Here is a 115,343-nt window from a genome sequence, read left to right on the forward strand (position 1 = left end):
CGGCCCCTTGCGGAAGGTGCTGCCGATCGGGTGGATCGGCGGGAGGTACACGACGTCGAAGCCCATCGCCGCGATCGCGGGCAACCGCTCCGCGGCCGTACGGAAGGTGCCGTGCACGGCCGGGACCGACGGGTCGCGCTCCGACCGGCCGCTCTCCGACCGCGGGAAGAACTCGTACCAGGACCCGTACAGGGCGCGCTCACGCTCCACCAGCAGCGGCAACGGCTCGGAGGGCGACACGAGTTCGCGCAGCGGGCGGCGGGCGAGGACCGCGTCCACCTCCGGGGTGAGGGCGGCGGCGAGGCGGGCCGCGGCGGGGCGGTCCACGTCGCGCAACGCGTCGACGGCGCGCAGCAGCGTGTCCCGGCGGCCCTTGCTCTTCGGCACCTGGGCGGCGGCCCGCTCGTACAGGCGCGCGCCCTCCTCCAGGACCAGTTCCGTGTCCATCCCGGCCGGGATCTTGATGCCCGCGTGGTGGCGCCAGGTGGTGACGGGGTCGCTCCACGCCTCGACCGTGTAGGTCCAGCGGCCCTCCTGCCCGGCGGTCACGGTGGCGCCCCAGCGGTCGGTGCCGGGGGCCAGTTCGCGCATCGGGGCCCAGGGGCCGGCGCGTCCGTCCGGATCGCGCAGGACGACGTTGGCGGCGACCGCGTCGTGGCCCTCGCGGAAGACCGTGGCCGAGATCTCGAACGCCTCGCCGACGACCGCCTTCGCGGGCCGTCGTCCCTGGTGGACGAGCGGTCGGACGTCGAGGACGGGGATGCGCCCGACGGTCGGTCCGGAGGCATCGGCCGTCCCGTCGTCGGCGACGGCGGGCCCTGCCGCGAGGACGGCGCTGCGGGCGGGGGGTTTCTCCGTGGTGCGGGAAGTGCCCTCGGCGGGGGCGGAGGGTTTCTCCGCGACGGGCGAACCGTCCTCGGCCGCGGTGGCGGGTTTCTCCGTGGTGCGGGAACCGGCGCCGGGCCTGCCTGGTCCGGATGTGCCGGGAGTGCTCGTCGGGGGTGGCGACGTCTGGTGCGTTGCGGGCATGACCGCTCCTGTCCGCGTCAACGTGGGTGGGCGGATGAGGGTGTGGGGAGGTGGGGCCTGCGGGGTGTACCGGAGGAGCCTTCCCACCCTATGCGGGTGCGCATTCCGGCACTTTGTTAACTACTCACGCGTATGTCTACGCACAAGACCGGCCTCGTCCAGTGCGGGCGAGGCCGGTCCCGTACGGCCGTGTCACCGGGGTCCTGTCATGGTCCTACCAGGCTCGATCGACGCGCAGGAGCTTGTTCGGTGAACCGAGACCGGCGCCCGAAATCCTTCCCGGAACGGCCTGTTTCACCAGTGCTTTGGATACTTGCGCCGGGGTGGCCTTCTTGTGGCCGGCCAGGTACAGGGCCGCCGCGCCCGCGACGTGTGGGCTCGCCATGGACGTTCCGGAGAAGGTCGCCGTGCCCGTGTCGCTCGCGTACGAGGCCGAGGTGATCGCCACGCCCGGGGCGAACAGGTCCAGCGCGGAACCCGTGTTCGAGAAACCGGCCCGTGCGTCGTTGCGGTCGCTCGCGCCGACCGTGAGAGCCTGGCCGACCCGGGCCGGGGAGTACAGACCGGCCGGCAGCCCGTCGTTGCCCGCCGCGACCGCGTAGGTGACACCGGAGGCGATGGAGTTGCGTACGGCGGCGTCCAGTTGGGCGTTCGCGTACCCGCCCAGACTGAGGTTGGCGACGGCCGGCTTCTTCGCGTGCCGGGTCACCCAGTCGATCCCGGCGATCACCTGCGCGGTGGTGCCCGCCCCGGTGTTGTCGAGGACGCGGACCGCGACGACCTTCGCCTTCTTGGCGACGCCGTACTTGGTGCCCACGATGGTTCCGGCGACGTGCGTGCCGTGGCCGTTGCCGTCCTTCGCCGTGCGGTCGTTGTCCACGAAGTCCCAGCCGTAGCTTGCCCGGCCGCCGAAGTCCTTGTGCGTGATCCGGATGCCCGTGTCGATGACGTACGCCGTCACGCCGGCGCCCGCCGACTCGGGCCAGGTGTAGCTCTTGTCGAGCGGCAGGTCCCGCTGGTCGATCCGGTCCAGGCCCCACGAGGGCGGGTTCTTCTGGACGTGGTCGAGCGCCACCCGGGTGTCCTGCGCGACCGAGGCGACGCGGGAGTCCGCCGCGAGCCGCCGGGCCTGCTCCTCGCCGACCCGCACGGCGAAACCGTTGAGGGCCGTGCCGTAGGTCTGGCTGATTCTCGCTCCGTACTTCGCGGCGATGTCCTTTCCCGCCGACGACGGAGCCTTCGTTCCCCCCTTGAGCGTCACGATGTAGCTGCCGCTGACGGAGCCGGGTGCGCCGGCCCCGAGTATCCGTCCCTGCGGGGCGGCGTGCGCGGGTGGGGCGATGGCCGAAAGCACCGCGGCCGTCGTGACCGCGGTGAGACCCGCCGTCCAGCGCAGACGCCTCTTTCTCGTCCGTGCCATGGCTTGAGTTCCCCTCCTCAACTCGGCGTACGGAGGCCGGACCGGCCGGTGTGGGCCAGGCCCGGCCGTACGCCACGTGGCGAGCCTCTCGTGCGGTGTGAAGCGCCACAAGGCCGCCCAGGCGGGCGGAATCGGCCATATCGGCCGTGAAGTGCACGTGAAGGTTGCGGCGAGTTTCCGCCGATGTCACGCAGTACGCCCGTTCGGGGGCGGCCTTCGAGGCGCCGTAGAGGTGGCGGCGCCGTGGCCGGTACCGTCGGGAGTGGTCTTCCGAGGGACCACTCGGCACCACCCGTAATTGAGGTACCCCGACCGCGATCGACCGGCCCGCGCCAGCGGCGCCGGTCCAGGCGCAAAGAGGTGCAGCCTGTGAAGGCGATCCGCAGATTCACCGTACGTCCCGTACTTCCCGAAGCCCTTCACCCGCTCAGTGACCTGGCGCGCAATCTCCGCTGGTCCTGGCATGCCGAGACCCGTGACCTGTTCCAGTCCGTCGACCCGGAGCGCTGGGCGGCCTCCGACGGCGACCCCGTACGCCTGCTCGGCAGCGTGCCGCCGGCCCGGCTGGCGCAGCTCACCCAGGACGAGGGCTTCCTGAACCGGCTCGCGACGGTCGCCGACGACCTGCGCGAGTATGTGACCGGCGACCGCTGGTACCAGCAGCAGGTCGCCGAACTCCCCTCCGCCATCGCCTATTTCTCGCCCGAGTTCGGCATCACCGCCGCGCTGCCGCAGTATTCCGGCGGCCTCGGCATCCTCGCCGGCGACCACCTCAAGGCGGCCAGCGACCTGGGCGTCCCGCTGATCGGCGTGGGACTGCTCTACCGGCACGGCTACTTCCGCCAGTCCCTGTCCCGCGACGGCTGGCAGCAGGAGCACTATCCGGTCCTCGACCCGAACGAACTGCCCCTGGTGCCGCTGCGCGAATCCGACGGCACCCTCGCCCAGGTCTCCCTGGCCCTGCCCGGCGGCCGGGCGCTGCGGGCCCGCATCTGGGTGGCACAGGTGGGCCGCGTGCCCCTCCTGATGCTCGACTCCGACGTCGAGGAGAACGACTTCGGCGAGCGCGGCGTGACCGACCGGCTGTACGGCGGCGGCAGCGAACACCGTCTGCTCCAGGAGATGCTCCTCGGCATAGGAGGTGTGCGCGCGGTACGGACGTACTGTCGGCTCACCGGCCACGCCCCGCCCGAGGTGTTCCACACGAACGAGGGCCACGCGGGCTTCCTCGGCCTGGAGCGGATCGCCGAACTCGCCGACGGCGGACTCGACTTCGAGGCCGCCCTCGAAGCGGTCAGGGCGGGCACCGTCTTCACCACGCACACCCCCGTCCCGGCGGGGATCGACCGCTTCGACCGCGAGCTGGTGGCCCACCACTTCGGCCCCGACGCCGAGCTCCCGCGCATCGACGTCGAACGCGTCCTCGGCCTCGGCATGGAGACCTACCCGGGAGGCGAGCCGAACCTCTTCAACATGGCCGTGATGGGGCTGCGGCTCGGCCAGCGCGCGAACGGCGTCTCCCTGCTGCACGGCCAGGTGAGCCGGGAGATGTTCGCGGGCCTGTGGCCGGGCTTCGACCCCGAGGAGGTCCCGATCACCTCCGTCACCAACGGCGTGCACGCACCGACATGGGTGGCGCCCGAGGTGTTCCGGCTGGGCACCCGCCAGATCGGCGGCAGGCGCACCGAGGACGCGCTGACCGTCGGCGGCTCGGACCGCTGGGACGCGGTGGCCGAGATCGGGGACCAGGAGATCTGGGACCTGCGGCGGGTCCTGCGCGAGCAGCTGGTCGTGGAGGTGCGCGAGCGCCTCTACGCGTCCTGGCGCCAGCGCGGCGCGGGCACGGCCGAACTCGGCTGGATCGACGGCGTACTGGACCCGGACGTCCTGACGATCGGCTTCGCGCGCCGCGTCCCGTCGTACAAGCGGCTGACCCTGATGCTGCGCGACCGCGACCGTCTCATGGACCTCCTCCTGCACGCCGAACGTCCGGTGCAGATCGTCGTCGCGGGCAAGGCCCACCCCGCGGACGACGGCGGCAAACGCCTGGTCCAGCAGCTGGTCCGGTTCGCCGACGACCCGCGGGTGCGCCACCGGATCGTCTTCCTCCCGGACTACGGCATGGCGATGGCGCAGAAGCTGTACCCCGGCTGCGACATCTGGCTGAACAACCCGCTGCGTCCACTGGAGGCCTGCGGCACGAGCGGCATGAAGGCGGCCCTCAACGGCTGCCTCAACCTGTCCGTCCTGGACGGCTGGTGGGACGAGTGGTTCCAGCCCGACTTCGGCTGGGCGATCCCCACCGCGGACGGCACGGCGACCGACGACGACCGCCGCGACGACCTGGAGGCGGCGGCCCTCTACGACCTCCTCGAACAGCGCGTGACACCCCGCTTCTACGAGCGCGGCCGGGACGGGCTGCCCGACCGCTGGATCGAGATGGTCCGCAGGACGCTGACCCACCTCGGGCCGAAGGTGCTCGCCGGCCGGATGGTGCGCGAGTACGTGGAGCGGCTGTACACGCCGGCGGCGCGCGCGCACCGCGCGCTCACCCCGGACACCGCCCGCGAGCTGGCGGACTGGAAGTCCCGCGTCCGCTCCGCCTGGCCGCAGGTCACCGTCGACCACGTGGAGGCCTCGGCCGCCACCACGACCGCCGAACTGGGCACCACGCTCTCGCTGCGCGTCCGCGTCGGACTCGGCGACCTCGCCCCCGACGACGTCGAGGTCCAGGCCGTGGCCGGCCGCGTCGACACGGACGACCGCATCGCGGACGCGGTGTGCGTGCCGTTGAAACCCGCGGGCGGGCCGGACCTGGACGGGCGCTGGGTCTACGAGGGGCCGCTGTCCCTGGACCGCACGGGTCCCTTCGGCTACACGGTCCGCATCCTGCCCGCGCACCGGCTGCTCGCGTCCAGTGCGGAACTGGGCCTGGTGACGGTGCCCTCCGAGGAGACCGGGGAGGGAGCGGGTCTGCTCATGCGGTGAGTGCCGGGGGCTTCACTCGTCCAGGCCCGCGCACAGGCGGCGCAGTACCTTGCCGCACCTCTGGGCGTAGGCGTGCTGGAGCCCCCGCGTCGCCGGTCCGCCCGCGCGGGCGTACCACTTGGCCGGACGGCTGAAGGCGGTGATCGTCAGCCAGACGGTCCCGTCGCCGGTGCGGTCGACGACGAACGCCTCCTCACCGCACTCGGGATGTCCGGACAGCGTGCCGTAGGCCCAGGCGGTGCGCCGGTGCTCCTCGGCCGTCCAGACCACACGGCAGGGGGCCTTGATGGGGCCGAGACCGACGGTCACGTCGACGCCGGGAGCCGCCTTGTCCGCGTCGGAGGTGATACCGACGCCGAGGGCGCGGTGCATCTCCCAGGTCATCAGGGCGTCGGAGGCGCGGCGGAAGACGGCCTCGCCCTCACCTATCCGGGCGCGCACGTGCAGTCGGCGGAAGCCCGGCGGGCAGCGGTCCTCGCGGGTCGCGCCCACGTCCTCGTACGTGTAGGGCATGGGGGACAGAGTAAGGCGGCACCCGGAGCAGCCCTCGCTCCGGGTGCCGCCTCGTCCAGCGGGCCGCGCGGCTCGCGCCGCACGCCGTGGACTAGTTCACGTTGACCGCGGACCAGGCCGCGGCGACCGTCTTGTACTCCGTGCTGGTGGAGCCGTACAGGGCCGACGCCGCGGAGAGCGTGGCGGTGCGGGCACCCGAGTACTTGGTCGTCGACGTCATGTAGGTCGTCAGCGCCTTGTACCAGATCTGCAGCGCCTTGGCCCGGCCGATGCCGGTGACCGTGGTGCCGTTGGACGTCGGGGAGTTGTAGCTGACCCCGTTGATCGTCTTGGCGCCGCTGCCCTCCGAGAGGAGGTAGAAGAAGTGGTTGGCGACACCCGACGAGTAGTGCACGTCCAGGTTGCCGACACCCGAGGACCACGAGTCGGCGGAGCCGCCGTCCTTGCTGGGCTTGTCCATGTAGCGCAGCGGGGTGCCGTCGCCGTTGATGTTGATCTTCTCACCGATGAGGTAGTCGCCCACGTCGGAGGAGTTCGCCGCGTAGAACTCGACGCCGGTGCCGAAGATGTCGGAGGTCGCCTCGTTCAGGCCGCCGGACTCGCCGCTGTAGTTGAGGCCCGCGGTGTTGGAGGTGACGCCGTGGCTCATCTCGTGGCCGGCCACGTCCAGCGAGGTCAGCGGGTGGGTGTTCCCGGAGCCGTCGCCGTACGTCATGCAGAAGCAGCTGTCGTCCCAGAACGCGTTGACGTACTGGTTCCCGTAGTGGACGCGGGAGTACGCGGCCACGCCGTTGTTCTTGATGCCGCTGCGGCCGAAGGTGTTCTTGTAGAAGTCCCACGTCACCTGCGCGCCGTACGCGGCGTCGACTGCCGCGGTCTGGTCGGCGGTGGAGCTGGAGGCCGAGCCGGTGCCCCAGGTGTCGTCCGCGTCGGTGAACAGGGTGCCGGCCGAGGAGCTGGTGCCGTGCGCCTTGTTGTAGGTCTTGTGGCCGCCGCGGGTGCCGTCGGTCAGCTGGTACGTCGAGCCCGAGAGGGTCGTGTTGAGCGTGACGGTGCCCGAGTAGAGGCTCTTGCCGGTACCGGTCTCGATGCCCTGGTACTCGTAGAGCTTCTTGCCGGTGGCGGCGTCGGTGATGACGTGCAGCTCGTTGGGGGTGCCGTCGTCCTGGAGGCCGCCGACGACGGTCTCGTACGCCAGGACGGGCTTGCCGGTGGCGGCCCAGATCACCTTGCGGGGCGCCTGGTCGGCCGCGGTCTTCTCCGAACCCGCGGCCTTGGCGGCGGTGAGCGCCTGCTTCTCGGCCTTCGCGGTGGTGACCGCCGGCTTGAGCGAGGCGACCTTGATGGCCGCCTTGGTGGCCCTGGTCACGCCCTCGGCCTTGCCGGACTTCGACTGGTGGACGACCAGGTCGCCGCCGAGGACCGGAAGCCCGTTGTAGGTGCGCTCGTAGCGGGTGTGGACGGTGCCGTCGGCGTCCTTGACGACGTCTCTGACGACCAGCTTCTCCTTGGCGCCGAGGCCTATCTCCTGGGCCGTCTCCGCCGTGGCGGCGTCGGCCTTCTGGATCAGGGCGGTCCGCGCGGGGGCCGAGAGCTGGACGGGGGCGCCGGCGAGGGTGGTCGCGCCGGCAGGGGTCGCCGCGTTCTGGGCGGCGGCACCGGTGGTCATACCGGTGGCGAGCAGAGCTCCGGCCGCGACGGCGGTGGCGATGGCCAGAGTGGTGCGCTTGTGACGCGCGTAGAGGGGGGTCACGCAAGCTCCTTCTGTGGGGGCGCCCGGACGGCTTTGGGGTGGCCGGACGAGCGATGTGAAGTTGCGGTGCGGGTGAGCCGTGCGGTGGAAGCGTGCCATCTGGGGCGCGTACATGTCAGGAGGCCCTAAAGACCTTGGCCGAAAGTCGACCATTGGGTGAACGCTTCGGTGCTCCGGAGTGGAGTCGATCTTCTTCAAAGGGGAGTCAAACCAAACTCCCGGACGGGTAAAGAGGGCGCCGCCCCGGGGAGTTGAACCTCCGGGACGGCGCCCTGTCCTGTGCGTCACCGCGACGCGCTCCGGGGGAGCGCGGTGCGGTCTACGGGAACGTCAGCTTCCAGCTGTTGATGTAGCCGGTGTCCTGTGCCGCCTGGTCCTGGACCTTCAACTTCCAGGTTCCGTTGGCGACTTCGGAGGACGCGTTGACCGTGTAGGTCGCGTTCACGTTGTCTGCCGAGTCGGACGAGCTGAAGTTCTTCAGGCGGTACGTCGACCCGTCCGGGGCCACCAGGTCGATGACGAGGTCACCGCGCCAGGTGTGCACGATGTCGACGCTCACCGCGAGGTTCGACGGCGCGTTGCCGGTACGGCCGGTGACCGTGATCGACGACGTGACCGCCGCGCCGTTGTCCGGAATTGATACGTCGGCGGTGTTCTCGAACGACGTACCGCCGCCGCCACCGCCCGGACGCGAGCCCACGTTCACGGCCGCCCAGGCGTTCTGCACGGCCGTGTACTCGGCGCTCGTCGTGCCGTACAGCTCGCCCGCCGCCGCGAGCGTGCCGGTGCGGGCCGCCGCGTAGTTGGTGGTCGAGGTGAACTTCGTGGTGAGCGCCCGGTACCAGATCTGCAGCGCCTTGTCGCGGCCGATGCCGGTGACCGGAAGACCGTCCGACGTCGGCGAGTTGTAGCTGACGCCGTTGATGACCTTGGCGCCGCTGCCCTCGCTCAGCAGGTAGAAGAAGTGGTTCGCGACACCCGACGAGTAGTGCACGTCGACGTTGCCGACACCGGAGTACCAGGAGTCCTTGGAGGCGCCGTCCTTGCTGGGCTTGTCCATGTAGCGCAGCGGGGTGCCGTCGCCGTTGATGTCGATCTTCTCGCCGATGAGGTAGTCGCCCACGTCGGTCGAGTTGTTGGCGTAGAACTCGACGCCGGTGCCGAAGATGTCGGAGGTCGCCTCGTTCAGGCCGCCGGACTCGCCGCTGTAGTTGAGGCCCGCGGTGTTGGAGGTGACGCCGTGGCTCATCTCGTGGCCGGCCACGTCCAGCGAGGTCAGCGGGTCCGCGTTCCCGGAGCCGTCGCCGTACGTCATGCAGAAGCAGCCGTCGTCCCAGAACGCGTTGACGTACGCGTTGCCGTAGTGGACGCGTGAGTACGCTCCCACGCCGTTGTTCTTGATGCCGGAGCGCCCGAAGGTGTTCTTGTAGAAGTCCCAGGTCTCCGCGGCACCGTAGTGCGCGTCTGCGCCGGCCGTCGCGGCGTTCGACGTGGTGCCGTTGCCCCAGGTGTCGTTCGTCTGCGAGAACAGCGTGCCGGTGCCGGAGGTGCCGCGGTTCAGGTTGTACGTCTTGTGGTTGCCGCGCGCGCCGTCGTTCAGCGTGTAGGTGGAACCCGACTGGGTGGTCGTCAGGGTCACCTGGCCGCTGTACTGGGTGTTGCCGATGCCGTTCTTGATGCCCTGGTACTCGTAGAGCTTCTTGCCGGTGGCGGCGTCGGTGATGACGTGCAGTTCGTTGGGGGTGCCGTCGTCCTGGAGGCCGCCGACGACGGTCTCGTAGGCGAGGACGGGCTTGCCGGTGGCGGCCCAGATCACCTTGCGGGGCGCCCGGTCGGCGTCGGTCTTCTTCGACCCGGCGGCCTTGGCGGCGGACAGTGCCTGCTTCTCCGCCGCGGACGCGGCGACGGCCGGCTCGACCGTGGCGACCTTGATGGCGGCCTTGGTCGCCTTGTAGACGTGCCCGGTCTTCCCGGACTTGGCGGTGTCGACCACCAGGTCGCCGCCGAGGACCGGAAGTCCGTCGTACGTCCGCTCGTAGCGGGTGTGGACGGTGCCGTCGTGGTCCTTGATGACGTCACGGGCGACGAGGCTTTCCTTGGCGCCGAGGCCGAGGTCCTTGGCCGTGTCCGCCTTGGCCGAGTCGGCGTCGCGTATCAGCTCGGCGCGCTGCGAGGGCGTGAGCTTCATCGCGACGGCGCCCGGGTCGATCTTGCCCGTGGGTGCCTTGGCCGGTGCGGCGCTCGCGGCGCCGGACTGGACGGCCGCGGCCAGCAGGGCGGAGACGCCCACGAGGGCGACGCCGGCGACACGGCGCTTGGTGATGTGGGAGGTGCGTCTGTGGGAGGAACTGCTACTCAACACTGACTCCTTCTGCGTGGCCGCGGGTCGCGCGGCCAGGGGAGACCGGACGATGGGTGACCCGTCCGGGCAGAACAGGGCTGTACGCGGAACCAGGTGCATGGGGCCGTGCGAGCGCTTCACGACGGTGCGAGCTGTGGGGTTGCTGTGAAGCGGTCGTGGGAAGAGTGGCAGGAGATCGCACCTTCTGTCAGGAGCGCGTCAGGAACTTGGCCAGAAATGGTTCGTTGTCCGGGATGTCATGTTCGGTATACGGACTCGTCGCCGGGTGGACGCACAAGGCCGGACCGGCGCCGCTCCCCGTGCCACGAGTGCCACAGCGCCGCATACGTCCCCTCGGCCGCCACCAGCTCGTCGTGCGTGCCGAGTTCGGTGAGCCGGCCGGCCTCCATCACCGCGACCCGGTCGGCGTCGTGCGCGGTGTGCAGCCGGTGCGCGATGGCGATGACCGTGCGCCCTTCGAGCACGGCGGCCAGCGCGCGCTCCGTGTGACGGGCGGTCGCCGGGTCCAGCAGGGCCGTGGCCTCGTCGAGGATCAGCGTGTGCGGGTCGGCCAGCACGACACGGGCCAGGGCGAGCTGCTGGGCACGAGAGCCGTCCACCCGATGGGCCTCGGGACCCAGCTCGGTGTCCAGCCCGGCCGCCAGCTCCGCGGCCCAGTCGTCCGCGCCCACCGCGGCCAGGGCGGCCCACAACTCGGCGTCCGTGGCCCCGGGTTCGGCGATCAGCAGGTTGTCGCGCACCGTACCGAGGAACACGTGGTGCTCCTGGGTGACGAGCACGACCTGCCGGCGCAGCTGCTCGGGGTCGAGCCCCACGACCGGCACGCCCCCGACGGTCACCGTGCCGCTGCCCGGCGCGTCGACACCCGCCAGCAGCCTGCTCAGCGTGGTCTTGCCGGCGCCCGACGGCCCGACCACGGCCAGCCGCTCCCCGGGGCGCACGGTCAGGTCGACCCCGCTCAGCACCTCGCCCCCGCGGTCGTACGCGTAGTGCACCCCCCTCACGTCGATCCGGTCGTCCACCGGCGACGGCGATCCGGCCGGCACCGCCCGCGGGGCCGCGCCGAGCCCCTCCACCCGGGCGAACGAGGCACTGCTGGCCTGGAGTTGCTCGACCCGCATCAGGATCTGGTCGAGCGGCTCGGCCAGCTGGCGCAGATACAGCGTGGCGGCGACGACCGCGCCGAGGCTCGTCACGCCCCGCGCGAGCAGCGCACCGCCCACCAGCAGCACCGCGACCACGGGAACGACGTACGACACCTCGACGGCGGGGAAGAACACACTGCGCAGGAACAGCGTCCGCATCCGCCTGCGGCGGGACGTCTCCAGCGCCTGCCGGCTCGCGTCGATCCGGCGCCGCTCCAGACCGAAGGCCTCCACCGTGCGGGCGCCGGACGCGGTGGCCGCGAGGATCTCGGCGACGTCGGACGTGGCCGCGCCCTCGGCGAGATAGGCGGTCCGCGCCCGGCGCAGATACCAGCGCAGAGCGAACCAGATGCCGGCCAGACCGAGCACCCCGCAGCCGCCGAGCAGCGGGTCGATGACGAACACCGCGCCGAGGATGAACGCGGCCTGCGCCGAGCAGATCAGCAGTTCGGGGCCCGCGTCGCGCAGGGTGTTGCCCACCACGGTGACGTCGGCGGTGCCGCGCGCGGTCAGGTCGCCGGTGCCCGCGCGCTCCACGACCGAGGCCGGCAGCGACAGCGCCCGCTCCACGAACTCCTCCCGCACCCTGGCCAGCGTCCGCTCCCCGAAGCGGTGCCCCACGAACCGGGCCCACCTGGCCAGCAGCAGCTGGGCCAGCGAGCACAGCAGGATGACGCACGCGAGCCGGTCCACGACTCCCACGCCGTGCCCGGCCCGCACCTCGTCGATGATCCGCCCGAGCAGCCAGGGACCGACCAGACCGGCCGCCGCCGCCAGCGCGTTGAGGCCGAGGACGGCGGCGAAAGCCCGGCCGTCCGCCCGGATCAGCCGCACCGACGCCCGGCGGACGTCGCCGGGCTCGGCGATGGGCAGCTGCGCACTCATCGCACGGCCCCCTCGGCGTCCACCACGGTCCCCTCGTCGTCCACCACGGCCCCCGTGGCCGAATCCGTACCCGTGTGGTTGCTGCGGCCGCCGCTGTCGGTGTCGCTGCCCGAGTCGGCGCCGGTGCTCACGCCGGTCGTGGCGCCGGTGTCCGTCCCGGTGCCGGTGCCCTTGCCGGTGCTTGTGTCCGCGCCCGGTGGCACCAGGTCCGTGTCCCGTGCCACCAGTGCCCGGTAGCCCGGCTCGCCGTCCAGGAGGTCGCGATGGCTGCCGCTCGCAGCGACCTTCCCGTCGACCAGGTACAGCACGGTGTCCGCCTGGTCGAGCAGCAGGGGGGACGTGGAGGTGACGACGGTCGTGCGGTCGGCGCGGGCCGCGCGCAGCCGGGCGGCGACCGCGGCCTCGGTGTGTGCGTCCAGCGCCGACGTGGGTTCGACCGCGAGCAGCACCTCCGGATCGGCCAGCAGCGCCCTCGCCAGGCGGACCCGCTGCCGCTGGCCCCCCGAGAGACTGCGGCCCTGCGCCTCGACGACCGAGTCGAGCCCGTCCGGCAGACCGAGGACGATGTCGTCCGCCACGGCCGCGTGCACGGCACGGGCGACGGCCTCGTCATCGTGGTCGTGGCGCCCGCGGACCAGTTCGCGCAGGGTACCCGCGAACAGATCGGCCTCGTTGTCGGCGACCAGGACGCGCTCACGCACCCGCGGCAGGGTGATCTCGTCGAGCCGTAGGCCGCCCCAGGTCACCGCCGACTCCGCGTACCGGCCGAGCCGGTCGACGACGGCCTCGGACTCCGCGGGGCGGGCCCCCGCCAGCGCGGTCAGCCGCCCCGGCACCACCCGGACCCCGGACCCCGGGTCGTACAGCGCCGCGGGCGACACGGGCGCCTCCCGCGCGTCGGAGCGGACATCGGCGGGCTCCAGGGCCAGGAACCGCACGACGCGCCGGGCGGCGACCACCCCCCTGCCGAGCTGGTAGCCGCACTCGATGAAGAAGGCCACCGGTAGCACCAGGACCGCGACGTAGCCGTACACGGACACCAGTTCGCCGACCGTGATCTCCCCCTGGGCGGCCAGCCGGGCCGCGAGCCAGGTCACCACGGCCAGGAACAGCGTCGGCAGCCCCATGCCCAGCGCCTGGATCCAGCTGGTCACCGCCCCGACCCGGTACCCCTGTTCCCGCAGCTCCCGCGAGTCACGGCGGAAGGTGTCGGCGAACAGCCCCTTGCCGCCAAGGCCGTTGAGCACGCGCAGACCGCCCGCGAGGTCCCCGATCCGGGCGGTCAGCACGCCCTGCCGCTCGCGGTACGCCGTCTCCGTGTCCTGGAGCCGTCCCATCAGCGGTCCGACGAGTACGGCGATCAGCGGCACACCGAGCAGGATCACCACCGAGAGCTGGAGCGAGACCGACAGCAGCACCGCGGCCACCACACCGTAGGTGAGCAGCGCCGCGACGCCGGGCCCGACGACCGTCAGGGACTGGCTGATCGTCTGGACGTCACCGACGCCGATCGACACGACCTCCCCGGTCCCGACCTGCCGTGGCAGGGCGGCACCCAGCCGGACCGACTGGCCGACCACGACCTTGACCGTGCGGAAGTTGGCGTCCATCCGGACCTTCGTCATGATGCGGTGCCGCACGACGCCCAGCCAGGCGTTGAACACCCCGGCACCCAGCACCGCGGCGGTCCAGCCGAACAGCGCGGCCTCGTCGCCCGGCTCCAGGCCGTCGTCGACGGCCCGGGACAGCAGATACGGCGTCAGCGCCAGGAGCCCCATCCAGACCCCGGCCACCAGCGCGCCGGCCGCCGAACGGCCCGCCTGCCGGGTGACCAGCCACCACAGGTAGTGCCAACCGCCACGACGATCCGGTGTCCCGGGGTCCTCGTACGCGTCGATCATCCGTCCCCCTCCGCCGTCCGTCTGCCGCGCCGCCCGCCCCGGCAGCCGCTCCTCCCGGCACTCGCCCGCCCCACGGCCCGCCCGCCGTCAGACGAGACTGTCGCGCCACGCACGGTGCAGGTCCGCGAACCTGCCCGTACCCGCCACGAGTTCGGCGGGCGTCCCGTCCTCGACGATCCGCCCGTGCTCCATCACCAGGACGCGGTCCGCGATCTCCACCGTCGACAGACGGTGCGCGATGACCACCGCGGTACGGCCCCGCAGCACCGTCGCCATGGCACGCTGCACCGCCCGTTCGCCGGGGATGTCCAGGGAACTGGTCGCCTCGTCGAGGATCAGGACGGCCGGATCGGCGAGCAACGCCCGCGCGAACGCCACCAGTTGCCGCTGGCCCGCCGAGATCCGGCCACCCCTCTTACGGACGTCCGTGTCGTAGCCGTCGGGCAGCGCGGTGATGAAGTCGTGGGCACCGATCGCCTTCGCGGCCCGTTCGATGTCCTCCCGCCCCGCGTCGGGGCGGCCGATCGCGATGTTCTCGGCGACCGTGCCCGAGAACAGGAACGCCTCCTGGGTCACCATCACCACACCGCGCCGGAGCTCGGGCAGGGCCAGCTCGCGCAGATCCACGCCGTCCAGCAGGACACGGCCGTCCGAGGGGTCGTAGAAGCGGGCCAGCAGCTTGGCGAGCGTCGACTTGCCCGCCCCGGTCGACCCGACGACGGCGACCGTCTGCCCGGCCGGCAGCGTCAGCGAGAACGTGGGCAGGACCTCGCCGCCGGTGCGATACGCGAATCGGACCCCGTCGAAGACGACCTCCCTGCCCGGGAGTTCACGCAGGGGAGCGGGCAGCGGGCGGGGCTCGGACGGCTCCGGCACGGACGGCGTCTGGGCCAGCAGACCGGAGATCTTCTCCAGCGAGGCCGCCGCGGACTGGTACGAGTTGAGGAACATGCCCAGCCGGTCGATCGGGTCGTACAGGCGGCGCAGATAGAGCACCGCCGCGGCCAGCACCCCGAGCTCCAGCGAACCCGACGCCACCCGGTCGGCGCCCCACAGCACGATCCCCGCGACCGCCGTGTTCGCGACCAGACGGGAGCCGACCACATAGCGCGCCATCTCCAGCAGCGCGTCGCCGTTCGTCCGCTCGTGGCGCTGGTTGAGAACCTTGAAGTCGGCGTCGTTCGCGGCCTCCCGGCGGAAGGCGCGCACCGGGCGGATGCCGTTCATCGTCTCCGCGAACTTCACGATCACGGCGGCGATCGCCGTCGAACGCAGCGCGAAGATACGGCCCGCACGGCGCTGGTAGAGACGGATCAGGAGGTACAGCGGCACGAACGAGACCACCGCGACCGCGCCCAGGCCGAGATCCAGCCAGAGCAGCATCGCCGAGATGTAGACGAAGGACAGGATGACGGTGACGAGTTCCTGGAGACCTTCGCTGAGCAGTTCGCGCAGCGACTCGACGTCCGTCGTGGAACGCGAGATCAGCCGGCCCGAGGTGTAGCGCTCGTGGAAGTCGACGCTGAGCGCCTGCGCGTGGCGGAAGATCCGGCCGCGCAGGTCCAGCAGCACGTCCTGGTTGACCCGTGCGGAGGCGATGATGAACCCGTACTGGAGCCCTCCGGAGGCCACCGAGCACAGCAGGTACGCGACACCGACGGCGATCAGCGGGCCGTGGTCGTCGTGCCGGAACGCGGGCACCGCCCGGTCGATGGCGTACGCCACCAGCAGTGGGCCCGCCTGCACCGCGGCCTGCTGGAGCAGCAGGAGGACGGTGGTGACGACCACGCGGGCGCGGAGCGGGGCGAGCAGGGAACGCAGCAGCGCGGCGGTCGCGCCCGGGGGAGCGGGCAGCGTGTCGCGGTCGAAGGGGTCCTCGTGCCGCGTCTGGTCCGGAGCCGGCCGGTCCTGGTCCGGCGCGGTGGCGGTGGGCGCCGTCATCGCTGGTCCTCCTTCGTGCGATCGGTGACGTCCGCCGCCTCGGCGCCGGCGCCGAGGTCCCCGTCGGCCGCCGGTCCTGCGCCGATGCCGGTGTCCCCGTCGGCCCCGGGTTCCCCGCCGGTGCCCGACATCAGCCAGGCGTACTCGGTGTTCGTCCGCAGCAGTTCGTGATGGGTGCCGACCGCGGCGATGCGGCCTCCGGAGAGCAGGGCCACCCGGTCGGCGAGCAGCACCGTCGACGGGCGGTGCGCCACGATCAGTGCCGTCGTCTCGGCCAGCACCCGGCGCAGTGCCGCCTCGACCGCGGCCTCCGTGTGGACGTCCAGCGCCGACAAGGGGTCGTCGAGCACCAGGAAGCGCGGACGGCCCACCACCGCCCTGGCCAGGGCGAGGCGTTGCCGCTGCCCGCCCGAGAGACTCAGCCCCTGCTCGCCCACCTGGGTCGACGTGCCGTTCGGCAGCCCGTGCGCGAAGCCGGCCTGCGCGACGGCCAGCGCGCGGTCCAGCTCCGTCTCCCCGGCACCGTCGGCCGCGCCCATGAGCACGTTCTCCCCGACACTCGCCGAGAAGAGGGTGGGCTCCTCGAAGGCGACCGCCACGAGTTCGCGGAGCTCCTCGCGAGGCATGGCCGTGATGTCCCGGCCGTCCAGGGTGATCCGGCCGGAGGTCACCTCGTGCAGGCGGGGGACGAGCGCCGTGAGCGTCGTCTTGCCGGAGCCGGTCGCGCCCACCAGGGCCATCGACTCACCCGGGCGGACGTGCAGATCGATGTCGTCCAGCACGGGGGCGGAGTCCACGGCGGCGTCCGGGTAGCGGAACCGCACCGAGCGGAACCGGAGACCGCCGCCGTCCCCGGCCGCCACGGCGGCGACGTCCGCGGACTCCGGCCCGGCGTCCATGACCTCGAAATAGCGCTGTGTCGCGGTGGCCGCCTCCTGGCTCATCGCGAGGAGGAAGCCGATGGAGTCGATCGGCCAGCGCAGCGCGAGGGCCGTCGACAGGAAGGCGACCAGCGTCCCGGCGGAGAGGTCGCCGTCGGCGACCTGCACGGTGCCGAGGACGAGCGCGGCACCGATCGCGAGCTCCGGAAGGGTGACGATGACGGCCCAGATGGAGGCGAGCAGACGGGCCTTGGCGAGTTCCGTGCCGCGCAGCGTGCGGGACAGCTCGTGGAAGGCACGGGCCTGGCTGCGATGGCGGCCGAACCCCTTGATGATGCGGATGCCGAGGACGCTCTCCTCGACGACCGTCGTCAGGTCGCCGACCTGGTCCTGGGCCCGCCGCGCCACCTCCGCGTAGCGCCGCTCGAAGGCCCAGCAGACGATCATCACCGGGACCGCGGGAGCGAGGAGCACCAGCCCGAGCGTCCAGTCCTGGGCGAGCATGATGCCCACACCCGCGAGGATCGTCACCGCGTTGACCAGCAGGAAGGTCAGCGGGAACGCCAGGAACATGCGCAGCAGCATCAGGTCCGTGGTGCCCCGGGACAGCAACTGCCCCGAGGCCCAACGGTCGTGGAAGGCGACGGGCAGGCGCTGGAGATGCCGGTACAGGTCGGCCCGCATGTCCGCCTCGACGCCCGCGAGAGGCCGGGCCACCAGCCACCGCCGCAGTCCGAACAGGCCCGCCTCGGCGAAGCCGAGCAGCAGCAGCCAGAGCGCGCCGAGCCAGACGCCCGCCGGATCGCGGTCGGCGACGGGACCGTCCACCATCCACTTCAGGACGAGCGGGAACACCAGCCCCGTACAGGAGGCGACCACCGCGATGCCCGCGGCGCCGAACAGCCGCGCGCGCACCGGTCGCACGTACGGCCACAGGCGCAGCAGACTGCGCACGGTCGAAGCGCCGGCACCGCGCGCGTCCGCGGCGCGGTCCCGGGTCCCGGCGCCGTCCCCGGCCGGGGCAGGATCCTTGGTCACTGCATCTGTTGTGGGCATCAACGGCGAGCCTACGGTTCGGCACCGACAGCGCCCAGCGAGTTTTGGCCGGACACGTCCGCACTGCGGAAGCCGGCGCACCCCGCCCGTCAGACGACCCTGAGCAGCAGGACGGACCGCGCCGGCACCGTGATCGAGGCCCCCGCCGGGTGCTCGACGCCGGGCGCCTCCCCCTGTTCCTCCCGCGAGGTGTCCACGACCACCTCGTACCGCGCGGCCCAGGGCGTCCCCGGCAGCACGAAACCCACCGGCCGGTCGCCGGCGTGGAGCACGGCGAGAAAGCTGTCGTCCACGACGGGCACTCCCCGGGCGTCCCGCCCCGGGATGTCCCGCCCGGACAGATACATGCCCAGCGTCGCGGCGGGTGCGTACCAGTCCCGCTCCGTCATCTCCGTTCCCCTGGCGGTGAACCACGCCAGGTCCCGCAGCCCGTCCGCCGAGTGCGCCCGGCCGGAGAAGAACGCGCGCCTCCGCAGCACCGGATGCTCGTGCCGCAGGGCGATCAGCCGGGAGGTGAGGTCGAACAGAGCCCGCCATCCCGGGTCGTCGAGGTGCGACCAGTCGACCCAGCTGATCTCGTTGTCCTGGCAGTACGCGTTGTTGTTGCCGCGCTGGGTCCGCCCGAACTCGTCGCCCGCGACCAGCATCGGCACCCCGGTGGACAGCAGCAGAGTGGTGAGCAGGTTCCTGAGCTGCCGCCGCCGCAACGCCCCGACCCGGTCGTCGCCGGTCTCCCCCTCGACACCGCAGTTCCAGGCGCGGTTGTCGTCGGAGCCGTCGCGGTTGGCCTCGCCGTTCGCCTCGTTGTGCTTGCGCTCGTAGGAGACGAGGTCCCGCAGCGTGAACCCGTCGTGCGCGGTCACGAAGTTCACCGACGCGTACGGCCGCCGCCCGCCCCACGCGTACAGGTCGCTGGACCCCGAGAGCCGGTAGCCCAGGTCGCGCACGTCGGGCAGCGCGCCCCGCCAGAAGTCCCGCACGGCATTGCGGTACCGGTCGTTCCACTCCGTCCACAGGGGCGGGAAGGCCCCCACCTGATACCCCCCGGATCCCACGTCCCAGGGCTCCGCGATCAGCTTCACGCGCCGGAGCACCGGGTCCTGGGCGATCACGGCCAGGAACGGCGACAGCATGTCGACGTCGTGCATCGAGCGCGCCAGGGCCGCCGCCAGGTCGAACCGGAAGCCGTCCACGCCCATCTCCGTCACCCAGTAGCGCAGGGAGTCGGTGATGAGCCGCAGCACATGGGGCTGCACCACGTGCAGTGTGTTCCCGCACCCCGTGTAGTCGGCGTACCGGCGGGCGTCCGACTGGAGCCGGTAGTACCCCCGGTTGTCGATGCCGCGCAGCGACAGCATCGGGCCCAGCTCGCCCGCCTCCGCGGTGTGGTTGTAGACCACGTCGAGGATGACCTCGATGCCGGCCGCGTGCAGCGCGCGCACCATCCGCTTGAACTCGCCGACCTGCTGGCCGGTCGTCCCGGAGGCGGCGTACCCCGCGTGCGGCGCGAAGTAGCCGATCGAGTTGTAACCCCAGTAGTTCTTCAGGCCCTTGCGCAGCAGATGGTCCTCGTGCGCGAACTGGTGCACCGGCAGCAGCTCCACCGCCGTCACCCCGAGCTTCACCAGGTGCTCGACCGCGGCGGGGTGCGCGAGACCCGCGTAGGTGCCCCGCAGTTCCTCCGGCACCCCCGGGTGCAGACGGGTGAATCCGCGCACGTGCACCTCGTAGATCACCGAGTCCGCCCACGGGGTCTTCGGGCGGTGGTCGTCCGACCAGTCGTCGTCGTCATGGACCACGACGCCCTTGGGCACGTACGGAGCCGAGTCGCGGTCGTCGCGCACGGTGTCGGCGACCTGCTGCTGCGGCCAGTCCCGCACATGCCCGTACACCTCGGGCGGCAGGCTGAAGTCGCCGTCCACCGCACGCGCGTACGGGTCGAGGAGCAGTTTCGCCGGGTTCCAGCGGGCGCCCGTCCACGGATCCCAGCGGCCGTGCACGCGGTAGCCGTAGCGGCGGCCGGGGAGCACGTCGGGCACGAAACCGTGCCAGATCTCATGCGTGAGTTCGGTCAGCGGGACGCGGGTCTCCACGCCTCGCTCGTCGAAAAGGCACAGCTCCACGGCCTCCGCACCGCCCGCCCACAGGGCGAAGTTGGTGCCGGCGACGCCGTCCGGCCCGACGCGGAAGCGCGCGCCCAGCGGGGTCGGGGCGCCCGGCCACACGGCCGTGGCGGGTGCCGCCGCGGGCGGGGCCTCGGCGGCGTCCCCGGGGGGCGGCACGACCTGCCGCGTCCGGGCGCCGTTCGACACGGGGGCCGACTGCATGGGCAGTCCGCCGCCCGCGGCACGTCCCTCCTGGACGGCCTCCTGCTCGGGTGCGCTCGACACCGGTCAGCCTCCCGCGGCTCGATGGAACGACGGGAAAAGGGGCGTACGGAGTCCCGGCCGCAGCTCCCCGTCGCGTCGTCCTCCCCACTGTTCTGCCCAGAGCATGGCTCGCACTCACGTTTCCCCGGAGGGGCGCGGTCGTTGGGACCCGTGTACCGCAGTTCCCGGGGACGACCCCGGACCCCCGGCCGGAAAGACAGAGGTTCGAGTGGGACACATGACATGGGGCCCGCGGCGCGCCGGCACCGCGCTGGCCGCCGTACTGACCTGGGCCGGCCTGCTGGCCGGAGCCGCCGGCTGCACCTCGGGGGGAATCGACGAGGTGCTGGGCAAGGCACCGTCGTCCGGGGACGTCATCCGCGTCTCCCCGGCCGACGACAGCAAGGACGTACGACCGGACAAGACGCTGGAGGTGCGGGTGCCCGACGGGCGCCTGGAGTCCGTTCGGGTGGTCAAGTACCAGGACGCTCAGGAGTCCACGGTGCCCGGGCACCTGACGAACGACGGCCTGACCTGGAAGCCCGACGACGCACGGCTCGCGCTGGCCGCCAAGTACACGGTCGACGCGGTCGCCCTGGACGGGCACGGCCGGCGCTCGGCGCGCCACACGACGTTCACGACCGCCGTCCCCGACGAACGGTTCATCGCGTACGTCACCCCGGAGAACCGGTCCACCGTGGGCACCGGGATGATCATCTCGCTGAAGTTCAACCGGGAGATCACCGACCGGGCCGCCGTCGAACGCGCCGTCCACATCGACACCCGGCCCGCCGTCGAGGTGCGTCCGCACTGGTTCGGCAAGGAACGCCTCGACTTCCGGCCGCGGGAGTACTGGAAGCCCGGCACCAGGGTCACGGTGGGCCTGCGGCTGCGGGACGTCGAGGGCGCCCGCAGCGTGTACGGACTCCAGTACAAGACCTTCTCGTTCACCGTCGGACGCAGCCAGGTCTCGCTCGTCGACGCCGCCGCGCACACCATGGAGGTACGGCGCGACGGCGACCTCTTCGCCACCGTGCCGATCACCGCCGGCGCCCCCAAGAACCCCACCTACAACGGGAAGATGGTCGTCACCGAGATGCTGGAGGTGACACGGATGAACAGCCAGACGGTCGGGTTCGGCGGCGAGTACAACATTCCCGACGTCCCCCACGCGATGCGGCTCACCGACTCCGGCACCTTCCTGCACGGCAACTACTGGGCCACGGACGTCTTCGGCAACAGCAACGCCAGTCACGGCTGCGTGGGCCTGCGGGACGTGAAGGGCGGCAGCTCGGACACCCCCGCCGGCTGGTTCTTCGACCGCAGTCTCATCGGCGACGTCGTCGAGGTCGTCAACAGCGAAGACAAAACGGTTGCTCCCGACAACGGGCTCAGCGGATGGAACATGGGCTGGAAGCAGTGGAAAGCGGGTGGGGCGGTGAGGTAGCCCGACAAAGGGGTACGCGCACGACGCACTCCAGCGGCGCCCCGTACGGCCGAAGTTGGGACTGAACAGTGACATTCCCGGGGAGCCATCCCTCCTGGCCGTGTGATTAATTAGCGCGATACGCGCGTGGGACGCGCTGGAGTGCGGGCCTGATCAGGCCGTGCGAGGGGAGAACGACTTTGAACGGGCGACCGATATCGGGGGCGTCGGTTGGCGCACGCACACACCGGAAGCGGGGGGTGTCGGCGTTGCTCCTCGCCTCCCTCCTGCTCGCGGTGAGCGCCTGCGGCGGCGGAGGGGACTCGGACTCCGGGTCCGAGAAGAGTGACGGCAAGGGCAAGGCCTCCAGTTCGGCGGACACCAAGGCCTCGCAGGCCGTCGTGACCATCGCCCCCAAGGACGGCGCCGACGACGTGAAGACCAGCGGCGCCCTCAAGGTGACCGCGGCCAAGGGCAAGCTGACCGAGGTCAAGGTCGAGGACACCAAGGGCAAGGCGGTCGAGGGGACCATCACGGACGGGGGCGCCAGCTGGACGCCCTCCACCCACCTCGCCTCCGCCACCAAGTACAAGGTCCACGCGGTGGCCAAGGACTCGGCGGGCCGTGAGGCGGCAGAGGAGTCGGCCTTCACCACCCTCACCCCGAAGAACACCTTCGTCGGCATCTACACGCCGGAGGACGGCTCGAAGGTCGGCGTCGGGATGCCGTTCTCCGTCCACTTCACGCGGGGCATCACGCATCCGGACGCCGTCGAGAAGGCCATCCGGATCAAGACCGAGCCCGCGGTCGACGTCGAGGGCCACTGGTTCGGCAACGACCGCCTCGACTTCCGTCCCGAGGAGTACTGGAAGGCCGGCACCGAGGTCACCGTGAGCCTCGACCTCGACGGTGTCGAGGGCCGTCCGGGCGTCTACGGCAAGCAGACCAAGACCGTGAAGTTCACGATCGGCCGCAGCCAGGTGACCACGGTCGACGCCAAGACCCACAAGATGGTCGTCAAGCGTGACGGCAAGGTCCTCAAGACCATCCCCATCACCACGGGCAAGCCGGGCTACGACACCTGGAACGGCCAGATGGTCATCAGCGAGCGCCTCAAGGTGACCCGCATGAACGGCGAGACGGTCGGCTACGGCGGCGAGTACGACATCAAGGACGTGCCGCACGCCCAGCGCCTGACCAACTCCGGCACGTTCATCCACGGCAACTACTGGGGCGGCGGCGCCTTCGGCAACTACAACGCCAGCCACGGCTGCATCGGCGTACGCGACGTGCGCGGAGGCTACGACGGCAAGGTGCCGGCGGCCTGGTTCTACGACAACTCGATGATCGGCGACGTGGTGATCGTGAAGAACTCCCACGACAAGACGGTCGCCCCGGACAACGGCCTCAACGGCTGGAACATGTCCTGGTCCGACTGGACCAAGTAGAGGCTCCAGCGGTTCGGGCCGGGTGTGCTGTGACTCAGCACACCCGGCCCGTCGCCGTTAACGCCCTCTAACCTGCTCCCATGACTGTGCATCTCGAAGTAGCCGAGGGCGTGGGTACCATCCGCCTGGACCGCCCGCCGATGAACGCGCTGGACATCGCCACGCAGGACCGGCTCAAGGAACTCGCCGAGGAGGCCACGCGCCGGGAGGACGTCCGCGCGGTCGTCCTGTACGGCGGGGAGAAGGTGTTCGCGGCGGGCGCGGACATCAAGGAGATGCAGGCCATGGACCACGCGGCGATGGTCGTGCGGTCCCGGGCCCTGCAGGACTCCTTCACCGCCATCGCCCGCATCCCCAAGCCGGTCGTCGCCGCCGTCACCGGATACGCGCTCGGTGGCGGCTGCGAACTGGCCCTCTGCGCCGACTACCGCATCGCCGCGGACAACGCCAAGCTGGGTCAGCCCGAGATCCTGCTCGGCCTCATCCCCGGTGCCGGCGGCACCCAGCGGCTGTCCCGTCTGATCGGCCCCTCCAAGGCCAAGGACCTCATCTTCACCGGCCGCATGGTCAAGGCCGACGAGGCGCTCTCCCTCGGCCTGGTGGACCGGGTCGTCCCCGCCGACGAGGTGTACACCGCCGCGCACGCCTGGGCGTCGAAGCTCGCGCAGGGCCCCGCGATCGCGCTGCGTGCGGCCAAGGAGTCGATCGACGCGGGTCTGGAGACGGACCTCGAGACCGGGCTCGCCATCGAGCGGAACTGGTTCGCGGGCCTGTTCGCCACGGAGGACCGGGAGCGGGGCATGCGCAGCTTCGTCGAGGAGGGCCCCGGAAAGGCCAAGTTCCTCTGAGCGTGCACCGCGCAATGCAGCGAAAGTCACTTAACAAATTCCGCTGATCCACTTGCAGTTGACGCGGTGTCTTATCCGGTGTCCCCCGAAGGGACGGTTTATGGGAGCCTTAACGCAGCCTTAAGCCGACCTTGTCGGGGGTCGTCGGCGATTGCCCCACCGAGGTGTGTCCGCCCAGGTCAGTCGGGCTCTCGAAAGACCTGAACTGCCTCTGTCATATGCCGATCGGATGTTGCGGAATGAGGTGTTCCGGGGGGCGTATTCCTCCGGAACGCCCCCGAAGGATGCTCTGGGCGGCCATGATGGGGGCATGGCGGGGCTGGAGGGTATCGAACAGCCGCGGCGGCACGGGAGTGCGACCGCGGCGCGCTGGACGCCTGCGGTCGAGGACGAACGGGCGCTCAAGGCCCTGGAACTGTTCGGCAATCCGACCGAGGCGGAGGTGCCGCTGCCGTCCCGCCCCGAGTCCGCGGCCACCGCGCGACGGCTCACCCAGGTCGTGGTCCTGCGCCACTGGGGGCTGTCGCCCAAGATGACCGAGGACACGGTCTTACTCGTCTCGGAGCTCGTGGGAAACGCCGTGCGTCACACCGGCGCCCGCGTCTTCGGGCTCCGGATGCGCCGCCGCCGCGGCTGGATCCGCATCGAGGTCCGCGATCCCTCGCGCGGGCTGCCCTGTCTGATGCCCGTTCAGGAACTCGACCTGAGCGGCCGTGGCCTCTTCCTCGTCGACAAGCTCTCCGACCGCTGGGGCGTCGATCTCCTGCCCCGCGGCAAGACCACCTGGTTCGAGATGCGCGTGGCCGACCGCTGACATGCGGGACCCCGGCCGCCGTGCGGCCGGGGTCCGAGGGCGCCGCGGAACGAATTGGGGTGTGATCCGCGGCGCCGGCGACAACCGTGGCCCGGGTCAATGGGTGGAGGTCGCACCGCTGACTATCGCAGACGGGCCCGACTGATCCAAAAGCACCGCCGAACCTGTACGCCCGCTGTGCACCCCACGTTCACCTCCCACCCAACTCCCGCTCCGCCGCCCTCACATGCCCCCAGGCACCCCCGCTCCCGGGGTCCCCGGTGCTGACCGAGATCGGCCTGAACGGCCTCGTCCTCAATCGCCGGACGGGCTGAGAGGTACTCCCGACTCTCAAGCGGGCGGGCCGGTGGTGCGCTCCGCTCTCGAGCGGGCGGGCCGGTGGTCGGTGTTCCTGAGGGACGCGCGCCCCCTCGTACGTGTGGTCGGCCGCGGGCCGGAGGGGCCGTGCCGGTGAATCACATGCCCGTCGCGGACGGCGACACGGACACGCCGAGGATCCACCAGCTCCGTTTGCACGACGGCTGCGACGGGCGGATCACCGGCACGGACCCGCCCCACCCACCGGACCGCACCCGCGCACCACGGACCCGCACGACGGCCACGCCGGGCCGGAACACCGGACCGGACCCGCAGCGCTACAACAGAGGGCGCCCACCGCACCGGCGCCGGGGCGGACCGGATTGGACCCGGCGCGGTACAGCGGACCGCACACGCGACCCGTACATCCCCCACTAGGGCCAATCAACAGTTTCACGGGCGTTTCGCCCTTAAATGGTGCGGGTGACCACGCCGCCCGCACACCCCCCGCAGTCACCGACCGCACCCCCCGCCCCGGACCGGCGGACGGCGCTGCGATCCGGGGCCGCGCTGGCCGCCGGAACGCTGACCGCAGGCTGCTCCACCGCCGGAGCCGCCGCACCCCCGCCGACGTCCACACCCACATCCACGCACCCCCGGCCCGCCGACAGCTCCCCGGCCACCGCCACCGCCACCCCCGGCAACGGCACCGCGCCCCCCACCGCCCCCACCCCCCGCACCTTCCCGTCCCAGCCCGCCGAGATCACCCACGGCCCCCGCACCCGCCCCCAGGTCGCCCTCACCTTCCACGGCCAGGGCGACCCGGCCATCGCCGCATCGGTGCTCGGCGAGGCGGAGAAGGCCGGCGCCCGTGTCACGGTGCTCGCCGTCGGCACCTGGCTCGACGAGCACCCCGACATCGCCCGCCGCATCCTCGACGGCGGCCACGACCTCGGCAACCACACCCTCCACCACCTGGACATCAACTCCATGCCGGAGGCGGACGCCGACGCGGAGATCCGCGGCTGCGCGGACCGCCTGAGACGGCTCACCGGCTCGATCGGCACCTGGTTCAGACCCTCCCGCACCGCCCGCGCCTCCCCGGAAGTCGCCCGGCTGGCCCGCCGCGCGGGCTACCCCCACGTCCTCTCCTACGACGTCGACTCGCTCGACTACACCTCGCCGGGCGCCCCCGCCGTCACCCGCAAGGTCATCGGCGAGGTCCGCAACGGTTCCGTGGTGAGCCTGCACTTCGGCTACGCGGACACGGTGACGGCCCTCCCCTCCCTCCTGCACGAACTCGACCGCCGCGGCCTGCGCGCGGTCACCACCACGGAGCTGCTGAGCTGATGCAGATGCACCCCACCGCCGCCGGGCGCGCACGGACCACCGGCGTCGCCGTCACCGCGTTCACCGCGCTCGCCGCCCTCGCCGGACTCACGGGCTGCGGCAGCGACTCGACGGACCACGCGACCGAGGCCCTGGGCAGCAAGCCGGCCGTCCAGTCGCCGCCCCCGCCGAGGAAGCCGCAGGTGCGGGTCCTGCCCGGTATGCCCCCGGTGCTGAACCCCAAGGACGTGTACGCCGCGGACCGCCCGAACAAGCTCTCCCCGGTGGTCAAGGACTTCCCGTCCCGCGTCTACGTGCCCAACACCAACTCCAACACCGTCTCGGTCATCGACCCGAAGACGTACCGGGTCGTCAAGACGATCCCGGTCGGCACACAGCCCCAGCACGTCGTCCCGTCGTGGGACATGAAGACGCTGTGGGTCAACAACGACAAGGGCAACTCCCTCACCCCCATCGACCCGAAGACCGGCAAGGCGGGCAAGGCGGTCCCGGTGCACGACCCGTACAACCTCTACTTCACCCCGAACGGCAAGTACGCGATCGTCATGGCCTCGCTCGACCGCGAGCTCGTCTTCCGCGACGCGCACACCATGAAGCGGGTGAAGACGGAGCCGGTGAGCTGCTACGGCGTGAACCACGCGGACTTCTCCCTGGACGGCCGCTACTTCATCGCCTCCTGCGAGTTCAGCGGCGAGGTGCTGAAGGTCGACACCGAGAAGATGAAGGTGGTCGCGCAGGAGAAGATCCCGTTCACGGGCTCGATGCCGCAGGACGTGAAGATCTCACCCGACGGCAAGAGGTTCTACATCGCCGACATGATGGCGGGCGGCGTATGGGTCCTGGACGGCGACAAGTTCTCCAAGCCGACCCTGCTGCGCACCGGCAAGGGCACGCACGGCCTGTACGTCAGCCGCGACTCGCGCCGGATGTACATCTCCAACCGCGGCGAAGGCACCATCTCCATCTTCGACTTCACGAAGAACCGGCTCACGGAGAAGTGGCCGCTGCCGGGCGGCGGCAGCCCGGACATGGGCGGGGTCTCGGCCGACGGCAAGGTCCTGTGGCTGTCGGGCCGTTACGACTCCGAGGTGTACGCCATCGACACCCGTACGGGCACGCAGCTCGCCCGCATCCCGGTCGGGAGCGGTCCGCACGGCCTCGCGGTGTATCCGCAGCCGGGCCGCTACTCGCTGGGCCACACGGGCATCTTCCGCTAGGACCTGACACGCCGCCGTACGGGTGACGGTCCCCGGCCCGTCACCGCGTACCCGAGATCGTGCTGCCATGATCACAACTCGCCTGCGATGCAGGGCCGCTGCCGTCGTCCTCTCCTTCGCGGCCGTCTTCGCGACGTCCGCCGCGGCCCCCGCCGGGGCCTCCGCGGCCCCGGCGACATCCGCCGCGGCCCCCGCGTGCCCCCAGTTCGCGGATCCGGTCAAGGCCGCCGCCGACCGCCGTGTGGACGTCGACCGGATCACCCCCGCCCCGGTCTGGCGCAAGACCTGCGGCACGCTGTACCGCAGTGACAGCCGCGGCCCGGCGACCGTCTTCGAGCAGGGCTTCTACCCGAAGGACGCCGTCGGCGGGCAGTACGACATCGAGCAGTACGTCCTGGTCAACCAGCCCTCGCCGTACGTGTCGACGACGTACGACCACGACCTGTACAAGACCTGGTACAAGTCCGGCTTCAACTACTACATCGACGCGCCCGGCGGCGTGGACGTCAACAAGACGATCGGTGACACGCACAAGTGGGCCGACCAGGTCGAGGTCGCCTTCCCCGGCGGCATCGCGCGCCAGTACATCATCGGCGTCTGTCCGGTCGACAAGAAGACCAGGACCGAGATCATGAGCGACTGCGAGAGCAACCCGTACTACGAGCCCTGGCACTGACCTGAACCCGGCTCCCGCCCGCGCGGGTCGGACGGAGCCGGACCCTGGCCGAGGGCCACGGTTCACCGGGCGACGAGCAGCGCCTCGGACCCCACCGGCAGATACCCGCCCGCCTGGAACGCCCGCAGACTGCGGGCGTTCCCCGGCGAGATCTGGGCCCACACCGGCTCACCCCCGCTCAGATGCCGAGCCGCCGTCACCAACTGCCGCCCCAGCCCGCGTTGGCGGGCGTGTTCGTCCACCTCGACCGCGACCTCCAGGCGTCCCGCGACCCCGCGCCCGAGGACCAGGACGCCGCCGTCCGCGGCCCACACCCGTACGGCGTCGCGCCGTTTCCGGGAGCCGGCCACGCGTGGATGGCCGGGGTCCTCGATCTCCGTGAGCCGCAGCGGCGGCGCGCCCGGCAGCGGGGAGCCGACGGCGAGCACGTCGATCGTGTCGGTCCTGCGGCCCGTGCGGTCCAGGAACGCCGTCAGGAACCGTGCGTTCATGCTGGCCGCGAGGGCGTCGCAGCGCGCGGCGCGCATCGCCTCGCGCACCCACTCGGGGTCCTCGTCGGTGAAGACGACGGAATGCGCGGTGAGGGCGAGGACCCCGGCGTCCCGGTGGCTCGGCTGGGGCACGACGGTCGTACCGCCGTCCGCGGGCGGGAAGTCACCCCGCGCGACCGCGTCCAGAATGTCCCGCAGGTTCTCCGTCGCCATGGCGCTCCCTTGAGTCTCCACCCACTGGAAGGCCCAGACTCGCAGACATGCAGTCTTCCCCGGGGGGCCACCCCCATGACCCCCCGCACGACGGCACCGGCCTCTTCACCATCGGAGAGCTGTCCCGGAGCACCGGCCTGTCCGTCCGTACGATCCGGTACTGGTCGGACGAGGGGGCGCTGCCCCCGGTGACCCGTTCCGCGGGCGGCTACCGGCTGTTCGACGCCGCGTCCGTGGCCCGGCTGGAGCTGATCCGCACGCTGCGCGAGCTCGGCCTGGGGCTGGACGACGTACGCAAGGTGCTGGCCGGCGAGACGACGGTCGCGGAGGTGGCCGCCGCGCACGTGGCGGCGCTGGACGCGCAGATCCGCTCGCTGCAGGTGACCCGGGCGGTGCTGTCGACCGTGGCGCGACGCGGTTCGACCGCTGAGGAGATGACACTGATGAACAAGCTGGCGCGGCTCTCGGCCGCGGAACGCAAGCGCATCGTCGACGACTTCATGGAGGAGACGTTCGGGGGCCTGGACACGGCGGACCCCGACATCCGCACCCGGATGCGGTTCACCCTGGCGGACCTGCCGGAGGAGCCGACGCCCGAGCAGGTGGACGCCTGGGTGGAGCTGGCCGAGATGATCCAGGACCGGGGTTTCCGGGTGCGGATGCGGAAGATGATCGAGTTCAACGCGGCGGACCGGGGGCCCGATGTGCCGGCCGGCACCTCCGTGTGGTTCATGAGCCGGCTCGTGCAGCTCGCCGGTGAGGCGTTGGAGCGGGGTGTGGAGCCCGGGTCGCCGGAGGCGGAGGAGGTGCTGCGCGGGCTGCTCGGCGACGCCGACCGGGCTGCCGTCCTGGAACGCATGGAGTCCGCCGCGCATGTCGAGATGGCCCGTTTCCGGGAGCTGAACGCGCTGGTGCGCGGGACGGAGCCGCTGTCCGCCCACCGGGAGGAGTTCGCCTGGGTACTCGCCGCACTGCGTGCCGGGGCGGCCCGTTAATCTGACGTCCGTAAACACGGCAGTACTACATGCAGTCATGCACGACGAAGGGGCGGATCGGTGGCGGACATCGAGGAAGCACGCAAGCAGTTCCAGCGGATCGATACGGATGGTGACGGTTTCATCACCGCAGCCGAGTTCAAGACCGCCCTGGCCCAGGAGGGCGACTGGAACGTCACCGAGTCGGTCGCCGAGGTGATCATCAAGACCCGGGACCTCAACGGGGACAAGGTCCTCTCGTTCGACGAGTTCTGGGCCCACCTGAACAAGTGACGCCCGCCCCCGTGCGACGCGCGCGGAGGGCGCCCATCGGATCTCCGGTGGGCGCCCTTTGTCGTACCGCCGTCGGTCCGGTCCGGTGTTCCGTCCCGGCGTGGCCGTCGTGCGGGTCCGTGGTGCGCGGGTGCGGTCCGGTGGGTGGGGCGGGTCCGTGCCGGTGATCCGCCCGTCGCAGCCGTCGTGCAAACGGAGCTGGTGGATCCTCGGCGTGTCCGTGTCGCCGTCCGCGACGGGCATGTGATTCACCGGCACGGCCCCTCCGGCCCGCGGCCGACCACACGTACGAGGGGGCGCGCGTCCCTCAGGAACACCGACCACCGGCCCGCCCGCTCGAGAGCGGAGCGCACCGGCAGCCCGCCCGCTTGAGAGTCGGGGGTACCTCTCAGCGCGTCCGGCGATTGAGGACGAGGCCGTTCAGGCCGATCTCGACAGCACCGGGGACGGCCGGACCGTAGGGCCACGGAAAGCCACCGGAGGAGCGTGGAGCCCCATCGCCCGGTGGCCGTCCGCGGCGACGTCACGACCCCCACCCGAATGCCGTACACGACGGAATAGCGTGCTCAAAACCGGGGTTGGTGATCCCCATCAGGAGCATCAACCCTGGAAGGGCGTTGCACTCATGAAGATCGGCATCATCGGCGCGGGCAACATCGGCGGCAACCTCACCCGGCGGCTCACCGCCCTCGGCCACGACGTCTCCGTCGCCAACTCCCGCGGACCCCACACGCTCACCGCGCTCGCCGAGGAGACCGGCGCGACACCCGTCGAGGTCGGGGACGCGGCACGCGACGCCGACCTCGTCGTGGTCACGGTCCCGCTGAAGGCGGTGCCGGACCTGCCGTCCGGGCTCTTCGACGGGGCCGCGGACGGTGTGGCCGTCATCGACACCGGCAACTACTACCCGCAGCAGCGCGACGGCAAGATCGCCGGCATCGAGGACGAGGGACTCACGGAGAGCGGCTGGACGGCCCGGCAGATCGGCCACACCGTCGTCAAGGCCTTCAACGGCACCTACGCCCAGGACATCCTCGACCGCCCCCGTCCGGCGGGCGCCCCCGACCGCATGGCCCTCCCGGTGGCGGGGGACGACGAGGCGGCCAAGCGCGTCGTCCGCGCCCTCATCGACGAGCTCGGCTTCGACACCGTCGACGCCGGGAGCCTGGCCGACTCCTGGCGCCAGCAGCCCGGTACCCCGGTCTACGGCCTCCAGGAAGGCGCCGACGCGGTGACGAAGGCGCTGGCGGAGGCGTCGCCGGAGCGCTCGGCCGACTTCCGGGCCTGAGACCCCACCCCGCGGAACGCGGGCACTGGTGCGGCCCGCCCTGCACCCGGGCCGCACCCTTCCGGCATGATCATGACGTGAACAGCTGGAACGTGAGGCAAGCCCCGGACACGGCCCCCGGACCGTACGTCCTGTTCGACGTCGACGGCACCCTGATCGACGCGGTGGACAACCAGCGCCGGGTCTGGCACACCTGGGCCGAGCGGTACGGGCTGGATCCCGACGAGGTTCACCGGGTCGCGTTGCGCACCCGTCCCCTGGAGACGTTCGAGTCCGTCGCCCCGGACCGCGACCCGGGGGAGTGCCTGGCCGCCCTGCACGCGCTGGAGGACGAGGACGTGCGCACCGGCACCTACTCCGCCTTCGCGGGCGCCGCCGACCTGCTCGCCGCCCTGCCGCCCGGCAGGTGGGGCCTGGTGACGTCGAACTACGCGCACCGGGTGCGCGGCCGGTTCGCCCGGACCGGCCTGCCCGTGCCCGGGGTCGTCGTGGACGCCGCCTCCGTCGCCGAGGGCAAGCCGTCGCCCGTGCCCTATCTGCTCGGGGCGGAGCTGCTCGGCGCCCGTCCGGCGGACTGCCTGGTGGTGGAGGACGCGCCGTCCGGGGTGACGGCGGGGCTGCGGGCCGGGATGACGGTCTGGGGCGTCAACGGGCCCGAAGTGGACGGCGTGCACCGCCACTTCGGGAGCCTCGCCGAGGCGGCACCCGAGATCCTGGCCTTCGTGGGAGGAGCGGACCGGGACCGCACTTCCGGCGCCTGATCACTGCTTCAGGGCCCACGCGCGCAGCGCGGCCTTGTCGGCGAAGTCCGCGACGTCCTTGTCCAGCGGGTCGTCGGTGTACTGGTGGAAACGCCACGAGGCCTCGATGCGGGGCTTGCCCGCGGTCACGTAGTCGGCGATCCACAGTCCGTCCCCCGCGTACGAGGTGGTGTCGACGTTGAGCCAGTAGTTGCGGTTCGTGTAGAGCACCACCCGGTGGTGGGGCCGCAGCTCCTTCACCTTGCGGATGAACCGGTCCTTCTCCGCGTTGCTCGCGTGCGTGCCGTCGCCCGTCGTCTCCCAGTCCACGGCGAGCAGGTCGCCGGCCTTCTCCGGGGCCTTGCCCACGAAGTACTCGGCCTGCGCGGTGATGTTCCCCGGCCACAGGAAGTGGTAGAACCCGACCACGCATCCGGCGTCGCGCGCCGTCTTCACCTGCGCGGTCAGCTTCGGATTGACGTAGGAACGGCCTTCCGTCGCCTTGACGAAGACGAAGGAGAGACCGTCGGTGCCGTAAGCGGACGACTGATAGGCGCTGACATCGACACCTCGCAGCATGGGGGCTCCCTGGGGTCGTGGGGGACAGGGGGTGCGCGGGTGCGCTAGCCACCGCTTTCCCTCCGCCGGGCCCTCCCACCCCCGTGCGGGGTGCCGGGGAGTCCGTCGGCCCGGGTCAGCACTCGATGATGTTGACCGCCAGGCCGCCGCGCGCCGTCTCCTTGTACTTGACGCTCATGTCCGCGCCGGTGTCCTTCATGGTCTTGATGACCTTGTCGAGGGAGACCTTGTGGGAGCCGTCGCCGCGCATGGCCATCTTGGCGGCGGTCACGGCCTTCACGGACGCCATGCCGTTGCGCTCGATGCACGGGATCTGGACGAGGCCGCCGACCGGGTCGCAGGTCAGGCCCAGGTTGTGCTCCATGCCGATCTCGGCGGCGTTCTCGACCTGCTCGGGGCTGCCGCCGAGGACCTCGGCGAGGGCGCCCGCCGCCATCGAGCAGGCGGAGCCGACCTCGCCCTGGCAGCCGACCTCGGCGCCGGAGATGGAGGCGTTCTCCTTGAAGAGCATGCCGATGGCGCCGGCGGCGAGCAGGAAGCGGACGACGCCGTCCTCGTCCGCGCCCGGCACGAAGTTGATGTAGTAGTGCAGGACGGCCGGGATGATGCCCGCGGCGCCGTTGGTGGGGGCGGTGACGACGCGGCCGCCCGCCGCGTTCTCCTCGTTCACGGCCATCGCGTAGAGGGTGATCCACTCCATGGCGTGGGCCAGCGGGTCGCCCTCGGCGCGCAGCTGGCGGGCGGAGACGGCGGCCCTCCTGCGCACCTTCAGGCCGCCGGGCAGGATGCCCTCGCGGGTCATGCCGCGCGACACGCACGCCTGCATGACGCGCCAGATGCCGAGGAGCCCCTCGCGGATCTCCTCCTCGGTGCGCCAGGCCCGCTCGTTCTCCAGCATCAGCGCGGAGATCGACAGACCGGTCTCGCGGGTCAGCCGCAGCAGCTCGTCGCCGGTGCGGAAGGGGTACTTCAGGACGGTGTCGTCGAGCTTGATGCGGTCCTCGCCGACCGCGTCCTCGTCGACGACGAAGCCGCCGCCCACGGAGTAGTACGTCTTCTCCAGCACGAGGCCGCCGGAGGCGTCGTACGCGAAGACCGTCATGCCGTTGGCGTGGTACGGCAGTGCCTTGCGGCGGTGCAGGACCAGGTCGTCGTCGAAGGCGAAGCCGATCTCCCGCTCGCCGAGCAGGTTGATCCGCCCGGAGGACTTGATCTCCTCGACGCGTTCGTCGGCGCCCTCGACGTCCACGGTGCGCGGGGAGGCGCCCTCCAGGCCGAGCAGGACCGCCTTGGGGGTGCCGTGGCCGTGACCGGTCGCGCCGAGGGAGCCGTAGAGCTCGGCGCGTATGGAGGTCACCTGGTCGAGCAGTCCCTCGTTGCGCAGGCGGCGGGCGAACATGCGGGCCGCGCGCATCGGACCCACGGTGTGGGAGCTGGACGGGCCGATGCCGATCGAGAACAGGTCGAAGACCGAGATGGCCACGGGAACTCCTTGGTGGTCGCGCCGGACGCCGTTGTCCGGTGGAGGTGGTGCAGGGACTGCGGGGACTGCATGGAACGGGGCACCGCGCTCGGTTCCAGTGTGCGCGGTGCCCCGGACGTCCGTACGAAGGGGACCGTACGAACCAAAACGTACGACAGAAAGCGTACGAAATTACTTCAGGCCGGGGTACAGAGGGTGCTTGTCCGCCAGAGCGGACACGCGGGCCTTCAGGGACGCGGCGTCGTAGGACGGCTTGAGCGCCTCGGCGATGATGTCCGCGACCTCGGTGAAGTCCTCGGCCTGGAAGCCGCGGGTGGCGAGGGCGGGCGTGCCGATCCGCAGGCCGGAGGTGACCATGGGTGGACGCGGGTCGTTGGGGATGGCGTTGCGGTTGACCGTGATGCCGACCTCGTGGAGGCGGTCCTCGGCCTGCTGACCGTCCAGCTCGGAGTTGCGCAGGTCCACCAGGACCAGGTGCACGTCCGTGCCGCCGGACAGGACGTCCACGCCGACGGCCTTCACGTCGTCCTGGACGAGGCGCTCGGCCAGGATGCGGGCGCCCTCCAGCGTGCGCTGCTGGCGCTCCTTGAACTCGTCCGAGGCGGCGACCTTGAACGAGACGGCCTTGGCCGCGATCACGTGCTCCAGCGGGCCGCCCTGCTGACCGGGGAAGACCGCGGAGTTGATCTTCTTGGCCAGCTCGGCCGTCGAGAGGATCACGCCGCCGCGCGGGCCGCCCAGCGTCTTGTGGGTGGTCGTGGTGACGACGTGGGCGTGCGGCACCGGGTTGGGGTGCAGGCCCGCGGCGACGAGTCCGGCGAAGTGCGCCATGTCGACCATGAGGTACGCGCCGACCTCGTCGGCGATGCGGCGGAACTCCGCGAAGTCGAGCTGGCGCGGGTAGGCCGACCAGCCCGCCACGATCAGCTTCGGCCGGGACTCCTTGGCCAGGCGCTCGACCTCGGCCATGTCGACCTGACCGGTCTCGTCGTCCACGTGGTAGGCGACCACGTCGTACAGCTTGCCGGAGAAGTTGATCTTCATGCCGTGGGTCAGGTGCCCGCCGTGCGCGAGGTTCAGACCCATGATCGTGTCGCCCGGCTTGAGCAGCGCGAACATCGCGGCCGCGTTGGCCTGGGCGCCCGAGTGCGGCTGCACGTTCGCGTGCTCGGCACCGAAGAGCGCCTTGATGCGGTCGATGGCGATCTGCTCGACCACGTCGACGTGCTCGCAGCCGCCGTAGTAGCGGCGGCCGGGGTAGCCCTCGGCGTACTTGTTGGTCAGGACCGAACCCTGGGCCTCCATGACCGCGACCGGAGCGAAGTTCTCCGACGCGATCATCTCCAGGGTGGACTGCTGGCGGTGCAGCTCGGCGTCGACGGCGGCGGCGACGTCCGGGTCCAGTTCGTGAAGGGGCGTGTTCAGAAGCGACATGCGGTGACTCCTCAGCCGGCGGTGAAAGCGGTGTACTCGTCCGCGGACATGAGGTCCTCCGGCTCGTCCGTGACGCGTACCTTGAACAGCCAGCCGCCCTCGAAGGGGGCGGAGTTCACCAGCGACGGGTCGTCCACCACGTCCTGGTTGGCCTCGACGACCTCGCCGGTGACCGGCGCGTAGAGGTCGCTGACCGACTTGGTCGACTCCAGCTCGCCGCAGGACTCGCCCGCGGTCACCGTGTCACCGACCTCCGGAAGCTGGGCGTAGACGACGTCGCCGAGCGCGTTGGCCGCGAACTCGGTGATGCCGACCGTCGAGACGCCGTCCTCGGCGACCGACAGCCACTCGTGCTCCTTGCTGTAGCGCAGCTGCTGGGGGTTGCTCATGGCCTGAATTCTCCTGTACGCGGGGGACTGCTGATGTCGGGGGTACCCCGTGCCCGGACGAAGCCGGAAACCCGGGGGAGGGGTGGTCATGGGATACGAGACGGCACGCCGGGGCACAGGTCACGCACCAACGCGCGCGGGTACCCCCGCGGCGCTCGCTCGGTCCGCTTCCTACCGGTGCCCATGGCGCCCGTCGCGCGCCCGGTGCCTACTTCTGGCGCTTGTAGAACGGCAGGGCCACGACCTCGTACGGCTCGTGGCTGCCCCGGATGTCCACGCCGACCCCGGCGGACCCGGGCGCCGCGTGCGCGGCGTCGACGTACGCGATCGCGATCGGCTTGCCCAGCGTCGGGGAGGGGGCGCCCGAGGTGACCTCGCCGATCACCGTGCCGTCGGCGACGACGGTGTACCCGGCGCGCGGTACGCGACGGCCCTCGGCGATCAGGCCGACGAGCACCCGCGGAGGGTTCTTCTCGGCCCGCTCGGCGGCGGCCTCCAGGGCCTTGCGTCCCACGAAGTCGCCCTCCTTCTCGAACTTCACGACCCGCCCGAGCCCGGCGTCGAAGGGCGTCAGCGAGGTGGTCAGCTCGTGCCCGTACAGCGGCATGCCGGCCTCCAGGCGCAGCGTGTCGCGGCAGGACAGGCCGCAGGGGACGAGGCCGACGGGGGCGCCCGCCTCGGTCAGTGCCTGCCACAGCCGCTCGGCGTCCGCGGGTGCCACGAACAGCTCGAAGCCGTCCTCACCGGTGTAGCCGGTGCGGGCGATGAGCGCCGGGACGCCGGCCACGGTGCCCGGCAGGCCCGCGTAGTACTTCAGGCCGTCCAGGTCCGCGTCGGTGAGCGACTTGAGGATGCCGGGGGACTCGGGGCCCTGTACGGCGATCAGGGCGTACGCGTCGCGGTCGTCGCGGACCTCGGCGTCGAACCCGTCCGCACGCCCGGTGAGCGCGTCGAGGACCACCTGGGCGTTGGAGGCGTTGGCGACGACCATGTACTCGGTCTCGGCGAGCCGGTAGACGATCAGGTCGTCGAGGATGCCGCCGTCCTCCTGGCAGATCATCGTGTAGCGCGCGCGGCCGACGCCGACGGAGGCGATGTTGCCGACCAGGGCGTAGTTCAGCAGGGCGGCGGCCTGCGGCCCGGTGACGGTGATCTCGCCCATGTGCGAGAGGTCGAACAGGCCGGCCTTCGTGCGGACGGCGAGGTGCTCGTCGCGCTCGGAGCCGTACCGCAGGGGCATGTCCCAGCCTGCGAAGTCGGTCATCGTCGCGCCGAGCGAGCGATGCAGGGCATCGAGCGCGGTGTGACGGGGTGCGTTGCTGCTCATCGGTGGGGCTCCCAAGGCATGACGGCGAGGTCGTTCCTCCCCATCTGTCATCGGAACCTGAGAGGTTCGCCACGACCCCACGAAACGGTGGTCATGACTTGCACCTTGGGTGGAGCCACTGGTCAGCGGCCCGCTTTTCAGATGTGCCTCGCCCGCGCGGTAACGGGGCCTGAGAGATTCAAGGGAGGGACTTGCTCCTTCGGCGCCCGGGGACTAGTACCCCAGGACTCTCCCGCGCGGATTCAAGCGGCCGGTATGCAGTTGGCGCGCACATCATTGCACGCGCCGTCCGATCGGGGCAGTCCGCATCTGTAACCGGCCTGTGGCAGTCCGAGTACGGAAACGAGAGAGACCACGCATTACCTTCTCTTTACACTCGACGGGGATGGGACTCCACACCCAAGGGGAGGACGATCACGGTGAACAGGACCACGGCGTACGCGACGACCTCGGGCATTGCCCTGCCCAAGCAGCCCGGCGCCCCGGCCCGGGAGGCGTGCGGCCCGCTCCCGGCGGCCGTCGTCCGCGACCTCAGGGCCCGCGCCGGGCACAGCCCGCACGGCCTGCTCTTCGGGGCGTCCGACGTCGTGGTGGTCACGGGGCTGCCCGGCAGCGGCAAGTCGACCCTGATGCGCCGTGCCGTCAAGGGCCCGCGCATCGACTCCCAGGACACGCGTGACCGCTGGGACGCCAGGATGGCCCGATGGCTGCCGTACGCGGTCTACCGCCCCTTCGTCCGCCTTGCGCACTACGCGGGGCTGCGTCGCACGCTGCGCTCCGGCGCCGGCGTCGTGGTGCACGACTGCGGCACACAGGCCTGGGTGCGCCGCTGGCTGGCCCGCGAGGCCCGGCGCCGGGGCGGCTCGCTGCACCTGCTGCTGCTCGACGTCCCGCCCGGCACGGCGCTCCGGGGCCAGCACGACCGGGGTCGCGGTGTCTCGCGCTACGCCTTCGCTCGGCATCGCGGAGCCGTGGCCCGGCTGCTGCGCGCCGTGGAGAAGGGCGACCTGCCCGAGGGCTGCGGCTCGGCGGTGCTCATCGACCGCGAGGCCGCGGACGTGCTGCGCCGGATCGACTTCGACGGCCGGGCCGTCACCGGCGCCCACTAATCTTTCCAGCCGGAACAGTGGTTCGAAGCAGGCGGTAGACAGATGGACTTCCCGGCACAGGCGCACCCCCATCCGCACGGCGGATGGCCCGGCAACGAGCTGGAGGAGGTGCTGTCCGCCTCGCTCGGCGTGCCCTCGGCCGGTGCCCGCATCGTCGAGGTCCTCGGCCGCAGCTTCGTCTGGGTGCCCCTGCCGAGCGGCGGCGGTCCGCACAGCGGCCCCCTCGACCTGCCGACGCTGGAGATCGAGGGCCAGGCGTACGTCCCCGTGTTCAGCTCCGAGGAGCAGTTCCGCCAGGTCACCGGCGGTCATCTGTCGTACACGATCGCGCCCGCCGTCGAGTTCGCCCGGGGCCTGCCGCCCCAGGTCGGCATCGCGGTCAACCCGGACGGCGTGGTCGGCGTACCCCTGCCGCCCGTCGCGGTCGCCGAGCTGTGCCGGGCGGGGCGGACCCCGCTGGACGGGCCGGCCGGCGGCGGCCGGGTGCGGCTGTTCGAGCCCGACTGGCAGGACGACCCGGTGGACTTCCTGTCCGCCGCGTCGGCCGAGTTCGCCGGGACCGGCGTCGTGCTCAGCGCCCGCCGCTGCCTGGCCAGCATCGAGGGCGGCGACCCGGTGATGTTCATCGGCGTCGAGCTCTCCCAGTGGGAGGGCGACGCCCGCACCCTCCCGCTCGACGCGCTGGGCCGTGCCCTCGGCCGGGTCCCGGTCGGCCACGCCGTGAACCTGGTTCTCCTGGACGTCGCCCAGGACCCGGTGGGCGACTGGATGCGCGCCCAGGTGCGGCCCTTCTACCAGCGCGAGTACTGACCCCGGCACCAGCGTGAGCGGTGACACCACGGAGACCCGTGACGCCGTGCGTCAAGTCGCTGTCAGGATCGCCGCTTAAGCTGGTTTCATGGCTCGGTCGAGGTGTTGACGCAGGTTCGTCACCGGTGGCTCGGGCGTATTGGATGAGTTCGTCGTGAATTGTTCGCGAAGGGGCGGTTGAGGGTGAGCGCGTCGGGCACGGCCGCGGCCGGGCAGGTCGAGCACATGCTGCGCCAGGTGACCCCCGGGCGCTACGACGCCTACGAGGCGCTCCTTCGCGCGCTCGCGACCCCGTCGTCCGGTCAGGTCTGGATGCTCCTGTGGCACGGCCAGGCCGGGTCCCCGGACGCCCAGTACGGGAACATGGAGGTGGACGGCTTCGGGTACGCCCCGTGCGTCACCTCCGCCCAGGAGCTCTCGGCCAGCGGCTGGAACCGCTCGTACGAGGTGGTCGACGGCCTCGACGTCGCCCGCACCCTCTACCCCGACCATTTCGGCCTCTGGCTCAATCCGCACGCGCCCGGCGGCGGCCTGGGCATCCCCTGGCTGGACCTGCGGCGCATCGCCGCGGGCCTGGAGCGGCAGCCCGCCGGACCGCTTCGGCTGTCCGAACCGGGCATCGAGATCCCGCAGTTCTACGCCCTGCTCACGCAGAACGCGCACCGCACCTCCGCCGTGCGGTCGCTGCGCCGCGCCTGGGTTCAGCCCGCGCTCGGGGCGCCCTATCTCGCCATCGGCCTTGACGTGTACGACACTTCGCCGCCCGCGGTCGACTCGGTGCGCGCCATGATGCAGCAGTCCATCGGCGCGGTCCCCGACGGGCTGCCCGTCTCGACCGTGGCGATGTCCGACGAGTACGACCCGGTGGCCATGTGGCTGCGCGTCAACGCCCGGCCGTTCTACGACCGTGAGGCCCACGCGGCCCCGGCCCAGGCGCCGATGGCGGGCGGCTACGGTTATCCGCCGGCCCGCGGAGGATACTGACGGCGCACGCCGCCGGCCCGCCGTCCCTGGCTCAGCGGTCGCGGAGGTGTTCCTCGCGGCAGTCTCTCACGCCTGACCTGCACGGGAACCGGCGTTAGGGCTGCTTGTCCGGGTTGGGTAGGAGGCGTGCCGAAAGAGGGCGTCATGGCCCCTTCCGGCGCAACTGCCCCCCGTCCGCCTCGCGTTACCCACTGTTCGGATAACGGAATCCCCTTAAGAGCATCACGGTTGCGCATACTTTCTCCATCAGACCTGGCACGTGATCGTGGCGGCACTGAAGACTCGCCCATCAGACATGGGGTCATCGATCCTGTGAGCGAGTGCAAGTCGAACGATCAGCCGGGTCACCAGGTCGCACCATCTGCGGCCGACCTCCCGGCACGCAAGTGAACCAAGCCGCAGACAGCGGCGGGCGTAGGCCGGTCACCACCGGCGAGAGGGGTCGGGTCACTGTGACCGCACCGATCGAGACCACCGGGGCGGGACCGGAAGCGCAGCCGGAGGCTGTGCTTGCCGGTGTCGAAAAGGGGCAGATCGAGGGCCGTTCCCTGGGACAGATCGCCTGGACGCGCTTCAAGCGCGACAAGGTGGCGGTTGCCGGCGGTGTCATCGTCGTGCTGCTCATCCTGCTGGCCGTGCTCTCGCGGCCCATCCAGGCGATGTTCGGGCTGGACCCGAACGCCTTCCACCAGGATCTGATCGACCCCAACACCTCGCTGCCCAAGGGCGGCTTCGGCGGCATGAGCGCGGACCACCCGCTGGGCGTGGACCCGAAGTTCGGCCGCGACATCGCCACCCGCATCCTGGAGGGCTCCTGGGTGTCGCTGGTGGTCGCCTTCGGCGCCACCATCCTGTCCAACGTGATCGGCGCGATCCTCGGCGTCGTCGCCGGCTACTACGGCGGGCGGGTCGACTCGATCATCAGCCGTCTGATGGACACCTTCCTCGCCTTCCCCCTCCTGCTCTTCGCCATCGCCATCTCCGCCACCCTCCAGGGCGGCGCGTTCGGCCTCGAAGGGCTCCCGCTCCACCTGAGCGTGCTGATCTTCGTCATCGGCTTCTTCAACTGGCCCTACCTGGGCCGCATCGTCCGCGGTCAGACGCTCGCCCTGCGCGAGCGGGAATTCGTGGACGCCTCCCGGGGCATGGGCGCCAAGGGCCCCTACATCCTCTTCCGGGAGCTGCTGCCCAACCTGGTCGGCCCGATCATCGTCTACTCGACGCTGCTCATCCCGACCAACATCCTCTTCGAGGCGTCCCTGAGCTTCCTCGGGGTCGGCATCCAGCCCCCGCAGGCGTCGTGGGGCGGCATGCTCAGGGAGGCGGTCACCTTCTACGAGGTGGACCCGCAGTTCATGATCGTGCCTGGTCTCGCCATCTTCGTGACCGTCCTGGCGTTCAACCTGCTGGGTGACGGTCTCCGCGACGCTCTCGACCCGCGCAGTCGCTGACGCCTGCCGACACCGAGAGTCCATCAAGTTTCCGACAATGGAGGGGAACCCGACCATCATGCGAAGGTCAGCGCTGGCCGCTATTGCGGCCATCGGCTCCGCGAGCCTGCTCGTTGCAGGTTGCAGCAAGGCCGATGACAACAAGAACGACAACGGCAACAAATCGGCTGGGGCCAACGCCGCGACCAAGGATGTCGTCAACGCCTCCACGAAGAAGGGCGGGACGGTCACCTACGAGCTGTCCGACGTCCCGGACTCCTTCGACCCCGGCAACACGTACTACGCGTACATGTACAACCTCAGCCGGCTGTACGCCCGCCCGCTGATGACGTTCCAGCCCGGCGCCGGCGAGAAGGGCAACACCCTCGTCCCGGACCTCGCCGAGAGCAAGGGCGTCCCGAGCGACGGCGGCAAGACCTGGACGTACAAGCTGCGTTCGGGCCTGAAGTACCAGGACGGCTCCGCGATCACCTCGAAGGACGTCAAGTACGCCGTCGAGCGCTCGAACTTCGCGCGTGACGTGCTCTCCCTCGGCCCGAACTACTTCCAGCAGTTCCTGGCCGGCGGCGACAAGTACAAGGGCCCCTACAAGGACAAGAGCGCCAAGGGCCTGTCGTCGATCGAGACCCCCGACGACACCACGATCGTCTTCCACCTGAAGACGGCCTTCCAGGAGTTCGACTACCTGGTCGCCGCCCCGCAGACCGCTCCGGTGCCCCAGGCCAAGGACAAGGGCGTCGACTACGTCAAGAGCATCGTCTCCTCGGGCTCCTACAAGTTCCAGAGCTACTCCGAGGGCAAGCAGGCCGTCCTCGTGCGCAACGAGAACTGGGACGCGAAGACCGACCCGCTGCGCAAGCAGTACCCCGAAAAGATCGTCGTCAACCTGAAGGTCAACGCCGAGACGATCGACAAGGACGTCCTCGCGGGCGACGCGATCGACCTCGGTGGTACGGGTGTCCAGGCCGCGACCCAGGCGCAGCTGCTCAGCTCCGCCGAGAAGAAGGCCGGCACGGACAACACCTACGGTGGCCGTCTCGTCTACATGGCGATCAACACCAAGGTGAAGCCGTTCGACAAGGTCGAGTGCCGCAAGGCCGTGCAGTTCGCGATCGACAAGGTCTCGGTGCAGACCGCCGAGGGCGGCCCGATCCGTGGTGACGTCGCCTCCACCGTTCTCCCGCCGGACATCCCGGGCTACGAGAAGTCGGACGTCTACGCGTCCGCCGGCAACAAGGGCGACGAGGCCAAGGCCAAGGAGCAGCTGAAGGCCTGCGGCAAGACGAGCATCAAGACGAACATCTCCGCGCGCAGCGACCGCCCGCAGGAGATCGACGCCGCCACCGCGATCATCAACTCGCTGAAGAAGGTCGGCATCGACGCCAGCCTGAAGCAGTACCCGTCGGGCAAGTACTTCACCGACTACGCGGGTGTCCCGAAGTTCACCGAGAAGCAGAACATCGGCCTGATCATGATGCAGTGGGGCGCCGACTGGCCGTCCGGCTACGGCTTCCTGCAGCAGATCCTGAACGGCTCCGCGATCGGCGAGTCCGGTAACACCAACCTGTCGCAGTACGACAACAAGGATGTCAACGCCCTCCTCGAGAAGGCGATCGGCACCCAGGACGACGCGGCGCGCAACACGCTGTACACGCAGATCGACAAGCAGACCATGGACGACGCGGTTCTCGTCCCGCTGACCTACTTCAAGGTCCTGCTGGCCCGCCCGCAGGGTTACACCAACCTGGTCTCCACGGCGGCCTTCAGCGGTCAGTACGACTACCTCAACATCGGCACCACCAAGAAGTAGCAGCCCCGGAAGGCAGGTGAAGGCATTGGTGCCCGCGGGCTCAGCCCGCGGGCACCAGCGCCGATCCCCGTGATCTCGTACATCCTCCGTCGGACGGTAGCGGCAGTGATCCTGCTGCTGGTCGTCTCCGCGGTCACCTTCGCCATCTTCTTCCTGCTGCCACGGCTCGCCGGCCAGTCCGCGGACCAGCTGGCGCAGCAGTACATCGGTAAGAGCCCGTCGAAGGCCGACATCGCCGCGGTCAAGCACAACCTCGGTCTGGACCAACCCCTGTACGTCCAGTACTGGCACTTCATCAAGGGGATCGTGGCCGGCGCCACCTATGACCTGGGCCCCACCACGGTGCACTGCAACGCGCCGTGCTTCGGGTACTCCTTCAAGACCCACGTCGCGGTGTGGCCTCAGCTGACCTCCCGCCTTCCGGTGACCATCTCGCTCGCAGCGGGTGCCGCCGTCCTGTGGCTGATCTCGGGCGTGGCGGTCGGTGTGATCTCCGCGCTGAAGCCGCGCTCGTTCTTCGACCGCGCCTTCATGGGTGTCGCGCTCGCGGGCGTCTCGCTGCCCATGTTCTTCACGGGCAACCTGGCGATCCTCCTCTTCACCTACCAGTGGCCGATCTTCGGCCGCACCTACGTCCCGTTCACCGAGAACCCGGCGCAGTGGGCCAACACCCTCTTCCCCGCCTGGTGTTCACTCGCGCTCCTGTACTCCGCCATCTACGCGCGGCTCACCCGCTCGGGCATGCTGGAGACGATGAACGAGGACTTCATCCGCACGGCCCGCGCCAAGGGCCTGCGCGAGCGCAACGTCGTGGTCCGGCACGGACTGCGCGCTGCCCTCACCCCGATCATCACCGTCTTCGGCATGGACCTCGGTCTGCTGCTCGGCGGTGCGCTGATCACCGAGACCGTGTTCTCCCTGCACGGTGTCGGCCAGTACGCGGTGCAGGCCATCGAGGACAACGACCTGCCCCCGATCCTGGGCGTGACCCTGCTCGCCGCCTTCTTCGTCGTGATCGCAAATCTTCTGGTGGACCTGCTCTACGCGGCCGCCGACCCGCGGGTGAGGCTCTCGTGACCGAACTCTCCAAGACCGGCGCCGCGGTGGGCGAGCCCGTCAACGCCCCCTCAAACGCGCCGAGCGCGTTCCTCGAAGTGCGTGACCTCAAGGTGCACTTCCCGACCGACGACGGCCTGGTCAAGTCCGTCGACGGACTCAGCTTCGCGCTGGAGAAGGGCAAGACCCTCAGCATCGTCGGTGAGTCGGGCTCCGGTAAGTCCGTCACCTCGCTGGCCATCATGGGTCTGCACCGGCTCGGCGCGCGGGGCAAGAACGTCCAGATGGCCGGCGAGATCTGGCTGGACGGCAAGGAACTGGTCAACGCCGATCCGGACGAGGTGCGCAAGCTCCGCGGCCGCGAGATGGCGATGATCTTCCAGGACCCGCTCTCGGCGATGCACCCGTACTACACGGTCGGCAGCCAGATCGTCGAGGCGTACCGGGTCCACCACAAGGTCGACAAGAAGACGGCGCGCAAGCGTGCCGTCGAGATGCTCGACCGCGTGGGCATCCCCGAGCCCGGCAAGCGGGTCGACAGCTACCCGCACGAGTTCTCCGGCGGTATGCGCCAGCGCGCGATGATCGCGATGGCGCTGGTCAACAACCCCGAGCTGCTCATCGCGGACGAGCCGACGACCGCCCTGGACGTGACCGTCCAGGCGCAGATCCTCGACCTCATCCGTGATCTGCAGAAGGAGTTCGGCTCCGCGGTCATCATCATCACCCACGACCTGGGTGTGGTCGCCGAGATCGCCGACGACGTCCTCGTGATGTACGGCGGCCGGTGTGTGGAGCGCGGTCCCGTCGACACGATCTTCGAGCGCCCGCAGCACCCCTACACCTGGGGTCTGCTCGGCTCGATGCCGCGTATCGACCGGGAGACGTCCGACCGGCTCATCCCGGTCAAGGGCCAGCCGCCGAGCCTCATCAACGTCCCCTCGGGCTGTGCCTTCCACCCGCGCTGCCCGTACGCGGACCTGCCCAAGGGTGATGTCACCCGCACCGTGCGCCCCGACCTCCAGTTGGTCGGCAGCGGTCACTACACCGCCTGCCACCTCTCGCAGGAGGACCGGACGCGGATCTGGACCGAAGAGATTGCGCCGAAGCTGTGAGCGAAACGAAGAAGACGGACGCCGCCGACGCGGTGATCCCGCAGCAGGCAACGGCCACCGAGGACCGCGCGAAGTCCGCGGAGGGCTCGGACGACCGTGAGGTCCTGCTCCGGGTCCGGGGGCTTCAGAAGCACTTCCCGATCCGCAAGGGAGTGCTCCAGCGCCAGGTCGCCGCGGTCAAGGCCGTCGACGGCATCGACTTCGAGGTCCGCAAGGGCGAGACCCTCGGCGTCGTCGGCGAGTCCGGCTGCGGCAAGTCGACCATGGGACGGGTCATCACCCGCCTCCAGGACCCGACCGGCGGCACCATCGAGTTCGAGGGCAAGGACATCACCCGACTCAGCGCGGGAGGGATGCGCCCGCTGCGCCGGGACATCCAGATGATCTTCCAGGACCCGTACGGGTCGCTGAACCCCCGGCACACCATCGGCTCGATCGTCTCGGCTCCCTTCCGGCTCCAGGGCGTGGAGCCCGAGGGCGGGGTCAAGAAGGAGGTCCAGCGGCTCCTGGAGCTGGTGGGTCTGAGCCCCGAGCACTACAACCGCTACCCGCACGAGTTCTCCGGCGGTCAGCGGCAGCGCATCGGCATCGCCCGCGCGCTCGCCCTGAAGCCGAAGCTGGTCGTCGCGGACGAGCCGGTGTCCGCGCTGGACGTGTCGATCCAGGCGCAGGTCGTGAACCTGATGGACGACCTCCAGTCGGAGCTCGGCCTCACGTACGTGATCATCGCGCACGACCTGTCCGTCGTCCGCCATGTCTCGGACCGCATCGCCGTGATGTACCTCGGCAAGATCGTCGAGCTCGCCGACCGCACCTCGCTGTACGAGGCGCCGATGCACCCGTACACCAACGCCCTGATGTCGGCCGTGCCGGTGCCGGACCCCAAGCGCCGGGGCGCGAAGAGCGAGCGCATCCTGCTGCGCGGCGACGTTCCCTCGCCGATCTCCCCGCCGAGCGGCTGCCGTTTCCACACCCGGTGCTGGAAGGCCACGGAGGTCTGCAGGACGACCGAGCCGCCGCTCCTGGAGCTGAGGCCCGGTCAGCGGGTCGCCTGCCACCACCCGGAGAACGCCGAGGACCAGGCGCCGCAGGACACGGTGCTGCTGTCGGTGGCGAAGGAGGCGGTGGAGCTGGTGGTTCCGGCCGCCGCCGAGACGCCGGCCGAGAGCGGCGAGGGTTCTGCCGAGGCCGACGCCGAGGAGACCGCCGCCGTCGCGGAGACGGCCGCCGCCGACGCGGAGGCTCCCGCCGAGGCTGAGGCTTCCGCCGACGCCGACGCCGACGCCGAGTCCGCGGAAGCCGAGGCTTCTGCCGAGGCGGAGACGGTGGCCGAGGCTGCCGGCGACGAGGCCGCGGAGGCTCCCGCCGACGCCGCCGAGTCCGACGCCGGGGACGAGGCCGAGGCCGTGACCGAGGGCGAGTCCTCCGGCGAGGCCGTGTCCGAGTCCGAGGCCGCGTCCGACGCGGAGGAGGCCCCGGCCGAGTCCTCCGACGCCGGGTCGGAGACCGACGCCGAGGCGAAGCCCGAGGCCGCGGAATCCGATCGTCAGGAGTCAACCGGCAAGTAGGCCGTGACGACTTGGCAAAGTCATGAACATGCCTGAACGGGAGAGTGCAGAGTCTCGCGTGTCCGTCAGTTCGGAACACGTTCGAAAGGGACGCTCATGGCACTCTCCCGTTCGGCACGTTTAGGGGCCCTCGCCACCGCGGCGGCCTCCTTCCTCGTCATCGCCGCCTCCTCCGCCCCGACCCCGGGCGCCGACGGCATCGGTGACCCCTACTTCCCGCAACTGGGCAACGGCGGCTTCGACGCCCGCCACTACGACCTCGACGTGGCCTACAACCCGGACACCGACCGCCTCGACGGCCGGACGACCATCACCGCCCGCGCCACCCAGAGCCTGTCCGCCTTCGATCTGGACCTCCAGAAGCTGGATGTCACGAAGGTCGAGGTGAACGGCAGACGCGCCGACTTCACGCGAGCGGGCGACGAGATCCACATCACCCCGCGCGGCACTCTGCCCAGAGGCAAGACCTTCACGGTGACCGTCACCTACGGAGGCGTCCCCGAAGCCCTGAACGGCCCCATCGTCTTCGGCTCCGACTACGGGTGGATGAAGACCACCGACGGCGTCTTCGTCGCCTGTGAACCCAACGCCGCCTCCACCTGGTTCCCGTCCAGCGACCATCCGTCCGACAAGGCGACGTACGACATCAGGATCAAGGCCCCGAAGGGTCTGACCGGGGTCTCCAACGGCCGCCTCGTCTCGACGTACGACAAGGGCGGCCAGACCGTCGCGCACTGGCGCGAGAGCCGGCCCATGGCGACCTATCTCGCGACCGCGACCATCGGCAGATTCGACGTGAAGACCGGGAAGACCCCGGCGGGGACACCCATCTACGTCGCCATCGACCCGGTGCTCGCGAACAGCAACAGCGTCGATGTGTACGGCGTCACGGCCGAGGCCACCGACTACTGGTCGCAGGTCTTCGGCCCCTACCCCTTCGAGGAGACCGGCGCCATCGTCGACGACATGCCGCAGGCCGGGTTCTCCCTGGAGGTCCAGTCCAAGCCCGCGTACTCCGCCGTGCGTTCCGAGTCGACCATCGTCCACGAGCTGGCCCACCAGTGGTTCGGCGACTCGGTCTCGGTGGAGCGCTGGAAGGACATCTGGCTCAACGAGGGCTTCGCCACCTACGCCCAGTGGCTGTGGTCCGAGCACAAGGGCATCCGCTCGGCGCACGACTCGTTCCTCGCCGGGTACAACGCGCGGCCGGCGGACTCCTCCTTCTGGCAGATCACGGTCGCCGACCCGCAGCGCGACACGATGTTCGCCTCGGCGGTCTACCAGCGTGGTGCGATGACGCTCCAGATGCTGCGCGAGCGCATCGGCGACCAGGCGTTCTTCAAGCTGCTGCCCGCCTGGACGAAGCTGCACCGCTACGGCAACGCGAACACCGCCGACTTCGTCCGGCTCGCCGAGAAGATCTCGGGACAGCAGCTCGACGATCTCTTCCAGACGTGGATCCACACGACGGGCAAGCCGGTGGTGTAGGCCGTATCACCTGTCGCAGGCCTTGCTTTGTAAGGTTCAGGCCCGTCGGCAGGTGAGAATGTTCGGGTGCTTCAGGAACTGTTCAGCCCCTCCGTCCAGCATGTGCTCGACCTCGTGGGGATCTTCGTCTTCGCGATCTCCGGCGCGCTGCTGGCCGTCCGCAAGAACTTCGACGTCTTCGGCATCGCCGTACTCGCCGAGGTCACCGCGCTGGGCGGAGGGCTGTTCCGGGACCTGATGATCGGCGCCGTGCCGCCGGCCGCGTTCACCGACCTCGGCTACTTCAGCACTCCGCTGCTCGCCGCTCTGCTGGTCTTCTTCCTCCACCCCCATGTGGAGCGGATCCAGGTCGGCGTCAACGTCTTCGACGCGGCCGGTCTCGGCCTGTTCTGCGTCGCGGGCACCACGAAGGCGTACGAGTACGGGCTCGGTCTGCCGCAGTCCGCCGCGCTGGGCCTGGCCACCGCGGTCGGCGGCGGTGTGCTGCGCGACGTGCTCGCCAACGAGGTGCCCTCGCTGCTGCGCTGGGACCGCGACCTGTACGCGGTGCCCGCGATGGTCGGCGCCACGATGGTCGTGCTGTGCATCTACTACGACGTGCTGACCCCGTTCACCAGCGGCCTCGCGGTCGTCACCGCCTTCGTCCTGCGACTGCTGGCGATGCGGTACCACTGGCGGGCGCCGCGCGCGTGGAACCGTCGTTCGACGGTGACCGAGGAGGAGACCCCGTAGGACGCGGGGCGGCTCCGGTCGGTCCGAGGCGGCCCGAGGTGACGATGTCACACGAGCGCAATATGCAAAGCTACCGCTTAGTAATTTCCTGTTGTACTGTTCACGCATGGCAGAAGCAGCTTCGGTACAGGCCGTACGGGCCACGATCGGTGACAGCGAGTTCGACCGCGACACCGCGGTCACCCTGCGCGAGCCCGGCGTCTACGACATCGACCTCTCCGCCGGATGGACGATCATCAACGCCGTCAACGGCGGCTACCTGCTCGCCGTCCTGGGGCGCGCGCTCGCGGAGGCCCTGCCGCACGCCGACCCGTTCACCATCTCCGCGCACTACCTGACCGCGTCCCAGCCGGGACCGGCGGTGGTCCGCACGGACGTCGTCCGCACCGGCCGGACGCTGTCGACCGGCCAGGCATCCCTCTTCCAGTACGACGACGAGGGCCGCGAGGTCGAGCGCATCCGCGTGCTCGCCTCGTACGGCGACCTCGACGCCCTGCCCGACGACGTCCGTACGACCGCGCGGCCGCCCGCGATCCCGCCGATGGATCAGTGCTTCGGCCCGCAGGACGCCCCCGCGCCGGTCCCCGGCAGCTCCGCGATCACCGACCGGCTGTTCCTCAAGCTCGATCCCTCGACCCTGGGCTGGGCGCTCGGCGCGCCGTCCGGGAAGGGCGAGATGCGTGCCTGGTTCGGCCTCGCCGACGGCCGCGACGCGGACCCGCTCTCGCTGCTCCTCGCGGTCGACGCGCTGCCGCCGACGGCCTTCGAGATCGGCCTCTCCGGCTGGGTGCCGACGGTAGAGCTGACCGTGCACGTGCGCTCCCGCCCCGCGCCCGGCCCGCTGCGCGTCTCGATCACCACCCGCAACCTGGCCGGCGGCTTCCTGGAGGAGGACGCGGAGGTCTGGGACAGCGAGGACCGGCTGGTCGCGCAGTCCCGGCAGCTCGCGCGGGTCAGGCTCGGCTGAGCGGCGTCCGCCCCAGCCAGGCCGCCAGCCGTTCGTAGGCGTCGGCCCCCTCGGGGGCCGGCACCGCCGAGTCGAACGGCAGCTCCGGGTCCTCCCGCTGTGCGTCGGGCAGCACGTGCCGGGCGACCGCGAGCGCGAACTCGGCGAGTTCCGGGTCGAGTGCGAGCGGCCGGCCGAGTGCGTCGGAGAGGTCCCAGGTGTGGGTGACCGCCTCCATGACGTAGCCGGACAGCGCCTGGCGTCCGGGAGCCTCTCCCCACGGGACCCGGACGAGGGCGTCCAGTCGCGCGTCGTCCGCCCATGCCTCGGCGACCTCGGTCCTGGCCCCGTCGTACGCGGCGCTCCAGGCGTCGTCCGGCACCCCGTCGGCGAACGGCCGCACGGCCAGTCCGTCGCCGCCCGCCCCGATCACCGCGATACGACGGGTACCGCCGACGATGTGCGACAGCAGCGTGCGCACCTCGAACTCGGCGCACGGGGTGGGTCCTGCGAGCTGCTCCGGCCGGACCGTCCCGACCAGGGCGGCGATCTGCTCGGCGGTGCGGGCGTACAGGGGGCGGGGATCGACGTTCATAGCTGACCTCTTCCGTGTCTCGGTATGCCCCCAGCGTCGCCGGATAACCTGACAGTTTCCGTCAACATTTGCGAAGGGCTTCCGGCGGGCGCGATCCTGGGGCCCGTGAAGTCCGACCGCCTGCTCTCGATCCTCCTGCTGCTGCAGACCCGCGGCCGCGTCCCGGCGCACGAGCTCGCCGACCGGCTGGAGGTGTCGGTCCGCACCATCTATCGCGATGTCGAGGCGCTGTCGGCCTCCGGCGTCCCGGTCTACGCCGAGCGCGGCCGGCACGGCGGCATCGAACTGCTCGCCGGATTCCGTACGGACGTCACGGGCCTGACCGCCGACGAGTCCCGCGCGCTGTTCATCCTCGCGGCGCAGGGCGCGCACGCCGCGCTCGGCCTGGACGCGGCGCTCGGCTCCGCGCTGCGCAAGGTGATGGCCGCGCTGCCCGCACCGCACCGGCCCGCCGCAGAGGTGACCAGCCGGCGCGTCCTGGTCGACGCGACCCGCTGGAAGGGCGGACCGCAACCGGCCGTGGACCTGGACGTGTTGCAGGACGCCGTCTTCTCCGACCGGCGGCTGCGGCTGCGGTACCGGCACAGCGGGGACCCCGAGGCGCACACGTACACCGTCGACCCGTACGGACTGGTGTCCAAGGCCGGCATCTGGTACCTGGTCGCCGACCGGCGTGCGAAGCCGCGGTTGTTCCGGGCCGACCGGGTGCGCGCGGCGACCGTGCTGCCCGATCCGGTGCGCCGTCGGCCGGGAGTCGAACTCGCCGACGCCTGGGAGGTGTTGCGCCGCCAGGTGGAGGAGCGTCCGGGTGGTGTCGACGTCACGGTCCGGGTACGGCGCTCCCGCCTCGATCTGTTCCTGCGTCTGAACGCGGCCACGCTCGCGGAGCTGCCCGAGGACGACGGGACGGGCGACTGGGTGGTGGCACGGCTGTCCTGCGGCGCGGTCCGCGAGGCCCGCACCCTGCTGGCCTTCGGGGACGCGGTGGAGGTCCTCTCGCCGCCCGAGGTCCGTGCGGAGCTCGCCGCGACGGCCGCCGCCGTCCGCGCGGTGTACGCGGGGGATTGAGGTCGGCGCCGGGGCCGCCCGTCCACAGCAAGACACAGCCCCGGCACAGCGCGGGCCTACCTGGATCTGGTGCTCTTGGCCCCGCTCATCCCGTTCTCATCGACCGGTCCCCTTGACCTGCTTGGGAGTTGCCCTCATGAACCGTCGCGCACGACACGGTGCCCTCGTCCCCGCCGTCGCCCTGCTGGTGCTCTCACCGCTGCTGGCCGCCTGCGGCTCGGGCGACTCCTCGTCGTCCTCGGACGGCGGCGATTCTGGCGGGCAGAGCTGCCGACGGCCGTCCGGCATGCCGAGCGGGGGCCCGTCCGGACGTCCCGGCGGCGCGCCGTCCGGAATGCCCACGCCGTCCGGTACGCCGTCGGCCATGCCCACCGGCAAGGCGCCGTCCGGTGCTCCCTCCGGAATGCCGAGCGGGATGCCGAGCGGAATGCCCGGTGGCGGCGCGGGTGGCGGACAGGGCGGCTGCGGCGGCCCCGGAGGCGGTCAGGGACAGCGGGCGCAGGGCTGACCCGGGCCGGCGCGACCTGGGTGGCCCGTTCCGAAGGGCCGGCGTGACCCGGGCGCGTACTCGGCCGTCGTACGGCGGGGCGGCGCACCTGGTGAACGGGTGTGCCGCCCTCGTGCGTCGCCCCGGGCCGCGGTGGCGTCTCGCGTCATCCCGGGCAGTGGTGGCGTCCCGCCTCGCCCCAGCCGGTGGTGGCCTGCGGCCTCACCTCAGCCGGTGATGGCTTCTCGCCTCACCCCAGCCAGTGGTGGCGGCCGATGCTGATCAGCCGCATCTGCCGACTCGCCGTGCGGGCCACGCGCTCCCGCTCGGCCTCGGGTGCCTCCAGCGCCTCCAGGAAGGCCGACGCCGCCATCAGCATGTGGTCGACGTACAGGCCCGCGAGCATCAGCAGGTCCGCGTCGTTCCACCCCTTCGACTCCGGGTGTTCGGCCAGCGCGACCTTCACCTCCTCGGCGAACCGGGCCAGTTGCTCCCGGATCGCGTCCCGCACCGGCTGGACGCCGCCGTGCCGCTCCCGCGCGATGAAGCGGACGTGCGCCGGATACCTCTCGACGTGACGGGAGATCAGATCGACAGCTCGCGTGATGCGTTCGTCGCTGTCGCCGGCCGCGGAGACGGTGTCCTCGATCATCGGGTGCAGGCTGCCCAGTGCCTCCTCGACGAGTGCCACCCCGAGGTCCGCGGTCGAGCGGAAGTGCCGGTAGAAGGCGGTCGGGGCGACGCCGACCGCGCGGGTGACCTCCCGCAGGCCCAGGCTGCTCAGGCTCTGCTCCTCCAGGAGACCCAACGCCGCGTCGAGGAGCGCCTGTCGGGTCTTCTGCTTCTGGGCCTGGCGGATGCCGAGAGTGTGACTCATGCCATGCAGTTAACAACTGTTCTCCGTAATTGGAAAGCCGGGAGACGCGCTAGACTCAAGAGTCAGTGAACAACTGTTACTACAACCGTTCACTGAGTCGTCAAGTCCCGGAAACATTCGGGCCTCACCGTCGAGGCCCGGTACCTCCGGGACGGGACTTCGAGACTTCCACGAGAGGCATCTCATGTTGTTCCTCGTCGCCGCCCTCCTGCTGCTGGGTGTCGTCATGGGTTCCGTGGCCCACGCGCCGCTGCCCGTCACCCTCGTCGCCGCCGCCGTCATCGGCGTCTGGCTGGCCGTCTTCGCGGTCCGCGAGCGCCACGCCCGGCGCCGGCACACCTCCGCCAACTGACCGTCGGTGCCACACCACCCGCGCCGACCGACCGTTGGTGACCACCTCGACCAACCGATCGTTGGGAGCTGAACCACCTCATGGAACTCACCGCTCAGGCCACCCGCAGGAGCGCCGCCCGGGACGCCGACGGCATGGCCGTCGCCTCCTTCATCCTCGGCCTCCTCGGCCTGCTGGTCCTCAACGTCTTCCTCGGCCCGATCGCCATCGCCCTGGCCTCCGTCGCCCTGTGGCGCGGTACGGCCCGCCGCGGACGCGCCTTCCTCGGCCTCGGGCTCGGCGTCGCCGACCTGCTCGTCCTCGTGGCGTTCATGCAGTTCGACTCGACGGTGTCCTGGAACTTCTAGGCCCCGTCGACCCCCGGCTGCCGGCCCGCCCGGCGGCCACCCCGGTGGGGGCCGAGCCGCGTACGGCGGGCCCGTAGAATCGGGCCCACCATGGCTTACCTCGACCACGCCGCGACCACCCCGATGCTCCCCGAGGCGGTAGAGGCACTGACCGCCCAGCTGAGCGTCACGGGCAACGCCTCCTCCCTCCACGCCGCCGGCCGCCGCGCCAGGCGTACGGTCGAGGAAGCCCGCGAGACCCTGGCGGAATCCCTCGGCGCCCGCCCCAGCGAGGTCGTCTTCACCTCCGGCGGCACCGAGGCCGACAACCTCGCCGTGAAGGGTCTGTACTGGGCCCGCAGAGACGCCGACCCGGCCCGCACCCGGGTCCTGGCGAGCCCCGTCGAGCACCACGCCGTCCTGGACGCCGTGCACTGGCTCGGCGAACACGAGGGCGCCACCGTCGAGTACCTGCCCGTCGACTCCCACGGCCGCGTCCACCCGCAGGCGCTGCGCGAGGCACTCGCCCGCAATCCCGACGACGTCGCACTCGCCACCGTCATGTGGGCGAACAACGAGATCGGCACCGTGATGCCGGTGCGCGAACTGGCCGACGTGGCCGCCGAGTTCGGCGTCCCGTTGCACGCCGACGCCGTCCAGGCCTTCGGTCAGATCCCCGTCGACTTCGGCACCTCCGGGCTCGCCGCCATGACCGTCTCCGGCCACAAGATCGGCGGACCGTACGGCATCGGCGCGCTGCTCCTCGGCCGTGAGTACAGCCCCGTGCCGGTGCTGCACGGCGGCGGCCAGGAGCGGCACGTCCGCTCCGGCACGCTCGACGTGCCCGCGATCGCGTCCTTCGCCGTCGCCGGGCGGCTGGCCGCCGAGCAGCGGGAGTGGTTCGCCCGGGAGATCGGAGCCCTGCGCGACCAACTGGTCGAGGTCGTGCGCACGGCGGTGCCCGACGCGATCCTCGGCGGCGACCCGGCGGCCGGCGGGCGCCTGCCGGCCAACGCGCACTTCACCTTCCCCGGCTGCGAGGGCGACTCGCTCCTGCTCCTGCTGGACGCGCAGGGCATCGAGTGCTCCACGGGCTCCGCCTGCACCGCGGGCGTCGCCCAGCCCAGCCACGTCCTCCTCGCCACCGGAACCGACCCCGACCTCGCCCGGGGCACCCTGCGTTTCTCCCTCGGTCACACCTCCACCGAGGCGGACGTCGAGGCGGTGGCGAAGGCGATCGGTCCGGCGGTGGAACGCGCGCGCACCGCGGGTCTGAGCTAGCCCGGCCGCGACCGGCCCCGGCCCCGCCCCGGCCGAGACCCGTCCCGGCCACGGCCGGCTCCGGCGGCGACCCCGCCCGGCCCCGGGACCGGCGCGGCGTCAGGCCTTGGCCGTACGCGCCTGCCGTACGAGCCGTATGTACCGGTCCCAGTCCCAGTGCGGCCCGGGATCGGTGTGGTCCGTGCCCGGCACCTCCACGTGCCCGATGATGTGCTTGCGGTCGACGGGGATGCCGTAGCGCCCGCATATCCCGGCCGTGAGCCGCGCGGAGGCGGCGTACATCGCGTCCGTGAACGAGGAGGCGCGCTCGACGAAGCCCTCGTGCTCGATGCCGACGCTCCGTTCGTTGTACTCGCGGTTGCCCGCGTGGAACGCCACGTCCAGCTCGCGGATCATCTGGGTGATGTGCCCGTCCCTGCGGACGACATAGTGCGCCGCCGCGCCGTGCCCCGGGTCCTGGAAGACCTTCACCGCGCTCCGGAAACTGCCCTGGGTGACATGGACCACGACCCGGTCTATCGCGTAGTCGGCGGGCCGGTCCGCGCGCCGCCAGTTCGCCGGGGACGCCGCCACCCACTGGGCGCCCCGGAAGTCCACCGCCCCCGCCACCCGCGGTTTGTCCACGCCGGGCAGCCGCCACCACAGGTGCCCGAGCTCCTCCCGGGCCAGCGCCGCCGTGCCCAGGGCGGCCGCCGCACCGCCGACGAGCAGCGCCCGGCGCCCGACGCGACGGTCCGCGTCCCCGGCCCCGCGGCCCCGTGGCTTCGCCTTTTTCTCCCCCATGCGATCTTCAACGCATATGCGGGGGCTCCGGTTCCCGCGGCCCCGTACCCTGGAGGGGTTATGACTGACACCTCGCAGCGCCCCCTCCGCGTACTCGCCGCCATGTCGGGCGGCGTGGACTCCGCCGTCGCCGCCGCCCGCGCGGCGGAAGCCGGCCACGACGTGACCGGCGTGCACCTCGCCCTGTCGGCGAACCCGCAGTCCTTTCGCACGGGCGCGCGTGGCTGTTGCACGATCGAGGACTCGCGCGACGCCCGCCGCGCGGCCGACGTCATCGGCATCCCGTTCTACGTGTGGGACCTCGCCGAGCGCTTCCGCGAGGACGTCGTCGAGGACTTCATCGCCGAGTACGAGGCCGGGCGCACCCCGAACCCCTGCCTGCGCTGCAACGAGAAGATCAAGTTCGCCGCCCTGCTCGACAAGGCGCTCGCCCTCGGCTTCGACGCGGTCTGCACGGGCCACTACGCCAAGGTGTTCGTGAACGAGGACGGCACGCGTGAGCTGCACCGCGCCTCCGACATGGCCAAGGACCAGTCGTACGTCCTCGGCGTCCTCGACGACCGCCAGCTCGCCCACGCGCTGTTCCCGCTCGGCGACACGGTCACCACGAAGGACGAGATCCGCGCGGAGGCGGAGCGCCGCGGCCTTGCCGTCGCCAAGAAGCCCGACTCGCACGACATCTGCTTCATCGCCGACGGCGACACCCAGGGCTTCCTCGCGGACCGGCTCGGCCGGGCCGAGGGCGACATCGTCGACGAGGCCGGCGCGAAGCTGGGCACCCACGAGGGCGCCTATGGCTTCACCATCGGCCAGCGCAAGGGACTGCGCATCGGCACCCCCGCCGCCGACGGCAAGCCGCGCTACGTGCTGGACATCTCGCCGGTGAACAACACGGTGACGGTCGGTCCTGCGGACTCCCTCGACGTGAGCGCCCTGACGGCGATCAAGCCGCGCTGGTGCGGCGCCGCCCCGGCCGGCCCGGGCACGTACACGGCGCAGCTGCGCGCGCACGGCGGCGAGACCGAGGTGACGGCGGAACTCGTGGACGGCGAACTGCGCGTCGCCTTCACCGAGCCGGTCCGCGGTGTGGCCCCCGGTCAGGCGGTCGTCCTGTACGACGGCACGCGCGTGGTGGGGTCGGCGACGATCGCGACGACCACGCGCGCGACGGCCTCGGTCTAGAGCACGACGGCCTCGGTCCGGAGGGGGCCGACGGACGCGGTACGCCGGCCTGGACGGAGCGGCCCGGCCGGTGACCGGGCCCGCCGGGAGCCGGCAGCGCCCCGCCCGGCCGGGCCCGCGGCGTGCGGATCCCCGCCACCGCGCTGCCTCAGCCGGCCTCGGCCGTGCCGCCGAAGAAGTCCGCCAGCGCCGGGGCGAGGACCTGCGGGTCCACCATGTGGGTCTGGTCGTCCAGCACCCGGTACGTCCCGTCCGGCGCCGCGTCCGCGACGGCGCGCGCCGCCTCACGCATCCACTCCGGACTCGCTCCGCCCGCCACGGACAGCAGCGGGACGCCGATCGCGGCCAGCCGCTCCGTGGGCACCGGGCCGTCGCCCAGCGCGGCGTCGTCGTACGCCAGGGTGGGCGCGATGGCCTCCATGTCCGGCCACGCGGGGGAGCGGCGGGTGCCCGCGATCATCTCCGGGGGCATGCCGGTGAGCGACAGGAACAGCTCCACGGCGTCGCCGCGCCGGTCCTCGGCGAGCAGCCCCGTCAGCCGCGCGGTGTACGCCCGCCGCTCCGCGCGGCCCTCGTCATGGACGGCGAACGGTGTTTCGTAGACGGCGACTTCGGTGAGGGGCAGCCCGCTCGCCGCCGCCTCCAGGGCGAGCGCGCCGCCCGAGGAGACGCCGAAGAGCGCGGCGCCGCCGCCGCACGCCTCGATCAGCGCCGCGATGTCCTCGACCTCGCGGGCGACCGCGAACGGCGCGGTGTCGCCGCTGGCGCCGCGCCCCCGGCGGTCGTAGACGACCGCTCCGAAGCGGTCCGACAGGGCCGCGGCGAGCGGCGCCAGCGTCGCACCCGTACACATGGCTCCGGCGACCAGGATGATCGGCGGGCCGTCACCGAGGCGTTCGTAGGCGATGGGGGTTCCGTCGCGCGAGACGGTGTTCTTGTCCATACCCGTAGAGACTGCCGGGCGGACCGGAACTCATCGGGTCACGACACCTCCACCTCGTAGAAGCAGAAGTGGTCCTTGATCTGTGCCACGTCGGGCTTCGGCTCGGGATAGGACCAGACGAGGTCCGTCGCGTCCGGCAGCGACCAGTAGGACGCCGTGCCCTTGAACGGGCATCGGGTGTGCGTGTCGGAGGGGGTCAGCAGGTCGAGGCGCACGTCCTCGGCCGGAATGTAGTACCGCGCGGGACAGCCGGTCTCGCGCAGCACGAGGGAGCGGTCGCTCTCCGCCAGGACCTGGTCACCGCGCACCACGCGCACGTGCCGGTCGCTCTGCTCGATGGTGATCGTGTGTCCTTCAGCCATACAAGAGGAAGCGCTCGCGGGACCCGTGTTCTTCCCGCGTACGGTGAACCCATGAACATCTGCGTCTTCCTCTCCGCCGCCGACCTCGACGACCGCTACACCCGCCCCGCCCGCGAGTTCGCCGAACTCCTCGGAAAGGGCGGCCACACGCTGGTGTGGGGCGGCTCCGACGTCGGTCTCATGAAGGTCGTCGCCGACGGTGTGCAGGAGGCGGGCGGACGGCTGCTGGGCGTCTCGGTGGACTTCCTGGCCGCGAAGGCCCGGGTGGGCGCGGACGAGATGGTCATTGCCCGTGACCTCGCCGAGCGCAAGGCGCTGCTCCTGGAGAAGGCCGACGCGGTGGTGATCATGGTCGGCGGCACGGGGACCCTCGACGAGGCCACCGAGATCCTGGAGTTGAAGAAGCACGGCAGGACCGACAAGCCGGTGGTGCTGCTGAACACGGCGGGCTTCTACGACGGCCTCAAGGAGCAGTTCCGGCGCATGGAGGCCGAGGGCTTCCTGCCCCGCCCGCTGACCGAGCTGGTGTTCTTCGCACAGGAGCCGGTCGGCGCGCTGGCGTACCTGGAGGAGAGCCGGGGCGTCAGGTGACCGTCGGGTGATGCGAGCATGGCGGTCATGGCTACACATGTGATCACCGGGGCGGGCTCCGGCATCGGCGCGGCCGTCGCCCGCCGCCTCCACGCGCGCGGGGACGAACTCGTGCTGCACGCGCGCGACGCCGGCCGCGCGAAGGAACTCGCGGCCGAGCTCCCCGGCGCCCGGACCCTGGTCGGCGACCTGGCGGACCCGGACAAGCTCTCCTGGGCGTTCTCGCACCAGACCCTGCCGGACCGCGTCGACTCGCTCCTGCACATCGCGGGCGTGGTCGACCTGGGCCCGGTGGGCGAACTCACCCCGAAGTCCTGGCGCCACCAGCTGAACGTCAATCTGATCGCCCCCGCCGAACTGACCCGGCACTTCCTGCCGCAACTCCGCGTCGCCCAGGGCCACGTGGTGTTCGTCAACTCCGGCGCCGGCCTCAACGCGCACGCCGACTGGTCCGCGTACGCCGCGTCCAAGCACGGTCTGAAGGCCCTGGCGGACTCCCTGCGCCACGAGGAGCACGCGAACGGCGTCCGGGTCACCTCCGTGTACCCCGGCCGCACGGCGAGCCCCATGCAGGCCAAGGTCCACCAGCAGGAGGGCAAGGAGTACGACGCCGCGAGGTGGATCGACCCCGAGTCCGTTGCGACCACGATCGTGATGGCCCTCGACCTGCCGAGGGACGCGGAGGTCAACGACCTGACGGTGCGTCCGGGACGCTGACGTTCCGCGCGGACGGTCCTCCGGTGCGGGCACCTTCGTCGGCCTCGCCCCGGGAGCGTTACGTAGGCTTCCGGGGTGAGTGAAAACAGCGAGTTCAGGTTCGGCGGCGCCACCGGGGTCGGGTCCATGCCGGGTGGTGACGCCCGGGAGGCCGCGAAGACCGTCACCGGGTCCTTCGAGGACTTCCCGTTCCTTGCGGAGCTGCCCGCGAGGGGGCCCGGCGCGGACATGATCGGGCGGACCGCGGGGATGCTGGTCGAGCTGTACGCGCGCGTGGAGCCGAGCGGCTGGCGGATCGGGGACCGGCCCGGACGGGACACCAAGCGGGCCAGGTCCTGGCTCGGCGAGGACCTCGACGCCCTCGAGGAGTTCACCCAGGGGTACGAGGGACCGCTCAAGGTGCAGGCCGTCGGCCCCTGGACCCTGGCCGCCGCCCTGGAGTTGAGGAACGGCGAGGCGGCGCTCTCCGACGCGGGAGCGTGCCGTGACCTCGCCGGGTCGCTCGCCGAGGGCCTGCGGCTCCATCTCGACGAGGTGCGGCGGCGCGTCCCGGGCGCCCGGCTCGTCCTCCAGCTCGACGAGCCGTCACTCGTCTCCGTGCTGCGCGGGCAGGTCAGGACGGCCAGCGGCTACCGCACCCACCGTGCCGTGGACCGGCAGGTCGTCGAGGCCACGCTCCGGGACGTCGTCGGGGTTCACGGCGACGGGCCCGTCGTGGTCCACTCGTGCGCACCGGACGTGCCCTTCGCCCTGCTCCGCCGGGCGGGTGCGGCGGCCGTCTCCTTCGACTTCTCGCTCCTCACCGAGCGTGACGACGAGGCGATCGGCGAGGCGGTGGAAGGGGGCACGCGGCTCTTCGCCGGTGTCGTGCCGAGCGTGGATGCCCCGTTGTCGGACCCTGCCGGTAGCGTCATGGGTGTCAGGACGCTGTGGCGCAGGCTGGGGCTGCGACCGGGACTTCTCGCGGAATCGGTCACGGTCACCCCGACGTGCGGGCTCGCGGGGGCTTCCCCCGACTTCGCGCGCAAGGCGCTCGCCCACTGCGTCCGGGCGGCGAGATCCCTCGCGGACAACCCTGAGTAACGGGAGGACATACGGTGGCCGGCGAAAAGCACGCAGAGACCGCCTCGGCTTCGGATTCGGTGCCCGCCGAGGCACGGGAGAAGCACGCGCAGATCGCTGAGCAGATCGAGGAGCACCGCTTCCGGTACTACGTGAAGGACGCTCCGGTCGTCAGCGACGCGGAGTTCGACGAACTGCTGCGCTCCCTGGAGGCGCTGGAGGAGGAGTATCCCGAGCTGCGCACCCCGGACTCGCCGACCCAGAAGGTCGCCGGGGCGTACGCGACGGAGTTCACCTCCGTCGAGCACCGCCAGCGCATGCTCTCGCTCGACAACGCCTTCTCCGACCTGGAGCTCGCCGCCTGGGCCGAGCGCGTCGCCAAGGACGTGGGCACCTCCGTCCATCACTTCCTGTGCGAGCTGAAGGTCGACGGCCTCGCGGTGAACCTCACGTACGAGCGGGGGCGGCTCACCCGCGCGGCGACCCGTGGCGACGGCCGCACCGGTGAGGACATCACCCCCAATGTGCGGACGATCACGGAGATTCCGGACCGGCTGCACGGCGACCGCGTCCCCGACCTCGTGGAGATCCGCGGCGAGGTCTACTTCCCGATGGAGAAGTTCGAGGAGCTGAACGCCCGTCTGGTGGCGGCCGGCGACAAGCCCTTCGCCAACCCCCGCAACGCGGCGGCGGGTTCACTGCGCCAGAAGGACCCGCGCGTCACCGCGACCCGCCCGCTGCACATGGTGGTCCACGGCATCGGCGCGCTGGAGGGCTTCGAGGGCCTCACCCGGCTGTCCGAGGCGTACACGCTGCTCCACGAGTGGGGCCTGCCGACCACGCGGTACGCGAAGGTGGTCGACGACCTCGACGGCGTACGGGAGTTCATCGCGTACTACGGAGAGAACCGCCACTCCGTGGAGCACGAGATCGACGGCGTGGTCGTCAAGCTCGACGAGATCCCCCTCCAGGGGCGGCTGGGCTCCACCTCGCGTGCGCCGCGCTGGGCGATCGCCTGGAAGTACGCGCCCGAGGAGGTCAACACCAAGCTGATCAACATCCGCGTCGGTGTCGGCCGCACCGGCCGCGTCACGCCGTACGCGCAGGTAGAGCCGGTCACCGTCGCAGGCTCCGAGGTCGAGTTCGCCACCCTGCACAACCAGGACGTGGTGAAGGCCAAGGGCGTCCTCATCGGGGACACGGTGGTGCTGCGCAAGGCGGGCGACGTCATCCCGGAGATCCTCGGCCCGGTCGTCGACCTGCGCGACGGCAGCGAGCGCGAGTTCGTGATGCCCGCCGAGTGCCCCGAGTGCGGCACGCCGCTGCGGCCCATGAAGGAGGGCGACGTCGACCTGCGCTGCCCGAACGCCCGCAGCTGCCCGGCCCAGTTGCGCGAGCGGCTCTTCTATCTCGCGGGCCGCAAGGCCCTGGACATCGAGCACTTCGGGTATGTCGCCGCGGCGGCCCTGACCAAGCCGCTGGAGCCGTCGGACCCGCCGCTGGCGGACGAGGGCGACCTCTTCGACCTCACCGTCGAGCAGCTGCTGCCCATCAAGGCGTACGTCCTCGACCAGGACAGCGGTCTGCCCAAGCGGGATCCGAAGACGGGCGAGGAGAAGATCGCCACGGTCTTCGCCAACCAGCAGGGCGAGCCGAAGAAGAACGCGCTGGCGATGCTGGACAACATCGCGGCCGCCAAGGAGCGTCCCCTCGCACGCGTACTGACCGGTCTGTCGATCCGTCATGTCGGGCCGGTGGCGGCCGAGGCGCTGGCGCGCGAGTTCCGTTCCATCGACCGGATCGAGCAGGCGACCGAGGAGGAGCTCGCCACCACCGAGGGTGTCGGGCCGATCATCGCGGCCTCGCTCAAGGAATGGTTCGCCGAGGACTGGCACCGCGAGATCCTCCGCAAGTGGCGGGCCGCCGGGGTCCGGACGGAGGAGGAGGGCTCCGGCGAGGACGAGGGGCCGCGCCCCCTGGAGGGGCTCACCGTCGTCGTCACCGGCACGCTCGAACACCACACGCGCGACGGCGCCAAGGAGGCACTGCAGAGCAGGGGAGCGAAAGTGACCGGTTCTGTCTCCAAGAAGACGTCATTCGTCGTGGTGGGTGACAATCCTGGTTCGAAGTACGACAAGGCGATGCAGCTGAAGGTCCCCGTTCTGAACGAGGAGGGCTTCGCCGTCCTTCTGGAACAAGGACCCGAGGCCGCGGCGGAAGTTGCGCTTCCGATCGAGGAGTAGCGGTTGAAGACCACCCGTTCGGCGCATATCAGATGCATACGGGTGGCCAGGTCGCATTCGGGCAACCGTCGACGACCGCTGCCCGTGGAAGCCTTCTGCGGCCTACTGTTGAGGTGTGCACCTGCCGTGCCCAACTGCGGTCGGGGCATCCCCTGCTCATCACGAGTGCCGGGGAAGGTTTTCAGACGCGCCGTTGGCAGTCGTGGCCGGCAACGGACCGCGTGGCGTGGGCACCGCCGGCTGTGAGAGGGACGGGAATGGAACCGACCGAGAGCGCCGCCCCCGACTCACGGCTGCGCCTGCGCCGGATGACCGGCGTGTGGATGGCCGGACTCCGGACGGGGCGGACCGAGGAGCGCGCCGGGCAGCGCGACTCCGGACCCCTCATGGCACCCGCCGCACCCGGCGTCGGCCCGCTCGACGCGGGCCGCGGCGACGGCCTGAGTCACGGTTCCGAACACGATTCCGAACGGCACATCTCGTGGCCCGCGCTGCCCGCGGCGGTCGTCGCGGCGGCGGGCTTCTTCCTCGGAGCCGGTTTCTACCGGGCGTTCAGCGGCAACCACGCGCTCTTCCCGTGCGGCACCGTCGGCTGGGCGCTCGCCCTGCTCACCGGCGTCATCGTCGGCCACCTGGTCGCCCTCGGCCGGGCCCGGTGGTGGGGCGGGACCGGATCCGGCGCCGCCCTCACCCTCGCGGTCCTGCTGCTGTACGGCTGGGTGCCCGCCGGCATGGTCAGCCTGACCGTCGTGGTCCTGGTCGGCGCCGCACGGCGCAACCGCTGGCGGCAGGGCGTCCTGCACGGCGCGGTCGACATCCTCGGCATCGGGGCGGGCGCGCTGGTCCTCGCCGTGTTCGGACGTTTCCCGACCGTCGAGACGCCCTGGGACCCGAGGACCTGGACGCTCTACGCGGCACCCGAGGTCGTGCTCGTCGCGGCCGCCTACCTCGCCGTCACCCGGGCCCTGCTCTGGTACCTGCACGCGCCGCGCACCGGCGGTCTGCCCACCGTCGCGCGCACCGCTTTGGTCAGACAGGGGCTCGTCGCCGTCGCGCTCCTCGGGATCGCGCCGCTGGTCTGCGTGGTCGCCGTCGCGCTGCCGATCCTGTTGCCGCTGTTCGCGATCCCGCTGATCGCCCTCGACTCGACGCTGTGGATCGCCCGCGCCCGGGCGGAGGAGCAACTGCGCGACCCGCTGACGGGTCTGCCCAACCGGCAGTGGCTGCTGGAGCGGACCTGGACGGCTCTGGACGACGCCGAACGCATCGGTGCGCGTTCCGCCCTGATGCTGATCGACCTCGACCGTTTCCGGTCGGTGAACGACACGTTGGGGCATCTCGCGGGGGACCGGCTGCTCCTCCAGATAGCGGACCGGCTGCGTCTGGCGCTGCCGCGCGGGGCGGAGGCCGCGCGGCTCGGCGGCGACGAGTTCGCGGTGTTGCTGCCGGTCGCCGACTCCACGACGTCGGCCACCCGGGTCGCACGCAACCTCGTCGCCGCGCTCGGCTCCCCGCTCGACCTCGACGGCCTCACCCTCGTGCTGGAGGCCAGTGCCGGCCTCGCCGTCTTCCCCGACCACGCGCTCGACGCGGAGGGGCTGCTGCGGCGGGCGGACGTGGCCATGTACCAGGCGAAGCGGGACCGTACGGGCGTCGAGGTGTACGAGTCCAAGCGCGACTCCAACACCCCGGACCGGCTCGGCCTGCTCGGCGACCTGCGCCGGGCCCTCGACGCCGGCGACGTCGAACTGCACTACCAGCCCAAGGTCCGTTTCAACGGTCAGGTGGCCGGACTCGAGGCACTGGTCCGCTGGGTGCACCCCGAGCGAGGGAAGGTTCCGCCGGACGAGTTCATCGCCATCGCCGAGTCCTCCGGGCTGATGCCCCATCTCACCGAGTACGTGCTGGAGACGGCGCTCGGACAGGTCGCGCGGTGGCGGGCGCAGGGGCTGCACGTGCCGGTCGCGGTGAACGTCTCGCCGCGCGATGTGCACACCCCCGGTTTCGCCGGCGCGGTCGCCGCCCGGCTCGCCCGGCACGGGGTCCCGGCGGGAGCGCTCCAGCTGGAGATAACCGAGCACGTGCTCCTGGAGGATCCGCAGCGCGCCGCCGACACCCTCGCGGGGCTGACCGGCCACGGCGTGAAGATGTCGCTGGACGACTTCGGCACCGGGTACTCCTCGCTCGTGCACCTCAGGCGCCTGCCGGTCAGCGAGCTGAAGATCGACCGTTCCTTCGTGGCCCGGCTCGCGGTGGACGCCGAGGACGCGGAGATCGTGCGTTGCACGGTCGACCTGGCGCACTCGCTGGGCCTCCTCGTCGTCGCCGAAGGCGTCGAGGACGACGAGACCTGGGAGCGGCTGCGCGACCTCGGCTGCGACGCCGTACAGGGCTGGCTGGTCGCCGCCGCGATGCCCGCCGACGAGGCGACGGCCTGGCTGCGGGCCCGCGGCAGCCGTGGCTGGCAGCGCCCGAAGGCGGCCCTGCCGGCGTCCGCCGCGGACGACCAGGGCCGGATCGTGTAGCCCAGCCTTCGCCGGCCCGCTCGCTCGAGCCGGGTCGGGTCGCACGGGGCCGGATCGTGCAGCCCAGCCTTCGCCGATCGGCTCGCTCGAGCCGAGTCGGGCCGCACATCCCCGCCGACGGCACCGACGACGGCCACCTGAGCGGCCCGGCCGCAAGCAGCTCCGGCAGCCCCGCCGACGGCACCCGCGGCGGCCTGAGTGGCCTCCGGCAGTCGCGGGCCGGGTGGCCCCGACCGGGGCGACCCCGGTGGCGGAGCCGGTGATGCCGGCCCGCCCGGGCCGGCTCGTGGGGCCGTCGAGGGTCGGCCCCAGTTCAGTCCGACGCGGTGAAGTGGGCGGTCAGCAGGGCCAGTCGGCGGTCGTGGGCGCCCTCCGGGAGGCGACCGCTGCGCATCAGGGTGGTCAGACCGTGCAGCCCGGCCCAGTACGTCTCCGTGAGCCGGCCGGGATCCTCCCCGTCGGCCGCGACGGGCTCGACGGCCAGGAGCAGCTCGCCGAACGCCGCGTGCAGCGCCGAGGGTGCCTCCGGCGTGGCGAACGGCAGGTCCACGGTGTGCGTGAACATCGCGTCGTACAGCGCGGGCCGCCGCCGCGCGAACGCCGTGTACGCCTCGCCGACCGCCGCGAGGGCGGCCCGGGTCCCCCCGGCCGCCGTGCGCGCCTTCCGCAGCTCCTGCGCCATCTCGGCGAAGCCCTCCACCGCGACCGCCGCCATGATGGCGTCCTTGCCCTTGAAGTGGCTGTAGAGGACGGGCTGGCTGTACTCGATCTCGGCGGCCAGCCGTCGCGTGGTGACCGCCTCCCAGCCCTCGGCCTCCGCCAGTTCCCGTGCGGCCGTGACGATCAGCCGCTCTCGCTCCGCCCGCTCGCGCTCCCGGCGCGTCTGAATCGACATGACCGGAATTCTAGCATCGCTAGCGTTCATGTCGATGCTCTGTTAGCTTCGCTCTTGTCACTAGCGCTGCTAGCAAGGAGATCCGACATGACCGTCACCGCGTACACGCTCGCCGTCGTCCTCGACCTGCTCGTGCTGTTCATCGGGGCCCGGTTCCTGTTCCAGCCGCAGGCCGCCGCCGCCGGCTACGGCGTCCCCGCCAAGCCCGACGGAGACGCGGCCTACCTCACGATCAAGGGCCTGAGGGACGCCGCCCTCGGCGTCATCGGCCTGGCCCTGCTGGCCTTCGCCGGTGCCCGGGCGGAGGCGTGGTTCATGCTCATGGTCGCGATCGTCCCGCTCGGGGACACGCTGATAGTGCTGCGCCACGGCGGTACCAAGGCCGTCGCGTACGGCATCCACTTCGCCACCGCCGTCGCCGTCCTCGTCAGCGCCGGTCTCCTCTTCGCCGTCTGATCGCTCCACCCGACATCCACAGGGAGTCCCGACATGTCGCTGATCGTTCCGACGTTCGACTCGACCGTGATCGTCCGCGAGGCGGAGGCCGAAGTGGTGGGCCGGGCGCCCACCACCGTGCGGCTGCTGGCCGACAGCAGCGCCACGGGCGGGGCGCTGTCCACCCAGCGCGTCACCCTCACGAGCGGCGCCGACGGCGCCCACCCCCACTGGCACGCCAAGTCCGCGGAGATGTTCTTCGTCCTCGACGGCCGCGCCGAACTCCTGTCGGGAGAGGAGGTCGTCACCGCCGAACGCGGCGACCTGGTCGTCGTCCCGCCGGGCGTACCCCACGCCTTCGCCGCCGCGCCCGGCGCCGACGCCGACCTCCTCGTCGTCATCACCCCGGGCGTGGAGCGCTTCGAGTACTTCCGCCACCTGCGGCGGGTGGCCCTCGGAGAGGCCGCCGCGGAGAGTCTGCTGGACGTGCAGGAGCTCTACGACAACCACTTCCTGCACAGCCGGGCATGGGACGGCCGCCGCTGAGGGGGCCCCGCAGGGGAAACCGTTTCACGGGCACCGGGCCCGGCACCCTAGGATTGGCCCCAAACCACACACACTCACCCCAGAGGAACGCTGCATGCCTGGCATCACGCGCGAGGAGGTCGCCCACCTCGCCCGGCTGGCGCGTCTGGAGCTGAAGCCCGAAGAGCTCGATCACTTCGCGGGACAGCTGGACGACATCATCGGCGCGGTCGCCCGCGTCAGTGAGGTCGCCGACCAAGACGTACCGCCGACCTCTCATCCGCTGCCGCTGACGAACGTCATGCGCGTGGACGAGGTCCGTCCGTCGCTCACCCCCGAGCAGGCGCTGTCCGGCGCCCCGGCCCAGGAGCAGCAGCGTTTCAAGGTGCCGCAGATCCTGGGGGAGGACTAATCACCATGACGGACACCAACGTCAACATCATCAAGCTCACCGCGGCCGAGATCGCCGGGAAGATCGCGGCCGGCGAGCTCACCGCCGTCGAGGTCACCGAGGCCCACCTGGCACGGATCGAGGCCGTCGACGAGAAGGTGCACGCCTTCCTGCACGTCGACCGCGAGGGCGCCCTCGCCCAGGCCCGTGCCGTGGACGCCAAGCGGGAGGCCGGCGAGAAGCTCGGTCCGCTCGCCGGCGTTCCGCTCGCGCTCAAGGACATCTTCACCACCGAGGGCGTTCCGACGACCGTCGGTTCGAAGATCCTCGAAGGCTGGATCCCGCCGTACGACGCGACGCTCACCAAGCGGCTGAAGGCCGCCGACGTCGTCATCCTCGGCAAGACCAACATGGACGAGTTCGCCATGGGGTCGTCGACCGAGAACAGCGCCTACGGGCCGACCGGCAACCCCTGGGACCTCACCAAGATCCCTGGTGGCTCCGGCGGCGGCTCCTCCGCAGCCCTGGCCTCCTTCCAGTCGCCCCTGGCGATCGGCACGGACACCGGCGGCTCCATCCGCCAGCCCGCGGCCGTCACCGGCACGGTCGGCGTCAAGCCGACCTACGGCGCCGTCTCCCGCTTCGGCATGGTGGCGTTCTCGTCCTCCCTCGACCAGGGCGGTCCCTGCGCCCGCACGGTCCTGGACGCGGCCCTCCTGCACGAGGTCATCGCCGGGCACGATCCGCTCGACTCGACCTCCATCGACGCGCCGGTCCCGCCGGTCGTCGAGGCCGCCCGCAACGGCAGCGTGGCGGGCATGCGCGTCGGCGTCGTCAAGCAGTTCCGCGGCGAGGGCTACCAGGCCGGCGTCATCCAGCGGTTCGACGAGTCCGTCGAGCTGCTCAAGGAGCTGGGTGCGGAGATCGTCGAGCTGGACTGCCCGTCCTTCGACCTCGCCCTTTCGGCGTACTACCTGATCGCCCCGTCCGAGTGCTCGTCCAACCTCGCCCGCTTCGACGGCCTGCGCTACGGCCTCCGTACGGGCGACGACGGCACCCGCTCGGCCGAGGACGTCACCGCCCTCACCCGCGAGGCCGGCTTCGGCGCCGAGGTCAAGCGCCGCGTCATGCTCGGCACGTACGCGCTCAGCTCCGGCTACTACGACGCGTACTACGGCAGCGCCCAGAAGGTCCGCACGCTCATCACGCGCGACTTCGAGAAGGCCTTCGAGCAGGTCGACGTCATCGTCTCGCCGACCACGCCGACCACCGCCTTCGCGATCGGCGAGCGTGCCGACGACCCGATGGCGATGTACCTGGCGGACCTGTGCACCATCCCGACCAACCTGGCGGGCAACGCCGCCATGTCGCTGCCCTGCGGTCTCGCGCCGGAGGACAACCTGCCCGTCGGTCTCCAGATCATCGCTCCGGCGCTGAAGGACGACCGGCTGTACAAGGTCGGCGCCGCCGTCGAGGCCGCCTTCGTGGAAAAGTGGGGGCACCCGCTGATCGAGGAGGCTCCGTCGCTGTGAGTGCACTGAACAAGGCCAAGGGCTTCAAGAAGTCGAAGTCCGGTACGTATCTGTCGATGGCCGGGACCGCGTTCGGCGCGTTCGGGGTCGCCAAGCAGATCAAGAAGGCCCGCGCCGAGCACGACACGCTGCGGCTCATCGACGCCACCGTGTCCGCCGTCGCGATCGCCACCGGTCTCGCCATCCTGTACCGCGAGCTGAAGCGGCTGGGCGACGACGACGTCCTGCTGGGCTGAGAGGGAAGTTTCACCGTGACCACCACGACCGACCTGGTGTCGTACGAGGACGCGCTGGCGTCGTACGACCCCGTCATGGGCCTTGAGGTCCATGTCGAACTCGGCACCAAGACGAAGATGTTCTGCGGGTGTTCGACCGAGCTGGGCGCCGAGCCCAACTCGCAGACCTGCCCGACCTGCCTCGGCATGCCCGGCGCACTCCCGGTCGTCAACGCGACCGGCGTCGAGTCCGCCGTCAAGATCGGCCTCGCGCTGCACTGCGAGATCGCCGAGTGGTGCCGCTTCGCCCGGAAGAACTACTTCTATCCGGACATGCCGAAGAACTTCCAGACCTCCCAGTACGACGAGCCGATCGCCTTCAACGGCTACCTCGACGTGCAGTTGGAGGACGGCGAGGTCTTCCGCGTGGAGATCGAGCGCGCCCACATGGAGGAGGACACCGGCAAGTCGACGCACGTCGGCGGCGCCACCGGCCGCATCCACGGCGCCTCGCACTCCCTGCTCGACTACAACCGTGCGGGCATCCCCCTCATCGAGATCGTCACCAAGCCGATCGAGGGCGCGGGCGAGCGGGCCCCCGAGGTCGCCAAGGCCTACGTCGCCGAACTGCGCGAGCTCATCCGGGCGCTCGGTGTGTCGGAGGCCCGCATGGAGATGGGGCAGATGCGCTGCGACGTGAACCTGTCGCTGCGTCCGCACGGCCGCGAGAAGTTCGGCACCCGCTCCGAGACGAAGAACGTGAACTCGTTGCGCTCCGTGGAGCGTGCCGCCCGCTTCGAGATCCAGCGCCACGCCGCGGTGCTGAACTCCGGCGGCACGATCATCCAGGAGACCCGCCACTTCCACGAGGACACCGGGTCCACGACCTCGGGCCGCGTGAAGGAGGAGGCCGAGGACTACCGGTACTTCCCGGAGCCCGACCTCGTCCCCGTCGCCCCGTCCCGCGAGTGGGTCGAGGAACTGCGTGCCGGTCTGCCCGAGCAGCCGCTGGCCCGCCGCAACCGGCTGCGCGAGGAGTGGGGCGTCGGCGCCCACGACATGCAGTCGATCCTCAACGCCGGTGCCATCGACCCGATCGTCGCCACGATCGAGGCCGGTGCCGACGCCACGTCCGCCCGCAAGTGGTGGATGGGCGAACTGGCCCGCAGCGCCAACGAGTCGGGCAAGGCCCTGGAGGACCTGCCGATCACCCCGGCGCAGGTCGCCCGCGTGACCGCCCTGGTCACCGAGGGCTCCCTCAACGACAAGCTGGCCCGCCAGGTCATCGAGGGCGTGCTCGCCGGCGAGGGCGAGCCCGACGAGGTCGTCGAGAAGCGCGGCCTGAAGGTCGTCTCGGACGAGGGCGCGCTCACCACCGCCGTCGACGAGGCCATCGCCGGGAACCCGGGCATCGCCGACAAGATCCGTGGCGGCAAGGTCCAGGCCGCGGGCGCGCTCGTCGGCGCGGTCATGAAGGCCACGCGCGGCCAGGCCGACGCGGCCCGCGTCAAGGAGCTCATCCTGGAGAAGCTGGGCGTCAGCGAGGGCTGAGCCCGTCCTTTTCAGAACCCCAGGGGGGTGCATCGGTTCCGATGCACCCCCCTGGGCATGCGCGCGCCTTCTCAGGGACACGCGCTACGCTCCCGCGCCATGAGCGGAAGCAGTGACTCCGAGATACAGGAAGTGGAGCCCGGTGACGTCGAGGACCCGGCGCACGAGGCACGACGGGCCCGCTGGACGGCGGTCTGTGCCGGAGCGCTGCTGACCGTCGCCGGGCTGGCCGCCTCGGCGCTGCGTTCCACCGGTTCCGCGTCCGCGCTCGTACCCGTCTCGTACGCCTCCGGTGCCGCCCTGTGCGCGATCGCCTCGGTTCTCGGTTCCCGTGGCCGCACGCGGCGGGCGTTGTGGCTGATGGTCGCCGGGGTGATGGTCATGGCCGTGGGAGACCAGTTCGACTGACCGACGCCTCGCGGGGCGACAGAGTTCACGGGAATGTCCTGTGAGTTGGCTCGCACTCTCGTGAGGAGCCCCGCGAACGGGGCGAACGATCACTACCGGCTGCAAGAGTGATGACGCATAAGTCATGCGTTCTTTGCGGGCAGTTCCCGATAAAGATCCACAAATCACTCAGGGAGCTCGTCCGTGGCAGCCCTCGCACGCTGGTGTGTCCGACACCGCCTCGTGGCCTTACTGCTCTGGCTTCTCGCCCTCGGCGGCGTCACCGCCGCCGCTGCCGTCACGGGCTCCGCCTACTCGAACGACTACGAAGCCCCCGGCACCGAATCCGGCCGCGCCGCCCGCCTCCTGTCCGACGGCTTCCCCGGCCTCGGCGGCGACAGCGACACCGTCGTCTGGCACACCACGTCGGCCACCGTGCGGTCCTCCGACGTCGAACAGACCATGACCCGGACCCTCGACCGGATCGCCGACCTGCCCGGAGTGGCCTCCGTCGCCGGCCCCTACGGCGGCCGCGGCACCGACCGGATCAGCTCCGACGGCCGCACGGCCTACGCCACCGTCACCTTCGACGACCGCGCCGAACACATCGACAAGGCCGAGGCCCGGGCCGTCGTCGACACCGCGAAGGCCGCCGAGGGCGAAGGGCTCCAAGTGGAGCTGGGCGGCAGCGCGATCGGGCTCACCCAGTCGTCCGGCGGGCACCTCGCCGAGGTCGTCGGCGTGGTCGTCGCCGCCGTCGTCCTCTTCCTCGCCTTCGGCTCGCTCGCCGCATCCCTGCTGCCCATCGCGACCGCACTGGTCGGCGTCGGCACCGCGTACGCCGGCATCGTGCTCCTCGGACATGCCATGACCGTCGCCGACTTCGCGCCGATGCTCGGCATGCTGATCGGACTCGGCGTCGGCATCGACTACGCGCTGTTCATCGTGACCCGGCACCGGCGGGGCCTCAAACGCGGTCTCCCCGTCGACGAGGCCGCGCGGAACGCCGTCGCCACCACCGGGCGCGCGGTCGTCTTCGCGGGCGCCACCGTCTGCATCGCGCTGCTCGGGATGCTCATCCTGCGGCTCGGCTTCCTCAACGGCGTCGCGGTCGCCGCCTCCCTGACCGTCGTCCTCACCGTCGCGGCCTCCGTGACCCTGCTGCCGGCCCTGCTCTCCTGGATCGGCCCACGCGCGCTGAACCCCCGCGAACGGCGCAGGCTCCACGACCACGGGCCCGAACCGGAGCTCCCCACCGGGTTCGCCGCCCGCTGGTCCGCCTTCGTGGAACGGCATCCCAAGCTCCTCGGCACCGTCGCCGTGGTCGTCATGGTGCTCCTCGCCCTGCCCACGTTCTCGCTCCGTCTGGGCACCTCCGACCAGGGCAACGACCCGGGGCGCACGACCACACGCCAGGCCTACGACCTCGTCGCGGACGGCTTCGGGCCCGGCGTGAACGGCCCCCTGACCCTCGTCACCCGGGTCGGCGGGGCCGAGGGCCGGCTCGCGCTCGACAACCTGGACGCCACGCTCCGGGCGACCAAGGGCGTCGCGACCGTGACACCCGTGACCTACGACAGCGGCGGCGACACCGCGTACCTCACCGTCGTACCGGATTCCGCCCCGCAGTCCCGGCAGACAAGCGACCTCGTCGACCGGCTGCGCGCCGAGGTGCTGCCGCGGGCCGAAGCGGGCACCGCGCTCGACGTGCACGTCGGCGGGGTGACGGCGAGCTACGACGACTTCGCGGACGTCGTCGTCGGCAAGCTCCCGCTCTTCGTGGGCGTCGTGATCGGGCTCGGCTGCGTCCTGCTGCTGCTCGCCTTCCGCTCGATCGGCATCCCCGTGAAGGCCGCCGTGATGAACGTCGCCGCAGTCGCCGCCGCCTTCGGGGTCGTCGTCGCGATCTTCCAGTGGGGCTGGGGCAGCGAGCTGCTCGGACTGGGCCGTGCCGGGCCGATCGAACCGTTCCTGCCCGTGATCATGGTGTCCGTCCTCTTCGGGCTCTCCATGGACTATCAGGTCTTCCTGGTCAGCCGGATGTACGAGGAATGGCTGGAGACCCGGGACAACCGGCGTGCCGTCCGGGTCGGTCTCGCCGAGACCAGCCGCGTGATCAACTCCGCCGCCGTCATCATGATCTCCGTCTTCCTCGCCTTCGTGCTCAGCGGCGACCGCGTCATCGCGATGTTCGGCATCGCCCTCGCCTCGGCGGTCGCCCTCGACGCCTTCGTCCTGCGCACGCTGCTCGTGCCCGCCCTCATGCACATGCTGGGCGGCGCGAACTGGTGGCTGCCCCGCCGCCTCGACCGTTGCCTGCCGCGCATCAGCATCGAGCCGCCCGAGTGCCGCGCCGCCCATGAGAGGCTGGCCGAAGCGGTGGACGCCGACGTGGCGGACGTACTGGAGAAGGAGCGAGAGCGGGATGTACGCGATATCCCTGGGTGACGACGGAGCGGAGCTGCGGCCCCTGGAGCCCTGGCACGCCGAGGAGTTCTTCACGCACATGGAGCGTGGCCGGGACTACATCGGCCGCCATGTGTCGCTCCCGGACCACGTGACGGACCTCGACTCCGCGCGGAACTACCTCCAGCTGTACGCGGACAAGCGCGCCGCCGACAGCGGCAGCCTGCACGGGATCTGGCTGGACGGGAAACTCGTCGGCGGACTGCTCTTCCGGATCTTCGACACCGCCATGGGCACCTGCGAGGCCGGCTGCTGGCTGGAGCCCGCCGCGGCCGGCCGCGGACTCGTCACCCGCGGCATGCGCGTCCTCATCGACTGGGCCGTCGACGAGCGCGGCATGCACCGTGTGGAGTGGATCGCCCCGAGCGCGAACACCCCCAGCCTGAACGTCGCCCGGCGGCTCGGCATGACCCGGGACGGCGTACTGCGGCAGAGCTACGTCTACCGGGACGCGCGCCACGACATGGAGGTCTGGTCCGTCCTCGCGCCGGAATGGCGTGCCGCACGCGCGCGTGCCGCTCACGACGATCATTAAGAGACTTCTCAGACAGCGTCCGTACGGTGCGGGGCATGGGTACCAAGACAGTTGACGAAGCCGGGACCGACACCGGCACCGGGGCCACGAGCGACGAGAAGACCGTGGACGTCACCAAGGAGGACGTCACCGAGGAAGGCGTCACCGAGACGGACGGCAGCGTCACCGACGAGGCCGACGACACCACCGGTGACGGCACGGCCGGGGACGACATCCCTGGCGACGGCGAGGGAGCCACCGGCGTGGGCCAGGGCGCGGCAGCCGTCGTGTCCGCCGGGCTCGGCGTGGTCTCGCTCACCGGCAGCTGGGTCGCCACCGTCGCCGCCGCCCGCGAGACGCTCGTCGGCCAGCTCCAGACCTCCTCCTCCGCCAGCGTCGCCAAGCAGGTCAAGGAGGTCTACGGCGACGCCTGGGCGGCGACCGCCCTGGTGGGCGGCCTGTTCGCGCTGGCCGCGCTGATCGTCGGAGTCGTCGTGCTCGCCCGCCCCGCCTTCGGCGCACCCGGCAGGCCGCAGGCCGCCTGGATCAAGTCGGTCGCCTGGGCGGGCGTCTCGCTCGGCGTCATCGGCCTCGTGCTCGCGGTGGCCAAGTACTCCGACATCCTGCTCGGACTGCCCTCCACCGGCTGACACACTCCGCCCGTCCCGTACGTCTGAGGGGCCTTAGGGCCGGCGCCGGTCATCCGGGTCCGCCCTAAGGCCCCTCACGCGCGCAAGATGCGGAACTCTCCCGATGTGGCGCACCCCCCTGGGAGACGAAAGTTGAGGCATCGCGAACAAGCGAGGCCGAAACCGACTCTTCACGAGGGACACGAGATGTTCGAGTACGAGCTTCACCAGATCCGTTCCGCAGAGCTCATCCGCGAGGCCGAGACCCACCGGCTCGTCCGGGAGGCGCGCCGCGTCCGCCGGGCCGCCCGCAACGCCGCCGCGCGTGAGGCAGGACGCAACGAGAACGAGGGACATAGCAATCACCCCCGCAGGCACCGGTTCGCACGCGTCGCGTGAACGCCGGAGCACGGGCGGGCGGCCGTACCGGGGGCGGCCGCCCGCCGCGGAACACGACAGGGAACCTCCCCGGCGAGGCGCCGACCGAGAAGGTCGGCGCCTTCGTCCGTGAGGCCCCCGCCACAGGCACCGCGGACGTCGTCGCGATATCCGGTGCCGCACGGTCGGACCCCTGTGCGATGCTCGGGCCTGTGGAGACCAGGTCCGTCAGCCCGGTGTTCGTCGGACGCACCGACGAGATGGGGGAGTTGAACGACGCGCTCGCCCGCGCCGCCGCGGGCGAGCCGCAGGCGCTGCTGCTCGGCGGCGAGGCGGGCGTCGGAAAGACCCGCCTGCTGGAGGAGTTCGCCGCCGCGGCCACGCGCGCAGGCGCCGTCTTCGCCTGCGGCGGCTGCGTGGAGATCGGCGCCGACGGTCTCCCCTTCGCGCCGTTCTCCACCGCCCTGCGCGCCCTGCGCCGGCAACTCCCCGACGAGCTCGCGGCCGCGGCGGCGGGACAGGAGGAGGAACTGGCCCGGCTCCTGCCGGAGCTCGGCGAGACCTCCGGCCGCCGGTACGAAGAGGAGGGCATGGCCCGCCTGTTCGAACTCACCGCCCGTCTCCTGGAGCGCGTCGCGGCCGACCGCACCGTCGTCGTCGCCCTCGAAGACCTGCACTGGGCCGACGCCTCCACCCGCCACCTCCTCGCCTACCTCTTCCGCACCCTGCGCAGCGGCCGTCTCGTCGTCATCGCCAGCTACCGCGCCGACGACATCCACCGCCGCCACCCGCTGCGCCCCCTCCTCGCCGAACTGGACCGGCTGCGCACCGTCCGCCGCATCGAACTGAGCCGCCTGAGCCGCGCCGAGGTCGGCCGCCAGATCGCCGGGATCCTCGCCCACGAACCCGACCCGGCCCAGGTCGACGACATCTTCGGCCGCACCGACGGCAACGCCTTCTTCGTCGAGGAACTCGCCGTCGCCGCGCACGAGGGCTGTCCCACCGGGCTCACGGACTCCCTGCGCGACCTGCTCCTCGTCCGGGTCGAGGGCCTGCCCGAAAGCGCCCAGCGGGTCGCCCGGATCGTCGCCGAGGGCGGCTCCACCGTCGAGTACCCGCTGCTCGCCGCCGTGGCACGGCTCGCCGAGGACGACCTCATCGAGGCGCTGCGCGCCTGCGTGGGCGCCAACATCCTGCTCGCCTCACCCGGCGGCGACGGCTACCGCTTCCGCCACTCCCTGGTCCGCGAGGCCGTCAGCGACGACCTGCTGCCCGGCGAGCGCTCCCGCTTCAACCGCCGCTACGCCGAGGCCCTGGAGGCCGACCCGGCGCTCGTACCGGCCGACGAGCGCGTCACCCGCCTGGCCAGCTACTGGTACCACGCCCACGACGCGGCCAAGGCCCTCCCCGCCGTACTCGACGCCTCCGTCCAGGCCCGCCGCCGCCACGCCCCCTCCGAGCAACTGCGGCTCCTGGAGCGGGCGATGGAGCTGTGGGACGTCACCCCGGACACCGTCCGCGCCGAGCTGCGGCCCGTCGACTACGTGGAGGTCTACCCGCCCTGCGGCTGCGACCCGGCCACCACACCCCTGCGCTACCTCGACCTGATGGCCGAGGCCGCCGTCGCGGGCCGGCTCTGCGGGGAGCGCGAGCGCGCCCTGAAGATCACCAAGCGGGCGCTGCACCTCCTGGAGGACGAGGCCGCACCGCCCCCGAACTCCCCGCCCGGCGCGGTCAAGGGAGACCCCCTGCGCGCCGCCTGGTTCTGGATCCAGCGTTCCCGCCTCATCCAGGCACAGGCCCGCGGCGACGGCTGGACGGAACTGGCGACCGCGCAGGACCTGGTCCGCGGCCTTCCGCCGTCCGAGGTGCACGCCGACGTCCTGTCGAACGTCGCCGCCTGGTGCATGCTGCACGAGCCGGGTCCCGGCGCCGTGTCCGCCGCCGAGCGCGCCGTGGAGTACGCGCGCATGGTGGGCGCCCGCGACATCGAGCTGAACGCGCGGCTCACCCTCGGCGGACTCATGGTCGACTCGGGTGACGTCGAGGCGGGGCTCGAAGAGCTGTACGAGGTCAGGGAGCAGGTGGTCCGGCAGGACGTCTTCCTCGTGATGGGCCGCGTGCACATCAACCTGCCCTCCCATCTGGAGTCGGTCGGCCGCTCCCGGGAAGCCGTCGGGATCCTCCGCGAGGGCGCCGAACTCGCGCGGAAGCACGGGCTGCTGGACACCGAGGCCTGGATCTGGGGGAACCTCTCCGAGTCGCTCGGCTCCCTCGGCCACTGGGACGAGGCCACCGAAGCGGCGCGGAACGCGGTGGGCATCGGGCTCAGCGGCAAGCCGTCCGGCGTCGGTGCCTCCCGGCTCGCCCCCCTCGCCCTCGCCCGCGGGGACCTCGCCGAGGCCGGACGCCAACTGGCGGCCGCCGGCCACCACTTCGGAACCCATGACATCCAGCCGCAGCACGCCCTGCCACTGCTGCGCACCACCCTCGGCGTCGCCGCGGCGGAGGACCGTCTCCTCGACGCCCGCGCCGTCCTGGAACAGGCCCTGGACTGCGGCTTCCCGCCCGGCACCCAGCGTTACGCCTGGCCGCTGCTGCTCGCCGCCGCCACCGCGGAGGCGGACGCCCGAGGACTGCCCCACGCCGAGGCGGGCCGTTCCGAGACCGTGGAACGCGTCCGCACCATGGCGAAGCGGCTGGCCACGGGCGCGCCCGTGTGGCTCGCCCACGAGGCCTGGGTGCGCGCCGAACTCCGGCGCGCCGAAGGGGTCACCGCCCCGGACGACTGGTCCGAGGTCGTCACCGCCTTCGAACTCCTGGAGCGCCCCTACGACCTCGCCCGGGTCCGGTACCGCCTCGCCGAGGCCCTGCTGGTCTCGGGCGCCGAGGAGGACGACCGCGGCCGCGCCACCGAACTGCTGCGGCTGGCCGGGGCGGCGGCCGATCACCTCGGCGCGCGTCCGCTCGCCGACGCCGTCGCACTGCTCGTCCAGCGAGCCCGGCTGAACCTGACCGCCGCCCCCGGACGGGGCGCTCCCGCCCCCAAGGACCCGGCGCTGGCGCTCGGCCTCACCAGCCGCGAGCGCGACGTGCTGCGCCTCGTGGCCGTCGGCCGCAGCAACCGGCAGATCGCCGAGGAGCTGTTCATCTCCCCAAAGACGGCCAGCGTCCATGTCTCGAACATTCTGGCCAAGCTGGACGTCTCAGGACGGGGCGAGGCCGCGGCGCTCGCACACCGGCTGCGGCTCTTTCCCCCGGAGGCCCCGGCCGCCAGGGCGACGGGCTGAGATCTACGCTGTGAAGGATCCGGGCCGAGGGAGGCGCTGTGTTCAACATGTTCGAGGAGCTCTTCGCACCAGGCCGCAAGCACACCAATGACGAACGCAAGCGACTGGAGCTGAGCCGGGTCGACCTGACGGACGGCGACCCGGGCCGCGGCCCCATAGACCTGTCCTCGGGCAAGGTGGTCGTACGACTGCCGAAACACGAGCAGGGGCCCGAGCGGGAACAGAACGCCGATCACGAGCCGGACGGTGGACCCGAGCCCACGTCCGATCAGGGTTCTGGGGACGGGCAGGGGCCTGAGCCCGCACACGATGGCGAGTCCGAGAAGGGGCCCGAGGCGGGGCAGGACTCCGAGCCTGAATAGGCCGTCGACCACGGCCCCGGCCAGGACTCAGACACCGGCGGGCGCCAGGGCCCCGGCCAGGAGCCGGGAAACGGACCCGTCCCCGCGCGCCGCCCCTAGCTCACCTTCAGCTCCAGGATCTTGTCGTCCCCCTTCGCGGGGCTGCCGCGGCCGTCCGTCTCGCTCGTCGTCAGCCAGAGCTTGTCGCCGCCGGCGGAGACGACCGTCCGCAGGCGGCCGTACTCGCCCTTGAGGAAGGACTCGGGGGCCGCCGACGCCTTCGTGCCGCTCAAGGGGATGCGCCAGAGCCTCTCGCCCTTGAGGCCCGCCATCCAGATGGAACCCTCCGCGTAGGCGATGCCGCTGGGGGAGGCGTCGTCGGTGTGCCACTGGGCGACCGGGTCGTGGTACTTGGCATCGCCGCCGCGGCCCTCGACGACCGGCCAACCGTAATTGTCGCCGGGCTTGATCTGGTTGAGCTCGTCCCAGGTGTCCTGGCCGAACTCGGAGGCCCACAGCCGCTGTTTGTCGTCCCAGGCGAGACCCTGCACATTGCGGTGGCCGTACGAGTAGACGACGGAGTCGCCGAAGGGATTGCCCGGCGCGGGATCGCCGTCCGGCGTCATCCGCAGGATCTTGCCGCCCAGTGCCTTCTTGTCCTGGGCCTGCCCCCGGTCACCGGTCTCGCCCGCGCCCGCGTACAGCATCTTGTCCGGGCCGAACGCGATCCGGCCGCCATTGTGGATCACCCCCTTGGGGATGCCCTTGAAGACGGTGTCCGGAGCGCCGAGCTGCTCACCCGGCGGCTTCTTCGCGTCGTACAGCATGCGGACGATGCGGTTGTCCGAGGCGGTGGTGAAGTACGCGTAGACCATGTGGTCCGAGGCATAGTCCGGGGAGAGCGCGATGCCCAGGAGGCCGCCCTCGCCCGCGGGCGCGACCCCCGGGACCTCGCCGAGCTCCGTCTTCCGGCCGGTCTTCTCGTCCACGCGGACGATCGTCCCCGCGTCCCGCGACGACACCAGGAGCCCGCCCTCCGGCAGCGGCGCCAGACCCCAGGGCGTCTTCAGGCCCTCGGCGACCGTCCGCACCACCTTCACCGAACCCTTCGCGGGGGGTGCCTTTTCGGTGGGACTGCCGGAGGACGACGGCGCAGGCGTCGAACTCCCGAGGCCCGGGAACGCGCTCTTGCCGTCGTCCGGCGCGCCCCCGTCCCCGGAGGAACAGCCGGCCGTCACCAGAAGCGCTGCCGCGGCCAACACGGCCGTCACCACTCGTCGTTGCACGATCAAGGTCCCTTCGACGCGGCGGTCCTACTGTTCATACACCGCCGGTGCCGCGCAGGTTCCCGATCACCGAAGCCCGAGGCGGACGGCCCCGCAGCGGGCGGGCTCAGTCCCAGGATCCCCGCGCCCCCGGCAGCGCCGCCACCTCGGCGAGGTCCGCCGCCGTCAGCCGCAGTCCGGCCGCCCGCGCGTTCTCGGTGACCCAGCGCTCCTGCTTGGTCCCCGGCACCGGAACCACCTGCGACCCCTGCGCCAGCACCCACCCGAGCGCCACCTGCGCGGGCGTCACCTCGTCCCCGTGCCGCCGGGCGATCCGCCGCAGCCCCGCGACGATCGGCTGGTTCGCCGCCATCATCTCCGCGGTGAAACGGGGGTGGCGGGCGCGCACGTCGTCGGGCTCGAAACCCTCACCCGGGGTCAGCGTGCCGGTCAGGAAACCGTTGCCGAGCGGCATCGCCGACAGGAAGCCGACCCCGCGCGCCGCGCACCACGGCAGCAGCGCGTCCAGCGCCTCCGTCGACCACACCGACAGCTCGGCCTCGACCGCGCTGACCGGGAAGACCTGCTGCACCCGCTCCAGCTGCCGGATCGTCCCGTCGTGCAGCCGCGCCCCCGGGCGACGGCCGGACCGGGCGCCCACCGCGCACAGGCCGAGCGAGCGGACCTTGCCCGCGGTGACCAGGTCGGCCATCGCGCCCCAGGTCTCCTCGACCGGGACCTCCGGGTCCGCGCGATGCAGCTGATAGAGGTCGATCACGTCGGTCTGGAGCCGGCGCAGCGACGCGTCGCACGCCCGTCTCACGTAGCCGGGGCGGCCGTTGGCCACGATGTGCTGCTCGCCGACCAGCAGACCGACCTTGGTCGACACGAAGGCGTCGCAGCGCCTCTCCTTCAGCACCCGTCCCACCAGGAGCTCATTGGTGAAGGGGCCGTACATGTCGGCCGTGTCGAGCAGCGTCGAACCCTGGTCGAGCGCCGTGTGCACCGCGCGCAGCGACTCCTCGCCGCGCTGCCGCGAAGCGGTGTACGCCCAGCTCATCGGCATGCACCCGAGCCCGACCGCGCCCACCTCGAGCGCCGCCGCCCCGATCGTCCTGCGCTCCACCTGGCCGTAATCCTCCCCTTGCTGGCACCCCAACCTAACCTCTGCGCCTCCGGGTGCCTGGCATAGCCTCCTGACCATGACTCCCGATGTGTGGCTCCCGATTCGCGCCGACGAGATCGAAGGCCTCCCCGAAGGCCTGAACTATCGCTTCTGGGACGGCGGCCAGGACTTCCCCGCGGACCCGGCCGAGTGCGCGTTCTACGTCGTCCCCTACATGAAGCCGCCCGCCGTCTCGCAGCGGCCGATGCCCGGGATGACGTCGGTCCAGGTCGTGCAGACGCTCTCCGCCGGTGTCGACCACGTCCTGCCGAGCCTCGGGCACCTGCGTCCGGGAGTGCAGCTGTGCAACGCGCGCGGTGTGCACGAGGCGAGCACGGCGGAGCTCGCCCTCGCCCTGATCCTCGCCTCACTGCGCGGCATCCCCGACTTCGTGCGCGGCCAGGACAAGGGGGAGTGGCGCTCGGGCTTCCGTCCCGCGCTCGCCGACAAGTCCGTGCTGATCGTGGGCTACGGGTCCATCGGGGCCGCCATCGAGGACCGGCTCGCACCCTTCGAGGTGGCGCGGGTGGCGCGCGTCGCGCGCTCCGAGCGCACCATGGCGCGCGGTCTGGTGCATCCACTCACGGAACTTCCCGCCCTGCTGCCCGAGGCCGACGTCGTGGTGCTGTCCACGCCTCTCACCGAGGACACAAGAGGCCTGGTGGACGCCGAGTTCCTGTCCCGAATGAAGGACGGCGCGCTCCTCGTGAACGTCGCGCGCGGCCCCGTCGTCGACACCAAGGCCCTGCTCGCCGAGCTGGAGAGCGGCAGGCTCACCGCGGCCCTCGACGTCACCGATCCCGAGCCACTGCCCCAGGGACACCCCTTGTGGCACGCGCCCGGCGTGCTCATCAGCCCCCATGTCGGCGGTCCCACTTCGGCGTTCATGCCGCGCGCCAAGCGGCTCCTGGCGGACCAGTTGAACCGTTTCGTGAACCGGGAGCCGCTGTGGAACGTGGTCCTTACCACCGGCGCTTAGGTCACGTCCCGTTCGCGCACCGTCCGCTTCGGGCACCCTCCGCAGTTCCCCGAACGCGGGCAGTTCCGACATCCGCGCTGGTCGTTACGGAGCGTAGAGGAACTATGTCCCTGAGTGACGAGACTGGTGTATCGTCCCGACAGGGGCTGCGCCGCGCACCGTTCGGCGCCGGGGTTGAACATTCGGACTGCGAGGGGGGCGACGGGCGATGCACGGCCTATGGACCAACGATCCGACGCGGCGGAGCCGACGACGGCCCTTGTGCGCGGCCACGCGCAGACGCGGCCACGCCGAGTACGGCGGCCAGGGTCATGGTGGCCATCACCACCGCAGGCACGGCGGCCGCCGGAGGCACGCGCACCCGGCCCACGGCGACCAGCGGGACTCCGGAGTGCGGACCGGGTGGCCCCGGTGAGCTCGCCAGGGGCGCTGCTGACCCGCCGACCGGTGTTCGGCGGTGGGACGGGTCTGTACTCACAACTCGCACTGGCCCTCGTGTGCGCGGGATACGCCGTCGGTTCCGCGCTCGGCTGGGGCTCCGCCGGACTTGCGCTGATCATGGGCGACTTCGGACTGAGCGCCGCGGCGGGCACCGCGGCCGTCTCCTGCTTCCGCTATGCCCGTAGCCGGCACAGCCGTTTTCGACCGGCGTGGTTGCTGTTCGCGCTCTCCTCCGCCATGGCCTCGCTCGGGAACCTGGTCTGGGGGTGGTACGAGGTGGTCCTCGACCGCCCAGTTCCCAGCCCGAGCTATGCCGACCTGTTCTTCCTGTGCTTCGCGCCACCCGCCATCGTAGGACTGCTCGTGCTCGCCAAGAGGCCCGTCACCAAGGCGGGTTGGGTGTGCCTCGCGCTGGACGCCTGGCTGATCGGCGGCTCGCTGCTCACGCTGTCGTGGAGCCTCGCGCTCGCCCAGGCCGCGAAGTTCGACGGTCCGAGCGTCGCCCACACCGCGCTGTCACTCGCGTACCCGCTGCTGGACATCGCGCTGGTCAGCATGGTGCTCGCGCTGCACTTCAGGCGTTCGTCGGTGAACCGCTCCGCGGTGAACACGGCGATCGGGGCGCTCGCCCTGACCGTGATGTGCGACGCCCTGTTCACCTCTCCTCTCCTGCACAACAGCTATCACTCGGGCCAGCTCCTCGACGCGGGCTGGTTCGCCGGCTCACTGCTCCTCGCGTACGCGCCCTGGGTCGGCACCCGGCACGGACAGCCGGACGCCGACGACCATCCCGCGGACGGGCACGCGCGCGTGGTCCACGAGCACATTCCGGGGCAGCGCCGGGGAGACCGCGCCGCGCGGCGGGCGGACCATGCATCCCATGCATCCCACGCATTCCAGGGCCCGGAAGGGGTCGACGGACCACCGGGGCACGACGGACCACAGCCGTCACAGCCCGACGGACAGCAAGGGGGACACGTGCACGCGAACCCCCAGGACGGAGGCCACGGCCGGTATCCGGCCTCACGCCCGATCGCCGGCTCGCTGGCCGCCCTCACGCCCTACCTGGCCGCCGCCGTCTGCACCCTGGGCATCCTGTACAACGTCCTCAACGGCCACAACGTGGACCGCGTGGTCCTGATCACCGCGGGCCTCGTCGTGCTGGCCCTCGTGGTGCGCCAGGGCATCATGCTGCTCGACAACATCACCCTCACCCAGGAGCTGGCCCAGAAGGAGAACCACTTCCGCTCCCTGGTGCAGGGCTCCAGCGACGTCATCATGATCGCCGCGCCCAACGGCGTCCTGCGGTACGTCAGCCCGGCCGCCGCCGGGGTCTACGGACGCGACGCCGACGATCTCGTCGGCTCCGAGCTCGCCGCGCTCATCCACCCCGAAGACCTCGGCTGCGTAGTTCACGAAGTACGACGTTTTCTCGCGGCCAGCCACACCGAGGAACCCACCACCCGGATCGAGTGCCGTTTCCGGTCCGGCGACGGCGGCTGGCTCAACGTGGAGTCCACCGTCAACCGCCACCACGGCGGCCTCATCTTCAACAGCCGCGACGTCACCGAGCGGGTCCGCCTCCAGGCGCAGTTGCAGCACAACGCCGAGCACGACCCGCTCACCGACCTGCCCAACCGCGCGCTGTTCACCCGGCGCGTCCAGCAGGCGCTCTCCGGCCGCCGCTCCTCCGACCGCGGCACCGCCGTCCTCTTCATCGACCTCGACGGCTTCAAGGCGGTCAACGACACCATCGGGCACCAGGCCGGCGACGAACTCCTCGTCCAGGCCGCCCGCAGACTCCAGGACTCGGTACGGCAGGGCGACACCGCCGCCCGTCTGGGCGGCGACGAGTTCGCGGCCTTGATCGTCGGCGACGGCAATCGCGACCGCAGCGCCCGCGAACACCACATCATGGAGCTCGCCGACCGGCTGCGGGTCACCCTCTCCCAGCCCTACTCCATCGACGGCAACGATGTCCGGGTGGCCGCGTCCATCGGCGTCGCCTTCGCCGAACCGGGCCTGGGCGCCGGAGAGCTCCAGCGCAACGCGGACCTGGCCATGTACCGCGCCAAGGCGGCGGGCAAAGGACGCGTCGAGCTGTACGCGCCGCAGATGCAGCAGGACGTCGTACGCAAGGCGGAGCTGGCGACCCGGCTGCGGTCGGCTTTGCAGGACGGCGAGTTCGCGCTGCTGCACCAGCCCGTGGTGTCGCTCGAGAGCGGCCGGATCACGTCGGTCACCGCGCAGGCGCGCTGGCGCTCCGCCCAAGGTGTGCTCTTCACCCCCGCGGAGTTCCTGCGCGTCGCCGAGGACAGCGACAAGACCGCCGAACTCGGTCGCTGGGTGCTCGAGGAAGCCGTCGAACTGGCCGCCCAGCGCACCGCCGCGGGCGTCACGGTGCCCGTCACCGTCCGGACGAACGCGCGACGGCTGCTGGACCGCTCGGGCCCCCTCGGCTCCGTGGAGGCCCTGCTCACCCGGCACGGGCTCGCCTCCGGCGCCCTGATCATCGAGCTGTCCGACACCGATCCCCGGGTCTCCCTGGACGAGCTGGAGCGCCGGCTGAACGCGCTCAGGCGCCTCGGCGTCCGTATCGCCCTGGACGGCTTCGGCAGCGGCTACGCGGCCATCACGGCGCTCAGGAGACTCCCCGTGGACGTGCTCAAGCTCGACCGGAGTCTGGTCGAGGGAGTGGTCGAGTCCGCCCGGCTGCACAAGATCACCAGTGGGCTGCTGCGAATCGCCACCGACCTCGGGCTCCAGTCCGTGGCCGACGGTGTCGACCTTCCGGAGCAGGTCATCGCGTTGCGCGCGATGGGCTGCACCCATGGGCAGGGCATGGCGTTCTCCGGGCCGCTCGACGAGTACCGGCTGCGCAGAGCGCTGTCTTCCGGCCATTATCCGGTGCCCCACGGCCCCGTCGAGCCCGCGTTCGCGGGCGGCGGCTCGGGGGTGTATACGAGTGGTGTGCCCGCAGTTTTCGGGGGCGGTACGGCCCTCCGCTCACATAATGAGACTCCCGTCCCACCCACTTGACAGTCAGTGCGTGCCGGGGGGAGGGTCAATGCCATGCGCACCCGAATTCTCGTACTTGGAAAGCGCGTCGGCTGAAGCTAGGTGGCCACCGGACGGACCCGGGACACCCAGCGACCGCACCCGGCGCGCTCCCCTCGCTTGCCTCACGGCACGAGGGGTTTTTTGTTGCACAGGCACATGTCGTACACCGCACAAAACTCGCAAAAACCCTCAGCATCGAGAAGAGAATGCCGATGACCGAGCAGGCCACCGGGGCCCACCATCCGCAGCCGCGGCCCCGTTCCGGAGGACAGCAGTCCGCCCCCGAGCACGTCACGGGCGCGCAGTCCCTCATCCGCTCGCTTGAGGAGGTCGGGGCCGAGACCGTATTCGGCATTCCCGGCGGTGCGATCCTTCCGGCGTACGACCCGCTGATGGACTCCAAGCGGGTGCGGCACGTGCTCGTCCGCCACGAGCAGGGCGCCGGCCACGCGGCCACCGGTTACGCGCAGGCCACCGGCAAGGTCGGGGTCTGCATGGCGACCTCGGGCCCCGGTGCCACCAACCTGGTCACCCCGATCGCCGACGCGCACATGGACTCGGTGCCGCTCGTGGCGATCACCGGTCAGGTCGCCTCCAAGGCGATCGGCACGGACGCCTTCCAGGAGGCGGACATCGTCGGCATCACCATGCCGATCACCAAGCACAACTTCCTGGTGACCAAGGCGGAGGACATCCCGCGGACGATCGCGGAGGCCTTCCACATCGCCTCCACCGGCCGTCCCGGACCCGTCCTCGTCGACATCGCCAAGGACGCCCTCCAGGCACAGACCACCTTCCAGTGGCCGCCCGTCCAGGACCTGCCCGGCTACCGCCCGGTGACCAAGCCGCACGCCAAGCAGATCCGCGAGGCCGCCAAGCTGATCACCCAGGCCAAGCGGCCCGTCCTGTACGTCGGCGGCGGCGTCCTCAAGGCGAACGCCACCGCCGAGCTGAAGGTCCTCGCAGAACTCACCGGAGCGCCCGTCACCACCACCCTGATGGCGCTCGGCGCATTCCCCGACAGCCACCCGCTGCACGTGGGAATGCCGGGCATGCACGGTGCGGTCACCGCCGTCACCGCGCTGCAGAAGGCCGACCTGATCGTCGCCCTCGGAGCCCGCTTCGACGACCGCGTCACCGGCAAGCTGGACAGCTTCGCCCCGTACGCCAAGATCGTCCACGCCGACATCGACCCGGCCGAGATCGGCAAGAACCGCGCCGCCGACGTGCCGATCGTCGGTGACGCCCGCGAGGTCATCGCCGACCTGATCCAGGCCGTGCAGAAGGAGCACGGCGAGGGACACGCCGGCGACTACTCCGCCTGGTGGAACGACCTGAACCGCTGGCGCGAGACGTACCCGCTCGGCTACGACCAGCCCGACAACGGCTCGCTCTCGCCGCAGCAGGTCATCGAGCGCATCGGGCAGCTCGCGCCCGAGGGCACGATCTTCGCCGCAGGCGTCGGCCAGCACCAGATGTGGGCCGCGCACTTCATCCAGTACGAGAAGCCCGCCACCTGGCTGAACTCGGGCGGCGCCGGGACGATGGGCTACGCGGTCCCGGCCGCGATGGGCGCCAAGGCCGGTCAGCCGGAGCGCGCGGTCTGGGCGATCGACGGCGACGGCTGCTTCCAGATGACCAATCAGGAACTGACCACCTGCGCCCTGAACAACATCCCGATCAAGGTCGCCATCATCAACAACGGCGCCCTCGGGATGGTCCGCCAGTGGCAGACCCTCTTCTACAACCAGCGCTACTCCAACACCGTGCTGCACTCCGGCCCTGAGGCGGACGGCAAGCAGCCGAGCGCCGGCACCCGCGTCCCCGACTTCGTGAAGCTGTCGGAGGCCATGGGCTGCCACGCCATCCGCTGCGAGTCCCCGGACGACCTCGACAAGGTCATCGAAGAGGCGAACTCGATCAACGACCGTCCGGTCGTCGTCGACTTCATCGTCCACGAGGACGCGATGGTGTGGCCGATGGTCGCCGCCGGCACCTCGAACGACGAGATCATGGCAGCCCGGGACGTCCGCCCCGACTTCGGCGACAACGAAGACGACTGAGAGAGAGCCGAGTCAGATCATGAGCAGCAAGCACACCCTCTCCGTCCTCGTCGAGAACAAGCCCGGCATCCTCGCCCGGATCGCGGCCCTGTTCTCCCGTCGCGGCTTCAACATCGACTCGCTGGCCGTCGGTGTCACCGAGCACCCCGACATCTCCCGCATCACCATCGTGGTGAACGTGATCGAGGCACTGCCGCTCGAACAGGTCACCAAGCAGCTCAACAAGCTCGTCAACGTGCTGAAGATCGTCGAGCTGGAACCCGGTTCGGCCGTTCAGCGCGAACTCGTTCTGGTGAAGGTCCGCGCCGACAACGAGACGCGCTCCCAGATCGTCGAGATCGTTCAGTTGTTCCGCGCCAAGACCGTGGACGTCTCCCCGGAGGCGGTCACCATCGAGGCGACCGGTGGCAGCGACAAGCTGGAGGCCATGCTCAAGATGCTGGAGCCGTTCGGCATCAAGGAGCTCGTCCAGTCCGGCACGATCGCGATCGGACGCGGGGCGCGTTCGATCACGGACCGGTCGCTGCGCGCTCTGGACCGGTCGGCCTAATCCCGGAAACCGTCTCGGTGCGGGCGGACAGCGCACACAGTCCGCCCGCATACCGAGACCCGAAGACTTCCTTTCCCCCGCCCGCCGTACGGTGGGACGCAACACGAGCACACCAAGGAGAACCCCAGTGGCCGAGCTGTTCTACGACGACGACGCCGACCTGTCCATCATCCAGGGCCGCAAGGTCGCGGTCATCGGCTACGGCAGCCAGGGCCACGCCCACGCGCTGTCGCTGCGTGACTCGGGTGTCGACGTCCGCGTCGGTCTGCACGAGGGCTCCAAGTCCAAGGCGAAGGCCGAGGAGCAGGGCCTGCGCGTGGTGACGCCGTCGGAGGCCGCCGCCGAGGCCGACGTCATCATGATCCTGGTGCCGGACCCGATCCAGGCCCAGGTCTACGAGGAGCACATCGCCCCGAACCTGAAGGACGGCGACGCCCTGTTCTTCGGCCACGGCCTCAACATCCGCTTCGGCTTCATCAAGCCCCCGGCCGGTGTCGACGTCGCCATGGTCGCTCCCAAGGGCCCGGGCCACCTGGTGCGCCGCCAGTACGAGGAGGGTCGCGGCGTTCCCTGCATCGCGGCCGTCGAGCAGGACGCGACCGGCAACGCCTTCGCGCTCGCGCTCTCGTACGCCAAGGGCATCGGCGGCACCCGGGCCGGCGTCATCAAGACGACCTTCACCGAGGAGACCGAGACCGACCTGTTCGGTGAGCAGGCCGTCCTGTGCGGTGGTACGGCCGCGCTGGTCAAGGCGGGCTTCGAGACCCTGACCGAGGCCGGCTACCAGCCGGAGATCGCCTACTTCGAGTGCCTCCACGAGCTGAAGCTCATCGTCGACCTGATGTACGAGGGCGGCCTGGAGAAGATGCGCTGGTCCGTCTCCGAGACCGCCGAGTGGGGCGACTACGTCACCGGCCCGCGCATCATCACGGACGCCACCAAGGCCGAGATGAAGAAGGTCCTCGCCGAGATCCAGGACGGCACGTTCGCCAAGAACTGGATGGAGGAGTACCACTCCGGTCTGAAGAAGTACAACGAGTACAAGACCCAGGACGAGAACCACCTCCTGGAGACCACGGGCAAGGAGCTGCGCAAGCTCATGTCGTGGGTGAACGACGACGAGGCGTGAGCCGAACGACGCGGGGGCCGGAGCGTGACGCTTCGGCCCCTTCGTCGAACCCCGGGTAACGCCGAGAACACGGCGTTGTCCATCCCGTCCAGCCACGGACGGGTGATCCTTCCGCAGCGGCGTAAGACGAACGGCGTGACGCCACTACACTGCTGCACAACATACGCGTCAGGCCCACAGCGTCGTGCGTCTTCCACGCGGCTAGCCAACCTCCACCGCCTGCGGCCGTCGGGACGGCCGTCCGCATTGGACTTGTGAGGACTCACGTGAGCTCGAAACCTGTCGTACTCATCGCTGAAGAGCTGTCGCCCGCGACCGTCGACGCCCTGGGCCCGGACTTCGAGATCCGGCACTGCAACGGCGCGGACCGTGCCGAGCTGCTGCCCGCCATCGCCGACGTCGACGCCATCCTGATCCGCTCGGCCACCAAGGTCGACGCCGAGGCCGTGGCGGCCGCGAAGAAGCTGAAGGTCGTCGCACGAGCCGGCGTCGGCCTGGACAACGTCGACGTCTCCGCCGCCACCAAGGCCGGCGTGATGGTCGTCAACGCCCCCACCTCGAACATCGTGACCGCGGCCGAGCTGGCCTGCGGTCTCCTCCTCGCCACCGCGCGCCACATCCCGCAGGCCAACACGGCGCTGAAGAACGGCGAGTGGAAGCGCAGCAAGTACACCGGTGTCGAGCTCGCCGAGAAGACCCTCGGCGTCGTCGGCCTCGGCCGCATCGGCGCGCTCGTCGCGCAGCGCATGTCCGCGTTCGGCATGAAGGTCGTCGCCTACGACCCCTACGTGCAGCCCGCCCGGGCCGCGCAGATGGGCGTCAAGGTGCTGTCGCTGGACGAGCTGCTGGAGGTGTCGGACTTCATCACCGTCCACCTCCCCAAGACCCCCGAGACCCTCGGCCTCATCGGCGACGAGGCGCTGCACAAGGTCAAGCCCTCGGTGCGCATCGTCAACGCCGCGCGCGGCGGGATCGTCGACGAGGAGGCGCTCTACTCGGCGCTCAAGGAGGGCCGCGTCGCCGGCGCCGGCCTCGACGTGTACGCGAAGGAGCCCTGCACGGACTCCCCGCTCTTCGAGCTCGACCAGGTCGTCTGCACCCCGCACCTCGGCGCCTCCACCGACGAGGCGCAGGAGAAGGCCGGCATCGCCGTCGCCCGCTCGGTGCGCCTGGCCCTCGCGGGCGAGCTCGTCCCCGACGCGGTGAACGTCCAGGGCGGTGTCATCGCCGAGGACGTCAAGCCGGGCCTGCCGCTCGCCGAGCGTCTCGGCCGCATCTTCACCGCCCTCGCGGGCGAGGTCGCGGTCCGTCTCGACGTCGAGGTGTACGGCGAGATCACCCAGCACGACGTCAAGGTGCTCGAACTCTCCGCGCTCAAGGGCGTGTTCGAGGACGTCGTCGACGAGACGGTGTCGTACGTCAACGCTCCGCTGTTCGCGCAGGAGCGCGGCGTCGAGGTCCGGCTGACCACCAGCTCGGAGTCCCCGGACCACCGCAATGTCGTGACCGTGCGCGGTACGCTCGGCGACGGCCAGGAGGTCTCGGTGTCCGGCACGCTGGCCGGGCCGAAGCACCTCCAGAAGATCGTCGCCGTCGGCGAGTACGACGTGGACCTCGCGCTCGCCGACCACATGGTGGTGCTGCGCTACGAGGACCGTCCCGGCGTCGTCGGCACCGTCGGCCGCATCCTCGGCGAGGCCGGCATCAACATCGGCGGTATGCAGGTCGCCCGTGCCGCGGTGGGCGGCGAGGCGGTCGCCGTCCTCACCGTGGACGACACGGTCTCGCCGGCGGTGCTCGGTGAGCTGTCGGAGGAGATCGGAGCGGCTTCGGCTCGCTCGGTCAACCTCGTCTGAGGTCGCCCGCACCGTCTGGGGGCTGCCGCCCCCAGACCCCCGCGTCGGCCTGGACGGCCTCGTCCTCAAACGCCGGACGGGCTGGGAGCTTCCGTGCACCGGGAGCACCGGCGCGTCCGGCGTTGCTGTATCGGCCTGGACGGCCTCGTCCTCCAGCGCCGGACGGGCTGGGAGCTTCCGTGCGCCGGGAGCACCGGGGCGTTCGGCGTTTGTGGTTGCTGTGGTGCTGCAAGCAGGGGAGTGCAGCAGCAAGAAGTAGCCCCTCCGGCGATTGAGGAGCGGGGTCTGGGGCGGAGCCCCAGGTCAAGGGACGGGTAGGGGCGGCGGGGGCGAAGGAACCCTGGGCGGCGCCGACCTGGGGCCGAGGCATCCGGGCCGAGGCGTCCGCAGGGACGTCCGGGCAGTGGCGTCCGGGCCGGGGCGTCCGCAGGGACGTCCGGGCAGTGGCGTCCGGGCCGGGGCGTCCGATCAGGGCGTCCGATCGGAGCCGGCGGAGCGTCGCGACCGTGGGGAGGGATCGTCCCGGCCGGAGTCAGGGGACTGCCCAGGCCGGGGGCGGGGGGACTGCCCAGGCCGAGGTCAGGGGGACCGTTCCGGCCGGGGTCAGGGGCCGTCCGGGCCGGGGGTGACCAGGCCCTCTCGGTAGGCGATGGCGACGGCCTCCGTACGACTCGCGGCACCCAACTTCGCGAGGATGTTGGACACGTGCACACTCGCCGTCTTGCCGCTGATGAAGAGCTCCTCCCCGATCTGACGATTGGTGCGCCCCCGCGAGAGCAGCAGCAGGACATCGCTCTCCCGGGCGGTCAGCACGGGGGAGCGGTCCGCGCCGGACGGCGCCTCGCCCAGCCGCCCGCGCCGCACGAGCGCGTCCACGGCCTCACGCAGCGGCTCCGCCCCCAGACGGACCGCGGTCCCACGCGCCTCCCGCGCCTGCTCGGCGGCCTCCACCCGTCGGTCCGCCGCGAGCAGCGCCTCGGCGAGCCGCCACCGGCACCGGGCCAGCTCGTACGGATCGCCGTAGCCGAACGCGGTGACGGCCTTCTCCCAGGCCGACACGTCCGGCCCGGAGTGCGCGCGCAGCCACTCCGCCTCGGCCCGCGCCAGCCAGGCCAGTCCCTCCGGCCCCTGCCGCGATCCGTCCTCGCCCCGGTCCGCGGTGACCCGCGCGGTCTCCACCAGCTCGGCCGCGGTGTCGGTCCACCGGCGTGCTCCCGCCTCGTCCCCGGTGAGCCGCAGCTCCACGGCCGTGTCCGCGACCGCGGACAGGGCGAGCGCGGCCAGCCTGACCCCGACGTCGGGCCGGTCGGTGGCCGTGTTCCCGGTGAGCGCGCCGATCGTGTCGCGCATCCGCCCGACGGCGGCGTCGGCGTCCCCGCGCAGGGCTGCGGCGTCGGTCAGCGCGATCCCGCCGATGAGCGTGGCCAGCCAGTCGAACGGCCCGGCCAGCAGGGCACGGGCGCGGTCGTCGGCGTCCGCGTCACCGCGCGCCACGGCGACGTACAGGGCGGGGCCGGTCGCGAACCCGGCCGCGGCGGGCAGCCGCTCGGCATCGGACGCCGCCGCGGTGACGCATTCGTCCCAGCGGCCCAGGGTGTAGAGCACCAAGGACTGGAGGTAGCGCTGCTCCAGCGCGTACGGCGAGGAGACGAGACCGGAGCGGCGGGCACGGTCCAGGCCCTCGCCGAGCCAGCTCAGGCACTCGTCGAGGTCGCCCGATTCGTAGCAGCCGATGGCCAGGTTGTAGAGCGCGCGCATCTCCACCGGGACGTTGCCGGAGCCGCGTGCCAGTTCGCGGGCCTGCCGCAGCCGGTCGCGGCCCCGCCGCGTACGCCGGTTGTCGGGCTCCAGGCCGACCAGGGAGACCAACAGGTCGGCCTGCGCGTCGACGAGGCGGAGCTGTTCGGCGGTGCGCAGCGCCTGGCGGGCGACCCGCTCGGCGTCCTCGTCGCGGCCCACGTACCGCGCCGCCATGACATGGGTGGCCGCCGCCCACACCCAGGTGTACGACGGCGGCTCCTCGGGGATCATGGCGAGCGCTTCGCTGCTGTAGGTGAAGGCCGCCTTCAGGCTGTCGATGCGCATCAGGTTGCCCGCGAGGGTGTAGCGGACGCGCGCCGCGAGTTCCGAGTCGGCGTCCGAGCCCGCCCGGGCCAGCGCGGCGCGGGTGAGGTGGACCGCCCGGTGGGACTCGCCGGCCCGCGCGGCCGCCGCGGAGGCGCGCAGGGTGAGGGTCACCGGGTCGCCGTCCCCCGGTCGGGCCGTGGCGTCCACCGCGGGCCACAGTTCGAGGGCCATCTCCACGTGGCGCAGTTCCTCGGCGGGCGCGCCGACCTGCTGGGCGTGGTCGGCGGCTTCGAGCGAGGCCGTCAGCGCGTCGGCGAGGTCGTGGCTCTCGCGCGAGTGATGGGCCCGCTCCGCCGCGCTCCGTGCCGAGCGGCCGTTCTCCGCGAGGAGCCCGGCGAAGGTTCCGTGCAGCCGGACCCGCTCGCCCGGCAGCAGGTCGGCGTACACGGCCTCGCGGGTCAGGGCGTGCCGGAACGAGTACGCGCCGGCTTCGTCGGGGACGAGCAGCTGCCGGCCGACGGCCTCGCGCAGCGCCGACTCCAGGGCGTCCTCAGGCAGTTGTACGGCGTCGCGCAGCAGGTCGTGCTCGACGCGGCGGCCGGCGACGGCGGCGGTGCGCAGCACCTGTTGGGCGGTCTCGGAGAGTTGCTCGATCCGGATGAGGAGGACGTCGGCGAGGCCGCTGGGCATGGCGGGGGAGGCGGGGTCGACGCCGCCCGGCAGCGCGGCGAGCAGTTCCTCCGCGTAGAAGGCGTTGCCCTCGGCGCGTTCGACGATGCGGGTGACCGTGGTGTCCGGCACGGGGTCCGTGCGCAGGGCCCGGACGAGGCGGGCCACCTCGGCGTCGGGCATGGGCCGCAGTTCGAGGCGGTCGACGGCGGGCAGCCGTATCAGCTCGGCGAGCAGGGGGCGCAGGGGGTGGCGCCGGTGCAGGTCGTCCGCCCGGTAGGAGGCGAAGACCGCGAGGCGGTGCGCGGAGGCGCCGGCCGCCGGCCGTTGCAGGACGCCGCGGCTGAGCAAGAAGCGCAGGAGGTCGCGGGAGGACTGGTCCGCCCAGTGCAGGTCTTCGAGGACCAGCAGCAGGGGGCTGATGTCGGTGACGGCGGCGAGGAGTCCGGCCAGACCCTCGAAGAGCTGGAGCCGCCCGCCGTGGTCCGCGCCGGTGCCGGGGCCGACGCCGAGCAGCGGGCCCACGGCAGGGTGCGCCGCGAGGGCGGGGGCGAAGCGTTCGTCCGCGGCGAGGGCACCGAGGATCTCCGTGAACGGCAGGTACGGCAGGCCTACGTCGCCGAGGTCCACGCAGTGGCCGGTGAGGACCGTCATGCCGGTGGCGGCGGCGTGGGCCGCGGCTTCCGCGAGGGTGCGGGTCTTGCCGACGCCGGCGTCGCCCGCCACCAGCACGGCGCGCGGGTCGCCCTGCTTCGCCCGCTCCAGCACGCCGGTGAGCCGGGCGAGTTCGTCCGCGCGGCCGATGAACGGCGTACCGAAAGTCTGTGCCACGAGGACATCCTGGCACGTGGCTCGGACAGGACGGCTCCGACCGGCGCACTCGGAGCGACGGGATCGCAGGCGGCGGCGAGGGGGAGCGGCGGCTCCGGCCTGTGCGCCGGGACCGGCGGGGACCTCAGGCGTGGCGACCGGAAGCGGCGGCTCCGGCCTGTGCACGCAGGCCTGTGCACGCAGGCCTGTGCACGCAGGCCTGTGCGCTCCGGCCGATGGCGCGCTCGGCGGGTGACGACCGGCGCGACGGCTGTGTCCTGCGTGCTCCGGCCCACGTGCTCCGGCCTACGTGCTCCGGCCCACGTGCTCCGACCTACGGGGTCCGGCAGGTGGCGACCAGGGCGACGGACCTCGGCAGGTGGCGGCCGGAGCACCCGGTTCCGACCCGCTCCGGCCGGGCGCGCCCCGCGCGCGGGCCACCGAGGGGCGGGCCACCGAGGGGCGTGTCTCCAAGGGCGAGGGGCCCGGATCCGCGCAGGCGAGGGGCCCAGGTCCCGCACGCGAGGGGCCCGGATCCACCCTTCGGTGGTCCGGGCCCCTCGCGGAACGTGCTCGGTGGACCGCGTCAGGCGGTCGCGCCCTCCGCCTCCGCCTCCGCGTGCGCGGCGTCCGCGGGTCCGGCCTCCCGGACGTGCACCTTCCGCAGGGTCGCGGTGGCCAGGACCGCCGCCCCCAGCAGTACGACCGTGCCCGCGATCGCCGCCGCCTGCATGCCGTGGGTGAAGGCCTCCCGGGCGGCCGTCGCCAGGGCCTGGCCGGTGTCGCCGGGGAGCTGCCGGGCCACGGCCAGCGCGCCGCCGAGGGTTTCGTGGGCGGGGGCCGGGACCCCGGAGGGCATGTCGTGACGGTAGACCGCGGTGCCGATGGAGCCGAGGACGGCCATGCCCAGCGCGCCGCCGAACTCGGCGCCCGTCTCCAGCAGGGAGGACGCGGCACCGGCGTTGCCGACGGGGACCGTACCGAGGGCGAGGTCCATCATCTGCGACATCACGGTGACGATGCCGGAGGCGAGGACACCGGCGCCGGCGAGGACGAGCCACATCGAGTCGGTGCCGGCGAGGGCCAGCAGCGCGTAGCCGCAGGCGGCGGTGACGAAGCCGCCGGAGACGACGTGGGCGCGGTGCACGCCCTTCTGCACGAGCTGCGCGGCGACCGGCGCGGCGACGCCGACCAGGACGGTGGGCAGCAGTGCCCACAGCGCGGCCTCCATGGAGCTCTTGCCGAGCACGGACTGGAGGTACTGCGTGGTGAAGAACGCGGATCCCATCATCCCGAAGGACGAGACCAGGTTGAGGACGACGGCGGGGGCGAAGCCCCGGCCGCGGAACAGGGCGGGGGAGATCAGCGGGGACTTCGTGGTGCGCTGGCGGTGGACGAAGAGGGCGGTGAACAGCAGGCCGACGGTGATGGAGACGACGTAGCGGACGTTCCAGCCCTCGGAGGGGATCTCCTTGACGCCGTAGATGACGGGGAGGACGGCGGCCATCGACAGCGGCACGCCGAGCAGGTCGAAGCGGCCGGGGTTCGGGTCCTTGGACTCGGGGAGCAGGATCGGGCCGAGTATCAGCAGCAGCACCATCGCGGGCAGGTTGACCAGGAAGACCGAGCCCCACCAGAAGTACTCGACGAGGACGCCGCTCATCACCGAGCCGAGCGCGACGCCGCCGGTCATGACGCCGGACCACAGTCCGATCGCCTTCGCGCGCTGTCCGGGGTCGGTGAACATCGTGCGGATGATCGCCATCGTCGACGGCATCAGGGTCGCTCCGCCGATGCCGAGGACCGCGCGGGCGGCGATCAGCATCTCGGCGCTGTCGGCGTAGGCGGCGATCACGGAGGCCGTGCCGAAGGCCGCGGCACCGATCAGCAGGAGCTTGCGGCGGCCGATGCGGTCGCCGAGCGAGCCCATCGTCATCAGCAGGCCCGCGAGCACGAACGCGTAGATGTCGAAGATCCAGAGCTGCTGGGTGCCGCTGGGCTCCAGGTCCGCGCTGATCGCGGGGATCGCGAAGTAGAGGACCGAGACGTCCATGGAGACCAGGAGCAGCGGAAGCATCAGGACGCCGAGGGCGGTCCATTCGCGGCGGCCGGCGGGGGCGCCGGACGCGAAGGCGGTCGTGCTCTTCGGGTTCGTCATGGCAGTGACTGTACGGACGTCTTAAACGCTTGTCTAGTACGGTCGTATAAGACGTTGGTTTGATACGTGCGTATAGGACGCTTGTGTGGATCGGGGTACGCTGACCCGCATGGGACACCGTGAGGATCTGCTCGAAGGCGCCAAGCGCTGCCTGCTGGCGAAGGGGTTCGTGCGCACCACGGCGCGCGACATCGTGAAGGAGTCGGGGACGAACCTGGCGTCCATCGGCTACCACTACGGCTCCAAGGACACGCTCCTCGCCCAGGCCTACGTCGAACTCATCTCGGACGTCGGCGGGACGTTCGAATCCATCGGCGCGGGCGGGGCCGTCGGGGAGCCGGGCTCCCTCGCCCGCTTCCAGGAGGTCTGGACGAACGTCACCAGGTCCTTCGTGGAGGACCGCCCGATCTGGATGCTCACCTTCGAGGTCATCACCAACACCGACCGGCTGCCCACGGTCCGCGATCACCTGGTGAAGGCCTCGGACGAGGGGCGCCGCGGCCTCGTCCCCCTGCTCATGGGCGGATCCGAGGGCGACGTGGACGAGGACACGCTGCGCACGGTGGGCGGCTTCTACCAGACCCTGCTCAACGGACTCAGCGTGCAGTGGCTCTTCGACGCGGACTCCGCGACGACCGCCGAGCAGCTGACCGAGGGCCTGCGACGGGTGCTCGACGGCGCCGCGAAGGCCGAAGGCCGAGGGGAGACGGCCACCGGCTGACGTCGTACGGGCGGGCCCCCGGCACCTGGGGGCCTCGGCACGGCGCGCTCAGCACGACGGTCGCGCGGGTGCCTCCGACCGCCGGTCACGCACGGCGGGCACCAGTGCCACCAGCATCAGCACGGCGGTCAGCGCGAACGCCCAGGAGTAGCCCGTCCACCCGGCGAGCGCGCCGAAGCCGACCGCGCCGACGCCCATGCCGCCGTCGTACGCGAGGTTCCAGAGCGCGGTGACGGTGCCGTACCCGGAGGCGGTGACCCGTGTGTACATGAGCGTCAGCGTGGCGTTCTGGGCGATGCCGAAGCCGATGCCGAACAGGGCGACCCCGGCGAGCACGGCGACCGCACTGCCGGTCGCGGCGGTGACCAGCATGCCCACGGCGGACAGGACCAGACCGGGCAGCACCAGCCGCGCGGGCCCGTGCCGGTCGGCGTGGCGGCCCGCCGCCCAGCGTGCCGCCGTCGACGCGGCGGGCTGGACGAAGAGGGCGACCGCGACCACGCCGCCCAGCGCGGCGGGCACCGCGAGCGGCAGGAACGTGACGACGATGCCGGTCGCGACGGCCGTGGCCGCGAAGACCGCGGCGGGGCGCACCAGGCCTCCGGTGCGCAGGCCGGCCACCACACCCACCGGCTTCTCCCCACCCGGCGCGGGCTCCTGACGGCCCGGCAGACCCGGCACGGAGGCGACCGAGGCCAGGGCCGCCACACCCGCGGCGATCGCGACGGGCGTGTACCCGACGTGCGTGGCGAGCCACACGCCCAGCGGCAGGGCGATCAGCGAGGGGACGCCGGAGACCACTCCGACCAGGGCCAGCCCCTCACCGCGCCGCTCGGCCGGGATGAGCGACGCGGTCAGCGCCCCGCCCGCGACCAGGGTGAGCGCGAAGCCGAGGCCCCGCACCAGGCACACCGCCACGATCCATGCCAGGTCGTGCGAGAGGGTCAGCACCACGGCGGGCGCGCCGAGCAGGACGAGCCCGACGACCAGCGCGAACCGGTGGCCGTAACGGGCCACGAAACGGGGGGCGGCCAGCTCGCCGAGGACGGTGGACAGCATCAGCGCGCCGGTGGCCGGGCCCGCGCCCGACGCCGTCGCATAGCGGGGGACGACCGACAGGAGCAGGAAGAAGCCGGTCGAGGCGCCGACCATGCTCACGAAGCGGAGCAGCAGCGGACGGGTGACCAGACGCGGGCGGGCCGGGGAAGTCGTCGCGGTAGTCGTCATGGGAACGACGCTAGGTGCGGGCCGGACCGCCGGTAAGCTCCAATTCCATGCCGTTGCAGTGGGCCGGTCTGTCACCCGAACTGCTCCTGTCCGTCGACCGCGACAGCGGCGAGCACCTGCGTGCCCAGCTGGAGCGCCGGCTCCGCGACGCGATCCGCACCGGCCGCCTCGGCCCCGGTGAACGCCTGCCGTCCTCCCGCGAACTGGCCCGCACGCTGAGCCTGTCCAGAGGTCTGGTCCAGGACTGCTACGCCCAACTCCAGGCGGAGGGCTACCTGGTGACCCGTGTCGGCTCCGCCACCCGGGTCGCGACGGTCGCCCACGTGCCCTCCGCGCCGGCCTCCGTGCCCCCGGCGGCCCCACGGCTCATCGCCGACTTCCGCCACGGCGTACCGGACCTGGGTGGCTTCCCCCTCACCGACTGGCTCTGGGCGATCCGCGAGGCGGGCCGGGCCATGCCGACCTCCGGCCTCGACTACGGGGATCCGCGCGGGAGTTCCGTCCTGCGCGAGGTGCTGGCCGGCTATCTGCGCCGGGTGCGGGCCGCGGCTGCCGACCCCGAACGGATCGTGGTGTGCTCCGGCTACGCGCAGGGCCTGGGCCTCGCCCTGCACGCCCTGGCCCGGACCGGCGTGCGCGTCGTGGCGTACGAGGACCCGGGCGCGCCCGCCACGGCGACGGCGGCGGCCGAGGCCGCCGGCCTGACTGCGGTGCCCGTCCCGGTCGACGAGGACGGCGTCGACGTCGCCGCGCTCGAGGCGACCGGAGCGCGGGCGGTCATCGTCACCCCGGCCCACCAGTGGCCGACCGGAGTGGTCCTCACCCCCGGGCGCCGGCTCGCCCTCGTCGACTGGGCGGCACGACGGGACGCGTATGTCGTCGAGGACGACTACGACGCGGAGTTCCGCTACGACCGCGAGCCCGTGGGCGCACTCCAGGGGCTCGCCGCGGACCGGGTGATCTCCGTCGGCACCGTCAGCAAGTCCCTCGCGCCGGCGCTGCGCATCGGCTGGCTGCTCTGTCCTCCCGCGCTCACCGACCCGCTCACCCGGGCCAAGCACCTCACCGACCGCGGCTCCCCGACCCTCGACCAACTGGCCCTCGCCCGGCTGATCGAGTCCGGCCGCCACGACCGTCATCTGCGCCGTATGCGGACGGTCTACGCGGCCCGGCGCGCCGCCCTCGTCTCGGCGCTCGCCGAGCACGCCCCCGCGGTGCGTCTCACGGGCCTCGCCGCCGGCTTCCACGCGGTCGCACACCTCGCCCCGGATGCCGACGAGCGGGCCGTCGTGGCCGCGGCGCGGGAACGCGGCGTCGGTCTCTACGGCATGAGCCCCTGCCGCTCGACCGGCGCGAGCGAACCGCCCCGGCTGGTCCTGGGCTTCGGGGACGTGGGCGAACGTGCGATCACCGAGGGCATCGCGGCCGTCGGCGACCTGCTGGCGGGCCCCTGACGGCACACCGGCCCGCACGGCCCCTACAGCCGGGCCCCCTTCAGGGCCATGTGCAGCAGCAGCCGGTCCTCGCCGTCGTCCAGGTCCAGGCCGGTGAGCTGTTCGACCCGGGACAGGCGGTAGTAGAGCGTCTGGCGGTGGACGCCCAGTTCGGCGGCGGTACGGCCGGCCTGGCCCGCGCAGTCGAGGAACACCTCGGCCGTGCGCGCCAGTTCGCGGTGGGCGGGCGCCAGCAGCGTCTTCACCACGGGGTCGTGGGCGACCTCCGGGGGAAGGGAGGTGAGCAGTCTGAAGGGGCCGATGGACGCCCACTCGGCGACCGGGCCGAGCCTGGGCTCGGCGAGGACGGCGCGGGCGGCGGCGGAGGCCTCCTGCCAGGCGGCCCCGAGCTCCGCGAGACCCACGCGGGCCACGGCGACCCCGGCCGCGGCCCGGCCCCGCCCGCTGCGCGCGCCGACCCTGGTCCGTCCGTCCTCCGGCGCGCCCGGGAGCCGTCCGCCCTCCCCGCGCGTCGCGTCCGGGCCGCCCGCCGACGGCCCGCTCTCCCCGCGCCCGCCCTCCGCTTCCCGCACGAACCGGGAGGCCGCCGTCAGCGCCGGGGAGAGCACGTCCGCCGACCTCAGCCGCACGAGCAGCGCCAGACTCTGCGCGCGGGAGGCACCCCCACCCCACGGCACCGTGCACAGCGCGGTCGCGCCCGGCACCGTACGGGCGGAGGGGGCGTCGTCCGGGTCGGCCGCCGGCCACGGCGCCACGCAGACGACGGTGTGCAGGACGTCGGCGCGCGGGCCGAGTGCCGACCGCAGCTCGGCGACGGCCATGTCGCGCTGCCAGCCGCGCTCCGCGGTGAGCACCGCGCGCAGCTCGCGGGTGAGGTCCGCGCCCGCCTGCGCCTCGTCCGCGAGCAGGGCGCCGATGCGGGAGGCGACCTCCATGGCGGCGGCGAGCTGGGCGGCGGTGGGGCCGGGGTCGTCGTCGAGGAGCCAGACGTAGCCGAGGACGACACCCCGATGGCGTACGGGCAGACAGATCCTTCCGCGGTACACGCCCGCCTCCGGGGTGGGCGGGATACGGACCGGACCGGTGGCGCGGGTGATGCCGAAGCCCTCGAACCAGGTGCGGACCGCCGCGGTGGAGCGGCGCGTGAGGATCGAGCGGGCGCGCACGGGGTCCAGGGCCGACGGATCGAGCTCGCCCTCGGAGTCGTAGGCGCCGAAGGCGATGAGCTCGAAGTCCCGGTTCTCCAGCGTCGCGGGCACGCCGAGCAGTGCCGAGATCTCGTCGACCAGCTCCTGGTAGTCCCCTCTGTATTCACCCGTCACCCGGGCATTCTCCCGCATTTCCGCGCGGCCTTCATACATCTGTCTGAGATCCAGGGCACGGATGCGTGACAGCTGTCGATGGCAGAGGATCGGAGCGATCCATAGGTTTCACGGTGGTTCTCCGTGCCGTACCCGAATGGTCGGGATTCGGCCTCCTGCTGGCTTTGTTGTGGAGGTGCCCCGTGCTGGGTCCCGTGATTCTCGCCGCCTCGCGCAGCGACAAGATGCGCCGTCTGATCTCGGCGGCCCCGGTGACCAAGCCGGTCGTCGACCGCTTCATACCCGGCGAGACCGTCGACCAGGTCGTCCCCATCATCCGGGACCTCACGGGCAAGGGCCTGGAGGTCACGATGGACGTCGTCGGCGAGGACATCACGACCCCCGAGCAGGCCACCGCGGCCCGTGACGCCTACCTGGACCTGATCGAGCGCCTCAAGCAGCTCGACCTCGGCACCAAGGCCGAGATGTCCATCAAGCTGTCGATGTTCGGCCAGGCGCTGGAGGGCGGCCACGAGCTCGCCCTCGACAACGTCCGCCCCGTCGTCGAGGCCGCCGCCGCCATCGGTACCACCGTCACGCTGGACGCCGAGGACCACACCACCCTCGACTCGATGTTCGCCATCCACGAGGAGCTGCGGAAGGACTTCCCGCAGACCGGCTGCGTCATCCAGGCCTACCTGTTCCGCACCGAGGCCGACGCCCGCCGCCTCGCCGAGAGCGGCAGCCGTGTACGCCTGGTGAAGGGCGCCTACAAGGAGCCCGCCGAGGTCGCCTACCAGCAGAAGGCGGAGACCGACAAGGCGTACGTGCGCATCCTGAAGATCCTGATGGAGGGCGAGGGGTACCCGATGATCGGGTCGCACGACCCGCGGCTCATCTCCATCGCGCAGGAGCTCGCGCGCAAGGCCGGGCGCAAACTGGACGAGTACGAGTTCCAGATGCTGTACGGCATCCGCAGCGACGAGCACCTGCGGCTCGCCGCCGAGGGGCACCGCATGCGTGTGTACACCGCGTACGGCACCGACTGGTACGGCTACTTCATGCGCCGCCTCGCGGAGAAGCCCGCCAACCTCCTCTTCTTCGCCCGCTCGATCCTCACCAAGGGCTGAGCCCGAACCACCCGCTCACTAAGGAGTACGGAACACATGGACGCTGTGACCCAGGTCCCCACCCCCGTCAACGAGCCGGTGCACGGCTACGCCCCCGGCTCGCCCGAGCGTGCCCGCCTGGAGGTCAAGCTCAAGGAGCTGGCCGAGAACCCGATCGAGCTGTCGATGACCATCGGTGGCGAGAAGCGGCTCGGCGGCGGTGAGCGCTTCGAGGTCGTGCAGCCGCACAACCACAAGGCCGTCATCGGCACCGGCGCGCACGCCACCCAGCAGGACGCGCAGGACGCCGTCGACGCCGCCCTCGCGGCCGCGCCGGCCTGGCGCGCGATGTCCTTCGACGACCGCGCCGCGATCATCCTGCGCGCCGCCGAGCTGCTCGCCGGCCCCTGGCGCGAGACGCTGGCCGCCTCCACGATGCTCGGCCAGTCGAAGACCGCCCAGCAGGCCGAGATCGACACCCCGTGCGAGCTCGTCGACTTCTGGCGCTTCAACGTCCACTACGCCCGTCAGATCCTCGCCGAGCAGCCGCCGGCGAACTCCCCGGGCGTGTGGAACCGCATGGACCACCGTCCGCTGGAGGGCTTCGTCTACGCGATCACGCCCTTCAACTTCACCGCGATCGCGGGCAACCTGCCCACCGCTCCGGCGCTCATGGGCAACGTCGTCGTGTGGAAGCCGTCCCCGACGCAGACCCACGCCGCCGTGCTGCTGATGCAGCTCCTGGAGGAGGCGGGCCTGCCCAAGGGCGTCATCAACCTCGTCACCGGTGACGGCATCGAGGTGTCCAAGGTCGTCCTGGAGCACCGCGACCTCGCCGGCATCCACTTCACCGGCTCGACCAAGACCTTCCAGTACCTGTGGAAGACGGTCGGCAACAACATCGAGAAGTACCGCTCCTACCCGCGTCTGGTCGGCGAGACCGGCGGCAAGGACTTCGTGGTCGCCCACCCGTCGGCGGACCGCGCGGTCCTCAAGACCGCACTGACCCGCGGTTCCTTCGAGTACCAGGGCCAGAAGTGCTCGGCGAGCTCCCGCGCCTACATCCCGGCCTCCATCTGGAACTCCGGTTTCAAGGAGGAGTTCGCGGCCGAGGTCGACTACCTGACCATGGGCGATGTCACCGACCTGTCGAACTTCATCGGCGCGGTCATCGACGAGCGTGCGTTCGCCAAGAACAAGGCGGCCATCGACCGCGCGAAGGCCGACCCGACCTGCACGATCGTCGCGGGCGGCACGTACGACGACTCCGTCGGCTACTTCGTGCGCCCGACCGTCGTCGAGTGCTCGGACCCGGAGAACGAGGTCTTCACGACCGAGTACTTCGGCCCCTTCCTCGCCGTGTACGTCTACGAGGACGACAAGTACGACGAGATGCTGACCCAGATGGAGTCGGCGTCCGACTACGCGCTCACCGGCGCGGTCATCTCCGGCGACCGCGCGGCGGCCGCGTACACGATGGAGAAGCTCCGCTACGCGGCGGGCAACTTCTACATCAACGACAAGTCGACCGGCGCCGTCGTCGGCCAGCAGCCCTTCGGCGGCGGCCGTGCCTCCGGCACCAACGACAAGGCGGGCGCCCCGCAGAACCTGATGCGCTGGACGCTGACCCGCGCCATCAAGGAGACGCTGGTGCCGCCGACCGACTACGGCTACCCGCACATGGGCTGACCGCTAGCGGACATGCCGGGCCAGGAAGTCGCCGATGAGGGCGGCTGCCTGGCCCGCGTGCGTTTCCAGGGCGAAGTGGCCGGCGGGAAGCAGGTGGATCTCGGCCTGCGGGAGGTCGCGCCGGAAGGCGAGGGCGCCCGCCGGGACGAAGATCTCGTCGTGCGCGCCCCAGACGGCGAGCAGCGGGACCTGGCTGTCGCGGAAGTACTCGTGGAAGGCCGGGTAGAGGGCGAAGTTGGAGCCGTAGTCGGAGATCAGGTCGAGCTGGATCTCGCTCTGGCCGGGGCGGGCCATGCGGGCCGCGTCGTGCTCGTAGGCGTCGGGGCTGACGAGCGTCGGGTCCGGGACGCCGTGCAGGTACTGCCACTTGATGCCGTCCGGGCTGCTGATCTCGCGGACCGGCGCCTCCGTCTCCGGCGCGCGCCGCGCGATCAGCGCGAGCACCGGTGCCCACGCGTCGGCGCCCAGGCCCTCCTCGTACGCGTTGCCGTTCTGCGTGATGATCGCGGTCACCCGCTCGGGGTGCGCGAGCGCCAGGCGCAGGCCGATCGGGGCGCCGTAGTCCTGGATGTACAGCGCGTACTCCTTCAGCCCGAGCTGCTCGGTGAACTCGCCCGTGATCTCGGCCAGTCGGTCGAAGGTGTAGCGGAACTCGTCGGCGGCGGGCGTCGCCGAGCGGCCGAAGCCGATGTGGTCGGGGGCCACGAGGTGGTAGCGGTCGGCGAGGAGCGGCATCAGGTCCCGGAACATGTGCGAGCTGGTCGGGAAGCCGTGCAGGAGGAGCAGGACGGGGGCGTCGGCGGGGCCCGCCTCCCGGTAGGCGATCTCCAGGCCTCGGACGGTGGTGGTGCGGTGGTGGATCCGGTGCGCGGCCATGACGGCTCCCCTAACCCCTGAAGTTCTCCTTGGTGGTGAGATCACCTCACCACACTCGCGACTAACTGGTCAAGGCGTTTTTGAAGGTTAGGGCGGTGGCGACGTGCTCCGACGTCGGGCCGGGCGGGCGGCGCCCCCGCGGCCGCATCCATCCGTGAGCGATGTGACCAGTGGGATCAGTGCAGGTCAGAGCGGTGTGACCCGAACCGCCGTCTCAGATAGTAGGAAGTCCGACTAACTGTGGAGACAGATGCCCGCTCCTCGCCTAGTTTTGTAGGAGCCGAACGTCTCGCTCGACCCAGCGAATGGCGGTCGTGAGCCGGAGCCCCTGGCAGGTAACCCCTGCGGCACCGCTCCCCGCCCCATCCGGCGTCTCGTAAATCCCTCACCGCACTTCCGGACCACCGCGTCCGGAGGCAAAGGAGTCGATTCATCATGGCCGAGACGACCGTCCGCCGAGTCCGCCACATCTCCCGTACGAGCGATTCCGACCGCAAGAACGCAGCAGCGGCCCTCCAGCGCGCCCTCGACCGCCGGGACAACGGCGGCGAGACGGGCCACTGAGCCGACCGCATACCCCGGCCGACGGCCGGGCCGCGTACCGGGAGCCGCACCCGCACGGGGTGCGGCGCGGGGCTCACGCGCCGCGCCGCACCTCGAAGTGGTCGATGCGCTCGCCGCTCTGCGCGAGCGCCGACACCTTGAGCCGGGGAGCGGTGCCCGCCTCCGCCTCCACCGAGAGGAAGGAGAAGCCGGTGTACCGCACCCGTGACCACTCCACGGTCTCGGCCTTCTGCTGCCGGGAGCCGGTCCAGTGGAAGGTCTCGACGGACTCGCGGTTCCTGACCTTCCCCTCGTAGCTGTCCTTCACCCCGGTGGGGAACCGGTACAGGCTCTTGCCCGCGCCGCCCGCCGTGACGTAGACGATCCCGTCCCGTGTCGGGTCCGTCGACGCGCCGACCGGGACGCGCCTGCCGACCTTTCCGCCCTTGATGGCGTCGGTCCGTTCGTACACGTGGTTGTGGCCGTTGATCACCAGGTCCACCTGGTGCTTGGCGAACAGTGGCCCCCAGGTGTCCCGCACCCCGCCGTCGGAGGCGTGCGTCGCCGTGGAGTACGCGCAGTGGTGGAAGAAGACCACCACGAAGTCGGCCGTCCGCCGCAGCTCGCCGAGCCGCTTGTCGAGCCAGGCCGTCTGCCGCCCGCCCGAGTAGCCCTTGTTGGCGGGGATCTCGTACGACACGTCGTTCGCGTCCAGCGCCACGATCCCGACATTGCCGTACGTGAAGGAGTAGACGCCCGGCGCCTTGCGCGCGTCGAAGCCGTTGTCCGGGAGCGACCAGCGGGCCGACTGGCCGCCGTAGCCGTTCGGCGAGTACCACGCCTCCATGTCGTGGTTGCCGGTCGTCACCATCCACGGCACCGACTTCGCCACGGACTCGGTCTGCTTGAGGAACAGGTCCCAGGCGCTGGGGTCGTAGACGTCGGAGTCCTTGCCGAGCCCGACCGAGTCCGCGTAGCAGATGTCGCCCGCGTGCAGGTGGAAGGCCGGGTGGCGGCCGAGGATCAGCTTGTCGTTGGCGAGCGCCTCGGGGGTGACGCCCTGGTCGCCGAAGGCGGTGAACACGAACTTCTCGGCAGCGGCGGGCGCCGTACGGAAACGGCCGACCGTCGCGTGCCGGTCGCGTGCCGCCGGGTCGAACCCCTCGTGGCCGACGCCGTAGTAGTACGTCGTGCCGGGGCGCAGCCCGTCGAGCGCCGCGTGCAGGTAGTACTGGTCCAGCGCGAACCGCCGGCCCGCCAGGCCGGGCGTGTGCAGGGTCCTGACCTCGGCCTCGATCTTGCGGCTCAGCTCCCAGGGCGTCAGCCCCACCCGCACGTACGGCTTCCTGACCGCGAGCGGCACCTGCCAGGAGACGCGCATCTGGGTCCGCGGGTCCGCGCCGAAGGCCAGGTGGCGGCCGAAGGGCGTGACGACGGAGCCGTGCACCTGCCCGGTCGCCGTACGCGCGGACGGGCCGGACGTACGCGTCGCCGAACCCGCCCCCTGCGAGCAGCCGGCCAGCAGACCGCCGCCCGCGAACGCGCCCGCGGTGACCAGGGCGCGCCGGCGGGTCAGCTTCGTCCGCAGGTACTCGTGCTGCTCGGCCATGCTCATACGGCGCGCGAGCCGTTCCGGGATGCCGACGTCAGGGGTGTCCATGTCGGGAAACTTCCCAGGACGCCCCAACGGCCGCGGGACGTAAGGGTGAACGGTGGGCGTCGGGTCGGCGTTCCGCGGGGCCGTGGCGGCGAACGCGACGTCCGGATGGCGGACATGGCGTGTCATCCCATGGGACAAGGAGTACGGTGCGGTCATGTCTCGCAGCATCAATCTCGCAGTGATCCCCGGTGACGGCATCGGCCAGGAAGTCGTGGCCCAGGGTCTGAAGGTCCTCTCCGCCGTCCTCCCGCAGGATGTGAAGCTGGAGACCGAGGAGTTCGACTTCGGTGCCAAGCGCTACCACGCCACCGGTGAGACCCTCACCGACGCGGACCTCGACGCCCTCAAGCAGCACGACGCGATCCTGCTCGGCGCGATCGGCGACCCGTCGGTCCCGTCCGGCGTCCTGGAGCGCGGCTTCCTGCTGAAGCTCCGCTTCGCCTTCGACCACCACGTCAACCTGCGTCCCTCGAAGCTCCTCCCGGGTGTCGAGACCCCGCTCGCCGGCCAGCCCGAGATCGACTTCGTCGTGGTCCGCGAGGGCACCGAGGGCCCGTACACCGGCAACGGCGGCACCATCCGCAAGGGCACCGAGCACGAGGTCGCCACCGAGGTCTCCGTGAACACGGCCTTCGGCGTCGAGCGCGTCGTCCGCGACGCCTTCGCCCGCGCCCAGGCCCGCCCGCGCAAGAAGCTCACGCTGGTCCACAAGAACAACGTGCTGACCTTCGCGGGGCACCTGTGGACCAACGTCTTCAACCGGGTGGCCGCGGAGTTCCCCGAGGTCACCACGGACTACATCCACGTCGACGCCGCGACGATCTACCTCGTCACCGACCCGGCCCGCTTCGACGTCATCGTCACCGACAACCTCTTCGGCGACATCATCACCGACCTCGCCGCGGCCGTCTCCGGCGGCATCGGCGTCGCCGCCTCCGGCAACATCAACCCGAGCGGTGCGTTCCCGTCGATGTTCGAGCCGGTGCACGGCTCGGCGCCCGACATCGCCGGCCAGGGCAAGGCCGACCCCAGCGCCACGGTCCTGTCCGTCGCCCTGCTGCTGCGCCACCTCGGCTACGAGACGGAGGCCGTCCGCATCGAGGACGCCGTCTCGGCCGACCTCGCGGAGCGCGTCGGCAAGCCCGCCCGGAGCACCGACGAAATCGGCGACGCGCTCGCCGTACGAGTAGCCGGCTGACCCGCCGCCACTCGCTTCACACAGGAGCCGCCGGGTCGCATCCGCACCCGGCGGCTTTTGCTATGCCCTCGCCGGGTGCCACCATCAACCCCTGGGCAAGCCCAAGGGCCGCATTCACGCAGTTTTCGTCCCCGGCGCCCCGCGCGCGATAATCGAACGCGGAGCCGCGGAATGAGGGAATGCTCGGACGTCCTAACACTGGCCACTGGCAGTTCGGGCGTGAGCGCGGCCCGTCACACACAACCGGTGAAGGACAACCACTCATGACGCAGCCCACGATCGAGCTCAAGCCGTCCGCCAGTCCGCTCTCCGCCACCGAGCGCGAGGCGATCCTGGCCAACCCCGGCTTCGGCCGCCACTTCACCGACCACATGGTGACGATCAAGTGGACCGAGGGCCGCGGCTGGCACGACGGACAGCTCGTTCCGTACGGCCCGCTCTCCCTCGACCCCGCGAACATGACCCTGCACTACGCGCAGGAGATCTTCGAGGGCCTCAAGGCGTACCGTCAGCCCGACGGTTCCGTGGCCACCTTCCGCCCCGACAAGAACGCCCGGCGCTTCCAGGCCTCGGCCCGCCGTCTCGGCATGCCGGAGCTGCCCGTCGAGACGTTCATCGAGGCCTGTGACGTGCTCGTCCAGCAGGACAGCGCCTGGGTGCCCGCGCACGGCGGCGAGGAGTCCCTCTACCTCCGTCCGTTCATGATCGCGACCGAGGTCGGGCTGGGTGTGAAGCCCGCCAACGAGTACCTGTTCCTGGTGATCGCCTCGCCCGCCGGCGCCTACTTCGCCGGTGGCGTGAAGCCGGTCTCGATCTGGCTCTCGGAGGACCGTGTCCGCGCCGTCCCCGGCGGCATGGGCGACGCCAAGACGGGCGGCAACTACGCGGCCTCCCTCCTCGCCCAGGCCGAGGCCGCCGCCAAGGGCTGCGACCAGGTCTGCTACCTCGACGCCGTGGAGCACAAGTGGGTCGAGGAACTCGGCGGCATGAACCTGTACTTCGTGTACGGCGACAAGATCGTCACCCCGTCGCTGACCGGTTCCATCCTGGAGGGCGTCACCCGTGACTCCCTCCTCACCGTCGCCCGTGACCTCGGCTACGGCTCCGAGGAGGGCCGCGTCTCCATCGAGCAGTGGCAGAACGACGCCGCGAACGGCACCCTGACCGAGGTCTTCGCGTGCGGCACCGCCGCGGTCATCACCCCTGTCGGCACCGTCAAGCGGTCCGGCACCGAATGGCAGCACTCGGACGGTGAGCCCGGCGAGGTCACCCTGAAGCTGCGCAACGCGCTGCTGGACATCCAGCGGGGCGTGACCGAGGACAAGCACGGCTGGATGCACCCGCTGGGCTGATGCGACCCGACGCCCGTGCCCGCCCCGGATCGCGAACCGGGGCGGGCACGGGCGTTCTCGGAACGCGCCGGTTCGCCGTGCCCGCAGGACACCGGACGGCACGGGTCCGCCGGTCCCGCCTCACGGGGGCGCGATCGGGTTCACCGGCCCGGTCGGCCGGCCCGGACTTCGCTGTCGGCGTGGGCGAGTTCGTCCCCGACGAGGACAGCACCGGACGTCCGCCGGGGCGAGAGCAGCAGATAGGCCGCCCCGCCGACCGCCCCCGACAGCAGGAAGCTGCAGTCCACCCCGCCCGTCAATGTCAGCAGGGGCCCTTCGTACGAGGGGAGGGACACGGCCAGCAGACCCACGAAGGCGCCCAGTGCCCAGGACGCCGTGGCCTCGATGTTCCAGCCGCCCCGGTACCAGTAGATCCCGCCCCGCGAGCGGCGGTTGAAGACCTGGAGGGCGTCCGGGTCGTAGACGCCCCGGCAGCGCGCGAAGCCGATCAGGGTGATGACGGCCCACGGGGTGCCGATGGCGGTCAGCAGGAGGACGAAGGACGTCATCGCGGACTGCGCGTCCCAGGCGTAGTGGCCCACGAAGACGCAGGCGGTGGCGACGACGGCGACCGTGCAGGTGGCGCGGGCCCGCGAGGCGCGGGGCAGGATCGCGTCCAGGTCGAGGCCCATGGAGTAGAGCATCAGGCCCGCGTTGCCGACCGAGCCCGCGGAGGCCGCCAGCAGGAGCGGGACCAGGTACCAGGTGGGGGAGGCGGTGACGAGGGGGCCCGCGTAGTCGAGGGCCGCCCGCGCCGCGTACGCCGTGAAGGTGCCGAACAGTTGGGGGACGAGGAGCCCGGCGATCAGACCGAGCCAGGTGGCGTGCAGGACGGTGCGCGAGGAGTGGCGGACCGGGGAGATGTAGCGCGTGTAGTCGCCGAGGAGCGTGATGAAGGCGATCGGGCCGGACAGGCCGGCCGCCACGGCGGCGAGCAGCCAGGTCGGCCAGAAGGAGCCGAGCAGATAGCCGCCGGCCTCCGGGAGCGCGGCCGTGGTGAAGTGCGGCGCGTACGCGATCACACCGAGGACCAGCAGGGCCGTCATCGCGAGGGCCAGCACGCGGGACATGGCGAGGAGCACGCGGTAGCCGTACACGGCGCCGGCGACGGTGGCGGCGGCGAGCAGCGCGTAGACGACGGCGTACGACAGTCCGTCGTCCGGCAGTCCGAAGAGGCGGCCGAGCACGCTGACCATCACGTCGCCGCCGATCCACACGGTCAGGGCGGTGTAGCCGAGGGCGAGGAGCAGGCCGACGACGGACCCGACGAGGCGCCCGCGGACGCCGAACTGGGCGCCGGAGGACGTCGACAGGTTCGTCGCCGTGCGCAGCGAGACCAGGGCCAGCGGGGCCGTGAGCGCGGTGCCGACCACCGTGCCCAACACGATCGAACTCACCGAGGCCCACCAGCCGAGCCCGAAGGACGGGGGCAGCCAGCCGAAGATGATCACGCCGAGGCAGAGGTTGGAGCCGAGCAGGATCGACACCAGATCGCGGGGACCGCTGGTGCGTTCCTCATCGGGGATGGTGTCGACTCCGCGCTGTTCTATCGGCATGGCTGGTCTCCTTCGACGGCCGCCTGAAGTTTGAGCGACGTTCAATGTGGACCGTACGAACGTCGTCCGTCAATGTTTCCGTTTCATGAATCCGGCGTTTAGAGTGATGCTCTAACGAGTGGGAAGCAAGGAGGTGCCGCGTCGTGAGACTGACCCCCACGGAACGTGACCGGCTGCTGCTCTTCGGAGCCGCGGAGCTGGCCCGCGCACGCCGCGCCAGAGGCCTGCGGCTCAACGTCCCGGAGGCGACCGCGCTGATCGCCGACACCGTGTGCGAGGCCGCCCGCGACGGACGCAGGCTCGCCGAGGCCGTCGAGGCGGCCCGGTCCGTGCTCGGCCCCGACGACGTGCTGCCCGGTGTCGCCGACGTCGTCACCGAGGTGCACGTCGAGGCCGTCTTCGACGACGGCTCGCGACTCGCGGTGGTCAGCGACCCCATCGGCGGCGGCCTCGGCGAACAGGCACCCGGCGCCCTGCTGCCGGGTCCGGAGCACGCCGAGCCCGAGGCGGCCGTCCGTCTGACGGTGACCAACACGGCCCCCGTCCCCGTCTCCGTCACCTCCCACTTCCACTTCTTCGAGGCCAACCCGCGGCTCGACTTCGACCGCCCCGCGGCCTACGGCATGCGGCTCGCCGTGCCCGCCGGCTCCTCCGTCCGCTTCGGCCCGGGGGAGAGCGCCGAGGTCGGGCTGCTGCCCATCGGCGGCGCGCGCGTCGCGATCGGTTTCGCCGGCCTCGTCGACGGGCCGCTGGACGGCCCCGGAGCCAGAGAAGAGGCCCTGCGCCGAGCCGCCGCCTGCGGCTACCTCGGCGTCCCGGAAACCCGTGACCAGGAGGTCGAGCGATGAGCCGCCCCGGAGGCCACCCCGCCGAGGCCCGCCGCCTCACCCCGTACGAGTACGCCGCCACCCACGGGCCCCGCGCCGGTGACCGGATCCGTCTCGGCGACAGCGGGCTGACCGTGCGCGTCGAGTCCGATGCGCAGCAGTACGGCGACGAGTTCCTCGCCGGCTTCGGCAAGACCGCCCGCGACGGACTGCACCTCAAGGCCGCCGCCGTCCGCGAGACCTGTGACGTCGTCATCAGCAACGTGGTGGTGATCGACGCGGCGCAGGGCATCCGCAAGGTCTCCATCGGCATCCGCGAGGGCCGTATCTGCTCGATCGGCCGGGCCGGCAACCCCGACACCCTGGACGGCGTCGACGTCGTCGTCGGCACCGGCACGTCCATCGTCTCCGGCGAGGGCCTCATCGCCACCGCCGGAGCCGTGGACACGCACGTCCACCTGCTGTCGCCGCGCATCATGGAGGCCTCCCTCGCCTCCGGGGTGACCACGGTCATCGGCCAGGAGTTCGGCCCCGTGTGGGGCGTGGGCGTCAACTCGCCCTGGGCGCTGCGCCACGCCTTCAACGCCTTCGACGCCTGGCCCGTCAACATCGGCTTCCTGGGCCGCGGATCGTCCTCCGACGGCGCGCCGCTCGTGGAGGCGCTCGCCGAGGGCGGCGCGTCCGGCTTCAAGGTCCACGAGGACATGGGCGCCCACACCCGTGCCCTGGACACCGCGCTGCGGGTGGCCGAGGAGCACGACGTCCAGGTCGCCCTGCACAGCGACGGCCTGAACGAATGCCTGTCCGTCGAGGACACCCTGCGCGTCCTCGAAGGACGCACCATCCACGCCTTCCACATCGAGGGCTGCGGCGGCGGCCACGTCCCCAACGTCCTGAAGATGGCGGGCGTCCCGAACGTCATCGGCTCCTCCACCAACCCGACCCTGCCCTTCGGCCGGGACGCGGTCGCCGAGCACTACGGGATGATCGTCTCCGTCCACGACCTCAAGACCGACCTGCCGGGCGACGCGGCCATGGCCCGCGACCGCATCCGCGCCGGCACCATGGGCGCCGAGGACGTACTGCACGACCTGGGTGCGATCGGGATCACCTCGTCGGACGCGCAGGGCATGGGCCGCGCGGGCGAGACCGTGCGCCGGACCTTCGCGATGGCCGGGAAGATGAAGGCCGAGCTCGGCGCCCCCGAGGGCGACGACAACGCGCGCGTCCTGCGCTACATGGCCAAACTGACCATCAACCCCGCCATCGCGCACGGCCTCGCGCACGAGGTCGGCTCCATCGAGACCGGCAAGCTCGCCGACATCGTGCTGTGGCGGCCCGAGTACTTCGGCGCCAAGCCGCAGCTCGTCCTGAAGTCCGGTTTCCCCGCGTACGGCGTCGTCGGCGACCCGGGCGCCGCCACCGACACCTGCGAACCCCTCGTCCTGGGGCCGCAGTTCGGGGCGCACGGCGCCACGCCCGCCGAGATCTCGGTGGCCTTCGTCGCGCAGGCCGCGCTCGACCAGGGCAACGACCGGATGCCCACCCGCAGGCGGCGCGTCGCCGTCCGCGGCACCCGCGGCATCGGCCCCGCCGACCTGCGGCTCAACTCCCGTACCGGGGCCGTCGACGTGGACCAGCGCACCGGACTGGTCACCCTCGACGGCGAGCCGCTGCGCTCGGAGCCCGCCGACTCGGTGTCCCTGAACCGCCTCTACTTCCTGTAAACGCCACGGCCTTGAGGACCTTCGCCATGAACACCCCCGCCTCCGACGGCTTCCGTATGCCCGCCGAATGGACCCCGCACGAGCGGACCTGGATGGCGTGGCCGGGCGCCAACCCCACCTTCGACGACCCCGACGACCTCGCCCGGGCCCGGGAGGCCTGGGCGGCGGTGGCCCGCACGGTCCGCCGCTTCGAACCGGTCACCGTCGTGTGCGGCCCCGGGCAGTCCGCCGAGGCGCGGGCACTGCTCGGCCCGGACGTCGACACCGTCGAGCGCGAACTCGACGACGCGTGGATGCGGGACATCGGCC

The 115,343-nt window shown here is 71.5% G+C and carries 94 protein-coding genes and 2 riboswitches (1 of these 96 running past the window's edge); of the genes, 63 read left to right on the forward strand and 31 right to left on the reverse strand.

Features of this window, described 5'->3' with window-relative positions:
- The coding region (locus ABEB03_RS35290; RefSeq protein WP_345656971.1) for a maltotransferase domain-containing protein at positions 1-1,029 on the reverse strand (1,029 nt) is incomplete at its 3' end.
- 214 nt (positions 1,030-1,243) lie between these two features.
- Entirely contained in the window at positions 1,244-2,449 is a 1,206-nt protein-coding gene (locus tag ABEB03_RS35295) for a S8 family peptidase (RefSeq protein WP_345656972.1), read from the reverse strand.
- 369 nt (positions 2,450-2,818) lie between these two features.
- Between ABEB03_RS35295 and ABEB03_RS35300 the strand changes: the two genes are divergently transcribed.
- On the forward strand, positions 2,819-5,437 hold the full coding sequence (locus tag ABEB03_RS35300; protein WP_345656973.1) for a glycosyltransferase family 1 protein: 2,619 nt from the start codon (positions 2,819-2,821) through the stop codon (positions 5,435-5,437).
- A gap of 12 nt (positions 5,438-5,449) precedes the next feature.
- On the opposite strand, the gene ABEB03_RS35305 is transcribed toward ABEB03_RS35300, so the two are convergent.
- The 8 genes from ABEB03_RS35305 to glgX all read right to left on the reverse strand — a co-directional run bounded on the left by ABEB03_RS35305 (position 5,450) and on the right by glgX (position 20,264).
- A complete protein-coding gene (locus ABEB03_RS35305) occupies positions 5,450-5,950 on the reverse strand; it encodes a DUF1990 family protein (protein WP_028805898.1) in 501 nt (166 codons plus the stop codon).
- A gap of 91 nt (positions 5,951-6,041) precedes the next feature.
- On the reverse strand, positions 6,042-7,703 hold the full coding sequence (locus ABEB03_RS35310) for a M4 family metallopeptidase (protein ID WP_345656974.1): 1,662 nt from the start codon (positions 7,701-7,703) through the stop codon (positions 6,042-6,044).
- A 319-nt stretch (positions 7,704-8,022) separates the two neighbouring features.
- Positions 8,023-10,062, reverse strand: coding sequence for a M4 family metallopeptidase (locus ABEB03_RS35315; protein WP_345656975.1), 2,040 nt, complete (start codon positions 10,060-10,062; stop codon positions 8,023-8,025).
- Between the two features lie 239 nt (positions 10,063-10,301).
- Positions 10,302-12,095, reverse strand: a complete 1,794-nt coding sequence (locus ABEB03_RS35320; protein ID WP_345656976.1) for an ABC transporter ATP-binding protein — start codon at positions 12,093-12,095, stop codon at positions 10,302-10,304.
- Positions 12,092-13,996, reverse strand: a complete 1,905-nt coding sequence (locus ABEB03_RS35325) for an ABC transporter ATP-binding protein (RefSeq protein ID WP_345656978.1) — start codon at positions 13,994-13,996, stop codon at positions 12,092-12,094. The genes ABEB03_RS35320 and ABEB03_RS35325 overlap by 4 nt, the downstream gene beginning before the upstream one ends.
- An 87-nt stretch (positions 13,997-14,083) precedes the next feature.
- Positions 14,084-15,937: an ABC transporter ATP-binding protein gene (locus ABEB03_RS35330; RefSeq protein ID WP_345656979.1), complete on the reverse strand. Its 1,854-nt coding sequence runs from the start codon at positions 15,935-15,937 to the stop codon at positions 14,084-14,086.
- A complete protein-coding gene (locus ABEB03_RS35335) occupies positions 15,934-17,874 on the reverse strand; it encodes an ABC transporter ATP-binding protein (protein ID WP_425589345.1) in 1,941 nt (646 codons plus the stop codon). Before ABEB03_RS35335 ends, ABEB03_RS35330 begins: the two co-directional genes overlap by 4 nt.
- A gap of 89 nt (positions 17,875-17,963) precedes the next feature.
- A complete protein-coding gene (gene glgX, locus ABEB03_RS35340) occupies positions 17,964-20,264 on the reverse strand; it encodes a glycogen debranching protein GlgX (protein ID WP_345656981.1) in 2,301 nt (766 codons plus the stop codon).
- 217 nt (positions 20,265-20,481) lie between these two features.
- Between glgX and ABEB03_RS35345 the strand changes: the two genes are divergently transcribed.
- From ABEB03_RS35345 to ABEB03_RS35375, 7 genes are all read left to right on the forward strand, one after another.
- Positions 20,482-21,690, forward strand: a complete 1,209-nt coding sequence (locus ABEB03_RS35345) for a L,D-transpeptidase (protein ID WP_345656982.1) — start codon at positions 20,482-20,484, stop codon at positions 21,688-21,690.
- A 179-nt stretch (positions 21,691-21,869) separates the two neighbouring features.
- Positions 21,870-23,117, forward strand: coding sequence for a L,D-transpeptidase (locus tag ABEB03_RS35350; RefSeq protein WP_345656983.1), 1,248 nt, complete (start codon positions 21,870-21,872; stop codon positions 23,115-23,117).
- 80 nt (positions 23,118-23,197) lie between these two features.
- Complete coding sequence (locus tag ABEB03_RS35355; protein ID WP_345656984.1) at positions 23,198-23,965, forward strand: enoyl-CoA hydratase/isomerase family protein; 768 nt, start codon at positions 23,198-23,200, stop codon at positions 23,963-23,965.
- 205 nt (positions 23,966-24,170) lie between these two features.
- Positions 24,171-24,779 (forward strand): ATP-binding protein, encoded by a 609-nt coding sequence (locus tag ABEB03_RS35360; protein ID WP_179332592.1) that lies wholly within the window; start codon positions 24,171-24,173, stop codon positions 24,777-24,779.
- A 771-nt stretch (positions 24,780-25,550) separates the two neighbouring features.
- Complete coding sequence (locus ABEB03_RS35365; protein WP_425589346.1) at positions 25,551-26,426, forward strand: polysaccharide deacetylase family protein; 876 nt, start codon at positions 25,551-25,553, stop codon at positions 26,424-26,426.
- Between the two features lie 5 nt (positions 26,427-26,431).
- Positions 26,432-27,643 (forward strand): YncE family protein, encoded by a 1,212-nt coding sequence (locus ABEB03_RS35370; protein ID WP_345657062.1) that lies wholly within the window; start codon positions 26,432-26,434, stop codon positions 27,641-27,643.
- Positions 27,644-27,710: 67 nt separating this feature from the next.
- On the forward strand, positions 27,711-28,319 hold the full coding sequence (locus tag ABEB03_RS35375; RefSeq protein WP_345656986.1) for an ADP-ribosyltransferase: 609 nt from the start codon (positions 27,711-27,713) through the stop codon (positions 28,317-28,319).
- A 62-nt stretch (positions 28,320-28,381) separates the two neighbouring features.
- Here the strand turns inward: ABEB03_RS35375 and ABEB03_RS35380 are convergent, their stop codons facing one another.
- Positions 28,382-29,023, reverse strand: a complete 642-nt coding sequence (locus tag ABEB03_RS35380) for a GNAT family N-acetyltransferase (RefSeq protein ID WP_345656987.1) — start codon at positions 29,021-29,023, stop codon at positions 28,382-28,384.
- A gap of 47 nt (positions 29,024-29,070) precedes the next feature.
- Here ABEB03_RS35380 and ABEB03_RS35385 point away from each other — a divergent pair, with 47 nt between their 5' ends.
- The 4 genes from ABEB03_RS35385 to ABEB03_RS35400 all read left to right on the forward strand — a co-directional run bounded on the left by ABEB03_RS35385 (position 29,071) and on the right by ABEB03_RS35400 (position 32,340).
- Entirely contained in the window at positions 29,071-30,018 is a 948-nt protein-coding gene (locus tag ABEB03_RS35385) for a MerR family transcriptional regulator (protein ID WP_345656988.1), read from the forward strand.
- A 60-nt stretch (positions 30,019-30,078) separates the two neighbouring features.
- A complete protein-coding gene (locus ABEB03_RS35390) occupies positions 30,079-30,291 on the forward strand; it encodes an EF-hand domain-containing protein (protein ID WP_095936784.1) in 213 nt (70 codons plus the stop codon).
- Positions 30,292-30,853: 562 nt separating this feature from the next.
- Positions 30,854-31,579: an NADPH-dependent F420 reductase gene (locus ABEB03_RS35395; protein WP_345656989.1), complete on the forward strand. Its 726-nt coding sequence runs from the start codon at positions 30,854-30,856 to the stop codon at positions 31,577-31,579.
- Between the two features lie 77 nt (positions 31,580-31,656).
- On the forward strand, positions 31,657-32,340 hold the full coding sequence (locus ABEB03_RS35400) for an HAD family hydrolase (RefSeq protein WP_345656990.1): 684 nt from the start codon (positions 31,657-31,659) through the stop codon (positions 32,338-32,340).
- Here ABEB03_RS35400 and ABEB03_RS35405 read toward each other — a convergent pair whose 3' ends face one another.
- From ABEB03_RS35405 to gcvT, 5 genes are all read right to left on the reverse strand, one after another.
- Entirely contained in the window at positions 32,341-32,898 is a 558-nt protein-coding gene (locus ABEB03_RS35405) for a glycoside hydrolase family 25 protein (RefSeq protein WP_345656991.1), read from the reverse strand.
- Positions 32,899-33,013: 115 nt separating this feature from the next.
- Entirely contained in the window at positions 33,014-34,381 is a 1,368-nt protein-coding gene (locus ABEB03_RS35410) for an L-serine ammonia-lyase (protein ID WP_345656992.1), read from the reverse strand.
- Positions 34,382-34,552: 171 nt separating this feature from the next.
- Positions 34,553-35,815: a serine hydroxymethyltransferase gene (gene glyA, locus ABEB03_RS35415; RefSeq protein ID WP_345656993.1), complete on the reverse strand. Its 1,263-nt coding sequence runs from the start codon at positions 35,813-35,815 to the stop codon at positions 34,553-34,555.
- An 11-nt stretch (positions 35,816-35,826) separates the two neighbouring features.
- Entirely contained in the window at positions 35,827-36,204 is a 378-nt protein-coding gene (gene gcvH, locus ABEB03_RS35420; RefSeq protein ID WP_028805312.1) for a glycine cleavage system protein GcvH, read from the reverse strand.
- Positions 36,205-36,412: 208 nt separating this feature from the next.
- Positions 36,413-37,531: a glycine cleavage system aminomethyltransferase GcvT gene (gene gcvT, locus ABEB03_RS35425; RefSeq protein WP_095936788.1), complete on the reverse strand. Its 1,119-nt coding sequence runs from the start codon at positions 37,529-37,531 to the stop codon at positions 36,413-36,415.
- Positions 37,532-37,565: 34 nt separating this feature from the next.
- Positions 37,566-37,678: riboswitch (glycine riboswitch) on the reverse strand.
- Positions 37,679-37,776, reverse strand: a riboswitch (glycine riboswitch).
- A 168-nt stretch (positions 37,777-37,944) separates the two neighbouring features.
- Between gcvT and ABEB03_RS35430 the strand changes: the two genes are divergently transcribed.
- The 11 genes from ABEB03_RS35430 to ABEB03_RS35480 all read left to right on the forward strand — a co-directional run bounded on the left by ABEB03_RS35430 (position 37,945) and on the right by ABEB03_RS35480 (position 50,621).
- A complete protein-coding gene (locus ABEB03_RS35430) occupies positions 37,945-38,640 on the forward strand; it encodes an AAA family ATPase (protein WP_345657063.1) in 696 nt (231 codons plus the stop codon).
- A gap of 42 nt (positions 38,641-38,682) precedes the next feature.
- Positions 38,683-39,450 (forward strand): enhanced serine sensitivity protein SseB, encoded by a 768-nt coding sequence (locus ABEB03_RS35435; protein ID WP_345656994.1) that lies wholly within the window; start codon positions 38,683-38,685, stop codon positions 39,448-39,450.
- Between the two features lie 183 nt (positions 39,451-39,633).
- The gene (locus ABEB03_RS35440; RefSeq protein ID WP_345656995.1) at positions 39,634-40,434 is read left to right on the forward strand and encodes an enhanced serine sensitivity protein SseB C-terminal domain-containing protein; all 801 of its coding nucleotides are present in this window, start codon (positions 39,634-39,636) and stop codon (positions 40,432-40,434) included.
- Positions 40,435-40,886: 452 nt separating this feature from the next.
- Complete coding sequence (locus ABEB03_RS35445) at positions 40,887-41,885, forward strand: ABC transporter permease (RefSeq protein WP_345656996.1); 999 nt, start codon at positions 40,887-40,889, stop codon at positions 41,883-41,885.
- A 58-nt stretch (positions 41,886-41,943) separates the two neighbouring features.
- Complete coding sequence (locus tag ABEB03_RS35450) at positions 41,944-43,695, forward strand: ABC transporter substrate-binding protein (protein WP_459115356.1); 1,752 nt, start codon at positions 41,944-41,946, stop codon at positions 43,693-43,695.
- A gap of 69 nt (positions 43,696-43,764) precedes the next feature.
- Entirely contained in the window at positions 43,765-44,772 is a 1,008-nt protein-coding gene (locus ABEB03_RS35455; protein ID WP_345656998.1) for an ABC transporter permease, read from the forward strand.
- Positions 44,769-45,866 carry an ABC transporter ATP-binding protein gene (locus ABEB03_RS35460; protein ID WP_345656999.1) on the forward strand — a complete coding sequence of 366 codons (1,098 nt, stop codon included), beginning with the start codon at positions 44,769-44,771 and terminating at the stop codon, positions 45,864-45,866. Before ABEB03_RS35455 ends, ABEB03_RS35460 begins: the two co-directional genes overlap by 4 nt.
- Positions 45,863-47,434 (forward strand): dipeptide ABC transporter ATP-binding protein, encoded by a 1,572-nt coding sequence (locus ABEB03_RS35465; protein WP_345657000.1) that lies wholly within the window; start codon positions 45,863-45,865, stop codon positions 47,432-47,434. Before ABEB03_RS35460 ends, ABEB03_RS35465 begins: the two co-directional genes overlap by 4 nt.
- A gap of 96 nt (positions 47,435-47,530) precedes the next feature.
- Complete coding sequence (locus ABEB03_RS35470; protein ID WP_345657001.1) at positions 47,531-48,922, forward strand: M1 family metallopeptidase; 1,392 nt, start codon at positions 47,531-47,533, stop codon at positions 48,920-48,922.
- A 66-nt stretch (positions 48,923-48,988) separates the two neighbouring features.
- Positions 48,989-49,654 (forward strand): trimeric intracellular cation channel family protein, encoded by a 666-nt coding sequence (locus tag ABEB03_RS35475; RefSeq protein WP_028805301.1) that lies wholly within the window; start codon positions 48,989-48,991, stop codon positions 49,652-49,654.
- A gap of 106 nt (positions 49,655-49,760) precedes the next feature.
- On the forward strand, positions 49,761-50,621 hold the full coding sequence (locus ABEB03_RS35480) for a thioesterase family protein (protein WP_345657002.1): 861 nt from the start codon (positions 49,761-49,763) through the stop codon (positions 50,619-50,621).
- Here the strand turns inward: ABEB03_RS35480 and ABEB03_RS35485 are convergent.
- A complete protein-coding gene (locus tag ABEB03_RS35485) occupies positions 50,608-51,195 on the reverse strand; it encodes a TIGR03086 family metal-binding protein (RefSeq protein WP_345657003.1) in 588 nt (195 codons plus the stop codon). The genes ABEB03_RS35480 and ABEB03_RS35485 overlap by 14 nt on opposite strands.
- 105 nt (positions 51,196-51,300) lie before the next feature.
- Between ABEB03_RS35485 and ABEB03_RS35490 the strand changes: the two genes are divergently transcribed.
- The gene (locus ABEB03_RS35490; RefSeq protein ID WP_345657004.1) at positions 51,301-52,263 is read left to right on the forward strand and encodes a helix-turn-helix transcriptional regulator; all 963 of its coding nucleotides are present in this window, start codon (positions 51,301-51,303) and stop codon (positions 52,261-52,263) included.
- Positions 52,264-52,399: 136 nt separating this feature from the next.
- On the forward strand, positions 52,400-52,771 hold the full coding sequence (locus tag ABEB03_RS35495; protein WP_345657005.1) for a hypothetical protein: 372 nt from the start codon (positions 52,400-52,402) through the stop codon (positions 52,769-52,771).
- A gap of 229 nt (positions 52,772-53,000) precedes the next feature.
- Here ABEB03_RS35495 and ABEB03_RS35500 read toward each other — a convergent pair whose 3' ends face one another.
- Positions 53,001-53,627 carry a TetR family transcriptional regulator gene (locus ABEB03_RS35500; protein WP_345657006.1) on the reverse strand — a complete coding sequence of 209 codons (627 nt, stop codon included), beginning with the start codon at positions 53,625-53,627 and terminating at the stop codon, positions 53,001-53,003.
- Positions 53,628-53,811: 184 nt separating this feature from the next.
- Between ABEB03_RS35500 and ABEB03_RS35505 the strand changes: the two genes are divergently transcribed.
- From ABEB03_RS35505 to ABEB03_RS35515, 3 genes are all read left to right on the forward strand, one after another.
- Positions 53,812-53,979 carry a hypothetical protein gene (locus ABEB03_RS35505; RefSeq protein WP_095936801.1) on the forward strand — a complete coding sequence of 56 codons (168 nt, stop codon included), beginning with the start codon at positions 53,812-53,814 and terminating at the stop codon, positions 53,977-53,979.
- Between the two features lie 80 nt (positions 53,980-54,059).
- The gene (locus ABEB03_RS35510) at positions 54,060-54,326 is read left to right on the forward strand and encodes a DUF4190 domain-containing protein (RefSeq protein ID WP_095936802.1); all 267 of its coding nucleotides are present in this window, start codon (positions 54,060-54,062) and stop codon (positions 54,324-54,326) included.
- A gap of 90 nt (positions 54,327-54,416) precedes the next feature.
- Positions 54,417-55,586 carry a cysteine desulfurase family protein gene (locus ABEB03_RS35515; RefSeq protein WP_345657008.1) on the forward strand — a complete coding sequence of 390 codons (1,170 nt, stop codon included), beginning with the start codon at positions 54,417-54,419 and terminating at the stop codon, positions 55,584-55,586.
- A gap of 99 nt (positions 55,587-55,685) precedes the next feature.
- On the opposite strand, the gene ABEB03_RS35520 is transcribed toward ABEB03_RS35515, so the two are convergent.
- Entirely contained in the window at positions 55,686-56,369 is a 684-nt protein-coding gene (locus tag ABEB03_RS35520) for an N-acetylmuramoyl-L-alanine amidase (protein WP_345657009.1), read from the reverse strand.
- A 60-nt stretch (positions 56,370-56,429) separates the two neighbouring features.
- Between ABEB03_RS35520 and mnmA the strand changes: the two genes are divergently transcribed.
- Positions 56,430-57,551, forward strand: a complete 1,122-nt coding sequence (mnmA, locus tag ABEB03_RS35525) for a tRNA 2-thiouridine(34) synthase MnmA (protein WP_345657010.1) — start codon at positions 56,430-56,432, stop codon at positions 57,549-57,551.
- Between the two features lie 148 nt (positions 57,552-57,699).
- On the opposite strand, the gene ABEB03_RS35530 is transcribed toward mnmA, so the two are convergent.
- Together ABEB03_RS35530 and ABEB03_RS35535 are read right to left on the reverse strand one after the other, a co-directional pair.
- Complete coding sequence (locus ABEB03_RS35530; protein WP_345657011.1) at positions 57,700-58,494, reverse strand: alpha/beta fold hydrolase; 795 nt, start codon at positions 58,492-58,494, stop codon at positions 57,700-57,702.
- Positions 58,495-58,532: 38 nt separating this feature from the next.
- Positions 58,533-58,856 (reverse strand): DUF427 domain-containing protein, encoded by a 324-nt coding sequence (locus ABEB03_RS35535; protein WP_345657013.1) that lies wholly within the window; start codon positions 58,854-58,856, stop codon positions 58,533-58,535.
- A gap of 51 nt (positions 58,857-58,907) precedes the next feature.
- On the opposite strand from ABEB03_RS35535, the gene ABEB03_RS35540 reads away from it, so the two are divergent.
- The 5 genes from ABEB03_RS35540 to ABEB03_RS35560 all read left to right on the forward strand — a co-directional run bounded on the left by ABEB03_RS35540 (position 58,908) and on the right by ABEB03_RS35560 (position 65,994).
- Complete coding sequence (locus tag ABEB03_RS35540; protein WP_345657014.1) at positions 58,908-59,447, forward strand: LOG family protein; 540 nt, start codon at positions 58,908-58,910, stop codon at positions 59,445-59,447.
- Positions 59,448-59,465: 18 nt separating this feature from the next.
- Positions 59,466-60,164, forward strand: coding sequence for an SDR family oxidoreductase (locus tag ABEB03_RS35545; protein ID WP_345657015.1), 699 nt, complete (start codon positions 59,466-59,468; stop codon positions 60,162-60,164).
- A 75-nt stretch (positions 60,165-60,239) separates the two neighbouring features.
- Entirely contained in the window at positions 60,240-61,247 is a 1,008-nt protein-coding gene (locus ABEB03_RS35550; protein WP_345657016.1) for a methionine synthase, read from the forward strand.
- A 14-nt stretch (positions 61,248-61,261) separates the two neighbouring features.
- The gene (gene ligA, locus ABEB03_RS35555) at positions 61,262-63,469 is read left to right on the forward strand and encodes an NAD-dependent DNA ligase LigA (protein WP_345657017.1); all 2,208 of its coding nucleotides are present in this window, start codon (positions 61,262-61,264) and stop codon (positions 63,467-63,469) included.
- Positions 63,470-63,726: 257 nt separating this feature from the next.
- Positions 63,727-65,994, forward strand: coding sequence for a putative bifunctional diguanylate cyclase/phosphodiesterase (locus ABEB03_RS35560; RefSeq protein ID WP_345657018.1), 2,268 nt, complete (start codon positions 63,727-63,729; stop codon positions 65,992-65,994).
- Positions 65,995-66,307: 313 nt separating this feature from the next.
- On the opposite strand, the gene ABEB03_RS35565 is transcribed toward ABEB03_RS35560, so the two are convergent.
- Positions 66,308-66,889, reverse strand: a complete 582-nt coding sequence (locus tag ABEB03_RS35565; RefSeq protein WP_345657019.1) for a TetR/AcrR family transcriptional regulator — start codon at positions 66,887-66,889, stop codon at positions 66,308-66,310.
- 87 nt (positions 66,890-66,976) lie between these two features.
- Here ABEB03_RS35565 and ABEB03_RS35570 point away from each other — a divergent pair, with 87 nt between their 5' ends.
- From ABEB03_RS35570 to ABEB03_RS35630, 13 genes are all read left to right on the forward strand, one after another.
- Positions 66,977-67,345, forward strand: coding sequence for a DUF4267 domain-containing protein (locus tag ABEB03_RS35570; protein ID WP_345657020.1), 369 nt, complete (start codon positions 66,977-66,979; stop codon positions 67,343-67,345).
- A 33-nt stretch (positions 67,346-67,378) separates the two neighbouring features.
- The gene (locus ABEB03_RS35575; RefSeq protein ID WP_345657021.1) at positions 67,379-67,870 is read left to right on the forward strand and encodes a cupin domain-containing protein; all 492 of its coding nucleotides are present in this window, start codon (positions 67,379-67,381) and stop codon (positions 67,868-67,870) included.
- A 94-nt stretch (positions 67,871-67,964) separates the two neighbouring features.
- The gene (gene gatC / locus ABEB03_RS35580) at positions 67,965-68,261 is read left to right on the forward strand and encodes an Asp-tRNA(Asn)/Glu-tRNA(Gln) amidotransferase subunit GatC (protein ID WP_095936815.1); all 297 of its coding nucleotides are present in this window, start codon (positions 67,965-67,967) and stop codon (positions 68,259-68,261) included.
- Between the two features lie 5 nt (positions 68,262-68,266).
- Positions 68,267-69,772: an Asp-tRNA(Asn)/Glu-tRNA(Gln) amidotransferase subunit GatA gene (gene gatA / locus ABEB03_RS35585; protein ID WP_345657022.1), complete on the forward strand. Its 1,506-nt coding sequence runs from the start codon at positions 68,267-68,269 to the stop codon at positions 69,770-69,772.
- The gene (locus ABEB03_RS35590) at positions 69,769-70,008 is read left to right on the forward strand and encodes a hypothetical protein (protein WP_028805281.1); all 240 of its coding nucleotides are present in this window, start codon (positions 69,769-69,771) and stop codon (positions 70,006-70,008) included. The genes gatA and ABEB03_RS35590 overlap by 4 nt, the downstream gene beginning before the upstream one ends.
- Positions 70,009-70,023: 15 nt before the next feature.
- A complete protein-coding gene (gene gatB / locus ABEB03_RS35595) occupies positions 70,024-71,538 on the forward strand; it encodes an Asp-tRNA(Asn)/Glu-tRNA(Gln) amidotransferase subunit GatB (protein WP_345657023.1) in 1,515 nt (504 codons plus the stop codon).
- Between the two features lie 99 nt (positions 71,539-71,637).
- Positions 71,638-71,946 carry a hypothetical protein gene (locus ABEB03_RS35600; protein WP_345657024.1) on the forward strand — a complete coding sequence of 103 codons (309 nt, stop codon included), beginning with the start codon at positions 71,638-71,640 and terminating at the stop codon, positions 71,944-71,946.
- Between the two features lie 183 nt (positions 71,947-72,129).
- On the forward strand, positions 72,130-74,373 hold the full coding sequence (locus tag ABEB03_RS35605; protein WP_345657025.1) for an MMPL family transporter: 2,244 nt from the start codon (positions 72,130-72,132) through the stop codon (positions 74,371-74,373).
- Positions 74,351-74,926 (forward strand): GNAT family N-acetyltransferase, encoded by a 576-nt coding sequence (locus ABEB03_RS35610; RefSeq protein WP_345657026.1) that lies wholly within the window; start codon positions 74,351-74,353, stop codon positions 74,924-74,926. Before ABEB03_RS35605 ends, ABEB03_RS35610 begins: the two co-directional genes overlap by 23 nt.
- A gap of 35 nt (positions 74,927-74,961) precedes the next feature.
- On the forward strand, positions 74,962-75,555 hold the full coding sequence (locus ABEB03_RS35615) for a hypothetical protein (protein WP_345657027.1): 594 nt from the start codon (positions 74,962-74,964) through the stop codon (positions 75,553-75,555).
- A gap of 186 nt (positions 75,556-75,741) precedes the next feature.
- On the forward strand, positions 75,742-75,933 hold the full coding sequence (locus ABEB03_RS35620) for a hypothetical protein (RefSeq protein WP_095936822.1): 192 nt from the start codon (positions 75,742-75,744) through the stop codon (positions 75,931-75,933).
- Positions 75,934-76,112: 179 nt separating this feature from the next.
- Positions 76,113-79,202, forward strand: coding sequence for a helix-turn-helix transcriptional regulator (locus ABEB03_RS35625; RefSeq protein ID WP_345657064.1), 3,090 nt, complete (start codon positions 76,113-76,115; stop codon positions 79,200-79,202).
- Between the two features lie 47 nt (positions 79,203-79,249).
- A complete protein-coding gene (locus ABEB03_RS35630) occupies positions 79,250-79,564 on the forward strand; it encodes a DUF6191 domain-containing protein (protein ID WP_425589348.1) in 315 nt (104 codons plus the stop codon).
- Positions 79,565-79,659: 95 nt separating this feature from the next.
- On the opposite strand, the gene ABEB03_RS35635 is transcribed toward ABEB03_RS35630, so the two are convergent.
- Both ABEB03_RS35635 and ABEB03_RS35640 read right to left on the reverse strand, forming a co-directional pair.
- On the reverse strand, positions 79,660-80,835 hold the full coding sequence (locus tag ABEB03_RS35635; protein WP_345657029.1) for a PQQ-dependent sugar dehydrogenase: 1,176 nt from the start codon (positions 80,833-80,835) through the stop codon (positions 79,660-79,662).
- A 100-nt stretch (positions 80,836-80,935) separates the two neighbouring features.
- Positions 80,936-81,934, reverse strand: a complete 999-nt coding sequence (locus ABEB03_RS35640) for an aldo/keto reductase (RefSeq protein ID WP_345657030.1) — start codon at positions 81,932-81,934, stop codon at positions 80,936-80,938.
- Positions 81,935-82,010: 76 nt separating this feature from the next.
- On the opposite strand from ABEB03_RS35640, the gene ABEB03_RS35645 reads away from it, so the two are divergent.
- From ABEB03_RS35645 to serA, 6 genes are all read left to right on the forward strand, one after another.
- Positions 82,011-82,952: a 2-hydroxyacid dehydrogenase gene (locus ABEB03_RS35645; RefSeq protein WP_345657031.1), complete on the forward strand. Its 942-nt coding sequence runs from the start codon at positions 82,011-82,013 to the stop codon at positions 82,950-82,952.
- 219 nt (positions 82,953-83,171) lie between these two features.
- A complete protein-coding gene (locus tag ABEB03_RS35650) occupies positions 83,172-86,432 on the forward strand; it encodes a putative bifunctional diguanylate cyclase/phosphodiesterase (protein ID WP_425589347.1) in 3,261 nt (1,086 codons plus the stop codon).
- 227 nt (positions 86,433-86,659) lie between these two features.
- A complete protein-coding gene (locus tag ABEB03_RS35655) occupies positions 86,660-88,516 on the forward strand; it encodes an acetolactate synthase large subunit (protein ID WP_345657033.1) in 1,857 nt (618 codons plus the stop codon).
- 19 nt (positions 88,517-88,535) lie between these two features.
- Positions 88,536-89,066 (forward strand): acetolactate synthase small subunit, encoded by a 531-nt coding sequence (gene ilvN / locus ABEB03_RS35660; protein ID WP_028805269.1) that lies wholly within the window; start codon positions 88,536-88,538, stop codon positions 89,064-89,066.
- A 127-nt stretch (positions 89,067-89,193) separates the two neighbouring features.
- A complete protein-coding gene (ilvC, locus tag ABEB03_RS35665) occupies positions 89,194-90,195 on the forward strand; it encodes a ketol-acid reductoisomerase (RefSeq protein ID WP_345657034.1) in 1,002 nt (333 codons plus the stop codon).
- Positions 90,196-90,461: 266 nt separating this feature from the next.
- Complete coding sequence (gene serA / locus ABEB03_RS35670) at positions 90,462-92,051, forward strand: phosphoglycerate dehydrogenase (RefSeq protein WP_345657035.1); 1,590 nt, start codon at positions 90,462-90,464, stop codon at positions 92,049-92,051.
- Between the two features lie 603 nt (positions 92,052-92,654).
- On the opposite strand, the gene ABEB03_RS35675 is transcribed toward serA, so the two are convergent.
- Both ABEB03_RS35675 and ABEB03_RS35680 read right to left on the reverse strand, forming a co-directional pair.
- Entirely contained in the window at positions 92,655-95,618 is a 2,964-nt protein-coding gene (locus tag ABEB03_RS35675; RefSeq protein WP_345657036.1) for a helix-turn-helix transcriptional regulator, read from the reverse strand.
- A gap of 565 nt (positions 95,619-96,183) precedes the next feature.
- Positions 96,184-97,755: an MFS transporter gene (locus ABEB03_RS35680; protein WP_345657037.1), complete on the reverse strand. Its 1,572-nt coding sequence runs from the start codon at positions 97,753-97,755 to the stop codon at positions 96,184-96,186.
- A gap of 109 nt (positions 97,756-97,864) precedes the next feature.
- Between ABEB03_RS35680 and ABEB03_RS35685 the strand changes: the two genes are divergently transcribed.
- Entirely contained in the window at positions 97,865-98,476 is a 612-nt protein-coding gene (locus tag ABEB03_RS35685) for a TetR/AcrR family transcriptional regulator (protein WP_345657038.1), read from the forward strand.
- 48 nt (positions 98,477-98,524) lie between these two features.
- On the opposite strand, the gene ABEB03_RS35690 is transcribed toward ABEB03_RS35685, so the two are convergent.
- Positions 98,525-99,703: an MFS transporter gene (locus tag ABEB03_RS35690; RefSeq protein WP_345657039.1), complete on the reverse strand. Its 1,179-nt coding sequence runs from the start codon at positions 99,701-99,703 to the stop codon at positions 98,525-98,527.
- A gap of 47 nt (positions 99,704-99,750) precedes the next feature.
- Between ABEB03_RS35690 and pdxR the strand changes: the two genes are divergently transcribed.
- Positions 99,751-101,157 (forward strand): MocR-like pyridoxine biosynthesis transcription factor PdxR, encoded by a 1,407-nt coding sequence (gene pdxR, locus ABEB03_RS35695; protein ID WP_345657040.1) that lies wholly within the window; start codon positions 99,751-99,753, stop codon positions 101,155-101,157.
- 23 nt (positions 101,158-101,180) lie between these two features.
- Here the strand turns inward: pdxR and ABEB03_RS35700 are convergent, their stop codons facing one another.
- Positions 101,181-102,497, reverse strand: a complete 1,317-nt coding sequence (locus ABEB03_RS35700) for a PucR family transcriptional regulator (protein ID WP_345657041.1) — start codon at positions 102,495-102,497, stop codon at positions 101,181-101,183.
- Positions 102,498-102,661: 164 nt separating this feature from the next.
- Here ABEB03_RS35700 and ABEB03_RS35705 point away from each other — a divergent pair, with 164 nt between their 5' ends.
- Both ABEB03_RS35705 and pruA read left to right on the forward strand, forming a co-directional pair.
- Positions 102,662-103,588, forward strand: coding sequence for a proline dehydrogenase family protein (locus ABEB03_RS35705; RefSeq protein ID WP_345657042.1), 927 nt, complete (start codon positions 102,662-102,664; stop codon positions 103,586-103,588).
- Positions 103,589-103,624: 36 nt separating this feature from the next.
- Positions 103,625-105,256, forward strand: coding sequence for an L-glutamate gamma-semialdehyde dehydrogenase (gene pruA / locus ABEB03_RS35710; RefSeq protein WP_345657043.1), 1,632 nt, complete (start codon positions 103,625-103,627; stop codon positions 105,254-105,256).
- 3 nt (positions 105,257-105,259) lie between these two features.
- On the opposite strand, the gene ABEB03_RS35715 is transcribed toward pruA, so the two are convergent.
- Positions 105,260-106,132, reverse strand: a complete 873-nt coding sequence (locus ABEB03_RS35715) for an alpha/beta fold hydrolase (RefSeq protein ID WP_345657044.1) — start codon at positions 106,130-106,132, stop codon at positions 105,260-105,262.
- Between the two features lie 435 nt (positions 106,133-106,567).
- Between ABEB03_RS35715 and ABEB03_RS35720 the strand changes: the two genes are divergently transcribed.
- The gene (locus tag ABEB03_RS35720; RefSeq protein WP_095936841.1) at positions 106,568-106,696 is read left to right on the forward strand and encodes a hypothetical protein; all 129 of its coding nucleotides are present in this window, start codon (positions 106,568-106,570) and stop codon (positions 106,694-106,696) included.
- A 73-nt stretch (positions 106,697-106,769) separates the two neighbouring features.
- Here ABEB03_RS35720 and ABEB03_RS35725 read toward each other — a convergent pair whose 3' ends face one another.
- Positions 106,770-108,335, reverse strand: coding sequence for a purple acid phosphatase family protein (locus ABEB03_RS35725; RefSeq protein ID WP_345657045.1), 1,566 nt, complete (start codon positions 108,333-108,335; stop codon positions 106,770-106,772).
- Positions 108,336-108,489: 154 nt separating this feature from the next.
- Here ABEB03_RS35725 and ABEB03_RS35730 point away from each other — a divergent pair, with 154 nt between their 5' ends.
- Together ABEB03_RS35730 and ABEB03_RS35735 are read left to right on the forward strand one after the other, a co-directional pair.
- Positions 108,490-109,533 (forward strand): 3-isopropylmalate dehydrogenase, encoded by a 1,044-nt coding sequence (locus ABEB03_RS35730; protein WP_345657046.1) that lies wholly within the window; start codon positions 108,490-108,492, stop codon positions 109,531-109,533.
- A gap of 263 nt (positions 109,534-109,796) precedes the next feature.
- Positions 109,797-110,885, forward strand: coding sequence for a branched-chain amino acid aminotransferase (locus ABEB03_RS35735; RefSeq protein ID WP_095936843.1), 1,089 nt, complete (start codon positions 109,797-109,799; stop codon positions 110,883-110,885).
- 140 nt (positions 110,886-111,025) lie between these two features.
- On the opposite strand, the gene ABEB03_RS35740 is transcribed toward ABEB03_RS35735, so the two are convergent.
- The gene (locus ABEB03_RS35740) at positions 111,026-112,480 is read right to left on the reverse strand and encodes a cytosine permease (protein WP_345657047.1); all 1,455 of its coding nucleotides are present in this window, start codon (positions 112,478-112,480) and stop codon (positions 111,026-111,028) included.
- Between the two features lie 143 nt (positions 112,481-112,623).
- On the opposite strand from ABEB03_RS35740, the gene ureA reads away from it, so the two are divergent.
- The 3 genes in view from ureA to ABEB03_RS35755 are tightly spaced (at most 26 nt apart) and all read left to right on the forward strand, a layout consistent with a single transcriptional unit that may run on beyond the window.
- A complete protein-coding gene (ureA, locus tag ABEB03_RS35745; protein ID WP_345657048.1) occupies positions 112,624-113,328 on the forward strand; it encodes an urease subunit gamma in 705 nt (234 codons plus the stop codon).
- Positions 113,325-115,034, forward strand: a complete 1,710-nt coding sequence (locus ABEB03_RS35750) for an urease subunit alpha (RefSeq protein ID WP_345657049.1) — start codon at positions 113,325-113,327, stop codon at positions 115,032-115,034. The genes ureA and ABEB03_RS35750 overlap by 4 nt, the downstream gene beginning before the upstream one ends.
- 26 nt (positions 115,035-115,060) lie before the next feature.
- Positions 115,061-115,343 carry the beginning of an agmatine deiminase family protein gene (locus ABEB03_RS35755; RefSeq protein WP_345657050.1) on the forward strand. The gene runs 758 nt beyond the window's last position, so the window shows 283 of its 1,041 coding nt (coding positions 1-283); the start codon lies at positions 115,061-115,063; its stop codon lies beyond the right edge, outside the window.

The organism is Streptomyces siamensis (genome assembly GCF_039543605.1).
In the GTDB taxonomy this organism is placed as follows: Bacteria; Actinomycetota; Actinomycetes; order Streptomycetales; family Streptomycetaceae; genus Streptomyces; species Streptomyces siamensis.

Excerpts from the sequence above, each read along its gene's own strand:
- pruA (WP_345657043.1), top strand. The coding sequence starts at position 103,625 with ATGGACGCTGTGACCCAGGTCCCCACCCCCGTCAACGAGCCGGTGCAC.
- ABEB03_RS35735 (WP_095936843.1), top strand. The coding sequence starts at position 109,797 with ATGACGCAGCCCACGATCGAGCTCAAGCCGTCCGCCAGTCCGCTCTCC.
- ABEB03_RS35560 (WP_345657018.1), top strand. The coding sequence starts at position 63,727 with ATGGAACCGACCGAGAGCGCCGCCCCCGACTCACGGCTGCGCCTGCGC.
- ABEB03_RS35690 (WP_345657039.1), bottom strand. The coding sequence starts at position 99,703 with ATGACGACTACCGCGACGACTTCCCCGGCCCGCCCGCGTCTGGTCACC.
- gatC (WP_095936815.1), top strand. The coding sequence starts at position 67,965 with ATGCCTGGCATCACGCGCGAGGAGGTCGCCCACCTCGCCCGGCTGGCG.
- ABEB03_RS35685 (WP_345657038.1), top strand. The coding sequence starts at position 97,865 with ATGGGACACCGTGAGGATCTGCTCGAAGGCGCCAAGCGCTGCCTGCTG.
- ABEB03_RS35375 (WP_345656986.1), top strand. The coding sequence starts at position 27,711 with ATGATCACAACTCGCCTGCGATGCAGGGCCGCTGCCGTCGTCCTCTCC.
- ABEB03_RS35730 (WP_345657046.1), top strand. The coding sequence starts at position 108,490 with ATGTCTCGCAGCATCAATCTCGCAGTGATCCCCGGTGACGGCATCGGC.
- ABEB03_RS35405 (WP_345656991.1), bottom strand. The coding sequence starts at position 32,898 with ATGCTGCGAGGTGTCGATGTCAGCGCCTATCAGTCGTCCGCTTACGGC.
- ABEB03_RS35615 (WP_345657027.1), top strand. The coding sequence starts at position 74,962 with ATGGGTACCAAGACAGTTGACGAAGCCGGGACCGACACCGGCACCGGG.
- ABEB03_RS35575 (WP_345657021.1), top strand. The coding sequence starts at position 67,379 with ATGTCGCTGATCGTTCCGACGTTCGACTCGACCGTGATCGTCCGCGAG.
- ABEB03_RS35650 (WP_425589347.1), top strand. The coding sequence starts at position 83,172 with ATGGACCAACGATCCGACGCGGCGGAGCCGACGACGGCCCTTGTGCGC.
- ABEB03_RS35450 (WP_459115356.1), top strand. The coding sequence starts at position 41,944 with ATGCGAAGGTCAGCGCTGGCCGCTATTGCGGCCATCGGCTCCGCGAGC.
- ABEB03_RS35515 (WP_345657008.1), top strand. The coding sequence starts at position 54,417 with ATGGCTTACCTCGACCACGCCGCGACCACCCCGATGCTCCCCGAGGCG.
- ABEB03_RS35355 (WP_345656984.1), top strand. The coding sequence starts at position 23,198 with ATGACTGTGCATCTCGAAGTAGCCGAGGGCGTGGGTACCATCCGCCTG.
- ABEB03_RS35700 (WP_345657041.1), bottom strand. The coding sequence starts at position 102,497 with ATGCGGGAGAATGCCCGGGTGACGGGTGAATACAGAGGGGACTACCAG.
- ABEB03_RS35385 (WP_345656988.1), top strand. The coding sequence starts at position 29,071 with ATGCAGTCTTCCCCGGGGGGCCACCCCCATGACCCCCCGCACGACGGC.
- pdxR (WP_345657040.1), top strand. The coding sequence starts at position 99,751 with ATGCCGTTGCAGTGGGCCGGTCTGTCACCCGAACTGCTCCTGTCCGTC.
- ABEB03_RS35645 (WP_345657031.1), top strand. The coding sequence starts at position 82,011 with ATGACTCCCGATGTGTGGCTCCCGATTCGCGCCGACGAGATCGAAGGC.
- ilvN (WP_028805269.1), top strand. The coding sequence starts at position 88,536 with ATGAGCAGCAAGCACACCCTCTCCGTCCTCGTCGAGAACAAGCCCGGC.
- ABEB03_RS35485 (WP_345657003.1), bottom strand. The coding sequence starts at position 51,195 with ATGAACGTCGATCCCCGCCCCCTGTACGCCCGCACCGCCGAGCAGATC.
- ABEB03_RS35505 (WP_095936801.1), top strand. The coding sequence starts at position 53,812 with ATGTTGTTCCTCGTCGCCGCCCTCCTGCTGCTGGGTGTCGTCATGGGT.
- ABEB03_RS35345 (WP_345656982.1), top strand. The coding sequence starts at position 20,482 with ATGACATGGGGCCCGCGGCGCGCCGGCACCGCGCTGGCCGCCGTACTG.
- mnmA (WP_345657010.1), top strand. The coding sequence starts at position 56,430 with ATGACTGACACCTCGCAGCGCCCCCTCCGCGTACTCGCCGCCATGTCG.
- ABEB03_RS35740 (WP_345657047.1), bottom strand. The coding sequence starts at position 112,480 with ATGCCGATAGAACAGCGCGGAGTCGACACCATCCCCGATGAGGAACGC.
- ABEB03_RS35520 (WP_345657009.1), bottom strand. The coding sequence starts at position 56,369 with ATGGGGGAGAAAAAGGCGAAGCCACGGGGCCGCGGGGCCGGGGACGCG.
- ABEB03_RS35655 (WP_345657033.1), top strand. The coding sequence starts at position 86,660 with ATGCCGATGACCGAGCAGGCCACCGGGGCCCACCATCCGCAGCCGCGG.
- ABEB03_RS35435 (WP_345656994.1), top strand. The coding sequence starts at position 38,683 with ATGGACTTCCCGGCACAGGCGCACCCCCATCCGCACGGCGGATGGCCC.
- ABEB03_RS35540 (WP_345657014.1), top strand. The coding sequence starts at position 58,908 with ATGAACATCTGCGTCTTCCTCTCCGCCGCCGACCTCGACGACCGCTAC.
- ABEB03_RS35545 (WP_345657015.1), top strand. The coding sequence starts at position 59,466 with ATGGCGGTCATGGCTACACATGTGATCACCGGGGCGGGCTCCGGCATC.
- ABEB03_RS35470 (WP_345657001.1), top strand. The coding sequence starts at position 47,531 with ATGGCACTCTCCCGTTCGGCACGTTTAGGGGCCCTCGCCACCGCGGCG.
- ABEB03_RS35535 (WP_345657013.1), bottom strand. The coding sequence starts at position 58,856 with ATGGCTGAAGGACACACGATCACCATCGAGCAGAGCGACCGGCACGTG.
- ABEB03_RS35320 (WP_345656976.1), bottom strand. The coding sequence starts at position 12,095 with ATGAGTGCGCAGCTGCCCATCGCCGAGCCCGGCGACGTCCGCCGGGCG.
- ABEB03_RS35600 (WP_345657024.1), top strand. The coding sequence starts at position 71,638 with ATGAGCGGAAGCAGTGACTCCGAGATACAGGAAGTGGAGCCCGGTGAC.
- ABEB03_RS35335 (WP_425589345.1), bottom strand. The coding sequence starts at position 17,874 with ATGCCCACAACAGATGCAGTGACCAAGGATCCTGCCCCGGCCGGGGAC.
- glyA (WP_345656993.1), bottom strand. The coding sequence starts at position 35,815 with ATGTCGCTTCTGAACACGCCCCTTCACGAACTGGACCCGGACGTCGCC.
- ABEB03_RS35330 (WP_345656979.1), bottom strand. The coding sequence starts at position 15,937 with ATGACGGCGCCCACCGCCACCGCGCCGGACCAGGACCGGCCGGCTCCG.
- gcvH (WP_028805312.1), bottom strand. The coding sequence starts at position 36,204 with ATGAGCAACCCCCAGCAGCTGCGCTACAGCAAGGAGCACGAGTGGCTG.
- ABEB03_RS35610 (WP_345657026.1), top strand. The coding sequence starts at position 74,351 with ATGTACGCGATATCCCTGGGTGACGACGGAGCGGAGCTGCGGCCCCTG.
- ABEB03_RS35480 (WP_345657002.1), top strand. The coding sequence starts at position 49,761 with ATGGCAGAAGCAGCTTCGGTACAGGCCGTACGGGCCACGATCGGTGAC.
- ABEB03_RS35510 (WP_095936802.1), top strand. The coding sequence starts at position 54,060 with ATGGAACTCACCGCTCAGGCCACCCGCAGGAGCGCCGCCCGGGACGCC.
- ABEB03_RS35370 (WP_345657062.1), top strand. The coding sequence starts at position 26,432 with ATGCACCCCACCGCCGCCGGGCGCGCACGGACCACCGGCGTCGCCGTC.
- ABEB03_RS35530 (WP_345657011.1), bottom strand. The coding sequence starts at position 58,494 with ATGGACAAGAACACCGTCTCGCGCGACGGAACCCCCATCGCCTACGAA.
- ABEB03_RS35620 (WP_095936822.1), top strand. The coding sequence starts at position 75,742 with ATGTTCGAGTACGAGCTTCACCAGATCCGTTCCGCAGAGCTCATCCGC.
- ABEB03_RS35380 (WP_345656987.1), bottom strand. The coding sequence starts at position 29,023 with ATGGCGACGGAGAACCTGCGGGACATTCTGGACGCGGTCGCGCGGGGT.
- ABEB03_RS35570 (WP_345657020.1), top strand. The coding sequence starts at position 66,977 with ATGACCGTCACCGCGTACACGCTCGCCGTCGTCCTCGACCTGCTCGTG.
- ABEB03_RS35305 (WP_028805898.1), bottom strand. The coding sequence starts at position 5,950 with ATGCCCTACACGTACGAGGACGTGGGCGCGACCCGCGAGGACCGCTGC.
- ABEB03_RS35495 (WP_345657005.1), top strand. The coding sequence starts at position 52,400 with ATGAACCGTCGCGCACGACACGGTGCCCTCGTCCCCGCCGTCGCCCTG.
- ABEB03_RS35625 (WP_345657064.1), top strand. The coding sequence starts at position 76,113 with ATGCTCGGGCCTGTGGAGACCAGGTCCGTCAGCCCGGTGTTCGTCGGA.
- ABEB03_RS35715 (WP_345657044.1), bottom strand. The coding sequence starts at position 106,132 with ATGGCCGCGCACCGGATCCACCACCGCACCACCACCGTCCGAGGCCTG.
- ABEB03_RS35325 (WP_345656978.1), bottom strand. The coding sequence starts at position 13,996 with ATGATCGACGCGTACGAGGACCCCGGGACACCGGATCGTCGTGGCGGT.
- ABEB03_RS35750 (WP_345657049.1), top strand. The coding sequence starts at position 113,325 with ATGAGCCGCCCCGGAGGCCACCCCGCCGAGGCCCGCCGCCTCACCCCG.
- ABEB03_RS35720 (WP_095936841.1), top strand. The coding sequence starts at position 106,568 with ATGGCCGAGACGACCGTCCGCCGAGTCCGCCACATCTCCCGTACGAGC.
- ABEB03_RS35565 (WP_345657019.1), bottom strand. The coding sequence starts at position 66,889 with ATGTCGATTCAGACGCGCCGGGAGCGCGAGCGGGCGGAGCGAGAGCGG.
- gatA (WP_345657022.1), top strand. The coding sequence starts at position 68,267 with ATGACGGACACCAACGTCAACATCATCAAGCTCACCGCGGCCGAGATC.
- ABEB03_RS35630 (WP_425589348.1), top strand. The coding sequence starts at position 79,250 with ATGTTCGAGGAGCTCTTCGCACCAGGCCGCAAGCACACCAATGACGAA.
- ABEB03_RS35295 (WP_345656972.1), bottom strand. The coding sequence starts at position 2,449 with ATGGCACGGACGAGAAAGAGGCGTCTGCGCTGGACGGCGGGTCTCACC.
- ABEB03_RS35365 (WP_425589346.1), top strand. The coding sequence starts at position 25,551 with ATGGTGCGGGTGACCACGCCGCCCGCACACCCCCCGCAGTCACCGACC.
- ABEB03_RS35680 (WP_345657037.1), bottom strand. The coding sequence starts at position 97,755 with ATGACGAACCCGAAGAGCACGACCGCCTTCGCGTCCGGCGCCCCCGCC.
- ABEB03_RS35500 (WP_345657006.1), bottom strand. The coding sequence starts at position 53,627 with ATGAGTCACACTCTCGGCATCCGCCAGGCCCAGAAGCAGAAGACCCGA.
- gcvT (WP_095936788.1), bottom strand. The coding sequence starts at position 37,531 with ATGAGCAGCAACGCACCCCGTCACACCGCGCTCGATGCCCTGCATCGC.
- ABEB03_RS35725 (WP_345657045.1), bottom strand. The coding sequence starts at position 108,335 with ATGGACACCCCTGACGTCGGCATCCCGGAACGGCTCGCGCGCCGTATG.